The organism is Phnomibacter sp., from assembly GCF_036803085.1.
Lineage (GTDB): Bacteria > Bacteroidota > Bacteroidia > Chitinophagales > Chitinophagaceae > Phnomibacter.
Genome location: NZ_DAIRUZ010000003.1, coordinates 1 through 115,343, shown reverse-complemented (window position 1 = coordinate 115,343; position 115,343 = coordinate 1). Strand labels below are relative to the sequence as shown.

Sequence of the window (115,343 nt, the reverse complement as noted above, 5' to 3'; positions counted from 1 at the left end):
AGCAGCGATGAACTCAATGGATTGGAAGTGTTGCTGAATGGTAAGCAAAGCATTGGTGTAGTTGGTTTCATTGGCAACGCCAAGCTGCGTCGCTTCGATATTAAGCAGCCGGTGCTGATGGCCAACCTCAACTGGGATAGCATTTTGACTGCTGCTTTGCAGCAAAAAGTGTCGTACAAAGAGCTGGCCAAGTATCCTGCAGTAGAAAGGGACCTGGCACTGGTGCTGGACAAAGCCGTGAGCTTTGCACAAATAGAAGCAGCGGTACTACAAATAAAACTGCCCCGCTTGCAAAGCATGCGCCTGTTTGATGTATTTGAAAGCGACAAACTGGGTGCCGGCAAAAAATCGCTGGCCATCAAGTTTGTGTTTCAGGATGCCGAAAAAACGCTGACCGACAGCGATGTGGAAAGCATGGTAGGCAAACTGATGAAGACATTTGAAAAAGAACTGCAGGCCGAAATCAGAAAGTAATCCACCATGTGCAGCCCGTCGCTGTAAGCTACGGGCTGCACAATATCTTTACAGCGCATTATCTTCATTGCCATGCCACAAGATGCCACCGCCTATTTTCAGCAACTCTCCGGTAAACTGCAGCAACTCGGCCGCATGCAGGAGCAATTGCTGAAAGACAACGAAAAGCTTCGCCAGGAAGCGGCTGCCCTGCGGGAAGCTGCCAAGGCATCGCAGGAAGAAATAGCCGGCCTGAAAGAACAGGTGGCCATTTTGCAAACAGCCACCGGCCATTTGGACGAAGCCAGCCGCAAGGATTTTGAAAAACGCATCAATCAGTATCTCCGCGATATTGACAAAGTGATAGCCCATTTGAACACCGCTTAAGCATTGCCCTGTGAGTGAACTCATTCCCATCACCATTACCGTAGGCGACCGTAGCTACCGCATCAAAGTAGAGCCGGAGCATGAAGAGTCTGTTCGCAAAACAGCCCGCTTTATTCACGATAAAGTGCAGGAGTTCAAACAACAGTTTGCCGGCAAAGACATGCAGGATTATGTGTCGATGGCACTGATCTGGTTTGCTACCCAAAATGCCCAGCAGGTGCAGGGCCAGCTGCTGTCGCAGGAATTGGAAGAGGGCTTCAACCGGCTGGATGCCATGCTGGATAAGCAGATTGCTGCACTTGGTGCTGATGGGAATCAGTAGTTTTTCTTCTCGATTTTGCTTTGATTTCGAATAGCGATTTTCTCGAAAAGCAGCAGAATATTAATCGTGTCTGTTTGTGCATTGCTACATACAGAAGACTATACTGCGAAAATCATTGCTTCATCAATACAATCTTTCAGTGTAAATTCGGGTAAACAGAATACGAATCATTATGTCTGCAACAAACACATCTACAATATCTGCGGTTCAGCAGCTTTTTGAACTGGTCAAACAATTACCTCAAAAAGAAAAGCAGCAACTCACTGATTTATTGCTGGAGGAACACGACAGTATTGAAATTCCTGAAGCTCAAAAACAGTTTGTTCGCAGTAGCATTCTGCAACACAAGAAACATCCTGAATTATTATTAACTGAGGAAAAAGCATGGAGCATGATTGACCAAAACCAGCCGAATGAGTCGCTTTAAAATTGTGTACACACAGGATGCAGTGAATCACATTTTACATATAGCTGAATGGTATAACCAACAACGAATTGGATTAGGAAGTAGATTTTTGGGCAACCTTAAGAAAGAAATGACTGCAGTAAAGAAAAACCCATTTACCCGTTCCTTACGCTACGATCAGGTAAGGTTTGCTGTCGTTAAAAAGTTTCCCTACGCAGCACATTATACCATAGAAAATAACAGCATCATTATTCATGCGGTTTTTGGCTTTAAAGAAAACCCAGATAAATGGAGAGACTGGTGATGAATATGAAAGATTCATGTCCTACGGACCTAGGCGTATGATCAAGAAGAATTGGTACGTTTATACCATCTCAACTTAAAGTTTCGAGTTTTTTACTTTAAAGCTGAAAGCTAAAAAATGAGCCCACTTCAATCTTGCAAGAATGAATTCGGAATAATTCTTAAGCCATTAGGGTATAAGCAGCAGGGTAAAAGTTGGTATTCCCTAAATGAAAACGGAGTGATAAAAACAATAAGTTACAAAATAAGTAGCGTAGCTGCGGATGAATTTCTATTCAGTATAAATTATAATATTAGTTTCAACAGAGTTCATCAATTAGTTAATAACCGTCCTTATGACTTAAGGAGAAATCTTGAAATCGGGCTGATAAAATCTTCATTGAATCCGCTTAGACAAAAGAAGTCATTTGATTTTTTGCCGAACACTCCCATAAGTCGTTTAATTGAATATACACATCACAGAATAGCAGACGAGGCAATTCCCTTTCTTTCAAAATTTGAAACTGGCGAACAAATAGCTCTTTTTTTGGAGGAGAATTTGGAGAAATTCATGAAGTCAGACACTATTCTTGTTTTAAATTTAGCTGCTTTGCATATTCTCTTAGGAAATAAGGTACGAGCTGCTGAATTAGCAAAAAAGGTAATAGCTGAATCAAAAGTTCCCTTTGTATTTGCTGAAGATTTTTTAGATAGAATTTTTTAATCTCCGTCGAAGCAGGTGTTAACAAAGAAAAGTATCAGGGCTAAGAATAAATTGGTAATGGGCAAATTCATAAGCTAATGTGCCAGCAACGATAACCTCCAATGGAATACCTGAAACAGTTAAAAAATTCTTCCCTCAATCCTGCCACCGGACAATAATCCGTTTCCTTCTTCGTTTTTCAATGTTTCACCATGCTTCGGTACGGTTATTGTACTGTTGTGTGTCCACTACCTTATCCCCGCTATTTTTTGAAACTTGAAAAACTGAAGCATGCGTTTATTGCTTGCATTGTTTCTCGGTATTGTTTTGTACTCCGGCGTAATGGCTGGTACAAATGGCAACAGCCGCGAAACGCTGGATAAAGAGGCTCAACTTTATAAAATGCCGGTGGCTTACATCAAAGCGGCTACCGAGCTGTACCAGCAGTTGCAGCTGCAGCAAAAGGGTTTGGAAAAAGACATTTTTGTAAAAGCCTACAAAGGCTACCTGCACCTACAGGCACAGGGTTTGGTGCACAATGCCGACATGCTCAGCATTGCCGATTTCAGCCAGAGCAATCAGAACAAACGACTCTACATTATCAACCTGCGTACCCGCAGCCTCATGATGCATACCTACGTATCGCATGGGCGCAACAGCGGTAACGTGATGGCTACCTCGTTCAGCAACGTCAACAATTCCAACAAAAGCGTACTTGGCTTTTTGCTTACCGCCGATACCTATGTGGGTGCCAATGGTTTGTCGCTGCGGTTCAGGGGTATGGAAAGAGGCATCAACGACATGGTAACCACCCGGGCCATTGTGGTGCATGGCAGCAAGTTTGTGAATGAACAGGAGCTGGCCCGCCGCGGCGAAATGGTGAACAGTTTGGGTTGCCCTGCTGTACCCATGGCACAAAGCAAAGCCATTATTGAAGCCATCAAAGGGGGCAGCGTATATTTCATTTACCACCCCGATGAAATGTATGCCAACCGGTCGCCCATATTGAATACACCACTGCAAACCACGCTGCTGCCCATGCTGGCCAGTCAGCCTGTTGCCGATTCGCTTACGCCACCCAATAGCAACGCCATTACCCGAAATAATTAACCGAGAATCCTATAAACTTTTGCCGGCCTGCACTCAGGCCGGTTTTTTTATACAATGAAGTAAGCCGCCACCTGGCAAATGCCGCCAGCTAAGTAGCCGGCATATATTTCACCCGGCTCATGTGCACGGCGAATAAGGCGGGATGTACCCACCAAACCAGCCAGCAATGCCACCGGTGCCAAGGCGCCCAGTGGCCAATTGGGGTCGGCCGCCGTTTGTATAATGAAGAAAGACAGTGCTCCGCCTGCCGCCAATGTGTGCAGGCTTATTTTCATAAAAATATTGACGAACATGGCAGCGCTGCTGGTGAGAAACACACCCAGCAACCACTGGTGTACCGCCTGTGGAATCACCTCCCAGTTGCGGCTTACATAAAAGGCCCAGAAGTAAAAGAAGATGCAGGACACCAGGGGAATGATGCGGTCCCGCTGGCTTTCGAGGTAAATGCTGGGAATAAACTTGAGTCGCCAGATGAGGAATACAAATAAACCGGGGTACAACACCGTGTTGATGAAGCTCATGGCCGCTATGCGCAGCCTGATGGGCTCATCGGTGAGTAGCACATTTACCGGGTGGCGGTACAGCACAAACAGCACTACCATAAACGGAATGAATAGCGGGTGCAGCAAGTAAGAAACAACTTGTGCCAGCATGCTCAGCCACTTGGGCTGTGCGGGCATGGTAGATGGAGTAACAGAGGCTATAGTTGTTGTCATACTGCGGTGCCGGTTAGAGTTCTTTGCGCAGCCTTGCCACGGGTACATTCAATTGTTCGCGGTATTTGGCTACGGTTCGGCGTGCAATGTTATAACCTTTTTCTTTCAGCATATCCGTCAGCTGATCATCGCTGAGCGGTTTGCGTTTGTCTTCGCTTTCCACCAAATCGCTCAAAATCTTTTTTACCTCACGGGTGCTTACTTCTTCACCACTGTCAGTACTCAGGCTTTCGCTAAAGAAAAACTTGAGGCGGTAGGTGCCAAATTCTGTTTGTACAAACTTGCTGTTGGCCACCCGGCTCACGGTAGAAATATCGAGGCCGGTTACTTCGGCTACGTCTTTCAAAATCATGGGGCGGAGTGTGGTTTCATCGCCCGTCAGGAAAAATTCCTGCTGGTGCATCATGATGGCATACATGCTGTTGTACAGCGTTTCGTGCCGTTGTTTAATGATATCAATGAACCACTTGGCAGCATCAATTTTTTGCTTGATGAACATCACGGCATCTTTCTGCTGTTTGTTCTTTTTGCTGCCCCGTTCGTACTCCCGCAGCATATCGCGGTAGTCGCTGCTGATGCGCAACTCCGGCGCATTGCGGTTGTTGAGCGTCAGCTCCAGTTTGCCGTTGATGTTTTCAATAAAAAAGTCGGGGATGACGTAGGTTTCTGCCTTGTTGATGGTGGATACCACGCCGCCGGGTTTGGGGTTGAGCCGAATCAGCTGGTTCATTACTTCCCGCAGTTTGGCTTCGTCTATACCCAGGCCCCGCTGTATTTTTTCGTAGTGCTTTTTGGTAAATTCTTCGAAGTAGTCTTTCACGGCATTCAGTGCCAGTTGTACATCTTTGCCTTCGCTGCGCAGCCGTTGCAATTGCAGCAGCAGGCACTCCTGCAGGTTGCGGGCACCTACACCGGTGGGGTCAAACAGCTGTTGAATCTGGCTCAGCAACAGCTCCACTTCTTCATCGCTGGTTTGCACATTTTGCCGAAAGGCGAGGTCATCTACAATGGAGGCAATTTCGCGGCGGAGATAACCGTCTTCATCTATGCTACCCACAATTTGTTCGGCCACTTTGAGGCGGCGTTCGTCCAGCTCCAGCATGGCCAGTTGGCCAACCAGCAGATCATGCAGGTTATTTTCAACTTTAATGGGCGTGGGTGTTATTTCCTCGCCTTCACCGTAGTTGATGTCTCTTGTCTGGTAGTCGGGAATATCGTCTTCCGGATCCCATTCGGGTTGGTCTACGGAGCCAAACTCCGCCATGTCGGGGCCATCATCGGCCATGCCAGCATCTTCGGCAACTGTGTCGGCCGGCTCGTATTCAAAATCGTCGATGGAGTCTTGGTTGCTGAGGTCTGTATCTTCCTGCCCGTCGTGTTCTTCGCCCATTTCCAGCGCCGGGTTTTCTTCAATTTCTTCTTTGATGCGTTCCTCCAAATTGGCGGTCGGTATTTGCAGCAATTTCATGAGCTGAATTTGCTGGGGCAACAGTTTGAGTTGTTGTTTTTGAACCTGTCTTAAACCTTGTCCGAATGCCATCTGTTATCTTTACACGCTATTGATTGCGGTAAATTTACAGGCTCCCATGCAAGTTTGTTCAATGAGGCGGGTGTTTTTTACCATTTTGGCATCATTATTGCTGAAAGGGACGGCTGCGCAGCTAACCAACAATCATTTTTTACAAGAATCGCTGCGCAAAAAACCGGTGCTGTCGGCCATATCCAGCATGGCAATGCCGGCGCAACCACCACTGTCGAACTCGCAACGACCAGCCTTAAGACCGCATAGCATCAGCCCCGATTTTTATGCCCGCTACATGGCATGGACCTGCAGGCAGGAGCTGAAAATGCAACAGGCCATTAAGCTGCCGCTGTACCTGCGGTTGGGCAACCTTGACCATGTCAATCGCCTGGAAGGCAAGCTGCCTTAGGCTTCTTCGTCGAAGTATACTTTGTAAAAATGCTTGCCGGTTACTTCATCGTAGCCACGTTCTATCAGGTCGCGGCGACCATGAATGTAGATGTGAAAATTCTTGTCGAGTTTCAGCACACTCTTGAACACTTTGCTCTGCTTTTTTACTGCTGCCAGATGAATGTCGAATTCATCTTCAAACTGCACATGCCGGGCTTTTTCGTAGTTGTCTTTAAACTCCTGAAACTGATCCATCATTTCCGGCACTGCTATCACTTCTTGTGTAAACTGCTGCATGACGAAGTGCTCGTTTTCTTTAAAGTAATCGAGGCTGCGGTGCATGATGTCTATCTGTTGACCTTTGGTAATGTCGAACTGTGCGGGCAACGCTTCAGTTACAAACTGCTTACACATGCTTAGCACTTCGTTGGTATGGTGGTAGTTGTCGGCCACTGGTGTCAGCTGCAAAAAATCGGTGAGCCAATATTGAGCATCCTGTTGCTTGTTGGTGTTATCAATAATGCAAACACGATAGCCGTCTGCTTCTGCCGTTTTAAAAATCAAACACGCTTTATCGGGCTTTTGCATGTTCAATCCTTCTTCAGCCACAATCTCCAGGGTTTTGCCGTGCTGTAGTAGCTTCAAAAAAGTATTCTTGCTTTCGCTTTTTACCAATATGAGAGCTTCAACCTCTTCGCCTTCAAAAGGAACCTGTTGCAGGTGTACAATATAGAGTTCGCCTTCTTTAATACGGGCATGCGTACTCACCTGATACAGCAGTTGGGCTATGTGGCGGCTCTCCGGTATAAAAGTACTCTGGTCATGAAAAATGTGTTTGCAATACGTGTACACTTCATTGAGGCCGAGGCTGCTGTGGTGGGTAAACTTGTATTGCTCATGCTCATTGAAATGCTGCAGAAAATATTTCACCAACAGCTGGCGCACCAGCTCATCGTTGAGGGTGAGTTTGTTTTCGCTGAGGGTGAGTTTTTCACCCCGGGCCATGTTGCCCACTTTGTGCACAATGGCCTGATGTATATAAATGCTGTCGGTTGCGTTCATAGTGCGGCGAAGATAACAGCTGCGGGTGCATTCGCCTGCAGGCTCTCGCAGCGCAATCATACAAAGGGCCGATATTTAGGAAAGACGCTTGCTGGCCTGCAAATAAATACTCCTCATTCCCCTAACTTTCAGACATGTTTTTCAATCTCTTTCAAAAGAAAAAGCCTGTACCCACTTTTCGGGAATTGGTATGGATAGATACTTCCGCCAAGTGGAAGGGTATGATTTCGCTGCTGCTCAATAATCAGGAGGTTGTTATGGCAGCTTGGTTTCCAGAGACAATCAGCTTATTGAAACAACAACTTGAACTAACCGGTATGCGGGCAGATGTATTGGATGCACGGCATGTGAGGCAGAGCTTGGTTTCCGGTAAAACTTTAATACTTGCCGAGCATTATCCGCTTCGCTCCAAAGAAACACCGCTTCTGGAAATGGATGCAGCAGCAGTAATCGTATGCAGCGCATTAGATGAACCGTTCTTCTTGCACTTTGGGGGTGAGCGAATATTGGAACTGATGAAAAAATTGGGCGTTAATGCCGATGAAATAATTGAGCACAATATGATCAGGCAATCCATTAAACGTGCACAGGATAATTTGGAAGAAAAAGTATTGTTAGATAACAGCGCTGCATCTGCCGCTGCCTGGTTTCAAAAGAATGTTCCTGCAAGCTGAAAACCACGGGCATTTCGAAAAATCTTTAAAAAAACCAAGTTCACCAAACAGCTTACATTGCTTCAAAATCTTCGCTGCTATGTCATCTTCCCGTCGTCATTTTTTGCAATCTTCCGCTGTGCTGTCAGCAGGCATTTTGCTGCATCCTCAATCATTGTTTGCCGCTCCTGCTATAGATAAGGTGCGACTCGGTTTTATTGGTGTGGGCCTCCGCGGTCAAAACCATTTAGACCTGGCCTTGCGCCGCTCCGATGTGCACGTTGTTTCTATTTGTGATATTGATGAAGGTATGCTGGCCACAAGCCTGAAAATGGTGAAAGACAGCGGCAAGCCCGAACCAAAAGTGTACAAAGGCGATGTGTATGCCTACCGCAAATTGCTGGAGGCAAAAGACATTGATGCCATCATCATTTCTACTCCATGGGAGTGGCACAAACCCATGATTATTGATGCTTTGGAAAGAGGTATTAAATATGTGGGTACCGAAGTGATGCTGGGCATTACACTGCAAGACCACTGGGATGTAGTGAAAGCCTGCGAAAAGCACAAGGCACAGGTAATGCAACTCGAAAACGTGTGCTATCGCCGCGATGTAATGGCCGTGATGAATATGGTGCGTCAGGGTGTGTTTGGCGAAATCATTCACCTGCAGGGCGGCTACCAGCACGACCTGCGGGGTGTAAAATTCAACGACGGAAAAACGCCGTACGACAGCGGTGCCGAGTTTGGTGAAAAAGGTTACAGCGAAGCCAAATGGCGTACGCAACACAGCGTAGACCGCAATGGCGATTTGTATCCCACACATGGCATCGGACCCGTGGCCATGATGATTGACATCAACCGCGGCAACCGCTTCACAAAGCTAAGCTCGTTTGCCAGCAAGGCCCGTGGCCTGCACGACTATGTGGTGAAGAAAGGTGGTGCTGATCACCCCAATGCCAAAGTGCAGTTTAAACTGGGTGATGTAGTGACGACACAAATTGGTTGCGCCAATGGTGAAACCATTTTGCTGCAACACGATACCAACCTGCCACGTCCGTATTCATTGGGCTTCAGGGTGCAGGGCACCAAGGGCTTGTGGATGGACATTAACAAGAGCATACACATTGAAGGCATCAGCAAGCCACACCAGTGGGAAGCCGCCAAAGAATGGTTGGATAAATACGACCATCCGCTTTGGAAAAAGTACGGTAATGATGCACAAGGAGCGGGCCACGGCGGTATGGATTTCTTTGTGGTGCATGCCTTTATTGAAAGTGTAAAACGACAGACCGTTACGCCGCAGGATGTATACGATGCTGCTGCATGGAGTGCCATTACGCCGCTGTCAGAAATATCTGTGGCCGAAGGCAAAACGGTTGACTTTCCTGATTTTACCAATGGCAAATGGAAAAACAGAAAGAATACGTTTGCCATTGACGACACCTATTGATGGTACATCACATGATTTTTATTTTCAAAAAATGATGATAACATAGCCCACGGTTTCAACCGTGGGTTTTAAATAGGCAATAACACAAGTTGTCCGTTGCGACGGATTTAAACCTGCTTTCGATGCAAGAAGTAAAATCAATTTGTACGGCATTTGGCATTAGCCCAACAGCAATAACCCCAATTACTCAGGGGCTGATTAATCAAACCTACAAAGTAACAGATGCCGGTGGTGATGCGTTTATAGTGCAGCAAATCAATACCCGCATTTTTCAACAGCCGCAGCAGGTGCAGCAAAACTTTGTACAGCTGCGGGCTGTATTGAAACACTACTACCGCATGCCCGAATTGATACCTACTGCACAAAATGAATTGATGCATACGCATGGCAATGAAGCGTGGCGCTGTTTTACATACCTGCAAGATAGTTACACGCCAACTGGAGCCATCTCCGAAGAGCTGGCTTACACTACGGCAAATTGTTTTGGCGAATACACTCGTGTCCTCAGTGCAGCTTCTCCCAAACTGCATACTATTTTACCACGGTTTCATGATGTATCGTTAAGAGCGGAACAATTGCTACAGGCAAAAGCCGGTGCTACACCAGAGCGGTTGAAGCTGGCGGCCAGATGTCTGAACGAATTAGATAACTACGATGAACTGCTGAAGCGATACAAATATTGGGCGGCGCATCCGCAGTATTTTTCGCAGCGCATTTTGCATCACGATGCCAAACCCAGCAATATCTTATTCAATAACAAAACGCAAAGTGTTTTGTGTCCCATTGATTTGGATACAACGCAAACAGGTTTATGCTTCAGCGATTTGGGCGACATGATACGCAGCATGGTGCCCAGTCATGAAGAAAATGATGTTTGCTTTGCAGACATCGAAGTCCGGCAATCATTTTTGCAAGCCCTTACAGAAGGCTATATGGACGCCACTCATACCCTGTGGACTGCTCAAGAAAAGGAAGCCTTGGCTTACAGTGGTAAAATGCTGTTGTATATGCAGGCCATGCGTTTTTTGGCCGACTTTCTCAACAACGATATTTATTATCAGACGAAGTACGAGCTGCACAATCTGGATCGTACAATTAATCAGTTGACTGTATTGCGTCAGCTATAATTGGGGTAAAAGAAAAGCCCCACCAAAAGTGAGGGCTTTTATAGTACACGTTGTTTTTAGTTACTCAATGCCTTCTAAAGCTTTCGTTATGGCTGCCAGCATTTTCTCTCCCTTCTCTTTCAGTTGTTCTTCTGTCCAGCTCAGGCTGATAGCCGTGCTGATGCAACGGCTCATAATACCATCGCTGACAGGGAAACTTGTTTCAGCCAGTTTGTCGAGAGCTTCTTTTTGCAATGGATTCATATTGTTGAGCGTAGCACCAAACTTCAGGTGATCCCACTTGCGGATGTAATGCCAGTTGTTATTGTACCAGTAAAAATTACCAGCGAGAATACCTTGTGCTTTCAGTTCATCCACCACGGCTTGTGTTTGCTCGGCAGATGGCAAAAACCAGCTGAGGAATGAGGCGTTGTCGCCCTCAGGATCAGGAATAACCCGGAAACTAATGCCCGGAACCTGCTCGAGGTAGCTGCGCAATGTTTTATTGTTGCGGCGCTGGATGGCCAGTATCTGGTCGAGCTTGCGAATTTGCGCCAAACCCACAGCTGCATTCAGTTCGCTGATGCGGAAGTTGTAGCCGATAAACGGATGCAAATCGGCACCACGGTCTACACCTTTATGATCGTGGCCATGGTCGGTATAGCCATCGCATTTTTCATAGATGTCTTCATCGTTAGTCATTACCACGCCGCCTTCGCCGCAGGTAATGGTTTTTACATAGTCGAAGCTAAATGTACCGGCATGACCAATGGTGCCCAGTTTTTGACCTTTGTACGTACCGCCAATACTCTGGCAGGCATCTTCCAGCAACAGCAGGTTGTTGGCCTTGCAAATGGCTTTGAGCTCACTCATGTGGGCCATGCTGCCACACATGTGTACGGGCATTATACATTTGGTGCGTGGCGTAATGGCTGCTTTTACCGCTGCCGGATCCAGTGTCAGGCTTTCATCAATATCAACCAAAACAGGAATGGCACCAACGCTCAGGACAGCCTCAAAGCTGGCTACAAACGTAAAACTCGGCATAATCACTTCGTCGCCATAGCCAATGCCTAAAGCACTCATGGCAGTGGTAAGCGCTGCCGTGCCACTGCTGGTAAGCTGGGCATGCTTGCAACCAAAAGTCTGGCAAATGGCTGTTTCCAGTTCAACTGCTTTCCACATGCCTTTACGGGGCCCATCGAAGCCGTAGCGCATCAGCACACCGGTTTCCAGTACATCATTTACTTCTTTGCGTTCTTCGGCGCCCCACAGTTCAAAACCAGGCATATATTCAAATTTTTCTTGGCTATAAAAGAATGCTTTAATCAAGAACCCAAATCATTTCGGGAAAATTGCGAGCAGCAAAATTAGGCCTTAACTATAGCATAATAATGCTCAGAATTCTCTTAAAGTACCACCTTATTTACCAGCAGGCTTTTTGGGTAGCCAAGGCATGGGCGGTGTTGGCACTTGCACTTTGTAATAGTTATTTCTCAAACTATCGTTCCAGCCGTTGGGGTTGTTGTTGAAGCTCTTGCTACTGAAATATACCTGACCCTGAATATTGGGCGTAGTTCTGGACAGCTGAATTTGCCGGGGCAATTGAGTTTTGTCTTTCCAGGCAGTATTGCTATTGGCCCGGTAAGGAGCCAGGCCAATATAGCAATGGCGGCCAAAACTGTTTTTACTCCACCAATCTATCAAGGTGGTGTAGTCAGCTTTATCGTGACCAATTTCCCAATACAGTTGAGGTACAACATAATCAATCCAGCCTTTGCGCAGCCAAAGCAAAATGTCGGCATACAAGTCATCATAGTTGGTTTGGCCGGCTTGCGTGTTGCTGCCGTTGGGGTCTTGGCTTTTGTTGCGCCACACACCAAAGGGGCTGATGCCAAATTTTACCCATTGTTTTTCTTGCCGGATTACTTTGTGCAGTTTCACAATAATGCTGTCTACATTGCTGCGGCGCCATTGGTCTTTACTCATGCCTTTGCCATATTGCTGAAAGGTTTTGGCATCGGGAAACTCTTTGCCAGGAATACGGTAAGGATAGAAGTAATCGTCGAAATGAACGCCGTCTACATCGTAGCGTTTTACCAGGTCGCGGATGATATCGGTCAGATAGTTTTGTACCTCGGGCAGGCCGGGGTTATAGTAGCGTTTTACAACGGTCGCATCGCCATAATCTACAAACCACTCCGGGTGAACTTTGGTAGGATGGTTTGACGCTACACTGCTGCGGGCAATATTGAACACAGCACGATAGGGGTTGAGCCATGCATGAAACTCCATGCCCCGTTTGTGGGTTTCTTCAATCATAAACTGCAGCGGATCGTAATAGGGTGATGGTGCCTGCCCTTGCTTGCCGGTGAGGTACTCACTCCATGGCTCGTAGGGGTTGGGGTAAAAAGCATCTGCCACCGGACGAATCTGCATCACGATCGCATTCATGCCATTGCGGCGATGCATGTCCAAAATATTGATGAATTCCCTTTTTTGTTCTTCGGTACTTAGCCCTTTTTTGCTGGGCCAGTCAATGTTTTCTACAGTGGCTATCCATGCGGCTCTAAACTCTGGTTGCTGTGCAAAACCTTGGCTGCAAAATGCACACACAGCCAGCATCAGGCTGCATGCTAATCGAATCATCTTCATGTAAGTGTTGCTGTTTGCAGCGAAGATAGGCGAACAAAAAAGGCTTCCCGTGAAGGAAACCTTTGACTTTAACAATCTTGTGCGTGGTGATGATTACATCACAGCTCTCAGAAAGGGAACTTCTTGCTGGGCATCTGCCGACCGCAATTTGTCGAGCAATTGACTCAGCAATCCGATTTCATTTTCATCGAGACTGCTCAGTATGCCGTCCATCTTGTGTTCATGGTCGTCTACTTCTGCCAAAAGAGAAAGGCCTTTTTCTGAAATAACTACATCTACCAAACGCTTGTCGTGCAGCGACACTGATTTTTGTACCAGACCTTTTAAGACCAAACGGTCTACAATGCGGCTGGTGTCACTCATTTTGTCTAACATTCTGTCTCGAATCTGCATGGTGCTCAAAGGTTCTTCGGCACTACGAAGAATACGTAAAATGTTGTACTGCTGATTGGTTAGGTTGAAATGATCTAGAAGGTCCTTCATTTTCTCCATTACCCAGTTATGGGTAAGGATAATGTTCATCATGGCCTTCTGACAATCATTCCTGTAGGTTTGTTGACGCAAAGCGTACTCAATGCCCATAGGTCACTGTTTAAGGGTTACAAAAGGGGGTGTTTAGGGGGCGTTTGAGTAACGAAGGTAGCCAATGCATCTTAGAATTTCTGCATATACGATGAACAAACTTTGATTATTTGGTATTTTTTTAAAAAACCAATCATTGTTTGAACAGTTTTTGAAGAAATCAACGGTTAAACGATAAAAATTCGCTATTTCTCCCAAACTTTTAGGCCTTCGCTACAATTGGCACAAATGTCAATGTTTTTGCGGCTGGTCATCAGCTCTTTTCTGAATTGGCGATAGTTGTCGTTTTGCCAAACCTGCCGGAAGGACTGCATTTTCAAATTGCCCAACTGGTGCATAGCATCTTTATCAAAACAACAGGGTACTACCAGGCCATCCCAGGTGATGACATTGCCGCTCCACAGCCGCCAGCAATGGTTTTGCAGGCCGCTTTTGATTTCCATTTGGCCCTGGCTGTTTTTGCGGTAGCGGCTGTATTTGTCAATCGTGGGAATGAGTTGGTTGGGGTCAGTTTCGTAGTCGTACACCTGAGCGGTTTTAAACCGTACCTGGTCTACTCCAATCTCTTTGGCCAGTTGTTTGATGTCGGCTATCTGATGCTCATTGGGCTTTACCACCAAAAACTGGAAGAACACAAACGGCGTCTTGCTGTTGAGGGCTTTTTTCCATTGTACAATGTTGCGGGCCCCTGCCAGCACCTTCTCCAATTTGCCACCCACCCGGTAGCTTTCGTACACATCTTGCGTGGTTCCGTCTATGCTAATGATGAGGCGGTCGAGGCCACTTTCTACTGTTTGGCGGGCTTTTTCATCGGTGAGGTAGTGGGCATTGGTGCTGGTGGCTGTGTAAATGCCCTTGCTGTGGGCATATTGCACCATATCTAAAAAATGCGGATTGAGGTAAGGTTCGCCTTGGAAATAGAAAATGAGGTACAGCAGCTCAGGGGCAATGTCATCAATGGTTTGGCGGAAAAAATCTTGCTGCAGCATGCCTGTGGGCCGCGAAAACTCCCGCAACCCGCTGGGGCACTCAGGGCAGCGCAGGTTGCAACTGGTGGTAGGCTCAAACGAAATAGAAACAGGCAATCCCCATTGTACAGGTTTGCCGGATATTTTACTCAGCTGGTAGCTGCACCACACTTTGGCGACATTCCATACCCTTTTGAGTGTTAGCTTCGATACCAGGTTAATACTATCGTTCCAGTTGATATACATGGGGTTGCAAAATACGGTAGCAATCCTGTTTATATGCATTCTCCGGTTTTCGATTCCACAAATCGGAAGTAGACAGCTTGCTAAAATTGAACTAAATGCAGCATTGATAATGGTGGTGCAAGCAGGCGGGTTATTTTCGCTGCACACTCTTTGGGTACCCATGGCCAAAAAAAGAAATGGTTTATTCTTCCGGTTTTCCGTCATCGTCCTGTTGTTCATAGGCGGCTTGCTGGGCGTATTTGTTTGGCAGCAGTTCAACAGGGCGTGGAGCAGTTGGCAGCATCGGGATGATCCGGACAATACATTTACCCTCTATGCCGGTTTTGGTATTTGGCTGCCTAATCAATACAGCGTTCATGGTATAGATGTAAGCAGGTATCAAAAAAGAATCAACTGGTCGCTGGTAAGCAAAATGAAAGATGCCGGGGTGCAGTTGCAGTTTGCGTTTATAAAAGCAACAGAAGGCTCCGACATGCTGGATGAGCAATTTCTCCGGAATTGGAAAAGGGCAAGGCAGCATGGCATGCTCCGCGGTGCGTATCATTTTTTCAGAGAAAGTTCTGGCGGCCATGAGCAGGCGCTATTTTTTATTAAAAATGTACCTCTCGAACCTGGCGACTTAGCCCCCGTGCTGGATGTGGAAACATACACCGGAAATAATGTGGATGTGTTTTTGACAGAGATTGAAGTGTGGCTAAAACTGGTGGAAGATCACTACGGGGCGAAACCCATTTTGTACAGCAACGCCGCTTTTTATAATCAATACCTGCACGATAGGTTTGCAGATTATCCTTTGTGGGTGGCGCATTACCAAAACCGGCTGCAACCTAGAGTAGACAGAGATTGGCAGTTTTGGCAGCACAGCGAAACAGGAAAGGTAAACGGGATACGTAGTAAAGTGGATTTTAATGTATTCAATGGCAGCATGGAAGAGCTGAAAGCTCATTGTATTCCGTTAAAAAAGCGCTGAATGTGTCACCGTGATGTAAAACACCGCTTTGAAAATTGGCCGACCCGGCAGGCTGATTTTTCTTTGCAGCAGTATTTCATTTAACACTGTATTTTTATATAAAGCCTGCTTGATATGCTGCACAAAATTGTTCTTGCCTCGGGGCTCTTGAGCATGTCGCTTGTTGCCAGTGCCCAACACCATTCCGGTCAGTTTATTTCGCTGTTCTCAGAAGAAGTGGTGCTGCACCATTCTTCTTATTCCACCCAGCAAGATGTAAAGCCAACAGCAGCGGTAATGCCGGTGGCTGCATTAAATCAAAAAAAACTACAGCTGCCCGCTACTTTGGTACAGCAGGTAGCCCGCTGGAAAAAAGAACCCTTTGGCAGGCATGCTACCATTGTTACAGGATGGTACAGTAATGGGCAAAAAGCAGTAACAGTTACCCTGCGCCAACAGCAAATGAATGGCAACTGGCAAACCTGGTACAGCAACGGGCAGCACAGAGATAGCGGCCGACTCATCAATAATTTACCCGATGGAGTGTGGAAGTTGTGGCATCCCAACGGGCAGTTGAGAAGTATACGGCATTACAATGCCCAGAAATATGAAATGATGCAAGTGGCACTGCGTCAGCAAAATCCGAAACTCACTTTTCATCCGTTGGCCATGCAATCGCATAAGCAGCCCGAAGTTTTTCAGCGGCATACCCGTACATCGGCTGTACTGCCTGTAATGGTGGGCGAAACTACTGCTCCTGAATTGCCTTTTGCCGCAGGACTGCCACACGGCGTGGTAGCCGATTATAATCAACAGGGAGCGTCACTCATTGCCGGTCATTATCACCAGGGCCTCAAAGAAGGTTTTTGGCAGTATTACAATGAAGACGGACTAATGGCCAGTGGTTACTACTGGCAGGGCCAGCGCCACGGTGCATGGAAAATATTTGGCCACGGTGGTAAATTGCGCATGATGCAGGAGTACCAACATGGCAAACTTGTCTTTAGCAAGAAATACAAATAACCATCTCATCCGGTAGTCACTGCAGCACAATGCTATTTGCCGGCTATCACGTTGGCAAGCATACCTTTGCGCCTCATTTTACTATTTATGAAGAATACGCCTTTTACAGAAAAGCACATAGCACTTGGTGCTAAAATGGCCGAGTTTGCCGGATACAATATGCCCATTAGTTACAGTGGCATCAACGATGAACATGCAACTGTACGCAGCAATGCCGGCGTGTTTGATGTAAGCCACATGGGTGAGTTTATTTTGAAAGGACCCGATGCGCTGGACCTCATTCAGCGGGTAACCAGCAACGACGCCAGCAAACTGACAGCCGGTAAAGCACAGTACAGCTGCCTGCCCAACCACGAAGGTGGTGTTGTAGACGACCTCATTGTGTATTGCCTCGAAGAAAACAAAGCCTATATGCTGGTGGTAAATGCCAGCAATATTGAGAAAGACTGGAACTGGATAAGCAGTTTTAATACCAAGGGTGTAGAAATGCACAACATCAGCGATAAAACTGCTTTGCTGGCCATCCAGGGTCCTAATGCTTGCAAGATGTTGCAGCCACTCACCGAAATCGATATTTGCAACCTAACGTACTACACATTTGCGAAGGGTGTGTTTGCAGGTGTAGATAATGTGCTCATTAGTGCTACCGGTTATACAGGTAGCGGAGGTATCGAAATTTATTTTGAAGATAGCAATGGCAATGCCGAAAAAATCTGGAATGCCATTTTTGAGCTTGGTACACCACAAGGCTTGAAGCCGATTGGCTTGGGTGCCCGTGATACATTGCGTTTGGAAATGGGCTATTGCCTGTACGGCAATGATATTGACGATACCACCAGCCCGCTGGAAGCTGGCCTTGGTTGGATTACAAAATTCACCAAATCATTTACCAATAGCGAAGCCCTGCAGTTGCAAAAGCAAAATGGGGTAAGCCGCAAACTGGTGGGTTTTGAAATGGTAGACAAAGGCATTCCCCGCCACGGTTATGATATTAAAAATGCCGCCGGCGAAGTGATAGGTGTGGTAACCAGTGGTACACAGGCGCCTAGCCTTGGCAAAGCAGTGGGCATGGGTTATGTAGCCAACGGACTCAACAGCATCGACAGCGAAATTTTTGTAGATGTTCGTGGCCGGCTGCTCAAAGCCAAAGTTGTGAAAATGCCTTTTGCATAATTAAAGTTTACAGCTACCAATAGCCGACAGCCTCCTGCTATGGGAGGCTGTCGGTATTTTCAGAATTTTCGAAGAGGCGTATTTCTACGCAGTTGAAATCATGGTTTTAGGGGATTGAAGAACGCTGGGTGAAGGCTCATCTTGTGGCACCATTTAAAAACTTTCAAAACATTCCCCAACCATGAAAAAGATTGTAGCAGGCGCCGCATTGCTGGCGGCCATCACCATGCCCCAACTGAGTTTTGCCAAAATCTGGCGATTGAACAACAACGCCGGCGTTACTGCCGATTTTACCAACATCAACGCTGCCGTTACCAATGCCAGTGTAGTGTCGGGCGATACCATACACCTCGAAGCGAGTGCAACAGATTATGGTAGTGCTACCCTTACCAAACGATTGGTGATAATTGGGCTTGGCTATTTTCTTGATGCCGGCAATACTTCATTTCCTGCCAATACTGGTTTGCAGGCAAGTTCTTTGTCAGGCATGCTATCCTCGCTTACATTGGGTACAGGCTCTAACGGAAGTAAATTCATCGGCGTTTTATTCAATAGTTCTGTCAGTATATCCGCCAACCCAAACCCGCTCAATTTTGCGTTTGAAAAGTGCCTGATGAATTCTGGTGTTTTCTTTCCTTCCACACCTGTTAGTGCAGTAACGATCAGGAAATGCTTTTTCAATAATGCCCGTATTGAAGCCAATACTGCCAATACGTTGTCAGATTTCGTTTGTGAAAACAATATTTTCTATAGCACATTTGCTTACCTGAGTTTGCCAGGATTGACAGGAAGTAATAATATTTTTCGCAACAATAGTTTTAGTGGCGTAGGTGCGGCCAGCACTATCAGCAATTGCTATGTAGCCAACAATATTTTTGGCACCAGCCCCAACATTGCATTTACCAATTGCACTATTAAAAACAATTTGTTTCAGGCGAACCAAACCTTGCCGCCCACTGCTACCAACAACCAGATTAATGTGAACATGACCAATGTTTATGTGGGTGGAACTACGGGTAGCATCGACTCTCGTATGGCATTGAAGTCGGGCTCTCCAGCCATTGCCGCCGGCCTTACAGTAGGTGCAGTAACCACACCAGACTGCGGTGCTTTTGGCGCTACCGATCCTTACAAATTATCAGGTATTCCCAATATCCCCAGCATTTATGCATTAACAGTTCCCATTTCTATTCCTGCAGGCAGCAATTCGATGAACGTTACGTTCAGCACCCGTAGCAACAACTAGGGAGTTACAAGTTTTGAATAGTAAACATGGTGAGCAGGTTTGAACTGCTTTCTTGCACACACGTGCACACCATTGTTGTAGCGTAGCATCAATTGATGCGCTACAACAACCTACAGCGCTTTGTCTTCAAACCTTTGCAGGGCAAGGCCCAACATTGATATACCTGAAAACTACCACACATGAAAAAATGTGTACTCCTCCTGATGATGCTGAGCTGTATATGGCGGGCTTATGCACAAGACCCCGCTTATCCTGCAGCACCTGCAGCACGGCCGCTCATCAGTGCCGCAGAATATTTTATTGATGCAGACCCTGGTGTAGGCAATGCAACAGCCATCACAGTATCAGCAGCTACCGATGTAGCAAATCTTGTATTTGCTGCCAATACCAATGGCCTGAGCAATGGTGTACATCGTTTGTTTGTACGTACCCAAGCCGCCGACGGCCACTGGGGCGTAACACAACAAAGTGATTTCTTGTACGATTTTAATCCGGCGTATCCTGGTGCTGCACCAGCGTTACTCAACATTACTGCGGCGGAGTATTACATAGATACCGATCCGGGTTTTGGAAATGGTACTGCCATTACGATTACACCCGGCACCAATCTGTCAAACGTTGCTACATTGGTAAATACAACCGGCCTGAGCAATGGTATACATCGGGTGTACATACGAGTTAAAAACAGCACTGGCCATTGGAGCCTCACCCATGTGGGTGAGTTTTTGGTGGATGCAGACCCAGCATACACTTCGGCACCGGTAATAGTGCCTGTAAATGGTGCAGAATATTTTATCGATACCGACCCCGGCCTTGGTAATGGCACCGCCATTACACTTACTGCTGGCAATGATGTAAGCAATATCATTGCAGGTATCAACACTACTGGTTTGAGTAGTGGTGTACATCGGGTGTTTATTCGTAGTAAAAACACCAGCGGCTATTGGAGCATTGTACAGATAGGCGAATTTGTGGTAGACAGCGATCCCGTTTATCCGGCTGCACCTGCTGCGGTGTCCAATATTGTTGCCGCCGAGTATTTCATCAATACCGACCCCGGTGCAGGAAATGCAACGGCTATTCCTGTAATCGCAGCAACGGATATCAATAGCTTGCTTGCCAGCATCAATACATCAATGTTGATTCCCGGCACATACGAGTTTTTCCTGCGAACAAAAAATGCTGAAGGTGTATGGAGCATTGCCAACCGTTCTCGCTTTATAGTGGAAATCGTTTCCGATCCTTTGTACCCTGATGCACCAGCAGCTGTGCAAAATATTAGTGCCGCTGAATATTTCATCAATACCGACCCCGGCTTTGGCAATGGTACACTCATAAGCGTAAGTGCTGCTACCCAATTGGCAGATATCAATGTGCCAATAAATACCAACGGACTATTGCCGGGTACTTATGAACTGGTGATTCGTACTAAAAGTACGGATGGCAAATGGAGCGTTAGTAACGTACGTGAATTTGTGGTAGACATTGCCAATGATCCGGCATACCCATCTGCACCTGCAGCTTCGGCCAATATCACTGCTGCCGAATACTATATTGATACAGATCCTGGTAATGGCAATGCAATACCTGTAACCATTGCCACAGCTGCTACCGTGCCCAATGTAAACGTAATGGTAAATACCAGCGGTTTGTCATTAGGTATACACCTATTTGCTTTGCGTACCCGTGATGCGGCTGGCATTTGGAGCATCCGCAACATACAATCATTTGTAGTGGGCACATTAACAGTGCAGCCCGATACTGTTCGTTTTGGCGATGTGCCGGTTACTACAACCGTCTCACAAAACATCAGCATTACCAACAATAGCGCCACTACGCAAACCATCAACAGCATTACTGTTGGCGGCGCATTTGCCAACACAGCTGTAGCACCGATGACCATCAACAGCGGCCAAACCATTACCATTCCGGTGAACTTTACGCCAGTGGCTGTATTACCATATCAAAACAGAGTAACACTGGAAACAACCGCCGGACAGTATGTGGTTGAATTGAAGGGTACAGGTTTGGGTGTCATCAATGCATGGACGATAGAACCTTCTACCGGCCGCAACTATGGCACAATAGAAGTAAACACTAACAGTACATACAATTTTACGCTGCGCAATACCGGCAATGTAGCCATCACTTTACAATCAGTGAGCAGTAGTGATGCGGCATTCACGCCTACATTCACTGCTGGTACCAGTATTGCAGCGGGTGCTACCATTAGTGTGCCTGTAAGATTTACGCCCACAGCTGTAGGAACATTCAGCAGTATTCTCAAAATAAAAGCAGCCACGGGTGGCCCCGATTCTGTCACCACAACGCTTACAGGTACGGGATACATTGCAGCAACACCACCTGTATTGCGTTTTGTTCAGGCTGCACCTTATCTCGGCACCACAGGTGTCAATCCGCCAGCGGGCCAAACGGGCACTTACACCTACAAAGTGGTGTACAGTTCTGCAGACAACAATGCGCCTGCTGCCAATCAACCACAAATAGGCATCGATCTGAACGGCGACCAGGATTTTAATGATGCAGGCGAAGGTATTTTTAGCATGACGAAAGAGGGAAGCAGCAACGATTATGTAACGGGCGTAGTGTATAGCTATACCGCCAACTACAATAGCTATAGCAATACCATGGGCTATCGCTTTTTTGCCAAAGATGCCTTGGGCAATCAGGCTACTACGGTCAACAGCAACTACATTGCTGGTCCTGTGGTAACGTTCCAGTTGCTTGATTTGAAATTGTTTGCCAATGACATCAGCTTTAGCAAAGCCAATCCAGCGCCGGGCGAATCGTTTGTGGTAACAGCGAAGATTACCAACAACAGCGCCTTTACCAGCAGCAATGTGCCTGTGTATTTCTACAGAGATACCATTGTGTTGGACAGCACTATCATTCCAACAGTCAGCCCGTATAGCATCAGCACGGTTACCAAAACCATGTCATTTGCGGTTGATGGTTTCTACCCCATCAAAGTATGGGCCGATCCAAACCATGTATTGAATGAAACCAATGTGCTGAACAACTATGCCATACGTCCGGTGATTGTGGGCAAACCTATTTTGCCCGGAGGTATTACCGTTACTTCAACGGCGCAATTGCAGACCTGCCCGTTGCGGTTAATCATTAGTGGCAACGCTGTGTATTTCGGAACTAGTATCGCCACCAATGTAGCCGGTGCAGAAGTAACCATCAACACAGGTACCGGGCTGTATACCACTACTACCGATGCCAATGGCAACTATCGTTTGGTGATAGAAAACCCTGCTTGTGGAGGCACTTTGCAATACACCGTGAGTGTAACAGACTTTACATTTACGAGCAGCTTGTTTACAGGAGCTATCGCTATTGCCTGCCCTGCACCCAATGCCTGTGTGCCGCCGCCATCTTCGGGTGGTGTGCAAGCCAGCTTTGTAGCAACCGGCAATCCTTGCGCCAATACCGTAGGCAATACCGTGCAGGCAAATGTGACCGTCACCTATCGGTCGAGAGATTTGTCGAACTTCTGGAACAGCCAGGACCGCATTTTCAAAGACACCATTAAAGTGTTCCTCGATGGTGTGTTGATTGATACTTATTTCAGTTATGAAGATCCCATTTTTGGTGCCGCAGCCGGGCCTGGAGATGTGAAGACCATTCCGGTAAATGTGCCCTTGTCTTCAGCAGGCACACATGTGGTAACTGTGGTGCACAATTACGTGTACAATGAGTTCTTCCAAATTGAATCGCCATTCTATCGGGGTGAGATGAAGCCAATCAGCAACACCACAACTACCAGTGTTTTTGTGGCACCTAACCTGCCCGATTTAACCATTGGCAATTTCCGTCAAACCAGTTACAGAACCTTTACGTTCGACGATATCAACAACAACTGTGCAGATGCGGGTTCGCATGTGGTACGGGTATTGGATGTAACCGGTGCACCGCAGCTGTTACAGGAAATTACCGTGGCTTCTTTGCTCAAACGCAGCAGCAGAAATATTGTGTACAGTGGTCCTGTTTTGTCTGTAGGTACTCACGTTATCCGCATTGTAACAGATGTGTTGAATACAGTAACAGAGGAACTTGAAACGAATAACGTGTTTGAAGTGACGATCGTTGTTCCGGCTACCGATATCAGTGTTACTAAAGTAGAACCAGCTGCTACTGCATTGAATGCAGGAACACAGGTTCGCTTCAAAGCCACTTTGAAAAATACGGGTATTGCTAGTGCCGCATTTGCAGTTCGCTTTACTGCAGGCGGTGTAGCTATTGGCAATGATATTGCTGTAGCGGGTATAGGTGAAAATGCCGAAATCGTGGTGACATCCGATTTGTTTACCGTGACCACAGCGGATAAAGATTGTCCCATAGATATCAACGTGATTGCTGATATCAATAATGCCATTACAGAAAGCACCAAAGCCAACAACAGCAAGCTGGTGAAGCTGGGTAGTGATATCAATCCTACGCAAAAACCAAGTGAGTTTGGCAGCGCCGGCAATCCCAGTAGGGTAAGGGTGAATCAAAGCAAAACCTTCAATGCGTACATACGCAATGTGGGCAACAGGGACATCAGCAATGTGCCGGTTATGTTTGTATACAACAATGTGAAGATTGGTGAAGCCATTATCCCAAGCATTAAAGCGGGAGAATTCTTCCCGGCCGTGGCTACGTTTACCTACAGCTTCAACACGGTTGGCAATGCCATTGTAAGGGTGGTAACAGATTCTGCCAATCTCATTTGCGAAGTAGACGAAGCCAACAACAGCAGTAACTTCCATGTATTGGTGACAGATGTAAAAGAAGACCTTGAAGTATTGTCGCAATACATTTCACCAACAGCATTGAACCCCAATCCGGGTCAGCAGATTTCGCTGGTGGGTACGGTGAAGAATGTGGGCAATCGTACATCAGCGGCTTCTGTGTTGCGTTTCTACGTCGACAATATTCAGTTGGGCAATGACATTCCTTTCAATGCATTGCTGCCCGGTCAGGATACGACTGTTGCCGCTTCTGCGCAATATTCATCACTGATTGCTGGTGTAAAAATCATGAAGATAGTAGCCGACCCACTGAATGTGGTGAATGAAGAAAACGAAACCAACAACGAAGCTACCCGTGCCATGATTGTAGGCGACGCACCAGATATGGCGGTGATGGGCTTGCGGCCGTTGCGCTTCAATCCATCGGGCTTCAAAGCTGGCGATAGTGTGCTGGTAAGCCTGACCGTACAGAACAAAGGCGCTCAGCCCGGCAGTGCCTGGGTACGCTATACCATACTCGATGCCGGCGATGCTGTTGTGGCCATTGACAGTGTATTTTTCTCATTGAACAACGGCGCCAATATGCAGGTGAGCAAGAAGCTGTTGTTTGAAGAAACGAATGGCACTGTGATAGCAGAAATTGTCAACTGCAGCCCTGTTGAATTTGATGTATTGAACAACACTGCGTCGTTGCCTTTCAGCACCATTGGTAGTGCCAGCAGCAACCTCACAGTGAATGGCAATCTGGACATGCGGATGGCATTGCCCGACGATGTGCCCGGTTGGATTGGTGGCAAATTGTTGCTCGGTGATTTTGACCTCACTGTGAATGGTGATATTCTGAATGCAGATACTGCTCACTTCATTGTAACCAATGGCACCGGTCGTTTGCGAATCAACAACAACAAAGCCAGCAATGTATTCCCTGTGGGTACCAGCATTGGCAGCAGCAACTTTGTAAAAATCAGCAACGCTGGTGTGCAAGATAATTTCAATGTACGTGTGTTGCCCTATGTGCTGCGCAATGGCACCAGTGGCGATACCATCGTCAACGGCAGTGTAAACCGCACCTGGCTGATAGAAGAGCAAGTGCCCGGTGGCAGCAATGCAACCATCGAGATGTTCTGGTTTGTGCCGCATGAACTGAGTGGTTTCGATCGCAGCCAAAGCCGTACGGCACACTACACGGCTGGTAACTGGCAGCTGGGCAATGCAGGCATTGCCGGCACCGATTCTGTGGTAGGTCGTTACAGCAGGTCACAAGCAGGTTACAGTAGCTTCAGTCCGTTTACGGTGAGTAATGGTTTTGGTGGCGGCTTGCCTGTTACCTGGTTGTCGTTCAAAGCCAACTTGCTCAATGGCGAAAGTCATTTGCAATGGACAACGGCCAGTGAAACCAACAACAGTCATTTTGTAGTAGAACACAGCCGCAATGGTCAGGTATTTACAGCCTTGCAACAGCTGCCGGCAGCAGGCAATAGTACTGTACCACGTACATACAGTTATGTTCACCAGCAACCAACAGAAGGAGCTAATTACTATCGTATTAAACAAGTAGACAGAGACGGCTCATTTACTTACTCAGCAGTGCAAATGTTGCAGGTACAGCCGGCTGCATTGGTGGCCAGCATTGCGCCCAACCCTGTGGCAGGTATGCTTACGCTTCGCTTGTCGAAAGCGTATAGTAAGCCGCTGCAATACACTGTGGTCAGCAGCACGGGAGCTGTGCTCATGCAAGGCAATGTACCAGCCGGAGCCAATCAGTTCTCATTGCAGGTAGCCCATTTGCCGCAAGGCATGTACAGGCTGGTATTGCTGGCGCCGGAAGAAAGAAAAACACTCAGCTTCTTGAAGCAATAAAACAGTAATTGTCAGCAAGGGTAGACTTCGGTTTACCCTTGCTGTTTTTCAACCCTTTTTACTACCAGTACCCAATCGCCTTCGAGGGGTAGGTAGCCATACTCGTAGCAAAAGCAATACACATTGCCTTTTTTGTTGCTGTACTGGTGGGTGAAATATTGAAAATTGAAACCCGCATCCACCAGCTTTTGCCTCGGGCATTTGCCCAGCTCTTCGCCGGCAGGTATCAGGCGTTCGAGTATGCGGCGATTGCTGCGCAGCACGGCATTTATTTTTTTAATCACGGCCGTGTCTTCTGCCTTTAGTTGGTTGTTGTATTGGGTGCGGCAGTAGTCGTCGCAAAATTTTTTGTCGATGCGGCCCTTGATGGGCTTGCCGCAGCTAAGGCATTGTTTAGGTGTGGGTTGCATACCCCAAAGTAGTAAAAATTATCCGTGTACACACGGGTATACACGGATACATACGGAAGTAAACGGATAATAGCCGACTCGGGTTTGGCGGCGGTTACAGTTTTGCATTGTCAACGCTGCAACAACAGCAGTAGCAAAACAAAAACATTCATCACACAAAAACTGAACCGTTATGAACGCAATGAAGAACAGAGTACAACTGATTGGCCACTTGGGAAAAGATCCGGAAGTAAAAGCCATCGACAATGGCAACAAAATGGCCCGTTTTACCATCGCCACCAATGAAACCTACCAAAACAACAAGGGCGAAAAAGTAACCGATACCCAATGGCACAATGTAGTAGCATGGGGCAAAACGGCCGAGCTGGTAGAAAAGCTGTTGCAAAAAGGCCATGAAGTAGCGCTGGAAGGCAAACTGGAAAACAGAAGCTATACCGATAAAGACGGGCAGAAGCGCTACATCACCGAAGTAGTAACCAGCGAATTTTTGCTGCTCACCAAAAAAACGGCCTGATACCACCCTGCCGTCAACTTTTACCACCTATACCCTTAGGCCGCTGCAGCGCCGTTCCGTATTGGAGCGGCGTTTTGCCGTTGTTGGTCGCCAGACCAACAATGCTTTATAACCTCTACTTGCCAAAATAATATCCAATCATCACGCCCATGTTCCGATTGAAATATTCATCCCTTGGCTGGCGTATTACCTGTCCGTTTTGCTGCTGAATAGTCGTTTCGGCACCATTGCCCAAATTATTCAATCCATGCGTGTAATAGAGCTTGGCAAAAAATCCTTTGGGCAGGGTGATGGCCAATTGCAGCTGTGCTCCCCAGTCAATCCCTTTCAGCTGGGTATTGTTGTACATCCCAAATTCAAGATTTTCTTTGATGGTAAAAGACTGGCCCAGCAACACATTGGTTTCTTTATAGTAACCCGATAATGCTGTAGCCAATGCCGGCCCGGCACCTATACTCAACGTATATTTTTTCAACGGTACATTGTATGCAACCACAATGGGCAGTTCGAGGTAATTAATTTTTTGCTCACCATCGGTTTTGTAGGTTTCGCCTATGTCATTTTTCGCTTCCTTGTATTGGTAGCCCTTCACTACATAGTTGAGGCCGGGATGCAGCGAAAAGCGTTTGCCCAATCCTATGCGGGTATCTACCCCAGCCGAAAAACCAACCAGTGCTTTGTTGGAAACTGTGGCCATGTTTTGCTGCACACTGGCACTATGGGCACCTGCTTGTATGCCGATGCGCAACTGGGCATGGGCGGCAATAAAGAACAACAGCAAGAAGATGGACAGATAGCTTTTTTTCATGCGATTTGATATTGGGGGCGCAATATAGCTGCCCGCCGCATTCAGAAACATGAGGCCGCACAGCAGCTGCCAAAATTTGCCGTCTTACCAACTTTGAAATGGCACAGCTTTTTGTTGGTCAGGCGACCAACAAGGGCGAAGACAAATCATGCTGCACAGAGCAATCACCGCGGCATCGGCCCTCAACCAATATCTTTGCGTCCTATGAGTGAAGCAAAACCTACGTTGTATACCTGCCTCTCACCATCGTTGTTGCATTTGTACGATGTGAAGGATTCGATAGTGGTAGTCATTGATGTGTTCAGGGCTACCAGCACCATTGCGGCCGCCTTGCACAATGGCGCTACCAAAATTATTCCGGTAGATAGTGTGCCCGGTGCCATTGAGTTGGGCGAAGAGCTGGGCGCCATTACCGCCGGCGAAAGGGATGGCAAAATTGCCCCCGGCCTGCAGTATGGCAATTCGCCGCTGGAGTATCCGCAGAATTTTATCGGCGGCAAAACCCTGGTGCTCACCACCACCAACGGCACCCGCCTGCTGCACATGGCGCTGAAAAACGGTGCCACCGAAGTCATCACTGGCGCCTTTGCCAACCTGAGTGCCGTATGCGATCATTTGGTAGCCAGTGGTAAAAACGTCATCCTCGGTTGCGCTGCATGGAAAGACCGTGTCAACATGGAAGACAGCCTGTTTGCCGGAGCCGTGGTTAGCCGGGTACGCCAGCATTTTCAGGTGTTTTGCGATGCCAGCCTGGCGGCAGAAACACTGTACACTACCGTAAAAGACGACCTCTGGAATTATACCAAACAAACCACGCACTACCATCGCTTGGCATCGTATGGGTTGGAAAAAGACATGGAGTGGTGTATCACCCACGACATTGCCAATGTGCTGCCTGTGTATGAGGATGGCGCCTTGATTGCCAAAGCATAACGCAATCCTATTTGTGATTCGCTCTATTTCCATATCCGATTATTTTCAGCAGTATAGCCACGGCTTGCTGCTGGATGTGCGTAGCCCCGGCGAATACGAGCATGCACACATACCGGGTGCCCAGTCGCTGCCTTTGTTTACCAACGACGAACGCAAAGTGGTGGGCACGGCCTACAAGCAGGAGAGCCGCGAAAAAGCCATCAAAATAGGGTTGAAATATTTTGGCCCGAAGATGGTGAAGATGGTGGAGGAAGTGGAGCGGTTGAAGGCGGAGGTTAAGGATAAGGTTGAGGGAGAACCGTCGGTGAATGATTTTCCGATAGTGGTGCATTGCTGGCGGGGCGGTATGCGTAGTGCGGGTGTGGCCTGGTTGCTCGATTTGTATGGCTTTGAGGTGTACACGATTAAAGGCGGTTACAAATCGTTCCGGCACTGGTGCCTGCAGCAGTTGGATGCATCGCATACCATGCGCATCATTGGTGGCTACACCGGCAGTGGCAAAACCGAACTCTTGCATGCCCTGGCCAGTAGGGGAGAATACATTATTGACCTGGAAGGACTGGCCAGCCACAAGGGTTCAGCCTTTGGCAACATCAACATGCCGCCGCAGCCTTCGCAGGAAATGTTTGAAAACAAACTGGCCATGGCGCTGGCTGCTGCCAAGGGTCGTACCATTTGGATGGAAGATGAAAGCCAACGCATCGGCGATGTCAACATGCCCTTTGGTTTTTTCAAAAAAATGCGGTCTGCCCCTTTGTATTTCTTCGACATTCCTTTTGATGAACGCCTCGATTACATTGTAAAAGATTATGGCAAAGGCGATATAGAAAAACTGGTGAATGCCATCATTCGCATCCAAAAAAGATTGGGTGGGCTGGAGGCGAAAAACGCCATTCAATGCCTGCTGGAGCAAGACATCCGCGGTTGCTTTGCTATTTTGCTGCGCTACTACGACAAGTGGTACCTCAAAGGCCTCGATCAACACCGCATAGATGTGGGCGACAGGTTGACAAACCTTACACTGCCAACCACCAATGCTATGGCCAATGCCACGGCATTGCTGCAGGTGTTGTAGTCATTAGAACCACTTTTCCATAGATAAAGCTTGTAACGTCCTTCTTTATGCATAAAGAAAACCGGAAGTTTTTTTGAATCAACTAATTGTGTTATCAACTATTCTTGTACCACAAAACTTACTATGGAAAGCAATTGCTCAAATTGTGGAGCTATCATCACACAAAATTTCTGCGCCAACTGCGGCCAAAAAAAATTCAAACGTATTGACAAGAAATATCTTTTTGATGAGTTGCAGTATACAGTGCTACACACCAACAAAGGGTTTTTATATTCGGTAAAAAGACTGATTCAAAATCCGGGTAAAACGGCCCGCACTTTTGTGGATGGCAACAGGGTGAATCATTACAAGCCCATATTACTGGTGTTTGTTTTGAGTGGTATTTCTGCCTTTATTTCCTTCAAGCTTATTGGGTTCAACCACATTATGGAGAGCTATTACGAACAGCAAAAATTGGCTTCTCCAATGATGAAAGACTTCAACACTATCTGGAGTACTTATAACTCCCTCATTATGCTCCTGTTGATACCGCTGTTTTCAGTGTTTACTTTTTTGTTTTTTCGAAAATGGGGGCATAACTTCTACGAGCATGTGGTTATGAATGCCTACATTCTTGCTTTTTACACTATTTGCTCTATTGTATTGGTGTATCCGATTTTATACCTGGTAAAAGATAACACCGCCACTTTTTTTACTATCACATCATATAGCATACTTTTTGTGCCGGCTGCTATGAGCTGGTTCTACAAAGGTTTTTATCCTGAGAAAAAGTGGTTGCCAATCATTGGCCGGGTACTGTTGGTCAATATCTCCCTTTTTCTGGTATATCTCATTTTTGTGATTGTAGTTGGCATTGTTATAGCCATAAAACTTGGGCCGGAAGGAATGAAATACCTTACTCCGCAGTAGCGAATCTAGAAAGTGAGACCTGAGGTGAGAACTGCCTTACAAGCAAATAGCCGACAACTGTCGGCTATTTGCTTGTATTAATATCTTGAACGTAAGGCGCTTATTCTTCAGCCGCTTTTTTCTTACGGGTTGTTTTTTTTGCTGGTGCCGGCGCTTCCGCAACTTCAGCAGCCGGCTCAGCTACCGGTTCTTCAGCAGCTTCAGGCGCTTCGGCTACACTCAGTTTCAGCTCTACATTGGCGGCTTTCAATACGCCAAACCACTTCACCATTTTCTTCATGTCGCTGCCGTATACCCGCTCAAAGTCCATGTCGGGAAATACTTTTTCGAAGTAGCTACGCAGTGCTTTGCTGTCTTTGGTGTCGGGCAGGCTGGTGCCGGCTTTGTCCATGGCCTGAAATATTTCTACGAGGTTCACATTGTCCTGCACGGTATAAATTTCAATGCTTTCGAGGTGCGAAAACTGGTGAACACGGCTGCTCACAAAACGGGTGCTGCCGTCTTCCAGGCTTTTTACAATGGCGCCATCGTTTTTAGAAGAAACCAGTTCAAACAAACCGCCGAGGCCGGTTACCGAAATAATTCTGTTATAATCCATGTGTCGATTTTTTGAAAGAATGGGGCGCAATGTAATACAAGATGGCTACATAAGCTACCCCCTGCTGCTGGCCGGTCACATATTAACTTACCGCTGCTTACGCTACCGCACCTATTACACATTACATTTGCACACATTTTTAAGGCAACCAATTCCTTTGCATGGAGCATCTTGAAGCGCAAATAGACAAGCAACGGCTTCCTCGCCACATTGCCATCATTATGGATGGCAACGGCCGCTGGGCGCAGGAGCAGGGGCAAGACCGGCTCTTTGGGCACTTTCACGGCGTAGAAAGTGTACGCAACATTGTGGAAGGTTGTGCCGAGCTGGGCGTGGAATACCTTACCCTCTATGCCTTCAGCACCGAAAACTGGGACCGCCCCGAATACGAGGTGAACGGCCTGATGGAATTGCTGGTAGACACCATTCGCCGCGAAACCGAAACACTGAACAAAAACAATATTAAACTCCACGTAATAGGCGACCGCCGCATGCTGAGCGAAGCCGTAAACAAGGAGCTGGATGAAAGCCTGGAAATAACGGGGCAAAATACCGGTCTCAACCTCATTATGGCCCTGAGCTATAGTGGCCGCTGGGAGCTGGTAAATGCCGTACGCAACATAGCTGCCGACGTAGAAGCCGGCCGCCTGAAAGCCGCCGAAGTAGACCAGGCTACCCTGCAGCAATACCTCTGGACCAGCGAGTACCCCGACCCGGAACTGATGATCAGAACCTCGGGCGAATACAGGATCAGCAACTTTTTGCTGTTTCAGCTGGCCTACGCAGAGCTGTACTTTACCAACACACGCTGGCCCGATTTCAGAAAAAAGCACCTGTACGAAGCCATTCTCGATTTCCAAAACCGGGAACGCCGCTTTGGCAAAACCAGTGCTCAAATAACCAACGACCCGCTGTAGCCCTTGTACCGCAATCGTTTTGCTGAAACCGACACATACTTTTGATACGTCCCTTTTAACATTGACTTACCATCAAAGCCAGTAATTTGCCGTCTTTGATCGCAAGCGATAAACCAACTGAAACCTTTTTGTTGCATGTCCTTTAATAAATGCGGGTACTGCCTGCTGGCTGTTTTGATGATGTTTGGTGCCATAGCGGTACAGGCGCAGGATACCACTGCTGTATCGGTAGATCCGGAACTGGAGAATATTTTTTCGCAAAAATCGCCCAAGGAATATATCGTTGGCTCCGTAGTAGTTACGGGCAACAAATACTTTGACAACGCTTTGCTGCTCTCTATTGCCAACCTTAATGTGGGCGATAAAATTGTGATTCCGGGTGGCGATAATTTTAGCCGTACCATCAACAACCTTTGGTCGCAAAACTATTTCAGCAACGTTACCATTTACATTACCCGCCTCGAAAAGCCCAACAAGCTGCACCTGGAAATTGAAGTACAGGAAAGGCCACGTTTGCAAAAGTTCACCTTCAACGGAGTGAAGAAAAGCGACGTTGAAGACCTGCAAACAAAATCGGGTTTGGTAGCTGGCCGTATCATTACCGAAAACAATAAGCAACTGGCTATTGATGCCATTGTGAAATATTATCAGGAAAAAGGTTTCCGCAACATTGATGTGAAAGTGGCCGAAGTGCCAAGTACTACCGTGCCCAATGCCTCTGACCTGGTGTTTGATATCAACAAGGGCAAAAAGGTAAAAGTGGGCGACATCTACATTGGTGGCAATACCGAAGTGCCTGAGCTGCGGGTAAAACGCCAAATGAAGGGCACCAAAGAAACAACCCGCATTACGCTGTACCCTGCCAAAGACACGCCGCTCCTGGCCGAAAAAGAAACCGTAAGCATCGATAAAATTTTGGAGAACCAGGGCTTTTTGCAACCAACGGTTATCAAAAACAACCTCGATCCATACTTCCGCTTCAAACTGTTTAGCAGCGCCAAGTTCGACGCTAAAAAATATGAAGAAGACCGTGAAAAAATTCTTGATTATTACAATACCCTTGGCTACCGCGATGCCCGTATTGTAAAAGATACCATCTACGACAATAGCCGAGGCAACCTGAATGTAGAGCTGCTGATGAGTGAAGGCCGGCAGTACTATTTTGGCAAAATGGTATTTCGAGGTAATACCAAGTTTTCCGACTCTCTTTTGCAGGTGCTTATTGGCATCAACAAAGGTGATATTTACAACAAAGAAACCCTGGACAAAGCCTTGGGTAAGCAAATGAGTGCCGACGGTGGCACCGATATCAGTGCTTTGTATATGGATGATGGTTACCTGTTCTTTCGTGCCGAAGCCAGTGAAACAGCTGTGTACAACGATACCATCGATCACGAAATCCGTTTGTTTGAAGGACCGCAGGCTACTATCAAAAACATCAACATCAGCGGTAATGAAAAAACAAAGGAATATGTAATTCGCCGTGAACTGCGTACCATACCCGGCGAAAAATTCAGCCGTACCGATTTGATTCGTAGCCAACGTGAAATTGCCAACCTCAACTTTTTCAACCAGGAAACCATTGGCATCAATCCCGTGCCTGATATGAGTGATGGTACGGTTGATATTAATTATAGTGTAGAAGAAAAATCAAGCGACCAACTGGAACTGAGTGCCGGCTGGGGCGGTGGTATTGGTTTAACCGGTACGCTGGGTGTAACTTTCAACAACTTCAGTATTAAAAATATTTTGAAAAGAGCTACCTGGGATCCCCTGCCCAGTGGTGATGGTCAAAAACTTAGCCTGCGTTTGCAGAGCAATGGCCGTGCTTTCCGTAGCTACAACTTTAGCTTTACCGAGCCATGGTTGGGCGGCAAAAAGCGCAATTCATTTACTGTAAGCGTATTTGATACTAAGTTTTCAAATGCTTATAACTACCTCACCGGCCAGTACGAACGTACGCCGTCATCATACATTAAAACTACCGGTGCCAGCGTGGCCCTCGGTCGCCAGCTCAAATGGCCCGATGACTTCTTCAGCCTGCTCACGTCTGTAAGCTATTCCCGTTATACATTGAAGGATTACCAATTCTTCCAAGACTTCCGCAATGGGGTAAGCAATAACCTGAGTTTCAAAATTGCCTTGCAGCGGTCAAGTATAGATCAGCCTTTGTTTCCACGCAGTGGTAGCAGCTTTACTGCCAGCTTACAGTTTACGCCACCATGGAGTGTGTGGGGCAAATCAAAAGTGTATGATACACCAGAAGATCGCTATAAACTCATTGAGTTTCACAAGTGGCGCTTCAATGGTGAGTGGTATGTGCCGCTTAGCCGGCCACATGGTGCCGAACGCAACAAGCAACTGGTGTTGAAACTGGCTGCGAAATATGGCTTCATTGGCCGCTACAACAAAGACCTGGATATATCGCCGTTCGAACGCTTTCAGGTGGGCGATGCGGGCCTCAGCAACCAGTTTGCCCTCATTGGTTTTGATGTGGTGGCACACCGTGGTTATCCTGTTTATCAAACCAGCGACCCTAAAATCAACCCCGATCAGCAGGGTGCCAGCCGTTACTTCACCATCTTCAATAAATATGTGGCCGAAGTTCGCTACCCGCTTAGCCTCAACCCCAGCAGCACCATCTTTGCCCTCGGCTTTTTTGAAGCGGCCAACGGTTGGTACAGCATGAAGGATTACAACCCGTTTAAACTGCGCCGCAGTGTAGGCTTGGGTATGCGTTTCTTCCTGCCGATGTTTGGTTTGCTGGGCTTCGACTATGGTATTGGCCTCGACAGACTAACGCCCGGCAACGGTATAAAAGATGCCACCCGCTTTACATTTATGCTGGGCTTCGAACCAGAATAAACACTCCATTTTCCCACAGCTTAACGCTTTGCTAACCATTTTTTTCTTGCCTGTACGTATAGTAGAAGACACAACCAATAAAAACAGCGAGGCTTTAACAGCAAACCAGCCCGGCAATCTTTATTTTCATGCAACTTAAACATATGCCATGAAGCAACTTTTTGTACTACTCGCCATTGTAACCACTACCGCATTTTCTGCAGTAGCACAGCGCTATGCCATCATCGATACTCGTTACATCCTCGATAAAATGCCCGATTATGCCGAGGCTAAAAAGAAACTCGATGCTACGGCTAACATGTGGCAAAAAGAGATTGACAACAAACAGGCGGAGCTCGAAACCATGTACCGCAATTTTGAAGCAGAAAAAGTAATGCTGAGCCCTGAGCTCATTAAAAAGCGGGAAGACGAACTCTTTAATAAAGAAAAAGAAGTACGGGATTTGCAAAAGAAACGCTTCGGTTTTGAAGGCGACCTTTTTGCCGAACGCCAGAAGCTCATCAAACCTATACAGGACAAAGTGTATACCGCTGTGCAGAAGCTGGCTGTAGCCCGTTCGTACGATTTTATACTCGATAAAAGTGAAGGCATTACTGTTATATTTGCCGACCCAAAACTGGACAAGAGCGAAGACGTGCTTCGTGAATTGGGTGTAAAGTCCAACTAAATCTTTCAAACAACATAACAAGAAAAACAATCAAGCATGAAAAAGGTATTGGTGGTTGCAGTGGCCCTCCTCGGCTTTATGGTAACCGGAACCCAACAAGCTGCTGCACAAACTGCACCTAACAAGTTCGGCTACTTCGATCTGGAATATGTACTGGGTCAAATGCCCGGCATTGAAAAGATTGACACGCTGATGCAAAGCTTTGAACGTGACTCACTGAATGTAGAATATCAGTTTGAGCTGGAAGAACTGCAACGTATGGATAGCACCCTGAAAGCAGACAGTGCCAAAATGCCCGCCCGTTTATATCAGCAGCGCCAGCAAGAGCAAATTCAACGCTACTACAAGTTGCAAAACTGGCAGCAATACAGCCAGCAGGTAATGCAGGCCAAGCAGCAAGAGCTGATGGCCCCTTACCTCAACAAAGTGTTGGAAGCATTTCAGGCTGTTATTGCCGATGGCAAATACACCTATGTATTCAAGCGTGAAACATTGTGGCAAGCTCCTCCTGCCGACAACCTGATTCCGCTGGTAGCTAAGAAACTCGGCATCAAACTGCCCGTTGACCCCAACGCTCCGGCCGAAGAAACGAAGCCAGCTCCTAAGCCAGCTGCTCCAGCTAAGAAGAACTAAGCCATTGGCAAACACATAAAAAAAGCGACCTCATTTGAGGTCGCTTTTTTGTTTACTGCCTGATGACTACCGATGTGCCCACAGGTACTATCTGGTACAGCTCATTCAAATGGTCGTTGCGCATACTAATGCAGCCCTGTGTCCACGGCTGCAGGTTTTCTACCGCCCATTCTTCATGCGGCCAGGTGCCATGTATACCAATATCGCCACCTATTTTGGCACTTGGTGGAATGATACCGGCCTTTTTGCGGGCCTCAAATTTGGCATAGTCTTGTTTGGTGGGATAATCTATCCGCATAAACTTGTTCCATTTTTTATGCGGGTACTTACTGGTGATTTTGAAGCTGCCCTCCGGCGTACGGCGGTCGCCTTGGTACAACTTGTCACTAATGTCGTTGTTGCCAAAGGTACAGGGCCATTGTACCAACCAGTCCGATTGGTCGTAGAGCGTAATGGTGTTTTCGCTTTTGTCTACCACAAGGTACAGTACTGACCCCGTAGAAAAAGAAGAAACCTGCAGGGCCGCAAAGGCCAGCAGGCCACCTAGGTGAAGCATTCTGAAGCGCATAGTGTAGGCTGTTTTTCACATCAATGAATGGCACACTAACGCAGCCAATAATTGGGCCAATATGCAAACGCTGCTTCAATATTTATTTTAGGAAAATGGTAACGCTACTGCAACAGCAATAACCAAGGCGCCAATCTTATTTGCCTTCCTGTTCCTTCCACATTTGGTTGAAGGTTTTGGCAGAAAAATCCAGTGGAGCATGTTGCTTTTTCCAATCGCTGAAAAGGCCGTTGACCACTTTGTTTTTAAGTGAACCATTGCCCATGTTCATCATGGTGCGGCTGAGGCTGGCAGTTTTCCAGGCCTTCCATGCCAGGCGTTCGCTGAGTTTGCTTTCGCCCTGTGTTACTGCCTCGTGGCGGTTGTGCAGCAGCAGTTCATGAAGGTTGATGCGTACCGGGCAAACTGCTGTACAGTTGCCACACAGGCTGCTGGCATAGCTCAGGTGTTTATAATTGTGCATGCCTTGCAGCCATGGCGTAATTACTTTGCCAATAGGCCCGCAGTAAGTAGTAAGGTAGCTGTGGCCGCCAATGTTTTTGTACACGGGGCAGGCATTGAGGCAGCTACCACAACGAATGCAATACAAGGCTTCGCGGCTTTTTGCATCGGCCAGCAGGTTGGTGCGGCCATTGTCGAGCAGTATCACAAACATTTGGGTGGGGCCATCACTTTCGTTGCTTTGCCGGGGGCCACTCACCAGGCTGTTGTACACTGTTACTTGTTGCCCCGTGCCATAGGTGCTGAGCAGGGGCCAAAACAGCGGTAAATCGTGTATCGATGGAATACATTTTTCAATACCCACAATAGCAATATGGATATTGGGAAAGGCGCAGCTGAGGCGGGCATTGCCTTCATTTTCTGTAAGCGCAATACTGCCGGTATCGGCTACTATAAAGTTGGCACCGGTGATGCCTACTTCTGCCTGCACATATTTTTGGCGGAGTTTGTAGCGGGCCACCTGTGTAAGCTGCTCGGGGCTCAGGTTGGGCTCGCAGCCCAGTTTGTTGGCAAACAAGCGGGCTACATCTTCCTTGCTTTTGTGCATGGCCGGCGTTACAATGTGGTAGGGCGGTTCGCCGTCTAATTGCTGTATGTATTCGCCGAGATCGGTTTCAATGCTCTCGATACCGTTGCCTTCCAGAAAATCATTGAGGTGAATTTCTTCAGTCACCATGCTTTTGCTCTTCACCACTGTATGGCAGTCAGCTTCGCGGCAAATTTGCAAAATGGCATCCAGTGCCTGGGTACTGTCTTCGGCCCAAATCACTTTTCCGCCCCGGGCAGTAAACTTGGCTTCAAACTGTAGGAGGCTTTCATCGAGGTGCTCAATGGCCTGCCACTTGCGGTTTTTGGCCAGTTGGCGGGCCAACTCCAGCTCGGCAAACTGCGCTTTGCCCTTGGGCACAGCCGCATTGTATTTGCCAATGTTGAAGTTGATTTTGCGCCGGTGATCGAGGTCGGCGGCTTTTACGGTGCTGCGGGCAATAAATGCAGCTGCTCCTCCGGTGGAGGCATGCACATCAGCCTTGGTAGCAGTATCGGCCATGCAGCAACAGTAAAAAACGGTGATGAAAAAAGATACTATGGCCCGCCGTATTAATCAGGGCCGGCCGGCATTAGTGGTGGCCGTGGTCGCCCTTCAGACTTTCGTGCTTGCGCAGTTCGTAGAAGATGGAAATAATGCTCAGGATAGCAAACGTGAGGACACCCAAAATGCTAAGTGCCAATGCCCAACCCTGACCGTAGTCGATGCTTTTAATGAGCATCATAAAACAAAAAATGGTAAGGAGTATGGTGGTAGCAAAAAATGGAAATTTCATGACCGGAATGATTTGCTGCAAAAATAGGGGGAGAAGGGGAAAAGCCGAAAGCGAAAAGCGGAAGGCTTAACGCAAAATGCCAAAGGCGAATTGCCAAATGTCATCCTTACTTTCCCTGTATCTCAAAATAATCCTGTGCCACTGCATCTAGTGCTTCATAAAATTCCTGCCCGTATTTGCGGATGATGGGTTCTTTCAAAAACTGATACACGGGCACTTTGAGTTTCCTGCCCAGCTTGCAGGCAGGCTTGCACAATGTTTCGCGGGGTTCGTAGTTCACGTATTCTGTTTCGCCGTTTTTGCTTTGCTGTATACGTATGGGAAACAGGTGGCAGCTGATGGGCTTTTTCCAGGCTACTTTGCCATCGTTGTAAGCTTGCTCTATGCCGCATTTTACAATACCGGCGGCATCGGTAATGGCGTATACACAAATGCCTCCATTGATTGCGGGTGTTACCCAGCCAAATTCGGGGTCGTATACATAGCGGCCTTGCTTGTTTATTTCGGCTACGTGCTGTGCCGGCAGGTAAGGCAGCACTGCTTCAAATACTTCATCAATACGAGCCAGTTCTTCTTTATCTAAAGGAGCACCGGCGTCGCCATCTACACAGCAACCACCCTTGCACTTTACCAGGTCGCATACAAATTGTTCTTCTACCAGTTCGTCACTCACCAGTTTGTTATCAATAGCTATCATAGCAGTAGTTGGTTCGGTTAATTGGTTTTCCAGCGAAAGGTTTCAATCATGTGCAGCAGGTCTTGCTTCAAAAAATCGTTGACCGGTTGCAGCGAATCTTCGTTGGGCGTTACATCAAAATACAATGCACCCCGCAAAAAATGGCGGGCAGAATCTGTTACAAAAAATTGATTGGCCGTAGCGGCATTGCCACCCACTTTAAAGTACACGCCATGTACACCATTGGAAGTGTGCATTACGCTGTCATCTATAGCCGTGGCTTTGCTGGTATGCTTGTAAGTGAGGTTAAAAGCATCGTTGACGAGCTTGTCGAAATTGGATTGGCGCAAATCTTTGTAGCTGATATGGATACGGCCGTTGAACTGCGGAAAGTCGATGTTAATCCACCACGGATTTTCAGGTGTGCTGTCGAAAAAAGTGGAGTCTTTTATCACGGTTGCATATACGGGCAATTCGAATGAATAGGGATAGCCAGCCTGCTCAAAGGTTTGATATTTCTTTTCAGGAAAAGCAATGTCAAAATAGCCTTTTGGCTTGGGGGTAAACGTGCTGTTGCAAGCCCAGCTTGACACAAGCAGTAAAAGCAAACACCAATGGCGTACAGAAAATCGATGGGAGAAATGATGCATGATAATAGAACGAATGAAAGCCCGGGTCATTATTCTTCCACCGGTCTGATGGTCACTTTAATTTTTTGGATGCGGTTTTTATTGACCTCGAGAATAGTAAAATCAAAATCGCCAACGGTAATGATAGTATTTTGCTGTGGTATTTCGCCCGATACTTCGAGCACCAAACCTGCCAGCGAATCACTCTCGCCTTTTACTTCATCAAAAGTATCGGGGCTGAGTTGCATAATGCGGCACACATCGTTGAGCATGGTTTTGCCTTCAAACACAAAATTGAGGTCGTCAATTTTGCTGTTGATGGTTTCTTCTTCGTCAAACTCATCTTTGATTTCACCAATAATTTCTTCGAGAATATCTTCCATGGTAATGATGCCGCTTGTGCCGCCAAATTCGTCTACCACTACTGCAAAGTGTGTTCTCTTTTGCTGAAACTCCTGCATCAAATCTTCAATGAGTTTTTGCTCATGAATAAAGAAGGCAGGGCGCATCAGGCTGTGCCAGTCGAAATCGGGCGGTTGCTGCAGGTAGCCGAGCAAATCTTTGGTATGCATCATGCCTTTTATTTCATCCAGCGAATGATGGTATACGGGCAGGCGGCTATAGTGCAGTTCTTCTACTTTCTTTTTTACTTCTTCAAAGTTGCTGTCGAATGAAAGGCCGTGCACATCCAACCGGGTTTTCATGACCTGCTTTACAGAGATGTTGCCAAACTTCAGCACCCCTTTCATGATGTTTTTTTCTTCTACCGATGCATCTTCTTCGTTGGTCAAATCAATGGCATGGTTCAGCTCTTCAATGCTGGCTGCGGTTGATCGTTGGCCAAGTTTTCTTTCAATGCCATCGCTCAGGTTTACCATATATCCGGCTATACGGTTAAAGAGCAGGTAAATGGCTTCTACCATCCAGCTGATATCTTTTGCAAAACGGATATTGTTTTGCGCAGCAAATGATTTGGGCAATACTTCGGCAAACAATAAAATGATAGCGGCAATGAGCAGCACTTTGGTAGCCAGCAGCCACCAAATGTTTTGCATTTCCAGGTACTTGTCTATCAAAAAATTACTGATGATGACAATACCAATATTGGCAATGCTGTTGGCCATCATGAGTGAGCCCAACAACACTTTGGGCGATTCCAGCAGCGATATGATGCGTTTATAGCCCGGCTGACTTTTTGTTTTCAGCAGGTTGATGTCTTTGAACGTGAGGGAAAAAAAAGCCACTTCGGCACCAGATGCGCAAAACGACAGGAAAAGCAATGCCAGCAGCAATATCACCAGCGTGGTGGTGAGTTCGGTAGTAATGAGCAGCAATGGCCCGAGGGCCGGTAAATGATCCAATAGAAACAAATTGGTGAATAATAATATGAAGCTAAGCATCATACATGGATTAGCGGCAAAGTAACGGTCATTGCTGCCGGCACTTAGCACCAACGGCAAAAATAACATTCCATCCTCAATAGCCAGAGAGGTCGGGGCCATCGGTGTTGGGCGGTATGTCGCTGCCACTAAAATTGTCGATGCCTTCGGGGCCGAAGCCTTGCCCCTGAGCAAAACTGCCATCACCCCGCTTGTCGAGCATAATCAGGTTTTCGCCGACTATTTCAGTGGCAAATTTTTTATGTCCTTCTTTATCTTCCCATGTGCGGGTTTTCAGGCGACCTTCAATATATACCAGGCTTCCTTTGTGCAGGTATTTTTGCGCCAGCTCAGCCAATCCACGCCACAGTACTACCATGTGCCATTCGGTTTGGCTTACCAGTTTGCCGGTTTTATCCTTGTAAGATTCGGTGGTTGCCAACGGAAATTTTGCAACAGTCACATTGCCTTCCAACACTTGTGTATCGGGTTCTTTTCCCAGGTTGCCAATCAGGGTTACTTTGTTTACGCCTCGCATAGGTTCATTCTTACTTTACCGAAATAGTTATCTCTTTAAAGTTAGTTTTTTTATGCAAAAACGAAACCCGGCCACCCTTTTTAAAACAAGTTGGTTTGCGTAACGGCCTCTCGTTTGTTAAGGTAGTCGCGAATGACTTTGGGAAAAGCCAGCTTGGCAATAGCTGATTCATTTACCCATTGTGCACCGGGCACAGCTACAGCTCCATCTACTGTGCACTCTACAAAGTGGGCATAAATGGTTTGGTGCGTAAGCAGCTGCCTGAAAGGACCATTTGCTGCTACAACCGCAGTGGTTGCAGGCAATAGCTTGCGGGCTTTTTTTAAATATTGTTCATTGGTGGTAAATGCCGAAGCTGCTTCTTCTGCCAGTATGAATTCATGCAAGCCCTGCCAAATGTCTTTGTCATTTCTTTGGCGTACTAAGGTTTGCTGTTGGTACCGAAAAATGAAATAGTAAAAGTGGCGGTCTTTCTTGATGAGCTTTTTCGATTTTACCGGCAGGCTTTCTACCCGCTGATGTACAAAAGCGATGCATTTTTTTTGCATGGGACATTGCAGGCATAATGGGGCAGCAGGCTTGCAAACAGTAGCGCCAAAGTCCATGATGGCCTGGTTGTAGGCGGCAGGCTCATGTTGTGCCAAATGTGCATCGGCTTCTTGTGTAAAGCGTTCTTTGCCGGCGGTTGTATCGAAAGGTTCATCAATGCCATAAAAGCGGGCCAACACCCGAATAACGTTGCCATCTACCACGGCATGCGGCAGGCTAAAGCCAAAACTGGCAATGGCGGCGGCAGTGTAAGGGCCTACCCCTTTCAGGCTCAAAATATCGGCATAGTTGCCGGGGAAATGACCGCCAAACTGTTGCATTACTTGTCGGGCTGCAGCCAGCAGGTTGCGACAGCGGCTGTAGTAGCCCAGTCCTTCCCACAGCTTAAAAACTGCATCATCTTCAGCCGCCGCCAGCTCGGCAATGGTTGGGTAAGCGGCTATAAAACGCAGGTAGTATGCCAAGCCCTGCTCTACCCGGGTTTGCTGTAAAATAATTTCGGAGAGCCAGATTTTATAAGGATCTTTTTCGCCCTTCCAGGGCATGCTGCGCTGGTTGTGGTGGGTATGCCAGTGCAGCAACGTTTGGGTGAACCATGGCTGGCTGGTGTAACCTTTTTTGCGGGATGAAGCAGTAGCAGAAGATGTGGGCATACAGTACAATTACAGCAAGGGTACAAATTCGTTCAAATAAGGCGTTTACCTTTGATAATGAAATATTTACAAAAAACGATTCCAATTATTGCAATTCACGTTTTCCTGTCTTACTTTTAATGACAAACCGTTGTAAATCATTCTGAATCATGCGCAAATCAGACCTCATCAACCAAATTGCCGATAAAACCGGTATTCCCAAAGTGGATGTTTTGGTGACACTCGAAACCATGTTTAAAGAGGTGAAGGAAAGTCTTTCCAACGGGGAAAATATTTACATCCGTGGGTTTGGCAGTTTCATTACCAAAAAACGGGCAGCCAAAATTGGCCGCAACATCAAACGCAATGTAGCAGTAGAAATTCCGGAGCATTTTATTCCTGCATTCAAACCCAGCAAAGAGTTTGTGGCAGAAGTTAAATTGAAGACGAGTGGCAAAAGCGACGCCGCCGAATAGCCCAGCCATATACCTTTGCCCCCGGCCCAACCAATGGGCAGAGGGATATGAATAAGACGCAAAAAATTACAATCGTATTGGCCCTCGCTGTTACAGCGGGGCTTTATTATTTTGGTAGTACTGTAGGGCCCAAAAAGCCGGCGGCAAATGCCACAGCAAAGGCCGACACCAGCCACAACCACGACCCGCTTGACCTGGAAAAAGTACGTGCCGGTGCCATGAGCCAACTGAGCCAGGCCCAGCAGCAGTACATCAATACATTGGAAAACACAGTGAGCCGTGGCGATGTAAAAGGTCAGCAAGCCGCTGCACACCGCAGCCTGGCCAGCTTCTGGAAAGACTCTGTGCCCAGCCCCGTTCTGCATTTTAAGCATCTGTCGTTGGCTTCCGAATTGGATAATACCGAAAAAAGTCTCACATTTGCCGCCCATTCCATTTTAGGCTATCTGCCGTATGCCCATAATCATTTGGAGCAAGAGTGGCTGGCCAACAGAGGAATGGAGTTGTTTGACAAGGCTTTTTCCATCAACCCCAACAATGATTCAACCATTGTAGGACAGGGCGGATGTATAATGTATGGCGCCATTACCCCCGACGGGCCAATGGCTGGTATAATGAAAGTGAGGTCTGTAGCTGAGAAAGATTCAACCAACGTGTTTGCCCAATATATGCTGGGCATAGGCGGTATGAACAGCAATCAGTACGATAAAGCCGCTCTTCGTTTTGCCAAAGTAGTACAAGCACAACCCGACAATTTGGAGGTATGGTTTAAACTGGCCGAAGCTTATGAGCTGGCGGGTATGACCAAAGAAGCCATCAACAGCTACGAAACCATTGAACGAAAAGTAACAGTGCCGGAAATGAAAGCAGAAATCCGGAAACGGATTGAGCAACTGGCCAAGGCCGGTACCGGCAAATAGTTACTGTTTCATATTTAGAACTAATAAAATCATTGAACTATGCCTTGCGGTAAAAAAAGAAAGCGTCATAAGATTGCGACTCACAAACGTAAAAAGCGTTTGAGAAAGAATCGTCATAAGAAGAAGAACAAATAATCAGCTCTTTTTCTACGTGCATTTACCTGCCTGTACTATTACGGGCAGGTAAATGTTTTTCTGGTTTATTCTGTTGCCTGCCTGTTTCACCCGTGCATATTATCCCCCAATAAAGTACCAAACATGCAGCAGGTCTCAGGGACTTGCCATGCACCTAATTCAAACACAAACTGATTGCACTTTGTGAACAAAGAACTAATTATTAATGCAGCACCACAGGGGGTTGAAATTGCATTACTCGAAGACAAAAAACTGGTAGAACTACACCGCGAAAACACCGAAAATCCCTTTGGTGTCGGCGATTTGTACCTTGGCAAAGTAAAAAAACTGATGCCAGGCCTCAATGCAGCTTTTGTAGATGTAGGTTTTGAAAAAGACGCTTTTTTGCACTACACCGATTTGAGTCCATACGCCAAAAGCCTGCTCAAGATCACCCAGATTTGCCAGGAATGGAAAGCCAAAGAACCTTACGATTTCAGCCGGTTTAATGTAGAACCCGAAATTGTAAAAACAGGGAAAATAACCGAAGTGCTCAATGGCAAGCCCAATATTTTGGTGCAAATTCTAAAAGAGCCCATTGCTGCCAAAGGCCCCCGTTTGAGTTGCGAAATTTCGTTGCCCGGTCGTTTTGTGGTGCTTACTCCTTTCAACGACATCGTAGCCGTTTCCAAAAAAATTCATACCAGCGACGAACGCCGCCGGCTCCAGAAAATTATAGAATCCATCAAGCCCAAAAACTTTGGGGTGATTGTGCGTACTGCTGCAGAAGGTAAAAACACCGCCGAGCTGCACGACGATCTCAACCAACTGGTAGCTAAGTGGAAACAAATTCAGCAAAACCTGCAAGGCGCAGCTGTACCTTCCAAAATTTTGAGTGAGCAGGATAAGGCTACGTCTATTCTTCGTGATTTGCTCAGCCCCGATTTCAACCGCATTGTTGTCAATGACAAAAATATTTACAACGATATCCGCCAGTATTTGGTGCGTATTGCACCCGAAAAAGCAGACATCGTACAGTACTATCAAAGTGGCTCACCTGTTTTTGATACTTACGCAGTAACCAAACAGGTGAAGGGCTCTTTCGGTAAAACAGTAAGTATGCCCAGTGGCGCTTATCTCATAGTAGAAGCCACAGAAGCACTACACGTAATAGATGTAAACAGCGGTTACAAAAGCAGCAGCAACAATCAGGAAGAAAACAGCCTGCAGACCAATTTGGAAGCAGCAGAAGAGATAGCCCGCCAGCTACGCCTCCGCGATTTGGGCGGCATTATTGTGGTTGACTTCATTGATATGAAGCTGCCCGAAAACAAAAAGAAGCTGGCCGATGCCATGGAAGGCTTCATGCGTACCGACCGTGCCCGCCACAGTATTTTGCCCATCAGCCGTTTTGGATTGATGCAAATTACCCGCCAGCGGATGAAGCCCGAGGTAGACATTAAAACCGATGAGCTGTGCCCCAGCTGCGGTGGCTCAGGTAAAATCAGCAGTACACTGGTACTGGAAGATGAGATTCGCAAGAACCTCGACTACCTCATTACACACGGCCACAAAAACCTGGTGTTAATGGTGCATCCAATTATGGCGGCCTATTTGCAAAAAGGTTTTCCCAGCAAGCGGATGCAGTGGAGCCTCAAACACAAACAATGGATTAAAATTCAGGAAAGCAATACGCTGCACCTGGTTGATTTCAAGTTCCTCGATCAGGACCATGAAGAAATAAAGCTGTAAAAGCGTATTTACTTTCAGCTCAAAAACAACGAGGGCACAAAGAAGATTAACCTGCTTTGTGCCCTCGTTGCATGTAAACTATCGTGCTTGCAGTTATGCTTTCGACTGCAGGTACTTGTGAAACCAAAATGGCCCGAATGGAACCACCGATGCAGCGCAGGCCAATACAAATGTCCGCATACTCCAGTTAAAGGTTTCTTTACAGAGATAAGCTACAGCTAAGTAGCCCACAAACAATACACCATGCGCCATGCCTACTATGGAAACGGCTTTGGGCATGCCCGCCATATACTTGAGTGGCATGGCTATTCCCAGCAATACAATAAATGAAATGGCTTCTGCCAACCCGACGGCGTAAAAAATTTTGTTGAGGCTTTGCTTCATGATGAAAGAATAATGGCTGCAAATGTGCAGCATTTATTTTGCTGTAGGCAATGGGTAGTAGGTATCGAGCAAAAACAGATAAGGTGCCAGCATGTGGTGTACAAAATAATTTTTACCATCAAACACAAACTTGCTGCGGTAAGCATCATTTGTGGCTAATATAACAGGGTTGCCGGTGGTGGCATAGTTCATGCTGCCTGCCAGCGTGGGTTTGGCAAATCCAGGCAAAGGCTTTGCTGCCAGCTTGTACAGTTTTTTACCGAGGTATTTTTCAAATCGCCTCGAGGCTTTGTTACTGCTGCGGGTGAGTTTGCCATATACACTGTTGAGAAACAACCGCACCACAAACTTTTGCTTTCGAATGGAACTCTTGGCATTGCTCAGCGGGTTTACTGCATTGTAATCGTTGATGGTTTGCAGCGACACCGGTGTTTCGGGCACCCAGTCGGCATCGATGATCACCCGAAAGCCCATTTGCCCACGGCTTATAAAATCGAAATCATACGCATAGTATTGATTGCCCGGTTTGGGGGCGGCACTTGCATATGTTTTTAGCCGTACGGCTTTATTCATAGTAGCATAGTGATAGTGCAAAAATGAAGTAGTGAGAAAAGATAACGCACCACCCTGGCTATGGCCCGCTATCATCAGCTCGTGGTGACCGGCCTGCACCAGGCTATCCAATGTGGGCAGTACTTCTTTCATCAGAAAGCCCACACCTGTGAGCCAACCCACATGCACAGTGGCTTGTGGATTGTTGGCCAGCTTGTACACAAATGTGTAATCGTTACTCAGCTGCAGGCTACCAGTTGCTGGCACCATGCCAGCGTAAAAATTTTCTAGCCAGCTCTCCATTTTGTTGACAGTGCCGCGAAGTTGCAGTACCACCACGCCGTCTTTGCGCAGGTAAATGCCACACTTATTATACAAACCAACTTCTTTGGAAATGCGCAGTGTTCGATAGCTGTCTTTTTCCAACTGCACGGGTGGCGTTTGCTGCATGCTGTCTTTCAGTCCATAAAACTGAAGCCACAGCATGTCGGCATATTCCTTCCTGTCGAAACCTGGTTGTAATTGTTGTGCCAGCAGTGGCTGACACGATAACAGCACTGCTATTAAAAATGCATAGCGACGAAAAGGGGTGAGCATGATGTTGTGTTTAGTCAATTAAAATAAAGGATTCTGCGGAGCTGGCAAGGTTTCGTGGTTGCTTATTATTCGACAAATGCGCTGCAGTTTGGGTTCAAATTAGCTTTGCTTTTGTAAACCGAGTCATTAGAAGCGGTACTTTTACGACTCAAATTGTTTGCGTATAAATCACTTAAAATCTTGCACATGAAAAAACTGTTGTTGGCCGCTTTGTTTGCTCTGCCTGTATTGTTTGCCGCTGCACAAGCCAAGCCCGAATGGAAAGAAATGAAAGACTTTCATACGGTAATGAGCCAAACATTTCACCCCGCTGAAGAAGGTAAACTCGACCCAATTAAGAACCGTATTGGTGAAATGATAGACCTTGCCAAAGCCTGGCAAAAAAGCAACCCGCCTGCTGAGTTCAATAAGCCTGAAATCAAAGAAAATCTGAACAAGCTGATGAAAGGTGCCAAAGCACTCAACAAGCAGATCAAAGCTGGTGCTGATGATGCTGCCATCACCAAGCAACTGACTGCACTGCACGATGTGTATCACGATATCGTTGGTCTTTGCAAAGACGAAGGCAAACACTAATTCATGTTGCTTTCGCATAAAAAAATGCACTCCGGTCGGGGTGCATTTTTTTATGTAGCTGAATTGGATTGTTATGCTTCCAGCAAAGGATCTATGTGGCTGCAAATGCGGCCAAAAATTTCATCGATTGTTCCTTCACCTTCTACACGGCTTACTTTATCCTGGTTTTGATAATATCCGGCTACAGGTAAGGTCTCATTTTTGTACACTGCCTGGCGGTTGCGCTGTATTTCCGGGTCGGCATCATCAAGGCGGCCACTGGTTTTGGCACGGCCTACCAGTCGGTTGATGAGCTCTTCTTCATTCACCATCAAAAACAACACGGCATGAATGGCTGTTTTTTTCAGCGTCAGCAGTTTGTCCAGCGCTTCGGCCTGAGCAATGGTGCGGGGAAAGCCATCGAAGAGAAAACCCTTTGCTTCGGGGTTGGCATCGAGGGCAGAGCTAATCATGCCTACCACTACTTCATCGGGTACCAACTGGCCTTTTTCAATCAGGCTTTTGGCTTCGTTGCCGAGTGGGGTGCCGGCCTTCATTTCTTTGCGCAGCAGGTCGCCGGTGCTCAAATGAATCAGACCATATTTTTCAATCAGTTTTTCACTTTGGGTGCCTTTGCCGCTACCCGGAGGGCCAAAAAGAACGAGGTTGAACATGATGTTTGCGATGCTTGAGCCGCGAATATAACACCGCTTAGGAAATGTTTAACAGACCTTAGTCACCTACAAAATTTCTGTTAAGCGTACCTCCATTTATTGAACAGTATTCAATGAGCATTGTAATATTTACAGTATGAAAAACGTAGGCTTACTTTTGGTTTTATCGGTGTGCTGTTTCAGCTGCTCCTTTTCGCAGGCCGATTCAAAAACCAGTAAATCAGCAAAAATGGAAAACGAAAAACCCACGAATAATCCGGTGTACAACCGCGTAGATAGTGGCAAGGTTAACCTCACCGAGGCCGAATGGAAAAAGATTCTACCGGCTGATGTGTACTACATTGCCCGCCAAAAAGGTACCGAACGCCCCTGGACAAGCAAGTTTGAAAACTTCAAAGAAATTGGCACTTATTACTGCCTGGCCTGCGGCAATCCGCTGTTTAAAAGCGATACAAAATTTGACAGCGGTTGCGGCTGGCCCAGTTTTTACGAGCCCATCAGCAAAGGCGCTATCATTTACACCCCCGACCATTCGCATGGCATGACCCGCACCGAAGTACAGTGTGGCCGGTGCAAAGCTCACCTGGGCCATGTGTTTGAAGACGGACCGCCACCTACTGGTTTGCGGTATTGCATCAACGGGGTGATTCTTGATTTTGAAAAAGCCAAAGAAGCCGAAAAGAAGGCGGGTTATAACAAGCCGGCCGGAGAATAATATTCGCAGTGTGGCGAATGGGATAGTGTGTGTGGCGATGAAAAAGGGTTCTGTCTTCGGGCAGGACCTTTTTTAATACCGGATGCTGTGCGCCATGCATTCAAACACATTAAGAGCTACAGTTGCCGCCTGTTCGTTTTTCCATTGTTTGGCATCATTGTAAGCCAAAGGCTTCGTGCCAATATTACCATACAATGCAGCCACGCAAATCAACAGGGTTAGGCCTTGCCAAAACATACGCATGGTTTTATTGTCGCTGCCTTTTTTTACCCCAATCACATGGTGTAGCAAGCGGTGTAGCAAATACATGAGCCAGCCGCCTATGCCAATGAGTAACAGTATAATGACCCACGGCGCATCGGTCATTAGCTTTTTATCTGCCGCTTGCTGGCGGATGAGTTCGTGAAAGGTTTCGCCGCTGGCATGCTGGTTGTAGGCAATGAGGTTGGCTACATCAAAGCCGTACAATAAGAGAAGGAGCGAACTGAAAATGGTAAAAACGATGATGCCAAACTTTTTGCCGGCACTGCTTTTAAACAAATGCAATGAACCGCTAAAACTGGCCAGCAACACGGGAAATGTAAACAGGCTTACATAACGCAAATCGTACTTGAAACCCAGCCACAACAATTGACCCACACTGGCTGGCGCCGGCTCGGGGGCAAACAATGCAAGTACAAACAATCGGTAAGCCATCATGAGCAACAGCATCACCAGCATAGTAGCCAGTATCCACGCTATTGACTTTGGCATTTTAAGCATAGACATCCGCACAAATGTACGTGCATTGCCATATGCCAGCCCTTGCCTTTTTGATGAGTGCAACAACACAGACTAACGATTGTTAGTTTTATTATTGCACTTCAATTGCTTGCCTTATGAAAACGCTGCACAACTATGTACTTGGCCAATGGATACCAGGCGATGGCGATGGTCAGCTGCTGTACAATGCAGTAACCAATGAGCCTATTGCCACGGCTTCTACCAAAGGCATTCCTTTTGCCGATGTACTACAGTACGGCCGATCTGTAGGTAATCCTGCCCTGCGCAACATGACTTTTCACGAACGTGGATTGATGCTGAAAGCCCTGGCCCTGTACCTGCGGGAGCACCTGGATGAATTGTACGCCATCAGCTACCAAACCGGTGCCACCCGTGCCGATAGCTGGGTAGATATTGAAGGTGGTATCGGCAATTTGTTTGCCAATGCCAGCCTGCGGCGTAAGCTGGGCAATGAATCTTTTTACGCTGAAGGTGAAACACATTTGCTGGGTAAAAACGGCACTTTCATCGGGCAGCATTTGCTGGTGCCCAAAGAGGGTGTGGCCATTCATATCAACGCCTTCAACTTTCCGGTGTGGGGCATGCTGGAGAAAATTGCTGTCAACCTGTTGGCGGGTATGCCTGCAGTTGTAAAGCCGGCAACCGTTACCTCCTTTTTGACCGAGGCCGTGGTGCAAAAAATCATTGCCAGCGGCATATTGCCAGCGGGTGCATTACAGTTGCTTTGCGGTAGCGCCGGCGACATGCTCAATCATACCACATTTCAGGATGTGGTTACGTTTACCGGTTCTGCCAGCACTGGCATGATGCTGAAATCAAATCCGCACATCTTGCAGGAAACTGTTCCCTTTACCATGGAAGCGGATTCGCTGAACTGCATGGTATTGGGTGAAGACGTAACACCGGAGATGCCCGAGTGGGATTTGTTTGTAAAAGAAGTACGCAAAGAAATGACGCTAAAAGCCGGGCAGCGATGCACCGGTGTCCGCCGCATTTTTGTGCCTGCCAATAAGCTGGAAGCGGTACAACAATCATTGGCCAAAGCACTGGCTCAAACGGTGATTGGCAATCCGCTGAATGACAAAGTACGCATGGGCTCTCTCGCCGGACAATCGCAACGGCAAGAAGTGAAAGCACAGGTACAAACACTAATGCAACATGCCAGCATAGCCTACGGCACTTTGGATGATATTGATGTAGTAGATGCCAATGGAACGGTAGGCGCATTTATGAGTCCGCTCTTGCTGCTGAATACGCAACCTTTCGATGCCAGCGAAGTACACGATGTTGAAGCTTTTGGTCCCGTAAGTACCTTGATGCCTTATAATGGTTTAGACGAAGCCATTGCACTCAGTAAAATGGGGAAGGGCTCATTGGTTTCTACCATTGTTACGGCCAATCCTTCCATTGCCCGCAAATATGTGATTGGTGCTGGTACGCACCACGGCCGCATATTGGTGCTGAATGCTGAATGCGCCAAAGAAAACACCGGACATGGAAGCCCGTTGCCATTGCTGGTGCATGGCGGCCCCGGCCGTGCCGGTGGTGGTGAAGAAATGGGCGGCTTGCGTGGCGTAAAGCATTACATGCAAAGGCTTGCAGTACAAGGTTCTCCCAATATGCTTACAGCAGTCACCGGTCAATACCAACCCGGTGCCGACGGGCAGCACTCAACAGTGCATCCGTTCACCAAATACTTTGAAGAACTCAGCGTAGGCGACCAGCTCATTACCGAGCCTCGCCTGATTACTGCTGAAGACATTACCGCCTTTGCCGATTTGAGTGGCGATCATTTTTATGCTCACCTTACCAATACCGATTTTGCTGATACCATGTTTACCGGCCAGGTGGCACATGGCTATTTTATTATGAGTGCAGCTGCCGGTTTGTTTGTCGAGAGCTATCAAAAAAATCCGGTGTTGCTCAATTATGGTATTGATGAATTGCGTTTTACCAAACCTGTGTATCCCGGTGCCAGCGTGTACGTTCGTTTTACTTGTAAAGAAAAACTGCCGCAAGAAAAACGGGAAGCAACCGACATACCAAGAGGCATCGTAAAATGGTATGTAGAAATACTGGATGAGCTCAATGAGATTGTGGGTGTGGCTACTATTTTAACCATGGTAAGAAAGCGGGAAGAATAACCTGAAGCAGGCGAGTGAGACAGCATTGCCTGCTACCTTTGTATTGTAAATAACGATTGCTGTTGAGCAATCCTAAATGCTTGCCATTATGACTACTTCATCACAAGCTGGCGTGAGGTATCACGTGCACAATCATATTGCTACCGTTCAGTTTCAGCATCCGCAGAGCAACTCATTGCCTGCACATCTGCTCAATCAGTTGGCGCAAACATTTCATGCCTTGGGCAATGATGATGACTGCCGTGTGATTATTCTACAAAGCGAAGGCGGGAAAGCCTTTTGTGCCGGTGCTTCTTTCGATGAATTGATGGCCATACAAACCGAAGCAGAAGGGCTGCAATTTTTCAGCGGGTTTGCCCATGTTATCAATGCCATGCGTAAATGCAATAAGCTTATCATTGGTCGCATTCAGGGCAAATGTGTAGGCGGTGGTGTAGGTCTGGCTGCTGCTTGTGATTATGCCATTGCGCATCATTCGGCCGATGTAAAACTGAGTGAGCTGGCCGTGGGCATTGGCCCTTTTGTGGTGGGCCCTGCGGTAGAAAGAAAAATGGGTACATCAGCTTTTTCTCAACTGGCCATTGATGCCGGCAAATGGCGCAATGCCGAATGGGCCAAGCACAAAGGCTTGTTTGCCGAAGTGTACGACAACCTGGAAGATGTGGACGAAGCGGTGCATCATTTGGCCGATACGCTGGCACACAGCAGCCCGCAGGCCATGGCCGAAATGAAGGCGATGTTTTGGAAGGGTACCGAGCATTGGGATATCCTGCTTCGGGAAAGAGCCGCCATTAGTGGCAGGCTGGTGCTCAGCGATTTTACCCGCAAAGCCATTGCCGGTTTTAAGGCTGCCCGCAAATGATTGCGTAGATTTTTCGGCTTTTTTATAACCCTGCGTTATGCGTGGCCTGCCATTTTTGGCGGGCAGCCTAACTTGCGCCTTTAATGAACACAGATATATTAATCAGCAACATTACCAACCCCACGTTGCTGTTTTTTTTACTGGGTGTAATAGCTGCAACGGTAAAAAGTGATTTAGAAATACCAGCGAGTTCTTCGCGGTTCATTTCATTGTATTTATTGTTTTCAATAGGCTTCAGAGGAGGAGAAGAGCTGGCACATAGTGGTATTACCAAAGAAGTAGCCGTTACCCTGGCTGCAGCCATTGTGCTGGCCATGCTGGTGCCACTCTATTCATTTTTTATACTCAAAAGAAAGCTGGCTGTGCCCGACGCAGGAGCTGTTGCCGCAGCGTATGGCTCAGTAAGTGCAGTCACTTTTGTGGCGGCTGCTACTTTTTTGGAAGGCCGTCAAATAGCCTATGGTGGGCATATGGTTGCGGCCATGGCACTCATGGAAGCGCCAGCTATTATCATTGGTGTGCTGCTCATTCGCCGCTACGATAAAGAGTCGGGCAGCACTACTTCTATGAAGGGGGTATTGCACGATGCATTTACTAACGGAAGCGTATTGATGATTATGGGCAGCCTGCTCATTGGCATCATCAGCGATGAAAAACAGGCTAAGGGTATTGAGCCCTTTACCAGCGATATTTTCAAAGGGTTTTTGGCTGTGTTTCTGTTAGAAATGGGGATGGTGGCAGCCAAACGATTCAAGGCTTTCCAGCACTATGGCTGGTTTGTAACGGTTTTTGCATTGTTGATGCCATTGTTCAACGGTTGTATCACTGCATGGGCCTCTGGCATGCTGCACATGCAGGAAGGAAACCGATTGATGTTGTCGGTGCTTGCAGCGAGTGCATCATACATCGCTGTGCCCGCAGCCATGCGGTTGGCAGCGCCCAAAGCCGATCCGGGTTTGTACATCCCGATGGCTCTGGGCGTTACGTTTCCGCTGAATATTACCATTGGCCTGCCATTGTATTGGGGCCTGGTACAAATGACCTGATATTACAGGTCGTCGTATTCGTAAATATGATCGAGATGGGTATTTGCATCCATGGTGACCAATGGTTTTAAAATGCCGTTGGCAAGGCTGTACACCCAGCCATGCAAAATGGGGCGTTGTTCATGTTTCCACATTTTTTGAATAATAGAAGTTTTAGCAAGGTTGAGTACTTGTTCCTCCACGTTTAGCTCCACCATTCTGTCTACCCGCTTGTCTTCATCTTCAATGGCGGCCAGTTCATCTTCGTGCAAGCGGTATACATCTTTAATGTTGCGCAGCCACTTGTTTATGATGCCGAGGTTGTGATGGCTGAGTGCCGCTTTTACACCGCCGCAACCATAGTGTCCGCATACAATTACGTGCTTTACTTTCAGGTGTACTACTGCATATTCCAGCACACTCAGCAGGTTCAGATCGGTGTGCACCACCATGTTGGCAATATTGCGCTGCACAAAAATTTCACCGGGTGCTGTGCCGGTGATTTCATTGGCCGGCACACGGCTGTCGCTGCAGCCAATCCATAAAAATTCGGGTGTTTGAATGCCCACCAATCTTTTGAAATATTCAGGATCAGCATCCTTCATTTCTTTGGCCCAGGCCTTGTTTTCCAGCAGTAATTTTTCGTATGATTTCATGGGTAAGTTGTTTTATAAGGTCAATCGAATGATTAGGCAATTGTGCGGTTGTTGGTTTTGAAGAATGTTTTGGAGGCAGTTTGATTGAATTTGATATACACCCGGATGGCTCTTGTTTCAGCATTGACGATAAAGTCATTGACCATGTCTACTACATCTCTGTCAATGAACTCACTCTTGGTAGCATCAATCAATACCGAAGTGTTATTGGGTATAGATTCAATGATATTTTTCATCAGTCCTTTGTTCAAGAAACTTACTTCTTTGCGAAAGCGAATGAGGTAACGGCGCTCATCTTTGATAAAGAAAATAGCCGATTTGAAATTGCTGCGCAGCACAAAGAACATGCCTACAAACATGCCAATGATAATACCAATGAGCAAATCGGTGAGCAAAATAGCCACCACGGTAATTACAAAAGGCAAAAACTGATCCCAGCCTTTACGGTAATGCTCGGTAAAGAGACCCACTTTGGCAAGTTTATATCCTGTAAAAATGAGGATGGCTGCCAGACTGGCTTTGGGAATGAGATTCAGATAATCGGCAAAAAACAATACGGATAGCAAGAGCAACACGCCATGCATGATAGCGGACAGTTTCGACTTGGCACCGGCACTTACATTGGCAGAGCTACGCACAATTACCGATGTTACCGGAAGCCCACCCAACAAACCAGCTACAATATTGCCAACGCCCTGGGCTTTTAGTTCACGGTTGCTGGGGCTGATTCTTTTTTCAGGGTCTATTTTGTCGATTGCCTCAATGCTCAGGAGGGTTTCAAGGCTGGCCACAATGGCAAGCGTTAGTGCTGTGAGCCACACCTGACTATTGGCCAATCCCGAAAAGTCGGGGTGTGGCAATGAAGCAACAAAAGCTGATGGCGCATCAAACACGTCGAGTTTTACCAAATGGTCGCCCGATAAAGCAAGGTGCGGAGCCGAAGATGCAAAAAACTGATTACAGGCAATGCCGGACAATACAACAATGAGTGGTCCGGGTATGAGTTGAAAAATGCGCTGTTTTTTGATTGCCTTGGATTCATACATCAATAAGATGGCTGTAGCAATCAGGGCAATGATGATGGCACCGGATGATATATACTGAAAGGAATTTAAAATGGCAGAAAATGTGTTGCTGTTATCGGGCTGCAAAAAAGCCTCATCGCCTTCGGGGTTGGCATCATAGCCCACAAAGTGAGGCAGTTGTTTTAAAATAAGAATGATACCAATGGCAGCCAACATGCCTTTGATAACGGAATTGGGGATGAACTCGCCTATAATGCCTGCTTTTACAAAACCAAAAATCAATTGTATTACACCTGCGAGTACCACGCTCAGCAGAAAAATGCTGTAGGAATCCAATTTGCCAATGGCACCGGCAACAATGGCCGTAAGGCCGGCTGCCGGACCACTCACACTGAGCTGACTACCGCTAAGAGCACCAATAACAATACCGCCTACAATACCAGCAATAATTCCTGTAACGGGAGCAGCATCGCTGGCTACCGCCACGCCAAGGCAAAGCGGTAATGCCACTAAAAACACGACGATGGACGCAGGTATATCAGCACCTGCATTCCTGAACAAATTTTTCATGAATGGGAAGAATAAGTGGGAAGATCAAAACCAAAAAAAAGAGTACTGTATTGTTGGTTGAGTAGACCAACAATGAACTACAACTCAGGCTTTTGGAGGAGGGATCAAAATATCTTCCGCAGGACCATTAGGAACCATTTCTTTCAGCAAAGCACTACTGTGCATTTGTGTTTGGTAAGACCAGTGAAACGATTCTTTCGGGTGTAAGTAATTGTCAGACCCGTGTAAAGGTTCTTTACATTTTTCTTCCAGTATCTGTGGGGCTTGCTGATGCACTTCTTCATTCAATGTGTTGCTGGCCAGAAGCTTACCTATTTGCATTAATGGCAAAACGGTGGCACTGAATACCAGCATAAGTATGAATGAAATGACTTTGCGGCGCATAGAATAAGCGCAAATATAACCGAGGGTTATTATAGCGCTACACAAATTTCCTTAACAAAAATTAAAACAAAAAAAAGCCGGACTAGACAATCCGGCTGTGAGCGTGATGAGAAAACAGCCTTAAATGGACAGGCTAATGGTGTGTAGCTTGTCCGTTTATGTAAAGTGTTGCTACAACTGCCGGTTGTTGAAAATGGGTGCCTCGTGGCGGGGTTTAGGTTTAGGTAGGGTGGCAGTTGTGGTGCGGTGTTTAGTTGTTTGTAAAAGAGCAGTCTGCTGGTGAAAAGTCCAGGCAGGGATCTTACGGGATCCAACCCCTGGTAGCTTTTCATCTAGGGCTTTTCAAAGCTTCGTTCATGGCAGAACCCGATTTGAAAAGAGTGGTGTGTGTGTTTGATGACACAAAAATGTTCACTAAATCGGTGGCGGACAACCGTGTTTCTGCGGTATTTTATGCGTAGAAATACGCATTTTGATTTTCGACAATCCACTTTACCTTGCAGTTGTCCTAAAACCTTCAAAATCAAAGTCGTATGGGAAAAAAAAATCCAGTAGGTCAAGCTGTAGCTGCTTTGGCCGCCAGCAAGCATGCAATTTCTAAGGCAAATGCCGACAAGTGGGCTAAGCGCTACCAGAAGTTTGTAAAAGACTTGACAAAAGCTGTGGCCAGCGGTAGCCCGGCACCTGCCAATACCCCGTCTATGGGTTCCTCTTTTGCATTTAATAAGAAGAGTGTACAGAAAATTTTGAAGGAAACGGCTGCCGTAGGTATGCGCATTTACCCCGGTATAAATGACGACAAGTGCCTGACCACCATTTTGGTTGCTTTTGATGCAGATGGCAATAACATTACTTACACCGAAATGCCGGCAGCGGCCAAAAGCAAAACAAAGAAGCCGGTGAAAACGACTGACGGAGACGATACGGACGACGGATTGCTGGATGAAGCCCAATCTAACCCGCCATATCCCGCACCTACCTTGCCCTAACTCTCATTCGTCAATGCGTTTTGCATCAACACATGTCTGTTCTTTTCATTAACTATTTAATGTCCATGACCATTTCGCTTGCTGCCATTACCGGCAGTTTGCGTTGGGGTAAAATTGACCCATCCAACAGGCCCATTATTGTGGCCTGGTGGATTGTGGTCATTACGGAAACTATTCAGTATTTGCTCATAAATCTTGGTATGTACAGTAATCTTGTATATAACCTCTATATGGTGCCCTTATCAGCAATGTTACTTTTTCAATTTAATAAGTGGGGGATACTTGGGAAAAGACTAATGCTTGCCATTTTTTTGATTTTAATAGCAATATGGATTGCTGATTATTTTATTATTAATGGATACATGCTTACCACCAGGCGATTTATACACCGGTTGATGTTTAATCTGGTGGTTGTTATGTTGGCAGTTACCAGTATCAACAAGCAAATCATGTCGGAGCGTAGAGTATTGCTAACCAATTCTCGCTTCCTCATTTGTGTGGGCCTCACTATTTATTACACGTATCGTGTGCTTGTGGATGCGTTTTGGCTGAATGAGCTCAGTAATGAATTCACCACAATTTTGGCTAGTTTCAATCGCTACCTGCTTCAATTTTATTATCTCATTCTATTTTTGGCAGCCTTATGGATTCCAAGGAAAAAGAATTATATACTGCCATCCTGATAGCTACTTTAATTATTGCAGCTATCCTCCTGTATTTTATTTTTTCCATTATATGGTATCAAAAAAAATACCGCTCCCTCTCCAAGGCAAAAATTTCTGCTGAAATAACTACGCTTGAAAATGAACGAAAACGAATAGCCAGTGATTTGCACGACGATGTAGGTCCGTTGCTGTCTGCTATAAAAATTCAAATCAATCATTTGGATGGACAGAACGAAGCCGAAGCCGCACTCATTCGTAAAAGCAGCAAGTACATTGATGACATTATTAAACGAATGAGGGAAATTAGCAACGACCTTTTGCCTAATGTGCTTATTCGTAAAGGACTGGCTGCTGCGATACAGGATTTTTTGGGCAAAATGAATGATAGCGACTCTTTAAAAATCACATTCACTTGCCCGCAAGAGCAGCGGGTGCCAGCAAATGTAGAAGTAAACGTGTACCGGATAGTACAGGAAATAGTGCACAATACCGTGAAGCATGCAGAGGCCACCCATTTGCAAATACAACTGGTGATTGATGAACACATGCTGCGCCTGGCATCGGAAGATAACGGCAAGGGTTTTGACTATAAAGAAATGATTGCTAAAAATGGTGGGTTGGGATTGCTTAATTTGCAGAGCCGTGCCGAAGTAATGGGAGGAGAGTTTGACTTTACCACCGAAAAAAGCAAGGGCACCAGATACCTTTTTGAAATTCCCTTGAAAAAGAGCGTATGAGTCGTGTACAAACGGAAATAAACGTGATCATGGCCGATGATCATGAAATATTCAGAGATGGATTCAGGCTAATGCTGAGCAAAAGCCCGTTTATAAAATTATTGGCCGAAGCAGAAAACGGTCGTGAATTGGTGAAACTCACCGAAGCATTGAAACCCGATGTGGTTATTACCGACATTAAAATGCCTGTAATAGATGGCATTGAAGCCGCCCGGATTATCCGCGAAAAATTTCCACATATTGGCATCATTGGCCTCAGCATGTTTGACGAAGAAGACCTCATTCTTGAAATGCTGGATGCCGGTGCCCTTGGCTACCTCATTAAAAATGCCGACAAAGACGAAGTGGCCGATGCTATAAAAACCGTATACAAAGGCGAACATTATTATTGCCGTACCACCAGCCACAAACTGGCCCACATGATAGCCCGTAGCAAGTCGCACAATATGGGCAAACGAGAAAAGGTGGAGTTCACAGATAAGGAAATCGAAGTCATACAACTCATTTGCAAAGAGCTCACCAATAAAGAAATTGCCGACCAGTTGTTTTTGAGCGTTAGAACAGTGGAAGGATACCGACAACGCATATTAGAGAGAATGCAGGTGAAAAACACTGTTGGCCTTGTGGTATATGCCATCAACCACGGCTTGTTTAACCCAAAGGCAGGCAACTAATCAGCTGCCCGATTTGTATTACCATTCACCCAATTGATTTCTCTGCACATGCAAACGGATTATCTCGTAATCGGCTCGGGCATTGCCGGCCTTACTTATGCTGTAAAAGTTGCCACAGCCAAGCCTTCGGCAAAAGTGGTGGTACTCACCAAAACCTTTAGCGATGAAACCAATACAAAGTATGCACAAGGAGGTATAGCCGGTGTGTGGGATGCTATGAACGACAGTTTTGAAAAGCATATAGAAGACACGCTGATTGCAGGCGATGGCTTATGCAATGCCGACACAGTAAAAATTGTAGTAACCGAAGGCCCCCAACGTATTCGGGAAATAATAGAATGGGGAGCACAGTTTGATTTGGATGCCGACGGCGATTATGCTTTGGGCAGAGAAGGCGGACACAGTGAGCACCGCATACTGCATCATAAAGATGTAACCGGTAAAGAAATGGAACGAGCTCTGCTGCAAAAAGTAGCCAGCTTACCCAACATCAGTATTCTTAATCATTATTTTGTACTCGATATTATTACCCAGCACCACTTGGGGTACCTCATTACCAAAAGCACTCCTGATATTGCCTGCTATGGGGTATATGTACTCAATTTGGAAACACATGCCATAGAGCAGGTGCGCAGCAATATAACGCTTCTGGCTACGGGCGGAAACGGCGCTGTTTACCGAAGTACTACTAACCCAGCTATTGCTACCGGCGATGGCGTAGCCATGGTGTACCGTGCCAAAGGCCGAATTGAAAACATGGAGTTCATCCAGTTTCATCCCACAGCCTTATACGAAGCTGGTTTGCGTGGGCAGTCATTTCTCATCACCGAAGCAGTTCGTGGCGATGGGGGTATTTTGCGCAACCATAAAGGTGAAGCTTTTATGGAGCGGTATGACGAAAGAAAAGATTTGGCCCCACGTGACATTGTAGCCCGTGCCATTGATAGTGAAATGAAAATAAGCGGTACCGAACATGTGTACCTCGATTGCAGGCATATTCCATTGGAAGATTTTGTGCATCATTTCCCCAACATTTATGAAAAATGCAAAAGCATTGGCATTGATATAACGCAGCACATGATTCCTGTGGCACCGGCTGCACATTATAGTTGTGGTGGTATTAAAACAGATGAACACGGCCGCACCAGCATTCGCAATTTGTATGCTGCCGGAGAGTGTGCATCTACGGGCTTACACGGTGCTAACCGCTTAGCCAGCAATTCGCTGCTCGAAGCAATGGTGTATGCTCATCGCAGCGCCGTACATGCCTTGCAAGATGCTGTGCCAGTAGCACCACCTGCCAGCATACCAGATTGGGATGCAAGGGGTACCAGCAATCCACGTGAAATGATTTTGATTACCCAAAGCCTGAAAGAGTTACAGCTTTTGATGAGTGATTACGTAGGCATTGTGCGAAACAATGTGCGTTTGCAACGTGCCATGCGCCGACTCGATTTGTTGCACGAAGAAATTGAAGAGCTGTATCGCACTTCGATTGTTTCGCCACAATTGTGCGAACTACGCAACATGATTACTGTGGGTTATCTCATTGTAAAAAGTGCTCAGTTCCGGCACGAAAGCAGAGGGCTCCATTTCAATACAGACTATCCTGAAAAATGTAGCCTGGCTCAAAATATTGTGCTCTGATGACTTGTTATTGTTAACTGCGTAAAACATCAGATTTTGTATTATTTGTTACTGGTAATTTTTTACAGCTTATCTGTTTTGCCCATGTTTGTGCTGTATGCGTTGGGCGATGCAATCCGTTGGTTGGTGTTTGATGTTATTGGTTATCGCAAGGATGTGGTGATGCGCAATCTGGCAAATGCATTTCCTGAAAAATCGGACTCAGAAAGAAATGCCATTGCCAAACAATTTTTTACTGCATTTATTGATACCTGGATGGAAACCATCAAATTTTTATCCATTAGCCAAAAGGGTTTTGAACGAATGATGCAGTACGATTACAGTGTATTGCATAAACATGCAGCCGCTGGAAATAGTGTACAATTGATGGCTGGTCATTTCATGAATTGGGAGTTGATTAACCTCACATTGCCATCGCATCAGTCATTAGTTTGGGTGGGTATTTACATGCGTTTGAGCAACAAGGCTATGGAGCGGTTGTTTAGAAAAATAAGGGGAAGATTTGGTGCCGTGTTGGTGCCTGCCGATGAAGTAAAAACTGACATTGAAAAATATTTGACCAAGCCCTACCTGCTGGGGCTTGGGGCCGATCAGAGCCCATCGAAACCGGCGCAATCTTTCTGGATGAATTTTTTGCAACAGCCCACTGCTTTTGCACCCGGCCCCGGTAGAAACGCCTGCAAGCGACAGTTGCCGGTTGTTTTTTTATGGATAGAAAGAAAACAACGTGGCCGTTATGTTTTTCATGTGGAAGAAATGTTTGAGACTGCTGCCGGGCTTACACCAGAAACACTAACGGTGGCGTATGTAAAACGCCTGGAGCAGGTAATCTGCATGCAGCCTGCCAACTATTTGTGGTCGCACAAGCGATGGAAGCATGCATGGAAACCTGAGTATGCACCTTTATGGATAGACGAAGAGCCATATCCGCCGGCAGATGCCTGTTAAAATTTTGGCTGAATAAGCTTTCTTCCGAAAGCCATTGCTGACAATGCCGTTCTATGTGCTCATCTTTGCGGGCTTTCATCCACTTATTTCAACATGGATCGTTTGGTACATGGTTTAATGTATGCTGTATCGTTGCTGCCATTGCGGGTGCTGTATGGTATTAGCAGCTTGGCGGCATTTGTATTGCACCGTATTGTCAGGTATCGAAAAGATACGGTGATGGAAAACGTAGCACAGGCATTTCCGCATCAATCATTGGCCTACAGAAAAAAAGTGGCAGCTGGTTTTTACCGACACTTTACCGACAACTGGGTTGAAACAATCAAGCTGCTCAGTATGCCGGAAGCAGCTTTTAAAAAACGCATCACCGGAAATTTTGAAGTGTTTGATGAGTTGCATAAAAATGGCAAAACGACCAGCATACTTGCAGCGCATTTTTTTAATTGGGAATGGTTGAGTGTTGCACTTAGTCACAGGCAGTCACTACCTTATATTGGTGTTTACATGCCCATATCCAGCCAGCCTGTAGACTCTTTGTTTAAGCGTATTCGCGGCAGGTTTGGAGCTCACCTTATGCCTGCACCTGCACTTGCCAAAGCCATCATTGGCTGGCGCAACAAGCAGTACCTCATTTGCCTTTTGGCAGATCAGAGTCCTTCCAATCCGGCCAATGCTTATTGGCTCAATTTTTTGGGGCGGCCTACCGCTTTTGTAACCGGGCCCGAACGCAACGCACAGGTGTTTAATCAGGTGCCAGTGTACACAAGGGTTACATGCCCTAAGCGGGGCTATTATCATTTTGAGTTTACAGTGCTATCGCTTACAAACGAAGAAATGCAAACGAAAGGTGAGCTTACTAAAAGATTGGTTAGGCATATTGAAGCAGATATTCAAACGCATCCGGAAACCTATCTGTGGAGCCATCGTCGCTGGAAGCATGCATGGGATGCATCATACCAACGTCTTTGGATTGATGATGCGGCACCGGCAGCTGTTTCAACTCAGGATTGATGATTGGCAGAAAGTGACTGCGCCAACTCTTGCAACGACATTTTTTCTAACACGGTACGAATGGCCTGTTGGTGTTGCATTTCCCATTTAATCAGCCGTATTTCTCCTTCGTGTATTTCTATTCCGGTTATGTTGCCATTGCTAAAACAGCAGCAACCAGTATTGAAATAACCGGGTCTTAGGTTGGCAAAATCGAGCTGTACATAATCGTACTCTTGTCTTCGGCGTGGAATTTCTTTGTCGAGTTGGCGCAGCTTTTCATTGTCGCCGTTGGCAGCGGCCAGTTGGCGCTGTAACAGCAAGCGTTCCAAGTGTGTAAGCGAGGCAAATACCGGCTGATGGGTGTGCCCCGTTATCAGCGCCAGCCCCGGCTGTCGGCTGCTCCATTGATACATCATGCTATTGTGCAGGCTCTTCAGCATTTTGCTGGCAGCAGGAGTATTGGTATTGATGCGTAAAAAACTTTGCAACGGCCCCCATATATAAGTAACAAACGCAGCACTCAGCCAGTTACCGTCGCTGCTGGCATCACCCTGATGGCCATGGGTGCACATTATGTGTAATGGAGTATTTGCAGCGTCGTTAAATTGTAGCAATGTGCCGCCCACTACCGGTATCGATTGGCCGTACATCTGTTTTAAATATTGGCTTGCCAGTGGGTCGTACCGCCAAAAGCTGTCGTGGTTGCCATACACTTTTACAAACGCAGCTCTTTTTACAAATGCTTTTTCTGCTTCAAAAGTGGCCTTGTTGTGTTTGAGAATCGAAAAAATATTGTTCTCCCAAAGCTCTTCACAATCGCCCAGATTGATGTACGTAAATTCATGAGCGTTGTAGTACGTCAACGCTGCCAGATAGGAAGATTCATTGCTGGCAAAATCATCGGCTCCGTTTCTTTTTCCTTTGTGCTGATCAGACAGTAAGATGATAGGCTGTGCTGTTGCTTCAATAACAGAAAGGTCAGCAGTATTTTTTTTAGAGGCACTAGATAGTTGCTGGTATAATTCGGTAAGCGAAGCAAACACAGCCTCCTGCTTGGGTGCTGATGAAAAACGATTGGCCAACCAGGTGACAGGTTTGGTAAGCACTCGCTGTAATATTGCCCGAACTGTTTGTAGCATAATCGGCAGCACTCCGTTGGTTGTGTGAAATGAAATGTACAAAGGATTTATGGAGTACACAATAAAAAATGGAAGCCCATAAAAAATCACGGACTTCCATTGCGCTTTTTAATGAACGCTGTTTTCTACTGGGCTATTAAGCGTATCAAAACAGTAGTGCCGCTTAATAATTGGAGTTCGCCATGTTGAAAGGCAAATGCATTTGCCTGTTCCAGTAGTTTAAACAAACGTTGTTCATCGGCCAGTGTATTTGGGCAAGCCATCATGGTACTGCCCAACTTCGAAAACTTCACAGTACCTGCATTAGCTGAAGTAAAGAGTACAGTTGCTTCACCAAAAAAATTATTACAACCGCCATTGCCGTTAATGCTGCCAGCCGCTTTATCTATTTTTATAAAAGCATTACTGCCCGAAAGTTTGCTGAAGCCTGCTTTGTCGGCTATTTCTTTTACTGCATAGCGGCTATCGCTCAGCATAGCCTCGTAATTGATATTGGCTGGTCCTGTGGGAATAGCCTCCATAGCTGGTTGTGAAAGAACTGCAAACACTTGCCCCGCTTTATCCATCATATACAGCTCGCCGGTTTTCACTTGCCATTGAGTGGCTTTTGTAAATGTCTGCATCAATGCAGTTTCGTGAGCCATGTTGTCGCAGGCCATTTTGGTACTCATTATAGGGCCGGTTTTCACCGTTCCGTCTTTGGCTAACCGCATTTTGCCACGCATACTGTTGCAAACTTTTGCCTCTACGCTGCTATCACCAACTACTACCGTGTAGTGTAAAGATTGAACAGAGATCAACACATTATCGACCAACAGTTCTTTGATTATCCATTCGCCCTTCATCTGAGGTACATTTACAGTAACAGGTTTTTTGCTCAATACTTTTACCAGTTTGCGTTCTATACTGCTGCCATCGGCTGGCGGGTTGGCTATTTTCTTTTCGGTGATTTGCAGGGTGTAGTTATAACCGGCTTCATGCGTAAAACCTTTGATGCCGCCGTACATACGGTGCCACTTGCCTTTGGTGGTATATCGGTATTGCAGGCATTGCATGGGTACTACGCCGGTACAGCTAACGGTGTTGGGATGTATGTAAATTGTTTTTACCTGCGCCAATACGGGCAGTGAAAAAGCAATTAAAAGCATTGCGAATAACCATTTGAATTTCATATCCGGTATTTTATGTGTGATACAAATTGTTGGATTCTTTTTTAGAGAACACAAGCATTAGATGTAATTTGATACGTGATTATGCACTACAAAATGTTAATGCATGCCGTGTGAAAAGCTGTTAAAAAAAACCACTTGCTGTAACCTGCCAGCATTCATGCGGCTTTAAGTGTAAGCACATCTATACCTTGATATAAATCTTTTTTCTATCGAGTAAGTAGGCAATGAGCCAATACATGCTTACAATAAGTATGGCGTAAAGCAGCGAACCGTTTCTGGGATCGGTGCTGATGGGGGCGCATATGTTTTTGTAAAACCAATTGAAGGCAGATGTGTACACCACTTTTCCATTGTCATCCACATGGTCTGTCCAGCGAAACATGGCTACCACCCGTGGCAAAAAACCACTGAGCACAAAAATGAACAACGGGTTTTTGCCAAACGCATCGAAGAATTTACTCCAGGCGCCGCTGGCCTTACGAAACTCAATCAGGTAAATGAAAACTCCAATGGTTATAGTGGCGAGGCCTGTGGTGTACAATACATAGCTGGAAGTCCATATTTTTTTGTTGATGGGAAAGAGTTCGCCCCACATGAGCCCACCCAATGCCATTACAATACCTGCCAGCAGCAGGTTGCTCAGCATTTCATAATTTTTTCCTTTTTGCTGAATGTATTGGCCTACAAAATAGCCAAACACCACCTGCACTACGGCCGGCAATGTGCTGCCCAGTCCTTCGGGGTCAAATGGTACGCCTTCGCCTTTGTACACATGGGCTACACCGAGTACATCTATATCGAGTTGGGTGCCAAAAAAGCCTTGCAAACTATACGGGTCGCCACTGGCACCCAATGCCACGGTGATAACCCAATACAACAGCAACAGGAAGCAACTCAAAAAAAACGTGAGTTTGGTTTTGGTAAAAAATACAAGGATGCTGGCAAATAAATAAGCGAGTGCAATGCGTTGCAAAACGCCAAGAATTCTTATGCCAGAATCGGGATTATCCGGGTCTACCCAATGTTTGAAAACCAAATGGTCGTCGCTCCATTTTATAAAAGGGCTCCAGTTAAGAAACAAACCAATAAGGAAAATGAGCACGAAACGTTTCAGTACTTTTTTCCAAAACTCTGTAGGACCAGCTTGTTGTAAGCGGGGCATTACAAATGCCATGGCGTTGCCTACGGCAAATAGAAAGAATGGAAACACCAAATCTGTAGGGGTGCAGCCATGCCAGGGGGCATGTTTTAGCGGGCCATAAATGTGTCCCCAGCTGCCGGGGTTATTCACCAAAATCATGAGGGCAACCGTAGCTCCTCTGAATACATCCAGCGAGTAGTAACGTTCTTTCACAGCAGGCAATTTGATAAGATGGACTAATGTAAGCAATGATAGGAGATAACGGCCTGCCTACTCTCATGTAAATTAGCAGCAACGGCAAGTAATTTAGTGTCGGTAAATAGCCGGAGGCGGCGCTGTTCATTTCTGCACTACCTGCGTTTAATTGTATGTTTGCAAACCTTTCTAATTTATGCAATACCAAAAAAGTATCATCATCACCGGCGGAGCTGGTTTTATAGGCAGCCATGTAGTTCGGCTGTTTGTCAATAAATATCCTCATTACCGTATCATTAATTTGGATGCACTCACTTATGCAGGCAATCTCGAAAACCTGAAAGACATTGAGCAGGCCGCCAATTATGTGTTTGCACAAATCAATATTCTGGATGCAGCGGCTTTGCAGCAATGCTTTACCGAATACGGCGTAACCGATGTGATTCACCTGGCTGCCGAAAGCCATGTAGACCGCAGCATACTTAGTCCGTTAGATTTTGTGTACACCAATGTAATTGGCACAGTAAACCTGTTGGAGGCTGCCAAAAAACAATGGGCCAATGCTTTTGAAGGAAAGCGTTTTTACCATGTAAGCACCGATGAAGTATATGGCGCTTTGGGTGACACAGGCTTTTTTACCGAAGACACCCGCTACGATCCGCATTCGCCATACAGTGCCAGCAAGGCCAGCAGCGATCATTTTGTGCGGGCCTACGGCGATACGTACGGCTTGCCCACGGTGATTTCTAACTGCAGCAACAACTACGGGCCCAATCATTTTCCCGAAAAACTGATTCCGCTATTCATCAACAACATCATTCACAACAAACCGCTGCCAGTATATGGCGATGGCGGCTACACCCGTGACTGGTTGTTTGTAAAAGATCATGCCACTGCCATTGATTTGGTGTTTCACCAAGGCAGGCAGCACCATACCTATAATATTGGCGGCTTCAACGAGTGGAAGAACATAGACCTGGTGAAACTGCTGTGCCAGCAAATGGACCAGCGCTTGGGCCGTACACCCGGCACCAGCGAGCAGCTGATTACCTATGTAAAAGACCGGCCCGGCCACGACCGCCGCTATGCCATTGATGCCAGCAAAATCAACAAAGAATTGGGTTGGTATCCCAGCGTTACATTTGAAGAAGGCCTCAGCCAAACCATTGACTGGTACCTGAGCAACAGCGAGTGGCTCAATAATGTAACCAGCGGTGAGTACATGAAATACTACGACACACAGTACAAAAACAGATAACGCAGATTTGAACAACGCATGGAACTGATTGAAACTCCGCTGAAAGATTGCTGGCTCATCAAAAACACCATTATTGGTGATGAAAGAGGGTACTTTCTGGAATCGTTTAACCACCGGAAATTTTCGAACCTCACAGGTTGGGAAGGGCAATTTGTACAAGACAATCAGTCGGCTTCGGGCTACGGTGTGGTGCGGGGCTTACATTTTCAGCGGGGCGAATTTGCACAGGCAAAACTGGTAAGGGTACTGCTGGGTAAAGTGCTCGATGTAGCGGTAGACCTACGCCCCGACAGCCCATCTTACGGCTTGTCTTTTTCGGTAGAGCTCGATGAAAGCAACGAGTACCAGCTGTTTGTACCCCGTGGTTTTGCCCACGGCTTTTCTGTACTTACAGAAAAAGCAGTCTTCTTTTATAAATGCGATAATTATTACAACAAGGCCTCGGAGTCGGGCATTCATCCATTCGACCCCACACTGAATATTCAATGGAAGATTGACCCTGCTACCGCCATCCTTTCAGCAAAAGACAAGGAGGCGCAAAGCTGGCAGCAATACCTGGCCGAATTATAAACACCACAAAAAGCAAGGTTATGAAAGGGATAATATTGGCCGGCGGCTCCGGCACCAGGCTTCACCCCATTACCCGGGGCATCAGCAAGCAGCTTATGCCCGTGTACGACAAGCCGATGATTTACTATCCGCTCAGCATTCTCATGTTAGCCGGCATTCATGAAATCTTAATCATTACCACGCCTGAAGATCAGGCGCAGTTTCAGCGGCTGCTCGGCGACGGTAGCCAGGTAGGCTGCCGCTTTGAGTACGCCGCACAGGAAGTACCCAATGGCCTGGCACAAGCTTTTGTGATTGGCAAAGAGTTTATTGGCAGCGATAAAGTGTGCCTCATTTTGGGCGATAATATTTTTTATGGCAGTAAGCTCAGTACACTGGTCAGTTCATTTACCGATGTAAATGGCGCCGCTGTATTTGCCTACGAAGTAAGCGATCCCGAACGCTATGGCGTGGTAGAGTTTGATGCAGATTTCAACGCCATCAGCATTGAAGAAAAGCCACAGCAACCCAAAAGCAATTATGCAGTTCCCGGTTTGTATTTCTACGATAATGATGTGGTGAACATAGCCGCCAACATCAAGCCCTCACCCCGTGGCGAATACGAAATAACCGACGTAAACAACGAATACCTGCGCCAAGGCACTTTAAAAGTTGGGGTTATGGACCGTGGTACAGCCTGGCTAGATACAGGCACTTTCGACAGCCTGCACGATGCCACCGAGTTTGTACGGGTAATAGAAAAACGACAGGGCCTTAAAATTGGTTGTATAGAAGAAATAGCCTGGCGCAGAGGTTTTATCAACCGCCAGCAGCTTGATTTACTGGGCAATCAACTGGCCAAAAGCGGCTACGGACAATACCTGCTTCGCCTGAAATAGCGTAGCTTTTAGTGCCGTCAAAGCCCTTACATTTGTTTACTCTACGCGTACCCCCTATGAGCAAAACCCTTCATTTTGGCCTGATTGGCTGCGGGAGAATTGCAGCCCGCCATGCCAGTATCATGCAGCAGCATGGTGAATTAATGGCCGTATGCGATATCGACGAGCCACGTGCACTCTCGCTTGCTGCCAGCTACGGAGCCCGGGCATTTGCCCACCACGAACAGATGCTGCAAGCCATGGAAGGCCAGCTCGATGTAGTAGCAGTTTGCTCACCCAATGGGTTGCACCCCATTCACAGTATTCATAGTTTGCAGCACGGCTGCCATGTGCTTTGCGAAAAACCAATGGCTTTTACCCTGAAAGACTCGGAAGCCATGATGGAAACCGCTGCCTTGCACGGCAAAAACCTGTGGGTTGTAAAGCAAAACAGATACAACCCTCCGGTAAAAGCTGTAAAAGAATTGCTGAGTGAAAACAAGCTGGGGCGCATTTTAAGTGTGCAGCTCAATTGCTTTTGGAACCGCCCTGCCAGCTATTACGAACACTCCTGGAAAGGAAGTCTGGAGCTCGACGGAGGTACATTGTACACCCAGTTCAGCCATTTTATAGATCTGCTGGTTTGGTTTTTTGGCCCTTTTGAGCCAGCCCATGTACAACTGGCCAACCTGCAGCACCAAGGCATTATTGAGTTCGAAGATACCGGCATTGTTTCCGGCAAGTTTGCCTGCGGAGCGTTGGGCAGCATACATTATACAGTAAATGCTTACCGCCAAAATATGGAGGGTTCCATCACTATTTTTGGTGAAAAAGGGACCATCAAAATTGGTGGCCAATACCTGAATGAATTGGATTATCAGCAACTGGAAGGTGAACCCATTTCGGGCTTACCTGCCGGCAATCCGCCCAACCAGTACGGCAACTATACGGGCAGCATGAGCAATCACCCCGAAGTGTACGAGGCTTTGGCAGGAGTATTGTTGCAAAACGGACACGGCCAAATGCTCAACACTAGTGCCGAAGCTGCCGCTGCCGTAGCCGTTATCGAAAATATTTATTGCATGGCCGGCCGCAGCTTCACTTCGCTGGTGCCCGGCTTCAACACACTACAGCAACCGCTTGGGCATTAATGCTATATTTGCCCGGTTGGAAAATGGTGCAACGCTGTTTAAGATGCTTGCTTTTCAGCTGGTTGCATACATAATTGCTTATTTTTTTCGTTTGATACACCCACATGAAACTAACTGGCTTTTTCTTGCTGCTCACCTGGCAATTGCTGATTGCTGCCAATGGTATAGCTCAAACACTCAACGCAGAAAACCTGCGCAATATTGAAGTGTCTGCCATAGCAGACGAAGAGATAAAAACCTTTTACAACAAAGCTATTTCCAGCGGCCTTACTGAAGAACAACTTTACACACTGGCGGTGCAGCGGGGTATGCCCGAAGTGCAGATAGCCAAGCTGAGGGCTCGTATAAGTGAGCTTAATTTGGGTAAAACCACCAGCACCAAACCACCAGCATCCATTGGCTCCAATACCGAACGCCAGATAATGCCAGGCATGGCCCGTGCCGCCATGCAGCAACTAAAGCGTGACAGCAGCATTTTTGGTGCCGAGCTGTTTAGTGAGGCCAGCAATGTGTTTGAGCCCAACTATAAAATAGCCACCCCCACGGGCTATACCCTCGGGCCCGGCGATGAATTGCTCATTCAGGTATTTGGCTATAGTGAGCAAGCCTACAGTTTAAAAGTAAATGCCGAAGGCGCCATCTACATTGCCAATGTGGGGCCCATACAAGTAGCCGGTTTGAGTGTAGACGATGCGGGGGCAAAAATTAAAAGCCGGATGGCCGCTACTATTTATAAAGCCATTAAAAGCGGTCAAACCAAAGTAAGTGTTACCCTGGGCAGCATCAGAAGCATACAGGTAGCCGTAATGGGCCAGGCTTCTAAGCCGGGCAATTATACAGTGAGCTCACTCACTACCTTGTTCAACCTGCTGTACTTGTGCGGCGGACCATCTAATGAAGGCAGCTTCCGGCAGATAGAACTGATACGGGGCGACAAAGTGTACCGCAAAGTAGATTTATACAGCTATTTGCTGCGGGGAGATAGAAAAGACAATGTGCTGTTGCAAGATCAGGATATAGTACGTATACCCTACTATAGCAGCCGTGTAGTGATGGAGGGCGAAGTACGCCGTGCCGGAAAATTCGAACTGCTGCCCAATGAAAATATCGACCAGCTGTTTACCTACAGCGGTGGATTTTCCGACAGTGCCTACCGCTCCGCTATCAAGGTTATCCGGATAACGGATACAGGTAGAATACTGGCCGATGTGCCGGCTACTGATTTTGCATCGTTCACCCCTAAGTCAGGCGATGCATTTATAGTAGCAAAAGCACTTGCCAAATACAATAACCGGGTAAGTATACGCGGAGCTGTGTACCGCCCCGGCGATTATGAGTTAAAACCCGGCATGCAGCTTAGTGAGCTCATGGCCAAGGCTGGTGGTATAAAGCCCGATGCCTTTATGGGCCGCGGCATTATAGCCCGCCTGAAAGAAGATCAGACTGCCGCCAGTGTTTCATTTCATGTGGGCAATGTGGCAGCAGGCAAAGAGCTGGTAGCACTTGTAAAAGAAGACATTGTAACCATCTCCAGCATCTTCGATTTAAAAGATGCCCAAACTGTAGAGGTGCAGGGTATGGTGCGGCTGCCCGGCAAGTTTCAGTTCCGGGAAAGTCTTACCATTAAAGATGCCTTGCTGCTGAGCGGTGGCTTTGCTGATGGCGCCGATCCGGCCTCCATCGAAATTTCGCGAAGAATGGCCATGGTAGATGTTTCGTCTGATGAATACCGCCAGGCGGAAGTCATTAAAATTGACTTAAAAGCAGGGTTGGATAAAGGCGGCGATAATGTAGTGCTACAGCCATTCGATGTAATTTCTGTAAGAGCCAAGGGCGGATATGAAAAGCAACGTGCCGTATATGTAATGGGGCAGATAATTACCCCGGGCATTTACCCCTTAGAAAGTTCAAAAGAAACCATTTCTCAAATTATCAACCGGGCTGGCGGTTTTAGGGGTAGTGCAGATAGCAGCTCCATAAGCATTCGGCGCTTGGCTAATTATAGCCTCGGCAATGAAGAGCGGGAAAAAACAGTAGAGCGGCTGCTGATGGTAAACAGAGACAGCCTGCTGGCCGATCCTGAGCTGCGGCGTAAATACCTGAACGATATTGATTTTTTGAGTGTCAATGTCGAAAAAATAAAAAGCAATCCCGGTGGCCCGGAAGACCTGATATTGGAAAATGGCGATGTAATAGAAATAGCCCGTGCCTCAAACCTGGTAAGGGTAAGTGGCGAAGTGTACCGCCCCGGTTTATTACCTTTTGAAGAAGGTGCTTCCGCACATTACTATGTAAAGCGGTCGGGCAATTTTACCAGCAACAGCCGCAAAACAAAAACATTCGTTATTTACCCCGACGGCCGTGCCAAATCGGTGAAACGTTTCTTGTTCATCAAAACCTATCCGGAGGTAACGCCACGGAGCGAAGTATTTATTCCTTCAAAAGACAAGGATGGCAAAAAGGGTTTATCTACCGGCGAATGGATAGCACTCTCTTCTATTGGTGCTACACTGGCTACACTGGTCGTTACTGTAATCAATGCGTTTAAATAGGTTGAACAACAAAAGCAGCAGGCATGTGCGGAATAGCCGGAATAATAGATTTCAAGAGCCGGCCTGTATTGCAGGAAGAGTTGAAGAAAATGACTGATGCCATAGCCCACCGGGGGCCAGATGGCGAAGGTTTTTTTGTAGAAGGTGCAGTTGGTTTTGGTCATCGTCGTCTGTCTATCATTGATCTGAGCAATGCAGCAGCACAACCCATGACCCGCTTTGGGCTCACCATTACCTACAACGGTGAAATTTACAACTACATAGAGCTGCGCAGCGAACTGCAACAGCTGGGTATTGTTTTTACCACACAATCAGATACAGAGGTAATACTGGCAGCCTACCATATGTGGGGCAAAGATTGTGTGCAACGCTTCAATGGCATGTGGGCACTGGCTATTTATGATGCTTCACGCAAAGAGGTTTTTTTAAGCAGAGACAGGTTTGGAGAGAAACCATTGTATTATACCGAACGAAACGGGCAATTCTTGTTTTGTTCTTCTGTTTCCGCATTGTTGGCACCCCACCAATCGCCTGTAGCCAACGCTCAGGTATTGATGAACTATTTGGTACAGGAAAAGGCAGAACCTTTACACCATACCTTTTTTTCAAAATATTACAAGCTTGATGGCGGGCAATCTCTGACTGTGCAGGTACAAACAGGAGCAGTAGAGCTAATTCAGTATTATGTACTCGGTAGCAATCAGCAATCGGAGCTTTGCATGGAGGAAGCTGTTAGTGAACTCCAATCACTAATGCAGCACTCGGTGGAACTAAGGTTGAGAAGCGATGTGGCTATAGGAAGTACACTGAGTGGAGGACTCGATAGCAGTTACATTACATCAATCGCTTCGGCCTTTGTTAAATCGAAACAGGCACCAAATTTTACAGCGTTTTCTGCCGGCACAAGCGAAGCTCAAACCAATGAACTTCCGTATGCCCGATTACTGGCAAACCATTGTGGCATACAACTAAACAGCATTATACCGGGCATTAATGAATACAAAGCAGCAATACCTTCCGTTGTAGCCGCACAGGAAGAACCCATACAATCTTTAAGTGTAGTAATGCAATATACAGTGATGCAACTGGCGCATCGAGCTGGATTTAAAGTGCTCATAGACGGTCAGGGTGCTGATGAATTGTTTCTCGGATATCCCATCCATTTGGGCGTAGTTATGCGGCAACAATCTTTGCTGGGGGCTTTTAAAATTGCTACTCAAAGTGCCGGTCGATTTTCCCTTCCTGCTGCTTTACTGGCCAAAATTGGTTGGTATCATGTCTATCCTTTGCGAAAAGCAGCCCGGCAAATAAATCGTTGGTCATCGGTGTTTTCTGAAGCAGCATTGCAACAGGTAACCAACCATAATATGCAACAAATGGACAATGCCATTAAACAATCGGTACAGGCATTTCAACAATTTGATATCGTATCAGGCAACCTGCCTGCATTGCTCAGGCACGAAGACAGAAATTCCATGGCATTTTCAATTGAAACACGTTTACCCTATCTGGATTACCGACTGGTTGAGTGGGCACTTCAATTGCCTCATCAGCAAAAGCTGCACCATGGGTGGTCGAAATATATTTTGCGTAAAGCCATGCAAGCCAACGTGCCAGCCGCCATTGCATGGCGGAAAGGCAAGATTGGGTTTGAGCCACCGGCAATTGATGATGACATTACAAGGCAGTGGCTGAACCCGGAAATTTTACGAAAAAGGGGATTGAAATTGTTGTCGGGTGCTTCTTTACAACATTTATCTGTAGCTATGCGCTGGCGACTGCTTAGTGTACAACTGTGGGCTGAAGCTTTTGATGTTACATTTGAGTAGTCGGTATGCTGTATAGTTTTTACCAGTCAAAAGCTCTAGACCGATACAAATACATCATTTTTGTTTCAAAAGCCGGAGCAAATTCGGTAAATCTTCAGCACATGCATGTCAACAGCAAAGTCGATAATTATATAATATGCAATCACTGATTCAAAAATTTAGCCTACTGCTCGGGCCTTCATTCGGGTACTTACTTAAGCGCTGGTATTGGATTGTCCTATCAGGCATACTGGTAGGTATACTGGCCATTCTGTTAGCCTGGTTTGCAAAACCCAATTACACTTCACGGCTTACGTTCTCGGTTGACGAAGACAATGGCATTGCCAACAATTTTGGAAGTTTGGCAGCATCTTTCGGGTTAGACTTAGGTTCGCCCGGCGGAGTGTTTGCCGGAGAAAATATTATAGAACTGGTAAAGTCTCGCAGAATTATTGAAGGGGCATTGCTGACTGCTACTGAACACAACGGTAAGCAGCTGCCACTGGTAGAATATTATTTGCAGCAAAGCCCCGAAGAAGGTAAAAAGAAAAGACCGGTCTACACACTGCAACAGCCTCGCAATACCTATTCCAGAGAGCAGGACAGCCTGTTGGGTGTGATTTACAAAGGATTGGCTGAGGGCGGTTTATATGTGGGTAAAATCGATAAAAAACTCAGCATCATAGAAATTCAGGTAACGGCCGGCAATGAAAAGTTTTCGAAAGAATTTACGGAGAACCTGATGGCAGAAATTTCGCGTTTTTATGTAGACAGTAAAACATCCAGAAGCAGAAATAATGTGGCGCTTCTGCAAAAGAAAGCGGACTCTATCAGAACTGTTTTATATGGTTCTATTGCTGCCAGAGCGGCTATTATGGATGCAAATATGAATCCAACCTTTCAGGCTCCAATGGCAGGCGTACAACGTAAGCAAACCGATATGGCTGTGCTGACAGCTGCGTATGGCGAAATTTTAAAAAACCTGGAAGGTGCCAAGTATGCTTTAGCAAAAGAAACGCCCTTAGTACAAATTATTGATGTACCCATTTATCCGTTGAAAAAGAAAAAACCAAGCCGTTTAATTTATGGACTGGCAGGCGGCATCATTGGCTCGCTTTGTGCTTTGTTTTTCTTTTATTTTTCACTGTTGCTTAGTGCCCAAGGCGCAACAGAAAGGAAACAACTGGTAGAATTGTAATTGCCAAAATAAATGGCGCCACAATTGGCCTAAACATGAATAATATTAGCCGGGTAATTTTGCTGCTTTTCATCACAGTTAGCTTTTGTACATACACGCATGCACAAAAGCTGCTAATGGCTATGGAAAATTTGCCTCCTGCAGTAAAAGCATTTCAGAAAAAGCAAAATATAAAATCCATCCCGATTTTATATGCATCCGATTTTGACCCAGAAGATGATGGCGTAGCCGACGAAGTAATGTTGCACAACGCTATACATCGTAAAATACCTGACAGTAATTATCAGGGCATTGCAGTAATTGATTGGGAAGATCCTGGTTTTCCTTTGCTGGAAAAAGGAGATGTACAATCAACAGCATTTCAGCAAACTATAGCAAAATACCTTCGAGTGTTACAGTTGTGCAAGCAGGCAAGGCCCAAAGCCAGTTGGGGTTATTATGGTATTCCTTTCACCAGTTATTGGGATAGCGCAACAGTGCTAAACATAAACAAACGCATAGATCCTTTGATTAATGCTGTGGATGTATTACTGCCAAGCTTATACAATTATTATCCAGACAACACACCACAAACAAATAATAAAGCCTATTACACTGCAAACGCCATGGCTATGGCTGCAATGGCAAAAGAAAACCAAAAGCAGTGCTATATTTTCATATGGCATCGTTATCATCCTTCTAATCAGGATGTTGGCTTGCAGCTTTTGCCAAAGACCGTTTTTGCAAGGCACATTCAATGGATGAAAACAGCAGCATCCCCGCTATCTTTTGATGGCTTTATTTGGTGGGGTGCTGATGATTATTACTTTAAAACGGGGAGTGTTGCAATACAAAAAGAAGCAGGCACTATTCCATTTGACAAACATTGGTCTAATACCATTATAAGCTATGGGCAAATGATAAAAAAGCAATTGAATTAATAGGCAAATACAATAGAAAATTGATTGGCAATACAACATATAAGGCTGTAGCAGTAACCGAAGAAAACCAACAATTAGAGGCTTTTTTTTCGATATTTTTTTTATCCCTTTTTTTTGCTTATCCGCTGTCTACTTTCCTGAGCAAGTATTTGCTTCCTTCTTCAAATATCATATCTGTTTTGGCCAGAACCTGGGTGCTCATACTCGGGCTTAAAGCCATTCATCTGAATATGAAGTGGAAGAAAGGCTTGTACGGATTGCCTTTTTTGCTGTTCTTGTTTTTCTGGTGTATTTATTGTGTTCGAATAGCACATGATACTTTATTGAGTGCAGATGAACTTGGCTCAAGCCCTGCATTGTATTTCAACTTTGCTATTTTGCTCAGTTTTATTACCAGCATTGGTTGTTTTACTAAAGTTGCATTTTGGAAGTGGCGGCATTTTCATAAATCACTGCTGGTTATACTGGTTAGCTTGAATGCGCTGATTTTTATAAGTGTGATTACGGCCCCTACAGATTATATTATTGAACGTGGATTCCGGTTTGAAGGCAATGAAAGATTAAACCCGATTACATCGGGAATGATTGCAGCTTTTTTACTGGTATTCATTTTTGTAAAAGTTTATAATGGTCAGATAACGGCTAAATCGGCCTGGTTTTATTTACTGCTTGCGGCATTAAGCGGCGTAAACCTTGTAACAACACTTTCAAAAGGACCAATACTTTTTGCTGTACTGAGCATGCTGCTGGTATTGTTGCGATTGGTATCTAAGGGGGCTATAAAAAAACTACTGGTAATAGCTATGGGAGTGCTGGGCATTGCTGCAATTATGAATTACTTTGGAATAGTTGATATTGTAGGCCTTGTATTAGAGCGGTTTATAGGTATTGGAGAAAGAGATGATAGTACTGCTGAACGACTAATGCTGTATAACAATGCATGGAAACAATTTTTATCATCACCGCTTACAGGCGATTTTTTGGAGGAACGTATTTTGAGAATTTACCCCCACAATATGATTCTGGAATCATTGATGGCGCTTGGCATTTTCGGTGGCTTGTTGTTTATGCTGTACTATTTTATCAGCGGGTTAAGACTGGCAACGGTACTGCTTCGTACCAATGTTCATATTGTTTCGCTCATTATTTTTTACGGGTTTATTTCCAGCATGATTAGTGGTAGCCTTAGTATGGGGCCGGAAATTTGGTATTGCTTTGCTTTTGCACATGTTTTTTATTATCAGTACACGCTCAAAAAACAGCAGCTATTGCCAGTACAAAACCATATTTCTGATACCTGAACGTGCCAGCATATAAGCCACTTGTGCAAATGATTATCTGCTTTTAGCTCAATGAATACTACGAATGCTCTCTAAAATAAAAAATGAAATACTCCATGGAAAGCTGAGGCAGGAAATCAGCACTTCCCCTTTTGTAAAAAGGTTTTTTGGAGTATTTATTTTAGATGTACTGGCAAAGGGGTCGATGTTTCTTTTTTTGCCACTGTACCTGAGGCTTATGTCTAAAGATGAGTTTGGCACATTCTCATATTTGATATTCATTATCATGAATATTGCATACTTCATAAAGCTGGGTATGGATACTGCTCAAGCGAAGCTTTACTATGATTACGAAGGGGCAGATCGAAAAAAGCTATTGTTCAACATTAACCTGCTCACGTTTGCGGTTTTTATATTGTTATATGGTGGATTAATGTTGTCTGGTTTGGATGATGCTTTGTTTCAAAAGATTGGTGTGGAGCAAACGGTATATCATGCATCCCGGTGGTTTGTGGTGTTGTATGTATTTGCATTTATTCAGCAAATCATGCTTCAATCTTATCTGGTGGCCGATAATAAAGCGGGCAAGTTTCAGTTGTACAATTTAGTAAAAGTGCTGGCTATGAGTATTGGCTCATTATTGGTGTTATACTATGTGGCTACCAATAAAATCAGCAACCGGTTGTTGGTTGAATCTTTGTCCGCAGTGTTGGTCTTTACTCCGCTTACAGTTTATTTCATCAGGCAAATGAAGCCGGTTATCGACTGGCAAATACTTCGCAAATCTTTACAGATTGGTTTACCAATGCTGGGTAGCGTATTTGTTGGTTTTGTGTACAGCTTTGTAGATAAGTATTACCTCCAAAAAACACATGGGTTTGGAGATGTAGCGGTGTATAGTCTTGCTATTTTTCTTACCACCCCAGTCAATCTTATTTTCAGTTCTTTCAATTTGCTGTGGTTTTCCAAATTTTATCAGGAAAAAAATGCAGTACGCAATTACAAGCAAACCAAGAAAGTTTACCTGCTCATGCTGGCCGCTTTTTCATTGTTGTTTGTTGGCCTTTGGGTTGCCGTTGTGCTTGCTGTAAAGTACCGGTTGATTGATGAATCTTACCAGCAGGTGGCTGTGTTGTTGCCTTTCATTTTTTACTATAAAGTGCTGGAAAGTTTGTCAAACCTGTATACAAACTTTTTGGTGCAGGGTGAGCAAACCAAGTTGATATTTCGCATCACCATGATCATCAGCGGTATGGCATGGCTTTCTTTTGCATGGCTCATACCTGCGTACGGCTATGTAGCGGCCGCCATTATATTGTTTGTAATGGAACTGATACGTACCGGATGCCTTGTTTTTTTTGCACGTAAAATTGTATTTGGAAATGCATCGGCATTGATGCATAAAGATGGAGGGTTACCGTGAAGCCACAAGAAGTGCTCATTTTTCATAACATTCTTTGGAGCCATTACACAGGAGTTGTATTTGGCCATTTGTCAGCGGAGCTTTGCAAGCACAAGGGTAGTTTGTTTGTGGTGCATGTGGCCGATTCAATGGAAAGCAGAAAGGGTATTGGTGAAGTAGATAACAGGTATCATCAATATCCTTATAAGGTGCTCTTTCCGGGGGCAATTGAGCAGGCCGGAAAATGGAAACAACTGCTGGCCGGTATCAAAATATTCACGGCCTCTAAGGCTACCGATGTGATGGTATTTGGTTACGATCTTCCCATTTATGTGTTGGCAATTATACTGTCGCCGCTCTTGGGCAAACGCCTGCATATAGTGGCAGATGCAACAGCATACGACCGTGCCCGGCAACCTTGGAAAGAAAAGTTGAAAGCATTGCTGCTACGAAGGGCTGCTACAGTTATTTGTTATGGGCAGGCGCATCGGCAATACCTGATGTCGTTAGGCGTACCTGCCACTAAAATTGCCATTCGCTTGCAGGCTACAGATAATGAACAAGTGCGGCAATTGTATCAGCAATGGCAACAGGCACAAGCCCCTGCTTTACCACCTGCTCAACGCAGTTTTATTTTTATAGGCAGGTTAATTGAAGAAAAAAACCTTTTTACCCTGCTACAAGCTTTTGCGCAACTCAAGAGCAACTGGGTACTAAAAATAGTAGGCAGTGGAGTGCAGGAGCCATTGCTAAAAGCGTATTGTGAAACGCATGCTATACAAAATGTACAGTTCATGGGTGCATTGGCTTTAGCAGATGCGGTAACTGTGTTAGCAGCGTCGGATGTATTGGTGTTGCCGAGTGTGTCAGAAACCTGGGGCCTGGTAGTAAATGAGGCCATGCTCTGCGAAAAGCCGGTCATTGTTTCGCATCATTGTGGCTGTGCGCTGGAGTTGGTTCAGCATGGGCACAATGGGTATATTATCAATCCTAACGATGTAGATGATTTAGCCGCTGCCATGCAAAAGTTCGTTTCGGGCGAAGCCGATGTAAAAGCTATGGGGGCGGCATCGCTGGCTATTGTAAAAGATTTTACACCAGAAAAAGCGGCATCGCAGATATTTGCGGCTATATCAGAAAATTGATTTTGCTGCATGGCACACCTTATTTCGCTGCTTACCAATACCGATGCAAGGGGCAACCTTACGGTCATCGAAAAAATTTTTCCTTTCGATATCAAACGCATTTTTTACATCTATGGGGTCGATAGTTCCGTTCGTGGTAAGCACCGGCATCATCTTACCCGTCAGGCAGCTATTTGTATAAAAGGTTCATGCAGGGTTTCTAATCAATCGGGCAAGGGTATGCCAGTGCAAGAATTTATACTCGATCAACCTTCTGTTTGCCTCATGATTGAACCGGAAGATTTTCATTGGATGGATCAATTTTCGCCCGATGCCATACTCATGGTACTGGCTTCTGAATACTACGACCCCAAGGATTATATATTTGAGCCTTATGAGTAATCTCCATATCCCCTACGAAGATCTCAGAAAGGTGAACGAACCTTTTGAGGCGGAGTACCGGCAGGTGTTTGATACATTGCTTCAATCGGGGTGGTACATATTGGGACAGCAGGTGCAGCAATTTGAGCAACAGTTTGCCAGCTATTGCGGCGTACAGCACTGCGTAGGTGTAGCCAATGGGTTAGATGCACTGATACTGGCACTGAAAGCCTTGAACCTGCATCCCGGCTCAGAAGTATTGGTACCTTCCAATACCTACATTGCTACCATACTGGCAGTAACGCAGCTGGGTTTAAAACCTGTATTGGTAAGCCCCGATATAAGAACCTACAATATTGACCCCACTTGTATTGAAGCCAGCATAACCCCAAATACAAAAGCCATACTTGTAGTGCATTTGTATGGTAAGTGCTGCAATATGCAGCCCATCATGGAGTTGGCCAATAAGCATGGTTTATACGTGGTGGAAGATTGTGCACAGGCACATGGCGCTACTTATTTCGGGCAAATGACCGGCACGTTCGGGCACGCCAGTGGCTTTAGTTTTTACCCCACAAAAAACCTGGGCGCACTGGGCGATGCTGGTGCAGTAACTACCAACGATGCAACAATAGCCGATGCTATAAAAATGCTGCGCAATTACGGAAGCCGCACCAAGTATTACAATGAAGTAGTAGGGGTAAACTCCAGGCTGGATGAAATGCAGGCCGCTTTTCTCAACATCAAGCTGCAACACCTCAATGCTATTACGCAGCACAAACAGTTGCTGGCTGCATTTTATTTGAAACATTTACATCCCTCACTTATACTGCCGGTGGTAGAAGAGGGCTATATAGATGTGTACCATATTTTCAACATCCGTACTGCTAAAAGAGACGCATTAAAAAGCTATTTGTTAGAAAACGGGATTAAAACAGAAATACACTACCCGGTGGCCCCTCATGCTCAAAAAGCTATGAAGGGAATATTAGACGGACAATACTGCCCCATTGCTGAAGAAATTCATAGCACCACATTGAGTTTGCCCATTTCTTTTGGAACCTCTTTGCAAGAAGCCCGCATTGTAGTTGAATTTGTAAACCGCTTTATCAATCAGCATCAGGCATGAAATTAAAGCACTACAGTTTTTTTAATTCTGGTGTAAAAGCCATCAACACCCGGGATAACTGGGATAGTGTAAGGCTTGATGAATCGGAGCCGGATTACTATATACCCACCACTATAGATGCTTATGAGCAGCTGCCAAGTGTTGCCAATAGTAAGCCTTTAGCAAAATGGATGGCCAACCAAATGGCATTGGTACATTCCAATGTTATGTACTCAATTGGTTGCGGCGTGGCCTATGTGGAGTACAACGTAAAAAAGACTGCAGGCATTCGTGTGGTGGTGTCAGACTTTACGCCATCGGTGATGCGCCTGCAGGCATTGCAGGTGTTTGATGAAGTTGTTGAACTGGATATTACTAACCAAGACCCTGCAATTTCACCCGGTACGGTGGTGTATTTGGGCCGGATAGATACAGAACTTACCGATGCACAACTGGAGCAAATTTTCGCCCGGTTGCATCGGCTGAAGGTGCAACATATTTGTATGGTACCTGCGCAATTGCTTACCCCCAAAGCAGCAATTATAGAAGCTTATATTTTTCTGAAAAGCATACTTCAACGGCGCCCCCGGACTTTTTGTGGCTACAACCGGTCACTCGGATTATTCCGAAAGCTGGCAGCCCGGTATTTTCAACTTACTTTTCATATGATAGAAGGTAAACCGGTGTTTTGGCTGTACAAAAAAGATTAGCATGTTACATTTCTGTACCTATTTCGATAGTGGTTTTTTACCGAAGGGCTTAGCCCTCATCGATTCCTTAAAAGCCCACACCCCCGAGTTTTCAATAACAGTATTGGCACTGGATGATAAGGCTTATACCGAATTGGAAAAACGCAACGACCCTGTGGTAGAACTCATCAGTCTGCAGGAGTATAAAACGTATTTCGATATCGACGTGTTGAAGTATGCCGATAAAAAACAGTTTTACTTTTCCATCACCCCCAATATCTGCCTGTATCTTTTTGAAACAAGGCCCAATCTCACCCGCCTTTTTTACCTCGATGCCGACTTGTATTTTTTGCAATCTGCCGATGTTTTACTGCAAGAAATGGGAGAACACAGCATACTAATCTGTTCACATCACTTCAACCCGCTACATCAGCTAATTGCCACTCATTATGGTCACTTTAATGTAGCCATCAATGGGTTTGTAAAAAATGAGGAAGGTCTGAAATGCCTGCGTAGCTGGAAGCAGGATTGTGAAAGCTGGTACCCGGGTATGCCGGGCTATCCACACAGTTTTTTCAGCGATCAAATTTTTTTAGACAAATGGCCGGGCCTGTACCCGTCACTAAAAATTGTAACGAATAAATGTATCGATGTAGCCCCTTGGAACCTCAATAATATCCGCATTACCCGGCGCAACGGAACTTTTTTGGCCAATGGTAAACCATTGGTGGTGTTTCATTTTTCTTCGTTAATGAAAACAGGGGCAACAAGCTGGCATACCAATACCGCTAAGTTTTTTGTCTCTATAAAAGCGGATGTACTGGCATTGTATAAGCAGTACATCAACCAAATTGAAGGCTATGGCTACGAAAACCGCATTGTACAAACACTGAATTTTAAAGCAGGAAGTTTGAGGCGATTGGTACAAAAAGTATCTGGCAAACTGTTTAATGAATTTGTGGAAGTATAAAGACATGTCAGATTAGAGGCAGAAATAATTCATACCCCATAAAGGGGATGATGCTGTATGGAGTCGCTGCCTATCTTTACGCCCCAAATTCTACCGCATCGGGCAACTGAAAAGATGACACTCAGACGGTCGTCCTGTATTGAATCATAAAAAACTCATGGCAACAAAGCACTCTATATTGCTCACAGGTGGCGCAGGTTTTATTGGTACACACATACTTTCCATGTTTCCTGACACGCAATTTGTAGTAGCCGATATTCAGTCGTCACAGCAAATTCTACCAAATACCATTTATATAAAAGCAGATGTAAGAAACGAAACCGACATGCGGCCCATATTTGAGCAGCATCGTTTCGATTGTGTGTTGCACCTGGCTGCAGCCCACAAAGATTTTGGCATTGAACAAGAAGAATATTTTGAAGTTAACGAAAATGGCACTGCCTTGGTAAGTCAGTTGGCAGGTGAGTATGGTATCAAAAAGTTCATTTTCTATTCTTCTGTAGCTGTTTATGGAGATAGTGCAACGCCTACCAACGATAAAACCTTGCCCCATCCAAGCAATGATTACGGAGCGTCCAAGCTAGCGGCCGAGCAGGTACTTAGCCGCTGGTGGCAGCAAGATGAGAGCCGTACCATCATCATAATTCGGCCGGCACTCGTTTTTGGCGAAGGCAATGTGGCCAATATGTTTCGGTTGATTGATCAAATCAACAAAGGATTATACTTCAACGTAGGCAAAGGAGATAATATCAAATCCATAGCTTATGTAAAAAACCTGGTAGAAGTAACATGGTACCTGATGCAATTTAAAGGTAGCGGCATTCATATCTACAACTACGCCGATCAGCCACACCTGCGTACCGCCGAAATTGGCCTTACCATAGCCGCTGCTTTAGGTAAGCCCAAGCCCAAAAGTATTCCCATGGGCTTACTGCTCATGATGGCCAAACCATTTGACCTGCTTATAAAATTGTCGGGCAAAGACCTGCCGATTTCCAGCCACCGGGTAAAAAAATATGGTACTCAAACCTATCATCAGGCACAACAAATTTTTGCCGACGGCTTCAAGCCAAAATACACCACACAAGAAGGATTGGCAAAAATGGTAGCCTGGTATAAAGAAAGTGTTCAAAAAAACGGTAAATAGCAAGGAATCAAACATGACTGTATCCATAATTACCGTTTGTTTCAATAGTGGCCAAACCATTGCCGATACCCTGCAAAGCATTCGTGACCAGGATTATCCATTTATAGAATCCGTAGTGGTAGACGGAGGCTCAACAGACAATACCATGGCCATTGTACAACGGTATGCCGATGTTGTAACCACTTCCATATCCGAGCCCGATAAAGGCATTTATGACGCCATGAACAAAGGCTTAGCCATGGCAAAAGGAGATGTGATAGGCATATTAAACTCCGATGATTTGCTGGCAGATACGCAGAGCATAAGCCGGGTTGTTCAAGCTTTTTCTCATCAGGCATGTGATTGTGTGTACGCCGATTTGGTGTATGTAGATCAGACTGATACCAACAAAGTGGTTCGCTATTGGAAATCGGGCAAGGGTACCGCCAAAGACTTCTATTATGGATGGATGCCACCACATCCTACTTTTTATGTCTCCCGTCGTGTGTTGGAGCAATGTGGTAAGTACGACCTGCGTTTTCCCGTTGCTTCGGACTATGAGTATATGCTTCGGCTAATCGTTAAGCATCAGCTCACAGTCAGCTATATTCCACATGTTTTGGTAAAAATGCGAATGGGCGGATATTCCAACCATTCTGTCAACAACCGTAAGCGTTCTTTTTTCGAAAATCACGAAGCTTGGAGGGTAAATGGTTTGAAACCATATTTCTTTACAGTCTGGTTTAAAATAGCCCGCAAATTCAAACAGTATCTTGCAAAACCTTGAAAAGCATACAAGTAATTATAACCTTACCGCCTACCTCATGAAAACAGCACTCATCACCGGCATCACCGGGCAAGACGGCGCTTATCTGGCCGAATTATTACTCAGCAAAGGCTACTACGTACATGGCGTAAAACGCCGCAGCTCCATGTTCAATACCGATAGAATTGACCATCTCTATCAGGATCCTCATGAATCTAACGTGCAGTTTAAGCTGCATTACGGCGACCTTACCGATAGCACCAACCTCATTCGGATAATACAGGAAGTGCAGCCCGACGAAATTTATAATCTGGCTGCGCAAAGCCATGTAAAAGTGAGCTTTGAAACACCGGAGTACACCGCCAATGCCGACGCCATAGGCGCCCTGCGTATTCTGGAAGCCATCCGCATTTTGGGCCTTACCAAAAAAACGAAGTTTTATCAGGCCAGCACCAGCGAACTCTACGGTCTGGTGCAGGAAGTGCCCCAGTCTGAGCGGACGCCTTTCTATCCCCGTTCACCATATGCGGTGGCAAAATTGTATGCCTACTGGATAACGGTAAACTACCGCGAAGCCTACGGCATGTTTGCCATGAATGGCATCCTGTTCAACCACGAAAGTCCGCTGCGGGGCGAAACCTTTGTAACCCGCAAAATAACCCGCGGTGTAGCCCGCATTGCCTTGGGCATGCAGGATAAAATCTTTTTGGGCAACCTCGAAGCGCAACGCGACTGGGGCCATGCCAAAGATTATGTAGAAGCCATGTACCTGATGCTGCAGCAAGAAACAGCGGAAGATTATGTGGTGGCCACCGGCATTACCACTACCGTTCGGGAGTTTGTACGCATGGCATTTGCCGAAGCTGGTATCGAACTCGAATTCAGCGGCAGCGGTGCCGACGAAAAAGCAGTGGTGAAAGCCGTAGCATCGCCCGACATTAAAGTGCAGCCCGGTACAGTAGTTGTGGCTATTGATGCCGCTTACTATCGCCCAACCGAAGTAGACCTGCTGATTGGCGACCCTACCAAGGCCAAAACGCAACTCGGCTGGCAGCCCAAATACGATTTGCCGGCATTGGTAAAAGAAATGGTAGCCAGCGATCTGGCTTTGTTTCGCCGCGAAAAGTTGCTGAAAGACCAAGGCTTTCAGGTGTTAAATCAGTACGAATAAACCGCCGCCAACAGCATGGAAAAGCAAGCGAAAATTTTTGTGGCCGGTCATCGGGGGCTGGTGGGTTCGGCTATTTGTAAAAAACTACAGGAAGATGGCTACAGCAATTTGGTGCTGCGTACATCTGCCGAATTAGACCTGCGCCAGCAGGATGCAGTGGCAGCATTTTTTGCCACCGAAAAACCGGAGTATGTATTTGTAGCAGCAGCCAAAGTGGGTGGCATCATTGCCAACAGCACTTACCCCGCCGAGTTTTTGTACCAAAATCTGGCCATTCAAAACAACATCATTCACCAGGCTTATGTGCATGGTGTAAAAAAGTTGTTGTTCCTCGGTTCAAGCTGTATTTACCCCAAGCTTTGTCCACAACCTATAAAAGAAGAATACCTGCTGACAGGCCCGCTGGAGCCTACCAACGATGCCTACGCCATTGCCAAAATAGCGGGCATTAAAATGTGTGATGCCTATCGGCAGCAGTACGGTTGTCATTTTATTTCGGCCATGCCTACCAATATGTATGGGCCCAACGACAATTTCGATTTGCAAAACAGCCACGTACTACCGGCACTCATTCGCAAAATGCACACTGCCAAAGTAACTGGCCAACCCCATGTAACCATTTGGGGCACGGGCACACCCAAGCGGGAGTTTTTGCAAAGCGATGATTTGGCAGCCGCCTGCTTGCACCTGATGCTGCATTTTGATGAACCAGGCCCCATCAACATTGGCACCGGCGAAGACCTCAGCATTGCCGAGCTGGCGCAAATGGTAAAAGAAGTGGTAGGCTTTGAAGGCCAACTTGAATTTGATACCAGCAAGCCCGACGGCACACCCCGCAAACTGTTGGATGTGAGCCGCATTCACGCCTTGGGTTGGAAACATAAAATTGAACTTCGCGACGGCATCAGCGAGGTGTATGCACTGGTAAAGCCAGTTTTAAGTTAACGTGTGCTCATTGTTACAGCCGCTAAAAGGCAAGGTTGTATTTTTGCCGACTTCGTTCATGTGCAGTCGTTAGCCTGGTGATAACCGAATAGTAGCTAATGTTGGCTGGGCCGCATTTGGTCGAATAACCAAATTGTATCTATGAAAGTATTGGTGACCGGGGCGGCTGGTTTTATTGGCTATCATCTTACCGAAAGATTGCTCAAAGACGGGCATGAAGTGGTGGGCCTGGATAGCCTCAACGATTATTATCCGGTTGAGCTCAAACACGACCGGCTGCGGCAGCTGGGCATTGCCATTGGGCATGAACACTCCGGCGATCTGCTGCACAGTAGCCACTATACATCCTTTCAGTTTATACAAATGAAGCTGGAGGATCGGGAGCCTTTGCAACAACTCTTTGCGCAGTTTGCTTTTGATGCCGTGGTCAACCTGGCTGCACAGGCCGGTGTTCGTTACAGCATCACCCATCCGTACAATTATATTGATGCCAATATTGTAGGCTTCATGAACATACTGGAGTGTTGCCGCCACCACAATATCGGGCACCTGGTATATGCCAGCAGCAGTAGTGTGTACGGGTTAAATGAATCCATTCCATTCCGGCCCGATCAGCCCGCCGATCATCCTGTAAGCTTATATGCTGCCAGCAAAAAGGCCAACGAAATGATGGCCCATGTGTACAGTCATTTGTACAAAATACCAACTACAGGGCTTCGCTTTTTTACCGTGTATGGCCCTTGGGGCCGGCCCGATATGGCGCTGTCATTGTTTACCAAAGCCATTGTAGAAAACAAGCCCATCGACGTGTTTAACCACGGCAATATGGAACGTGATTTTACCTATGTGGGCGATATTGTAGAAGGCGTGGTGCGGGTATTGCAACAACCTGCAACACCCAACCCCGATTGGGATGCAGCTCATCCCGAATCGGATAGCAGTTCAGCTCCATACCGTATTTACAACATTGGCAACAATGCGCCGGTAAAACTCACCGCATACATCGAGGCCATCGAAAACAAACTGGGCAAAAAAGCCATTAAAAACATGCTGCCCCTGCAGCCGGGCGATGTGCCCCGCACTTTTGCCGATGTACAATCGTTGATGGAAGATGTGGGCTATAAACCCACCGTCTCTGTGCCAGAAGGGGTGGGCTATTTTGTCGATTGGTACCTCCGCTATTATAAAATCCATTTGTAGTAGTACATTGCCTGCTGCATACTTTATGGCAAAAATTGCAATCATACTGGGCAGGCTGGTGATAGGCGGTACCACCATGGATACATTGCAGGCGGCCCGCCATTTACAACAAGAGCACGAACTACTGCTGATAACCGGTGGTGGTCAGAAAGATGAGTTCGAAGCGGCCTACCTTACTGAGCATCTACCCTCTATCAGGCACGAAAGAATACAAGGCTTCAGTGGCAACATTCATCTCTGGCAAGACTGGAAAACCTACCGTCAGTTGCGCAAAGTACTGCGCCGTTTTCAACCCGATATTGTACATACCCATACTGCCAAAGCGGGGCTAATTGGCCGTTTGGCCGCAGCTGCAGAGCGGGTGCCTGTGCTTGTACATACTTTTCACGGGCTCATGTTTCATGGGTACTATTCTACTTTTGTTAGCCGGTTTATTGTGTATATGGAGCGATGGCTGGCCAAGAAAACGACCCGCATCATTGCCCTCAGCAGCATGCAGCAACAGCAAATAGTAGCGCAATACCGTATTTGCCCATTGCAAAAAGTACATGTAGTTCCGTTGGGCATTGAGCTCGACGCTTTTACCGAACAGCAGGACAGCAAAAGATCATTTTTCAGAAGCCGGTACAAGCTTGATGAAGACGAAGTGGCCATTGGCATTGTGGGACGGATTGTGCCCATCAAAAACCACGACCTTTTTTTGCAGGTAGTGGCGCAGCTGCACCCCCAGTTTCCGCAGGCCCGGTTTTTTATTGTGGGCGATGGACATTTGCGCCGCAAACTGCAACAGCAATGCGACCGCCTTGATATAGATTATACTTTTTTTCCGGAGGAGCCCCGCAAGGCTACCCTCATTTTTACTTCATGGATTACAGAAGTTGACAAAGCAATGGCCGGCCTGGATATGGTAGTGCTTACTTCGCACAATGAGGGCACACCGGTATCGCTGATGGAAGCACAGGCAGCAGGAAAGCCTGTGGTAAGTACCAAGGCTGGTGGCATAGATGATATTGTAAGAAACGGAGAAACCGGCCTTACAGTAAAGCAGCATGATGCGGGCCACCTGTGTGATGCCATTAGTCAGTTACTCAACAATAATGCCCAAAGGTTGGCCATGGGTAAGGCTGGAGAGGCATTTGCCCAGGCACAGTTTCGAAAAGAACGTCAGGTGGCAGATTTGAATTTGCTGTACAAAAGTCTGCTGAAGATGTAGCGTAGCCCGCAGCCTCGGTATATATTTGTGTTTAACTTCATATTGGAAATTTAAAACAATTTGAAGGGCTACCTTGTATTTGGTAAGTAAAAGTGAGGCAACCGGCCCGGAACTATAGTGTTCCGGACAGACCATCAAATTCATTTTGTCATGGATGCGTTTACAATCAAGGATTTAGAAAATCTTTCTGGCATCAAAGCCCATACCATCCGGATTTGGGAACAGCGCTACACGTTTCTCAATCCGCAACGTACGGATACAAACATTCGCTACTACAACAATCAGGAACTGAAAACCTTATTGAATGTGGCCCTGCTGAATAAGTATGGGTTCAAAATTTCGCACATCGATAAGATGAATCAGGATGAAATGCGGGAAAAAATCCTTTCCCTGTCGCAGGTTCAGGCCCAGCAGGAACGCATCATCAACGAGCTGATTCAATCAATGATTGAGCTGAATATTGATGAATTTGAGGAGACGTTGGAGAATTTCATCATGGCACGTGGTATTGAAAAAACCATCACCCAAATCATCTTTCCTTTTCTTGAAAAGATTGGTATTCTGTGGATTACCAACCATATTAACCCTGCTCAGGAGCATTTGGTTACCAATATTATCCGCCAAAAACTGATAGTAGGCATTGAAAGTACCGGCTCACATTTCCAAAGCGACAAGGCCTTGCTGCTTTTTTTGCCAGAAGGGGAGCACCACGAACTTGGTCTGCTGTTTATCTATTACTTGTTGAAGAGCCGTGGGATAAAGGTTTGGTACCTGGGGGCTAATGTGCCGCTGAAAGACCTAACCTATGTAGCTGACATTAAAAAACCCGATTTTATTTATACGCATCTTACATCGGTAGCCAACAACTTCAATTTCGATCGGTTTTTGCAAGCCATCAGCATAAAACTGCCGGCAAGCAGGGTTATTGTTTCTGGTCAGCTTACCCAATCGTACAAGAAAAAGCTGCCGGCAAATGTGCAAGTCAAAACCTCCCTATCTGAGGTAATGGAATACATAGCTATGTTGTAACCGGTTATTTTTACCGGATGGCAACTTTGGCAACCCTTGCAAGGGATGTGAAAAAGGTAAAACAGTTTTGTTTTACCTTTTTTTTGATTTTTTAAACAAAATACTTGGAAAGATGAAGGATTTGTGTTTAACTTCACGTTCTAATAATTAAACACCTGCGGATATGTCTACTGTAGAATTTGATAAGTTGCTGCTGGATAATGCCGATTTTCTCAGGCCATTTGCGGTTACGCTTACCCGCGACCATGAGACAGCCAATGACCTGTTGCAGGAAACCATGTACCGGGCATTAGCCAATAAAGAAAAGTACAACGTTGGTACAAATATTAAAGCATGGTTGTATACCATCATGCGCAACATTTTCATCAACAATTATCGTAGAAAAGCCAAGCAGCATACCATTTTTGATAGCACCCCAAACGAATTTTTACTCAACTACAATCAATCTGTAGTGGCCAATCCTGCTGAGGGTAATATGAAGTTGAAGGAAATCAACAAGGCGCTGGAAAGCCTTCCGGAAATATTCAAAAAGCCATTCATGTTGTACTTCGATGGATACAAGTACCATGAAATTGCCGATATGCTGCAGGAGCCGCTGGGTACCATTAAGAGCCGCATACACTTTGCCAGAAAACTCCTAAAAGCCCATCTGGAACGTCATTAAGCGGTTTCAACTTTTTTCAACTATTTTCCATGTCCCGTTAAACAAAACTGACGGGACATTTTTTATTATACAAAGCCAACACGTTGAATAAGAAAGCAGTAGTAATAGGAAGTGGATTTGCAGGAATGTCGGCTGCCAGTTTTTTGGCCAAAAGCGGCTGGCAGGTAGCGGTGGTAGAAAAACATACCCTGCCGGGTGGCCGGGCACGCAAGTTTGAAGTGGATGGTTTCACCTTCGACATGGGCCCCAGCTGGTACTGGATGCCCGATGTTTTTGAACGCTACTTTGCCAGCTTCGGCCACAAAGTAGAAGATTATTACAAGCTCATTCGCCTCGACCCATCGTACCGGGTGTACTGGCCCGACGACCATTGGGACATACCTGCTACTTATAGCGAACTGGCCGCCATGCTGGAAAGCGTAGAGCCCGGTGCCACCGCCGCCTTGTATAAAGTAATGGCCGAAGCGGCGTACAAATACGAAATAGGCATCAACAAACTGGTGTATAAACCCGGCCAAAGCATAGCCGAGTTTTTAGACAAAGACTTACTGAAAGGTGTGTTTCGCCTGGATGTGTTTACATCTATCAAAAAGCATTTCGGTAAGCATTTCAAACATCCTAAAACAAGAGAATTGCTGGAGTTTCCGGCCCTGTTTTTAGGTGCCCTGCCCGAAGATACCCCTGCTTTGTACAGCCTCATGAACTACGCCGATATTAAAGGCGGCACCTGGTTTCCGGAGGGCGGCATGTTTAAAATTGCCGAAGGCATGTACAAAATGGCGGTAGAGCTGGGGGTGCAATTTCTGTTTGAGCACGATGCACAATCAATTGATGTAACAGGCAAGCAAGCCAGGTCGGTAACGGCTTTGCACAAAGGCACACCCGTTGTATTGGAAGCCGATGTGGTGGTGAGTGGTGCCGATTATCATTTTACTGAAACCAAACTGTTGCAGCCGCAATACCAGAGCTACAGCAGCAGCTACTGGAACAGTCGGGTGATGGCGCCCAGTTGTTTGTTGTACTATGTGGGTCTCAAGAAAAAGGTGCCGGGTCTCAAGCATCATTCACTGTTTTTTGATACGTCTTTTGCGCCCCACGCACAAGACATTTATGCTACGCCCCGCTGGCCAAACAAACCGCTGTTTTACGTAAGTGCCACTTCTGTAACCGATGCCAGCCAGGCACCTGCCGATGGCGAAAACCTGTTCTTTTTGATACCGGTAGCAACAGGGTTGGAGGGCGACGATGAAGCGTTGCGCCAACGCTATTTTCAGCAAATCATAGAGCGTTTTGAAGAGCGGCTGGGCACAACCATCAAAGACGATATTGTGTATTACCGCTCCTTTGCCCTCAGCGATTTTGTGCACGACTACAATGCCTTTCGTGGTAATGCTTACGGACTGGCCAATACACTCATGCAAACAGCTATTTTGAAACCTACGGCTAAAAGCAAAAAGATTGATAACTTGTATTATACCGGTCAGCTTACTGTGCCCGGCCCTGGTGTACCACCCAGCCTTATCAGCGGCGAAGTGGTAGCCACACTCATCAACCAAAATTTTAGCTAACTCTTCAAACCGAATGCTCGATTGATTGTTACAATGCCTTCAATCTTCATCCGATAAAAACCAAGGCACTCAAGTATGATGCAATTGTTTCACCAGGTAAGCGAAATCTGCAGCCGAGTAACCACGGAGCGATACAGCACTTCGTTTAGCAGTGCTATCCGATTGTTGCATCAGGATCTGCGGCAGCCCATTCACAATATTTACGGTTTTGTTCGCTTTGCCGATGAAATAGTAGACACTTTTCACGACTTCGATAAGCAGCAATTGTTTCAGGAATTTAAAAAAGAAACCTATGCTGCTTTGGAAAGAGGCATCAGTCTCAATCCCATATTGCATAGCTTCCAGCTCACAGTTAATCAATACCATGTAGACCGCCATTTGATAGAAGCTTTTTTCTATAGCATGGAGCTCGACCTGAGCAGAAAAGTGTATGATGCCAGTGGCTATCAGCAATACATTTATGGCAGTGCAGAAGTGGTAGGCCTTATGTGCCTGCAGGTCTTTTGCGATGGCGATAAAAACTTGTACGACAAACTAAAAGATCCGGCCCGCAGTTTGGGCGCCGCCTTTCAGAAAGTGAATTTTTTGCGGGATGTGAAAGCCGATTACGAAGGCATGGATCGGGTGTATTTTCCCGACTGCGATTTTCGCAATTTTACCAACGAAGAAAAGCGCCAGATTGAGGCCGACATTGAAGCAGATTTTAAAGATGCTTACCAAGGTATCATTCAGCTGCCCATGAAAGCAAGGTTTGGTGTGTACGTTGCCTACAAGTATTACCTCTCGCTGTTCAAAAAAATAAAGCGGCTGGAAGCCCGCCGCATTTTGGAAGAACGCATCCGTATACCCAACTATGGCAAAGCCATGATTGTGGCCAAAGCAGGCCTGCGCAGCCAGTTCAATATTTTATAAGTTTTCTTTTTGGGTAAGGGCATGCATGTTGCTGCTTTTGCCTTTGTTTGCATTATGATTCAAGCATCGCCCGACGTAATACTGGTAAATGAGCAAGATGAACCCATAGGCACCATGGAAAAAATGGCGGCTCATCAGTCGCCTCATTTGCACAGGGCTTTCAGTATTTTTTTGTTTGATAAACAACAACGCTTGTTGCTGCAGCAACGGGCACACAGCAAGTACCATAGTGCCGGCTTGTGGACCAACACCTGTTGTAGTCATCCTTACCCCGGCGAGCTCGTAGCTGATGCGGCCGCCCGTCGGCTGAAAGAAGAAATGGGCATTAGTGTGCCCGTTGAAAAAGCTTTTCATTTTACCTATCAGGCCAGCTTCGACAATGGCCTGTACGAATACGAATTTGATCACGTGTTCATTGGTGAAATTGATGATGCTACCATCGAACCGGATCCGGCAGAAGTAGCCGCTTACACTTTTCGTTCCATTGAAGAAATCAATGCCGACATGGCTACTTCGGCACACAAATACACAGAATGGTTTAAGATAGCCCTACCATTGGTAGCGCAACACCTGAATGCAAATACGCCTGCATAACTGCAAATGAGTTAGCAATAAAAACAATTAGGAGATGAGTAGCAAAGGCCGGGCAATCATTGTGGGAGCAGGCATAGCCGGATTGGCTACTGCTATTCGCCTGGCAGTGCAAGGCTGGCAGGTGCAAGTGTTTGAAAGTAACAGCTATCCTGGTGGTAAACTCAGTTGGTTTGAGCAAGATGGTTATGCATTTGATGCGGGCCCTTCTTTGTTTACCCAGCCGCAATACATTGAAGAATTGTTTGCTCTCGCCAACGAACCCATTCAGGATTATTTTCAATACGTACAGTCAGACGTAGCCTGCCGCTATTTTTTTGCCAATGGCAAACAAGTAACCGCTTGGGCCGATCATAGCAGGTTTGCTGCAGAAATGGAAACCCAACTGGGCGAACCAGCAGCCAACGTACATGCCTATCTGCAACGCTCCGCTACCACCTACAACAAGATTGGAAAACTGTTTGTAGAAAAAAGCCTGCGCCATTGGCGGCAGTTTAGCTGGAAGGATGTGGCTACAGCCATAAAGCATAGCAGCAAGAGCTTGCTCATGGGTAGTTTGAATGCCTACAACGAGCAGGCATTTACGACGAAAGAAGCCGTACAGATGTTTAATCGATATGCTACCTACAATGGCAGCAATCCTTATAAGGCGCCGGGCATGCTCAGCCTCATTCCGCACCTTGAATTGAATGAAGGCACCTTCTATCCTAAAGGCGGCATGATTAGCATTACCAATGCGTTGCATCGGTTGGCCGAAAAGAAAGGCGTTCAGTTTCATTTCAACAGCAAAGTCGATCGCATTATAGAATCTGCCGGCAAAGCAGAAGGAGTAGTAGTGAATGGCCGCAACATCATGGCTGATTTAATTGTGAGCAATGCCGACGTCTATTTTACGTACAAACATTTGCTGCGCAATGAACTGGCAGCCCAAAAAGTATTGAAGCAGGAACGCAGCAGTAGTGCTCTTATTTTTTACTGGGGCATCAAAACATCCTTTCCACAACTGGGCCTGCACAATATTTTCTTCAGCGATAATTATGCTGAAGAGTTTCGGCATCTGTTTCAAACCAAATCCTTTTACCACGACCCAACGGTGTACATCCACATCACTTCCAAAATGGAAAGTGGACAGGCACCCGAAGGCAAGGAAAATTGGTTTGTGATGATCAATGCGCCGGCCAATGTAGGCCAGCCTTGGAGCGAATGGATTCCGGAAGCCCGGCAACGCATCATCAGCAAACTGAGTGCACAACTGCAGTGCGATGTTGAAGCTCTCATCGAAACAGAAGCAGTGCTCGATCCTGTAACCATTGAGCAACGCACCGCCAGCTATATGGGGAGCTTGTATGGCACCAGTAGCAACAGTCGTATGGCTGCATTTTTACGCCACGCCAACGATAGTGCACAAATACAAGGGCTTTATTTTGTAGGTGGAAGTGTGCATCCCGGTGGCGGTATTCCCCTCTGCATGCAAAGCGCAGCCATCACCGCCAATCTTATTCAACAACAATACAAGACAAACCATGTTGCCCATCACTAATCTCGCCGGCCTGTCGCAGCCCGTTCGGGAAAAATGGGCCTTCATCATTGCACTGGCCTTTCATGTATCTGGCTTTATTGCTATCGGCATTTTCAAGAGCACGTTTTTCATCAGCCTTACCTGGCTCAACTTGTTGGTTTGCCTGGCCTTAGTGCTGTGGACGCAGCCCGACAAAAACCGCTGGTTTTGGTGGTACTCCATTGCCGCTGCAGTTATTGGTTTTGGCACTGAATATATCGGCGTTACCACCGGATTGTTGTTTGGCAATTACAGCTATGGCAGTGTCATGGGTTGGGGTATCAATGGCGTTCCGTTGCTCATTGGTGTGCAGTGGTTGGTGACTACGTACTGTGTAGGCGTGGCCATGCACATGCTGCATCATTGGCTGCTCAACCGGCCCAATAGCCGTGCGGCCAACATGCCCAAAATTTGGCAGGCCGTGTCTGTCGTGTTAGATGGTGCTATGCTGGCGGTGCTATTCGATTGGGTGCTAGAACCCGTAGCCGTATCCTTGGGCTATTGGCAGTGGGCCGGCGGCGAAATCCCGCTATTCAATTATCTTACATGGTACCTCGTTAGTGTGGTTATCTTGGTCTTGTTTCATCAATTCCCTTTTCGCAAACAAAACCTCTTCGCTGTGCATTTGTTACTCATACAGTTCATGTTCTTTTTGCTACTGCGAACGGTGGGATAAAAAGTCGGAAAGACTGGAGACGGTAGTCCGAAGACCAAAGACAAATCTTTTCGAACTTGTGAACTCGTAAACTAATCAACTCGTAAACTAATACATATGCATTGGTCACTTTGGATACTCATTACTCTCGGTACATTTTTCGCCATGGAAGGCATTACCTGGGCTACGCATAAATACGTGATGCATGGTTTTTTGTGGTACCTCCACGAAGACCACCACAACCCCCGTGGCCATGTGTTCGAAAAGAACGATGCCTTCTTCCTCATCTTCGCCATTCCCAGCTGGCTCTGCATCATGCTGGGTTTGCAAAACGGCGTTTATTGGGCCGCCGCCATAGGCTTTGGTATTGCCATGTACGGCTTTGCGTATTTCCTGGTGCATGATGTCATTATTCACCAACGCTTCAAATGGTTTACCCGCAGCAATAACATATACGTTCGCACCATTCGGTGGGCACACAAAATGCACCACAAGCACATTGGCAAAGAAGACGGCGAAAGTTTCGGCATGCTCTACGTAGCCAAAACCTACTGGGATAAAGTACGTGCCGACAGGCAACGACAGCAGGCATCCAAAGCGTAATTATTTTGTGCACCAGCTGCAGTAATCCTATTCAACTTCGTTGTGTCACTCCCTTCAACTTCCGGTAATCCTATGCAGCAGTTCGACCACATCATTCTCGGTGCCGGTTGTGCGGGTTTGTCGTTGGCGGTACGCATGGCCGCTGAGCCTCGTTTGGGACAACAAAAAATATTAGTCATCGATAAAGCCCCCAAAGCAGGCAACGATCGTACCTGGTGCTTTTGGGAAAAACAACCTGGTTACTTTGAGCATTTGGTGCACCACAGCTGGCAGCAATTGTGGGTGAAACATCCGCAAGGCGCCTTGCCCTTGCAGCTCGATGGTTATGCGTACAAAATGATTCGCAGCATCGATTTTTACAAGCATGGCATGCAGCAGTTGGCAGCAGCGCCCAATGTGCAATTGCACTATGGCAATGTGCAATCCGTTGATGCAGCCAACGGCATCATCACCACCGGTGGCGGTACTTTCAAAGCCACACATATTTTTTCATCGGTGCTCTTGCAAGAGCCGGTAATGCAGCCCGATGAGTTTTACCTGCTGCAACATTTTCGCGGTTGGTTTATCGAAACGGAAGAAGATGTGTTTGACGAAGCCGCCGCCGACCTCATGAACTTTCGGGTAAGCCAGGAGCACGGATGCGCATTTATGTACGTGCTGCCACTCAGCAAACGAAAGGCGTTGGTAGAATACACGTTGTTCACCGAAGAAGTACTCACCAATGAGCAGTACGATGCAGGCCTGCAGCAATTCATGCAAGATGAATTGAAGCTGCACAGCTTTCACATCAGCGAAGTAGAGAATGGCATCATACCCATGACCAACCTGCGGTTTCCTGCACAAGAAGGTTGTGTTACTTACATCGGTACTGCTGGTGGCCGTACCAAAGCATCTACCGGGTACACCTTTCAGCACATTCAGCAGCACAGCGAACAACTTGTAAAAGCCTTGCTCAACAATCAATCAACGGCACTGCCCATGCAGCAGCGCTTTCATTTTTACGATAGTGTGCTGCTGCAAATTTTACATGAGCGAAAGTTGCCCGGTGCCGATGTCTTTTTCCAATTGTTTCAGCGCAATCCTGCGGCCCGTGTGCTCCGTTTTTTAGACAACCAAACCAGCCTGTGGCAGGAGCTGCGCCTCATGAACACCACGCCGTGGAAATATTTTGTGCCCGCCGCTCTACAGCAGCTGCGGCACCTGCGCCGCAAAACCGGCTGACCTTTGTCACCCAACAAGTCGGGGTTTTTTCGGAGCATTGCGGCCACAACGCCGTTCTTATGATTGCCCAACCAACTACTGCCGGCCTGCAGCAGGCACAAGTATCCTTCTTACAACAGTACCCCGATTTCCACAGTACCCAACTGCTCGATGATATGCGGGCCACGGAGTACAACCGCCTCGATGCACAAGGTCATTTGTACCTAGATTATACCGGCGGCAATTTGTATGCTGCTTCACAAGTGCAGCGGCATTTAGAACTCTTACAGCAATCGGTGTTTGGCAATCCGCACAGCACCAATCCTACGTCTCAATTAGCAGGCAAGCTGATTGATGAAACCCGCCAATACATCATCGATTATTTTCAGGCACATGATTATCACCTCGTCTTTACGGCCAACGCTTCACAAGCATTGAAGATTATTGGTGAGGGCTATCCCTTTCACGACAATGGCCATTTTTTGCTCCTGTTCGACAATCATAACTCTGTGAACGGTATACGGGAGTATTGCAAAATGAAAGGCGCTTCGCATACCTACAGCCCGGTAGATATTGAAGACCTGCGGGTGAATGAAAGCCAGCTGCAGCAATACCTCGAAGCCCATCCCGATAAAACAAACAAGCTCTTTGCATTTCCGGCGCAGTCGAATGTTTCGGGTGTGCAGCACAGTTTAGAGTGGATTGAGAAAGCCCATGCGTTAGGTTGGGATGTGCTCCTGGATGCAGCCGCTTTTGTGCCCAGCAATCGCCTCAATTTATCGGTGGTAAAGCCTGAGTTTGTGTCGATGTCTTTTTATAAAATATTCGGTTACCCCACGGGTTTAGGCGCTTTGTTTGTACACAAAAAAGTATTCGACAAGCTGCACAAACAATGGTTTGCCGGCGGCACTGTCAAGTTTGTGAGTGTGAGCAGCGATAACTTTTTCCTCGCCGAAAACTATGAACGTTTTGAAGACGGAACCCTCAACTATCTCGGCATTCCGGCACTCAAAATTGGCTTCGAGCACATCCATCATATCGGTATTGATACCATTCATAACCGGGTGAGTATGCTTACGGGTTGGTTGCTGCAGCAGCTGCAAAGCCTGCGCCACAGCAACGGCGAGGCTTTGGTGCATGTATTTGGCCCCAAAGACACCTCAGCCCGTGGCGGCACAATTATCTTCAATGTGTTTGATAGTGCGGGTGTGGCATTGCCCTACCTGCATGTGGAGGCCGATGCCAACCGTGAAAACATTTCACTTCGTACCGGTTGCTTCTGCAATCCCGGCATCGACGAAATCAACAACTGCATCAGCACCGATGAGCTATCGGCCTACTTTACCAGCCGCTCAGGTGGCGATTTTCAAGACATGATTACTGCCCTCGGCCGTATGCGGGGCGCCATCCGCATTTCGCTGGGCCTCGCCAGCAACTTTGCCGATGTGTACCGCTTTGTGCAGTTTTTAAAGCAGTACTTGAAATAGACGGGAAGTCGGGAAGACCGAAAGTCCGAAAGTCCGGAGTTGGTAGTCAGGAGATCGGAGAAATAGTCATGCTGACGATGGAAGCATCTCTGGCATCGAATACGGAAAGTCGGAAAGACCGGAAGTCGGGAGTGGGAAGTCCAAAGTTCGAAGAAGGGCAACCAAATTCAACCATCCCACTCTACGTCACCTCTCCTGTGGAGAGGACGGGTGAGGTTAAAATCCGAAAGACGGAAAGACCGAAAGTCAGAAAGTCCGGAAGAAGAGAAGCTGAAGCCCTGATTCCGATAGCTATCGGAATGCCGAAGGGCGGCAAGTATGAAAGACCGGAAGACGGAAAGAAAAGTAGTTTTAATTCGGTTTTGACTCGCCGAACTAACATCTAACATCTGTCATCCAACATCTCTCAACTACCATCCATCAACCACCAACTGCCAACCATTTTCCCCTGTTAGCCAGCGTAATCTGCCAGTAAAAACGATTTGTGCCAAAGGGGGTGAAACGGCTACATTTGCGGCCGTTCGATGTTTTTAAGTATTGAGATTTATTGGTTGATATTTTTTCAATAATATCTCCTGATGAATGGAAAAACATCAAGAATCATTCAAACCGTTCGCATAATGAGTAATCAAGCTACAACGCTGTTCGACAAAGTATGGGATGCCCACGTGGTGCGTAAAATTGAAGACGGCCCCGATGTATTGTTCATCGACCGCCATTTTATTCATGAAGTAACCAGCCCCGTTGCTTTTTTGGGACTGGAACAACGCGGCATTGGCGTTTTGTACCCCGAACGCACTTTTGCCACCGCCGACCACAATACACCCACCATCAACCAGCACCTGCCCGTGCAAGATCCGCTGAGTGCCAACCAACTCAAGGCCCTGGAAACCAACTCGGCCAAGTACGGCATTTCGCACTGGGGCCTCAACAACCCTAAAAATGGTATTGTACACGTGGTAGGTCCCGAAAACGGCATTACCCTGCCGGGCATGAGCATTGTGTGTGGCGACTCGCATACTTCCACCCACGGCGCCTTTGGTGCCATTGCGTTTGGCATTGGTACTTCCGAGGTAGAAATGGTGCTCTCTTCGCAGTGCATCATGCAGCCCAAGCCGAAGAAAATGCGCATCAGTGTAAACGGTCAGCTGCAAAAAGGCGTGGTGCCCAAAGATGTGGTGCTCTACATCATCAGCCAGCTCACTGCTGCCGGTGCTACCGGATACTTTGTAGAATTTGCCGGCGATGTGTTTGAAAACATGACCATGGAAGGCCGCATGACCGTGTGCAACATGAGCATCGAAATGGGTGCCCGTGGCGGTATGGTTGCCCCCGATGAAACTACTTTCAACTACATACAGGGCCGCGAAAAAGCCCCCAAAGGCGAAGCCTGGGACAAGGCGCTGGCCTACTGGAAAACGCTGAAAACCGATGCCGGCGCCAGCTTCGACAAAGAGTATCAGTTTGATGCGGCCAATATCGAACCCATGATTACCTACGGCACCAACCCGGGCATGGGCATTGGCATCAGCCAAAGCATTCCTACCGCCGAAGCCATTGGCAGCGGTCAGGCCAGCTTCGATAAATCGATGGCGTACATGGGCTTTCAGCAAGGCGAAGCCATGATGGGCAAAAAAGTAGATTATGTGTTTGTAGGCAGCTGTACCAATGGCCGCATTGAAGATTTCAGGGCCTTCGCTTCGGTGGTTAAGGGCCGTAAAAAAGCCGATCATGTAACCGCATGGATTGTGCCTGGTTCACACATTGTAGAAGCGCAGATTCGGGAAGAAGGCATTTACGATATTTTGACAGAAGCAGGCTTTCAGCTGCGTCAGCCCGGCTGCTCTGCCTGTCTGGCCATGAACGACGATAAGATACCTGCCGGTAAATATGCCGTCAGTACCAGCAACCGCAACTTCGAAGGTCGCCAGGGCCCCGGTGCCCGTACGCTGCTCGCCAGTCCGCTGGTAGCCGCTGCCGCTGCCGTAACCGGCGTAGTAACCGACCCGAGGGAATTGCTGTAAGGCATAAGGCCGAAGGCTAAAGTCATAAAGCAACCTTCCTTTCCCCTCCGGGGGTGAGGGGGCTAAAAACCTCCGCCTTCCTCCGTGCATACCTCCTTCTCCTCTGTGGTAAAACAAATCCGAAATCAGACATCCGAAATCAGACATTCTCTATGGCTTACGATAAATTCACCGTGCTTCAATCATCAGCAGTACCCCTGCCCATTGAAAACGTAGACACCGACCAAATCATTCCTGCCCGTTTTTTGAAAGCCACCGAACGCAAAGGTTTTGGCGACAACTTGTTTCGCGACTGGCGATATAACAACGACGATTCGCCCAAGCAAGACTTTGTGCTCAACAACCCCATCTTCAGTGGTAAAATACTGGTAGCGGGCAAAAACTTTGGTAGTGGCAGCAGCCGTGAACACGCCGCCTGGGCCATTTACGACTATGGTTTCCGTTGCGTTATCAGCAGCTTCTTCGCCGACATTTTCAAAGGCAACTCACTCAATATTGGCATTTTGCCCGTAACCGTGAGTGCCGAATTTCTCGACAAGATTTTCAAAGCCATTGAAGCCGATCCGAAAACGGAAATCAAAGTAGACCTGCCCGAGCAAAAAGTAACGATTGTAGCTACGGGCGAACAAGAATCGTTCGACATCAACGGCTACAAAAAACACAACATGATGAACGGTTTCGATGACATCGATTACCTGCAATCAGCTAAAGAAGACATCAAGGCATTTGCTGCCCAATCGCTGTATTAACAGCACTTACAACCCACGGCATGAAGAAGCATATCGAAATTATGGACACCACGCTCCGCGATGGTGAACAAACCAACGGCGTCTCTTTCTCTCCATCCGAAAAACTGACCATTGCGCAGCTCTTGCTGGGCGAAGTAAAAGTGGACCGTGTGGAAATTGCTTCTGCACGGGTATCGGAAGGCGAACTGGAAGCCGTGAAAAAAATAACGGGCTGGGCAGCTACCAATGGCCTGCTCGACCGCATTGAAGTGCTCACTTTTGTGGATGGCGATGTATCCATTAAGTGGATGGAAGAAGCAGGCGCCAAAGTGATGAACCTGCTCACCAAGGGGTCGCTCAACCATTTGCAGCACCAGCTGAAAAAAACACCGGCGCAGCATTTTCAGGAAGTAGGCGAAGTACTAGCACTGGCCGCCAAGCGGGGCATCACGGCCAATGTGTACCTCGAAGACTGGAGCAATGGCATGCGCAATAGTCCGGACTATGTGTACAGCTACCTCGACTTCTTAGCGACACTACCGGTAAAACGGATTTTGCTGCCCGATACCTTGGGCGTACTCATTCCTTCGGAAACCTACGACTACCTCAGCGCCATTGTGCAGCGCTATCCCGGCGTTCATTTCGATTTTCATGGCCACAACGATTACGACCTCGGCGTAGCCAATGCACTTGAGGCCATCAAAGCCGGTGTGCATGGCTTGCACCTCACGGTAAATGGCATGGGCGAACGGGCAGGAAATGCCCCACTGGCCAGTGTGATTGCCGTGTTGAACGATTATGTGCCCACCGTAGAAACAGCTGTGGTTGAAAAATCATTGTACTCGGTGAGTAAACTCGTTGAAACCTTCTCCGGATTTAGGGTGGGGCCCAACAAACCCATTGTGGGCGAAAACGTATTTACCCAAACAGCGGGTATACATGCCGATGGCGATAAGAAAAACAATCTGTACTTCAACGATTTGCTGCCGGAGCGATTTGGCCGCAAACGGAAATATGCACTCGGCAAAACTTCGGGCAAAGCCAATATTGAAAACAACCTGGCGCAGCTGGGCATTCAGTTGGCCGACGAAGATTTGAAGCGGGTAACACAACGCATCATCGAACTGGGCGACCGTAAGGAAACCGTTACTCAGGCTGATTTGCCTTACATCATCAGCGATGTGCTGGACAGTGCCAGTGTAATTGAAAAAGTGAAAGTAGAGAACTATGTGCTCACCCATAGCAAGGGCCTCAAGCCATCGGCTACAGTAAAAATCATTTTCAATGATGAAGCATTTGAAGAAAATGCACAGGGTGATGGCCAGTACGATGCGTTCATGAACGCCATTAAGAAAGTGTACCTCAAAAAGAAGCTACCACTGGCAGTGCTCACCGATTATGCGGTGCGTATTCCGCCCGGAGGTAAAACCGATGCCCTTTGCGAAACCATCATTTCCTGGGAGCATAACGGAAAGGAATTTAAGACCCGTGGCCTCGACAGTGACCAAACGGTTTCTGCCATCAAAGCCACGAAGAAAATGCTGAATTTGATTTGGGAGTAGAAGAAGGAAATAAACAATAAGAAATAAGGAAGTAAGGATGCAGTTCCTAAGGCTGTTCACCAACTTGTGAACTCTGAAACTTTCAAACAACAAACATCATCAACACAAATGGCAACAAAACACATAGCAGTAGTACCCGGCGATGGGATAGGCAAAGAAGTAACCGCAGTCGGCAAAAAAGTATTGGAAAAAATTGCGGCAAAATATGGCCACACATTTACCTACGAAGAAGCGCTGATTGGACACGTAGCCATTGAAGCCACCGGCGATCCGTTGCCTGCGGATTCATTGGAAATCATGCGCAGCAGTGATGCGGTATTGTTTGGTGCAGTGGGTCATCCCAAATACGACAACGATCCTTCGGCCAAGGTACGCCCCGAGCAGGGCCTGCTGAAAATGCGCAAAGAGCTGGGTTTGTATGCCAACCTGCGCCCCATCAAATTATTTGATGAACTGCTCGATGCCAGCAGCATTAAACCCGAAATTTTACGCGGTGCCGATATCTTGTTTTTCAGAGAGCTCACCGGTGATGTATACTTTGGCAAACGGGAACGTATCGAAGACGGCAAAGCCGCTTACGATACCATGATTTACTACAAGTACGAAGTGGAACGCATTGCCCGCAAGGCTTTTGAGGCAGCCATGACCCGTGGTAAAAAACTGATGAGTGTAGACAAGGCCAATGTGCTGGAGAGCAGCCGCATTTGGCGGGAAACGGTACTCGAAGTGGCCAAAGATTATCCTGAAGTAGAACTGGAACACCAGTTTGTAGATGCGGCCGCCATGCTGCTCATCAAAGACCCCCGCCGTTTTGATGTGGTGGTAACCGGCAACCTCTTTGGTGATATCCTCACCGACGAAGCCTCTCAAATTGCAGGCTCTATGGGCATGCTGGCTTCTGCTTCTGTAGGCGATGGCACGGGTGTATACGAACCCATCCACGGCTCTGCCCACGACATCACCGGCAAAGGCTTGGCCAACCCCATGGCTTCTGTGTTATCTGCCGCATTGCTGCTCGATATTTCCTTTGGTATGAAGCAGGAATCGCTGGATGTGATTAATGCAGTGGATGCTGTGCTGAAAGCCGGCTTCCGTACCCGAGACATTGCCAATGCCGACACGCCTGCCGACAAACTCCTCGGCACCGATGCCATTGGTGAAGAAATCTTAAACCGCCTCTAAGGGTAAATGATAGAAGTTTGCAACCTGTGAGGTTTCAAGGCCTCACAGGTTTTTTTATTTTTTCAAACTGCCATAACCAGCGTTTCATATGGATATAAGTGCCGTACTCACCATTACGTTTACCCTGTTTGCGGTCATTGATATCATCGGTTCTGTGCCGCTGCTGGCTTCGCTCAAGCAAAAAATGGGCGGCATCAACGAGCTCAAAGCCACGTTGATTTCCGGCGGCCTCATGATCCTGTTTTTGTTTGTAGGAGAGCCATTTTTACAATTGTTGGGTATAGATGTAAAATCTTTTGCCGTAGGCGGTTCCATTGTCATTTTCATCCTCGGGCTGGAAATGGTTTTGGGCCACGAGTTTTTCAAAAGCGATGGCGACCCTAAGTCGGGTACGGTGGTGCCCATTGCTTTTCCACTGATTGCCGGGAGTGGTACGCTTACCACTATCATTTCATTGCGGGCCAACTACGATGAAATTCCGGTACTGTTGGGTATTCTGGTCAACCTCATTTTCATTTACCTCGTATTGCACAGCCTCGATTTCATTACCAAACTGTTGGGCCCCGCCGGCATGCTGGCCATCCGCAAGTTTTTTGGGGTGATATTGCTGGCCATTGCGGTAAAAATCTTTGCAGCCAACGCTCCCGGCCTGCTGAGCTAACGGGTGTTGGCTCTTTAGCGTAATTGTTGCACATTTGCAGCCCGCTACGGCCTCGTAGTACAATGGATAGTATAAGAGTTTCCGAAGCTCCAGATCCAGGTTCGATTCCTGGCGAGGCCACCAATTGTTAGATAAAATATTCTGAGATCAGCCTTCGGGCTGATTTTTTTGTAAAAGACATTTTGCAGCTAAGTTCGTGTACAATCTTACTATCATGCACTCACGAATAATTTGGAAGGTGATTTCTACTGCTGCTATGTTTTTGATAGCTACGCATGCAGGGGCTCAATAAGGAGGCCGACATGGGTTTTACAGCAGCCATCGTTTTCCGGTGAATACTTTTCAACCTGCTCAACTTTTTTTCGCTGGCGATTCTTCCTGGGTTGGTTTTATATCCATAGCAGGTAATACCAACGCAGACAATGGCTACATCAATGAAATGGCATTTATTTCTAAGATGCCTGATGATACAACAACAGTGCTGAAAGGGAACTCTGTGATGCGGTTTCAACTGGCAGACAGCATTCGCTACATTCAACTGAAAGACGGAAGCAAACTGGTCTTTCAGCAAATGGGGCACATGAGTTTTTGATGCGGGTACTTTACGAATCCCCGCGGGTGTTGCACACCTGTTTGTACAGAGACAGCTGGGAAACTCTCACATCGAAAACTGCTACCAAAGAGAGCTACAATACTTTTTTTGTACTCAAAGACAAAGGCCCGCTACAGGCCGTACAGGGCGTAGCTATGTACAGCCCCAAATTTGCAGCCCGGCGGAGCGAAAAAGCGTTCGTCAAAATGTTCGCTGCTTATCCGGCTATCGTACAAAAACTTACGCAAAAGGATTTCTATTTTGATGCGGCAGGTATGCAAAAATTACTACAGCAGTACAGCGAAGCGCAATAATAGTAACTAATACATGTGCCTATTTGACCTGTTGTAATCAGTAGTTGTGGAAAAGGAAGACATTTTCATCTTAGTATAAAAAACCAAGATTTTTAAAAGTGACGACATACAAAGGAGCTTGACCTCTTTTTATATTATTAACCACATAAATACCTGACCGATGAAGAAACTACTGTTGATGATGAGCCTGGCTATGACCATAGTGATAGCAAATGCACAAAGCAACTGGCCCGATTGGGATGGCATTCGGCTGGAATTGAAAGAAGATTACAATGCCGGTGCTAATGATGCAGCATTGCAGGCCGCACGGTATTTATTTACACATCCTATTGAACAGTCCGATAAACTAAGGGCCAGTGCTACCCGCTACATCATTAGCTGGATGACCGGCTCTCCGGATTATTCATTTACCCTTGATGCCAAAGCCATGAAATTTACAAAAGGGAATGACGACTGGTTGTCGTTGTATTTGGCAGGCATGATACAATACGCATTGGAAAAGAATGCTCCGAAAGCCGATCCGAAAACAGTAACACTGGAAGCCTGCAAAATGATTATTGCGTATGCTAAAAACGGTGACAATAACATGAAGCCCAATGCTGAATTGAAGAGGATGATAAAAGCTTCGGATGAAGGCAAGTTGAGTGAATACTTGAAATAATTACAAACCGGGGCCGTGCCATTACATTGGCAGAAAACGTATTTTCATAGCACATACAACTGTCTATGAAAATACGTTTCGCATTTCTGGCGTTGACCATTTTCCTCTGCACCGCCATGCAGGCCCAGCAAACCCCAGCCGAAAAATTTGTGGCCAATCTGGCACAGCAAAAAAACAAATGGCTGATAACACAACGCTACGACAGCTTGCGTAACATACTCGATGCCCGCTGCCTCTATGTGCACAGCAATGGTTGGACGCAAAATGCTACCGAAGTAATTGCCGACATGCAATCGGGCAAACTCCGCTATCAAAAAATACACTTCACCGATGTGCAGGCCCGCCAGTTTGAAAGCATGGTTATTGTAACAGGCAAAGGCCAATTTGAAGGCAACATGCAAGGCAAAACCTTTTCCATGCCATTGGCATTTACCGAAGTATATGTAAAACGTAAAGCCAGTTGGAAATTAGTGAGCCGCCATGCCTGCAAAATCGAATAAGCAGCGGGCATAGTTGCCTGTAATTTCGCAGCCTTCTTCTTACTCAGAACAATCAGCCAATATGGATTTACAGATTGCGCAGCAGCATTTTTTGGTATGTGGGGCATCGGGTGGTTTTGGTAAAGCCATCGCCGAAACCTTGTTGCAGGAAGGGGCGCAAGTAACTGCTGTGGCCCGCTCAGCCGACAAGCTGCAAGCCTTACAAACAGCGTATCCGCAGCAGGTACATACCGTGGTGGCCGATGTAACAACCGATGAAGGTGTACAAAAAATTACTGCAGCCATACAGCAACCACTGCATGGCATTTTGCTCAATGCGGGTGGCCCGCCGGCCATGTCGGCACTCGAAGCCACACTGCCCGATTGGGATAACGCTTACGCATCTGTGCTGCGTTGGAAAATTGCATTGCTGAAAGCTTTGCTGCCTTCCATGCAGGCACAACAATATGGCCGCATAGTCAGCATCGAAAGTGTGAGTGTAAAACAACCTGTAGAAAATTTGGTGTTGAGCAATGCCATCCGCATGGCGGTGGTAGGTTATCTCAAAACATTGTCGCAGGAAGTGGCAGGGCAGGGTATCACCATCAACATCATGGCACCGGGCTATCATGCCACCGATGCAATGAATCGTTTATTTGACAAGAAGGCAGCTGTAGCAGGCATTAGCCGCGATGAAGCTGCTAATGCTATGGCACAACAAGTACCCGTAGGGCGCTTGGGCACGGCTACAGAATTTGCTTCACTGGCGGCATGGTTGTTTAGCCCGAACAGTGGTTTTGCAACCGGGCAAACTTTTGCCATAGAAGGCGGTTTGTACAAAGGCAGTATGTAAGGTATGTTTAAGTAAGCTGCACAAATTCGTACGAACAGCTAAAGCCAATTCTTTCACCCGGCTCCAGTTCTATCAAACCCATGCGGTTGTTGAATACATCGGGTGCGGCACTCAGGTTTTCGATGGCTATGCTCTGGCGATGCGGTGGTGTGTACACTTGCAGATATGGGTAATTTTCATTGGCATAAATGCAAATAGCGTTGCCACTCTGCGGGTCTTGCAATACGCAGGCCGGTTCCTGGCTGATGCGGTTCAGCAAAAAGCAATTATCGAGTTCGGTATTTTCCAACACTGCGCCATCGGAAAAGCGATGATCGGGTTTGAGCACACCCGTGGGTAGGAGGGCAGCATCAAATTCGAGCATGGTATCGGTGGCTATTTGCAAGTGCAAATCATTTACACTATTGCCCAACTTGAAATACGGATGCCAGCCATCGGCCAGTGGTATGGTGCTGCTGTGGCGGTTGGTTACTTCGGTGTTGATGGAAATTTTTCCTGACTGCAGGGTGTACGTAACCGTCATGTCGAAAGGAAAAGGATAACCTGCATCTTCGGCATTGTAGCGGTGCTGCAGTATCAGCATGGCCAGCTCACCGGTGGCTTCGTGGTGCAATATGTCAAAGGGAACATTGTAGAGCAACCCGTGCAGGGCTGAATCGTTGAGAATGAACTTGCCAATTTTGTATTGGATGCCTTCGTATTCGTACAACTGCTGGTTGAGCCGGCATACATAGGGCGACAACTTACAACTCCTGAAACCTTTGGCTTCGGCGTGGGCCACAAAATCTTCGGGGCTGTCGTAGCCATCTATCAGTTCGATGGTAGTGCCGTTTACATGTTGTGTCCAGCGGTTGAGCAGGGCGCCATGTGACGGCCAAACTTCGGCGGTAGTGCCCTCTGCAGACAGCGTGACGCGGCCCTCGTGTATGCTTACATAGTTCATGCCGTAAATGTACGAGCCAGTTGCATTGGGATACTGATTTATAGTACCGGATTGGATTTTCACGGAAACAAAAAAACACAAGACTTAAAGTTTAAAGTTGAAGGCCGAAGGCTAAAAGCAAACGCTCCGTGTCCTCCTAAGCTCTGTGCGAAAAACTTGGACGCAGATTTTCAGGATGAAAAAGGATTATCACAGACGTAGTTCAAATCAGCCATCGTAAATCTTACATCAGCCATCTTTCATCAAACCTTGTTTTCTTTGCAACAAAGTGTGGAATATGCAGATGGGAATAATTGGCGGCGGCAGCTGGGCTACCGCATTGGCCAAATTGCTGACAGATAACGGACAGGCCATTCATTGGTGCCTGCGCAATGAGTCGACGATTGCACATTTGCAAAAACGCCGTCACAATCCGCATTACCTCAGCAGCGTGTATTTCAACCAGGCCCTGCTTACCCTCAGCACCGATGCTGCTGAAACCATTGCCGCCTGCGACACCATTTTAATTTGTGTGCCCAGCTCTTATGTGCTGGTGACGCTACAGCATTTACCCGCCAATGCGTTCGAAGGCAAGCGGGTAATCTCTGCCGTAAAAGGCATTTTGCCCAACGAAAAATTTCAGCTGCTGAACGAGTGGCTGCACGAAAAATTTGCACTGCCTACCGAACACTATTTCACCATCATGGGCCCATGCCATGCAGAAGAAGTAGCGGCAGAAAAACTATCCTACCTCACGTTTAGCGGCGAAGATGTAGCGGCGGCAACAGCCATTGCCGCTATGTTTAAAACCGACTACCTCAACACGGTGGTGAACCACGACATCTGGGGTACGCAATACGCCGCCACGCTCAAAAACATTTACGCCGTAGGCGCCGGCATTGCCCATGGCCTGGAATATGGCGATAACTTTTTGAGTGTGTACATTGCCAATGCCGCCGATGAACTGGTGCATTTCATCCGCAAGGTGATGGAGCTGAAGCAAGCGCCTGATGCCGGCAAAATCAACTACTCCAGCAGTGTGTACCTCGGCGATTTGCTGGTAACATGCTACTCGCTGTACAGCCGCAACCGTACGTTTGGCAACATGATTGGCAAGGGCTACAGCGTAAAAGTGGCACAGCTCGAAATGAACATGGTGGCCGAAGGATACCCCGCCAGCCGCGGCCTGTATTTTACCAACCAAACCGTGCTGGCCGAAATGCCCATCGCCACTACCATCTACCGCATTTTGTGGGAAGGACTGCCTGCCGCTGAAGGCTTCGCCGCCATTGAGCAGGTGTTGCAGTAAGGCATTCTTTTGCGCAAAAAGAGAAGCTCAATATATCAGGCAACCTACTTTCAGAAGCACGACATCAGGGTGTTATAGCTGGGCACTACAGTAGCACCATTGCTACATCAGGGTACCCACCCGAGATTTGGGTGTAATAAATCTCGGGGGCCTTTTTTGGGTACCTTTTTGGGCAAGCAAAAAGGTGCAAACGCCTTTCTTGAATTGGGTATTTAAAAGCAACGAAGGCTGCCTTACTTACCGCTCATCAAGCCACCTCTGGGGCTTAACGTTTTGCTATGTATACACTGCAACAGCAATTCGTACCTTGTTGTACAACCATGCCACTCTCATTTTCCATATTGGGCAATTACGCCAGCGTTACAGCACTCGGCCTTATCTTATTGGCCAAGGCCCTGCACTATGCGTGGCGCAAATTCAGCAAACAATCTGCTTGATGGTTTTGGTCCTTATTGGACCAAGGCAAAAAGGACATATAAAGAAAAATCGAATGGGTTGGCGTTTCCAGACCATTTGGCCTCACCAGGCCTCTCCACAGGAGAGGTGCCGTAGAGTGGCGTAATTGACTTTTGTTGCACTTCTACGGACTACCGACTTCGGACTCGATCTTCCCGTCTCCCGACTACTGACTTCCGAATCCCGGCTACAACAGCACATCACTCCTCACTTGCAAACAACGCCGACGCAATATGATCGGCATAGAGCTTGCCGCTATTGGTCAGCTGCAGCAGGTGGCGCTGTAAGGTTACCCAACCGTTTTGCATAAATTCATGCAGGTAATTTTGCGCCGAAGCCCACTGATGAGCCGGATAGGTATAGCCGCCAATCTGTTGCGCCTCGAGGTTTACCGGTAGCCCTTCGCTGGTACGCAACAGCGTCATGATGGTTTCATTCATGCGTTGCACAGGGCTCAGCACTTCCACTTCGTAGGCAGGCGCACCAGCTTGCAGCAGGCGGATGTACTCGCTGTTGTTGGCAATGTTCCACCAGCGGGTATGCTGCCCATCGAAGGAGTGGGCCGAGGGGCCGATGCCCCAGTAGGGCTGGCCCTGCCAATAGCTGCTGTTGTGGCGGCTGCGCTTGCCCGGCAGGGCATAGTTCGATATTTCGTAATGCTCATAGCCCTGTGCTGCGGTCCATTGCATGAGGGCCTCAAAATGACGGGCCTGCAGGGCATCATCTATGGGGGCCACTTTGCCTTTTTGTACAAAATGATGCAGGGCGGTTTTTTCTTCCACTGTAAGAGCATAGCAGCTCAGGTGTGGTACCTGCAGCGACATGGCCTGCGCCACATTGTGCTGCCAGCGCTCCATGCTCATGCCGGGTACGCCATAAATCAGATCGATGCTGAAGTTGTGAAACCCCGCCGCCCGGGCAGCGTGGATGGCCGCCAGCGATTGGCTGGCCCGGTGGGAACGGTTCATCCAGCGCAGGTCGTCGTCGTGAAAACTTTGCACCCCCATGCTCAGGCGGTTGATGCCGAGTGCCAGCCACTGCTCCAACCGGGCGGCATCAATATCATCGGGGTTGGCTTCGAGGGTAATTTCGGCATCGGCACTTACGGCAAACTGCTGCCGCACGGCCGCCAGTAGTTGGGCCAGCTCAGCGGCACTCAGCAGGCTGGGCGTACCACCACCAAAGTAGATGCTGCTGATATGCGTGGGCAGTGCTACACCGGTTGGCAGCTGCCGCTGTTGCAACTGCTGCAGCATGGCCTGCAATACCTCGGGCTTGCGGTGCAGCGAGGTAGAAAAATGAAAATTGCAGTAGTGACAAGCCTTGCTGCAAAACGGTATGTGAAAGTATATGCCGGCCATAAATGATGCCGCAAAGGTGCAGGAACTTGGGGGAAGAATGCGAGGCTTGCTAACCGGCCTGTGGGCCGGAGCTGTGGCTATGCACTGATGGAGCAGCATAGAGAGGGTAACGTCCTGCGGCTTTGCGACGTTCGCAGGATGTGGTGATGTATGAAGATAAGGCTGCTGGCGAATGTTGCAAAACCGCAGTTGCCCGCGGTGGCCAACCGTACTGCCTGGAAAATACCCGTCGGGCTATTTGTGCCAATCCCTGATTGGCGAAGTCGACCAACGGGATCGGATGGGCAATTACCGTATTTCTACCTGATTTACCAAAGCTATTGGCTCAGGGTATTGACAATGTCAATGCCAGCCTTTAGCTTCGCCTAAGCTGCTAAAGCGATTCGCTTCGAAAACGCAGGTTTTCAGCAAATCTCATTTGCGCAGCTTAACCGGCAAAATCCATTGCCCCATTTTGCCTTCCGTAAATCAGCTGAAATACACCCCCGCTTTTCCGGCAAACGGAGTGAGCCATTGCGGCGCAACGTTTTCGGGCTTTGCGTTCGGGCGGGTTTCGAAGCACAAATGTTCAATTTACTACTAAAGTTCAATAGAAGCACAAAGCTCCAAGTTTGCACGTCAGCCCGCCTGACGCAAAACCCGTGT

At 46.8% G+C, this 115,343-nt stretch carries 111 protein-coding genes and 1 tRNA gene (1 of these 112 running past the window's edge); 82 read left to right on the top strand and 30 right to left on the bottom strand.

Translation table 11 applies throughout. The features are described from left to right. The 7 genes from pheT to V7Q13_RS07540 all read left to right on the top strand — a co-directional run. Positions 1–474: the 3' end of a phenylalanine--tRNA ligase subunit beta gene (gene pheT / locus V7Q13_RS07570; protein ID WP_333800076.1), read on the top strand. It extends 1,983 nt beyond the left edge of the window; the window shows 474 of its 2,457 coding nt (coding positions 1,984–2,457); its start codon lies off the left edge, out of view; the stop codon is at positions 472–474. Positions 475–546: 72 nt separating this feature from the next. Then, positions 547–840, top strand: coding sequence for a hypothetical protein (locus V7Q13_RS07565; protein WP_157476186.1), 294 nt, complete (start codon positions 547–549; stop codon positions 838–840). Positions 841–850: 10 nt separating this feature from the next. Then, the gene (locus V7Q13_RS07560) at positions 851–1,162 is read left to right on the top strand and encodes a cell division protein ZapA (protein WP_333800075.1); all 312 of its coding nucleotides are present in this window, start codon (positions 851–853) and stop codon (positions 1,160–1,162) included. Positions 1,163–1,334: 172 nt separating this feature from the next. Beyond that, complete coding sequence (locus V7Q13_RS07555) at positions 1,335–1,589, top strand: hypothetical protein (RefSeq protein WP_333800074.1); 255 nt, start codon at positions 1,335–1,337, stop codon at positions 1,587–1,589. After that, complete coding sequence (locus V7Q13_RS07550) at positions 1,576–1,872, top strand: hypothetical protein (RefSeq protein WP_333800073.1); 297 nt, start codon at positions 1,576–1,578, stop codon at positions 1,870–1,872. Before V7Q13_RS07555 ends, V7Q13_RS07550 begins: the two co-directional genes overlap by 14 nt. Positions 1,873–1,989: 117 nt before the next feature. Further along, a complete protein-coding gene (locus V7Q13_RS07545; RefSeq protein ID WP_333800072.1) occupies positions 1,990–2,574 on the top strand; it encodes a hypothetical protein in 585 nt (194 codons plus the stop codon). Positions 2,575–2,844: 270 nt separating this feature from the next. Continuing rightward, complete coding sequence (locus tag V7Q13_RS07540; RefSeq protein ID WP_333800071.1) at positions 2,845–3,663, top strand: murein L,D-transpeptidase catalytic domain family protein; 819 nt, start codon at positions 2,845–2,847, stop codon at positions 3,661–3,663. Positions 3,664–3,710: 47 nt separating this feature from the next. Here V7Q13_RS07540 and V7Q13_RS07535 read toward each other — a convergent pair whose 3' ends face one another. Both V7Q13_RS07535 and rpoN read right to left on the bottom strand, forming a co-directional pair. Beyond that, positions 3,711–4,379, bottom strand: a complete 669-nt coding sequence (locus V7Q13_RS07535) for a hypothetical protein (protein WP_333800070.1) — start codon at positions 4,377–4,379, stop codon at positions 3,711–3,713. Positions 4,380–4,392: 13 nt separating this feature from the next. Next, positions 4,393–5,919 carry an RNA polymerase factor sigma-54 gene (gene rpoN / locus V7Q13_RS07530; RefSeq protein WP_333800069.1) on the bottom strand — a complete coding sequence of 509 codons (1,527 nt, stop codon included), beginning with the start codon at positions 5,917–5,919 and terminating at the stop codon, positions 4,393–4,395. A 46-nt stretch (positions 5,920–5,965) separates the two neighbouring features. On the opposite strand from rpoN, the gene V7Q13_RS07525 reads away from it, so the two are divergent. After that, on the top strand, positions 5,966–6,310 hold the full coding sequence (locus V7Q13_RS07525; protein ID WP_333800068.1) for a hypothetical protein: 345 nt from the start codon (positions 5,966–5,968) through the stop codon (positions 6,308–6,310). Here the strand turns inward: V7Q13_RS07525 and V7Q13_RS07520 are convergent. Next, positions 6,307–7,353 carry a nucleoid-associated protein gene (locus tag V7Q13_RS07520; protein WP_333800067.1) on the bottom strand — a complete coding sequence of 349 codons (1,047 nt, stop codon included), beginning with the start codon at positions 7,351–7,353 and terminating at the stop codon, positions 6,307–6,309. The genes V7Q13_RS07525 and V7Q13_RS07520 overlap by 4 nt on opposite strands. Positions 7,354–7,487: 134 nt before the next feature. Here V7Q13_RS07520 and V7Q13_RS07515 point away from each other — a divergent pair, with 134 nt between their 5' ends. The 3 genes from V7Q13_RS07515 to V7Q13_RS07505 all read left to right on the top strand — a co-directional run bounded on the left by V7Q13_RS07515 (position 7,488) and on the right by V7Q13_RS07505 (position 10,586). Continuing rightward, the gene (locus V7Q13_RS07515) at positions 7,488–8,027 is read left to right on the top strand and encodes a hypothetical protein (RefSeq protein ID WP_333800066.1); all 540 of its coding nucleotides are present in this window, start codon (positions 7,488–7,490) and stop codon (positions 8,025–8,027) included. A 79-nt stretch (positions 8,028–8,106) separates the two neighbouring features. Beyond that, a complete protein-coding gene (locus V7Q13_RS07510) occupies positions 8,107–9,459 on the top strand; it encodes a Gfo/Idh/MocA family protein (protein WP_333800065.1) in 1,353 nt (450 codons plus the stop codon). Positions 9,460–9,581: 122 nt separating this feature from the next. Beyond that, a complete protein-coding gene (locus V7Q13_RS07505; protein ID WP_333800064.1) occupies positions 9,582–10,586 on the top strand; it encodes a phosphotransferase enzyme family protein in 1,005 nt (334 codons plus the stop codon). A gap of 60 nt (positions 10,587–10,646) precedes the next feature. On the opposite strand, the gene V7Q13_RS07500 is transcribed toward V7Q13_RS07505, so the two are convergent. From V7Q13_RS07500 to V7Q13_RS07485, 4 genes are all read right to left on the bottom strand, one after another. Beyond that, on the bottom strand, positions 10,647–11,855 hold the full coding sequence (locus tag V7Q13_RS07500) for a DegT/DnrJ/EryC1/StrS family aminotransferase (RefSeq protein ID WP_333800063.1): 1,209 nt from the start codon (positions 11,853–11,855) through the stop codon (positions 10,647–10,649). 132 nt (positions 11,856–11,987) lie between these two features. Beyond that, positions 11,988–13,214 carry a glycoside hydrolase family 10 protein gene (locus V7Q13_RS07495; protein WP_333800062.1) on the bottom strand — a complete coding sequence of 409 codons (1,227 nt, stop codon included), beginning with the start codon at positions 13,212–13,214 and terminating at the stop codon, positions 11,988–11,990. A 99-nt stretch (positions 13,215–13,313) separates the two neighbouring features. After that, complete coding sequence (locus V7Q13_RS07490; RefSeq protein ID WP_333800061.1) at positions 13,314–13,802, bottom strand: MarR family winged helix-turn-helix transcriptional regulator; 489 nt, start codon at positions 13,800–13,802, stop codon at positions 13,314–13,316. A gap of 185 nt (positions 13,803–13,987) precedes the next feature. Then, on the bottom strand, positions 13,988–15,055 hold the full coding sequence (locus tag V7Q13_RS07485) for a radical SAM/SPASM domain-containing protein (RefSeq protein ID WP_333800060.1): 1,068 nt from the start codon (positions 15,053–15,055) through the stop codon (positions 13,988–13,990). A 121-nt stretch (positions 15,056–15,176) separates the two neighbouring features. Here V7Q13_RS07485 and V7Q13_RS07480 point away from each other — a divergent pair, with 121 nt between their 5' ends. The 5 genes from V7Q13_RS07480 to V7Q13_RS07460 all read left to right on the top strand — a co-directional run bounded on the left by V7Q13_RS07480 (position 15,177) and on the right by V7Q13_RS07460 (position 26,027). Further along, positions 15,177–15,986 (top strand): glycoside hydrolase family 25 protein, encoded by an 810-nt coding sequence (locus V7Q13_RS07480; RefSeq protein WP_333800059.1) that lies wholly within the window; start codon positions 15,177–15,179, stop codon positions 15,984–15,986. Between the two features lie 114 nt (positions 15,987–16,100). Next, positions 16,101–16,988, top strand: coding sequence for a toxin-antitoxin system YwqK family antitoxin (locus V7Q13_RS07475; RefSeq protein WP_333800058.1), 888 nt, complete (start codon positions 16,101–16,103; stop codon positions 16,986–16,988). A gap of 87 nt (positions 16,989–17,075) precedes the next feature. Continuing rightward, positions 17,076–18,161, top strand: a complete 1,086-nt coding sequence (gene gcvT, locus V7Q13_RS07470) for a glycine cleavage system aminomethyltransferase GcvT (protein WP_333800057.1) — start codon at positions 17,076–17,078, stop codon at positions 18,159–18,161. Positions 18,162–18,342: 181 nt separating this feature from the next. After that, a complete protein-coding gene (locus tag V7Q13_RS07465; RefSeq protein ID WP_333800056.1) occupies positions 18,343–19,407 on the top strand; it encodes a hypothetical protein in 1,065 nt (354 codons plus the stop codon). Positions 19,408–19,586: 179 nt separating this feature from the next. Further along, positions 19,587–26,027, top strand: a complete 6,441-nt coding sequence (locus V7Q13_RS07460; RefSeq protein ID WP_333800055.1) for a CARDB domain-containing protein — start codon at positions 19,587–19,589, stop codon at positions 26,025–26,027. 32 nt (positions 26,028–26,059) lie between these two features. Here the strand turns inward: V7Q13_RS07460 and V7Q13_RS07455 are convergent, their stop codons facing one another. Next, positions 26,060–26,437 (bottom strand): DUF2116 family Zn-ribbon domain-containing protein, encoded by a 378-nt coding sequence (locus V7Q13_RS07455; RefSeq protein WP_333800054.1) that lies wholly within the window; start codon positions 26,435–26,437, stop codon positions 26,060–26,062. 172 nt (positions 26,438–26,609) lie between these two features. On the opposite strand from V7Q13_RS07455, the gene V7Q13_RS07450 reads away from it, so the two are divergent. Continuing rightward, positions 26,610–26,951 (top strand): single-stranded DNA-binding protein, encoded by a 342-nt coding sequence (locus V7Q13_RS07450; RefSeq protein WP_333800053.1) that lies wholly within the window; start codon positions 26,610–26,612, stop codon positions 26,949–26,951. Positions 26,952–27,066: 115 nt separating this feature from the next. On the opposite strand, the gene V7Q13_RS07445 is transcribed toward V7Q13_RS07450, so the two are convergent. Beyond that, positions 27,067–27,759, bottom strand: a complete 693-nt coding sequence (locus V7Q13_RS07445; protein ID WP_333800052.1) for a porin family protein — start codon at positions 27,757–27,759, stop codon at positions 27,067–27,069. Between the two features lie 204 nt (positions 27,760–27,963). Between V7Q13_RS07445 and V7Q13_RS07440 the strand changes: the two genes are divergently transcribed. The 3 genes from V7Q13_RS07440 (at position 27,964) to V7Q13_RS07430 (ending at position 30,676) form a co-directional block, all read left to right on the top strand. Further along, positions 27,964–28,692: a 2-phosphosulfolactate phosphatase gene (locus V7Q13_RS07440; RefSeq protein WP_333800051.1), complete on the top strand. Its 729-nt coding sequence runs from the start codon at positions 27,964–27,966 to the stop codon at positions 28,690–28,692. Between the two features lie 13 nt (positions 28,693–28,705). Continuing rightward, a complete protein-coding gene (mnmH, locus tag V7Q13_RS07435) occupies positions 28,706–29,767 on the top strand; it encodes a tRNA 2-selenouridine(34) synthase MnmH (RefSeq protein ID WP_333800050.1) in 1,062 nt (353 codons plus the stop codon). A 123-nt stretch (positions 29,768–29,890) separates the two neighbouring features. Then, the gene (locus V7Q13_RS07430; protein ID WP_333800049.1) at positions 29,891–30,676 is read left to right on the top strand and encodes a DUF3667 domain-containing protein; all 786 of its coding nucleotides are present in this window, start codon (positions 29,891–29,893) and stop codon (positions 30,674–30,676) included. A 100-nt stretch (positions 30,677–30,776) separates the two neighbouring features. Here V7Q13_RS07430 and V7Q13_RS07425 read toward each other — a convergent pair whose 3' ends face one another. After that, positions 30,777–31,274 carry a DUF5606 family protein gene (locus V7Q13_RS07425; RefSeq protein ID WP_333800048.1) on the bottom strand — a complete coding sequence of 166 codons (498 nt, stop codon included), beginning with the start codon at positions 31,272–31,274 and terminating at the stop codon, positions 30,777–30,779. Between the two features lie 161 nt (positions 31,275–31,435). On the opposite strand from V7Q13_RS07425, the gene V7Q13_RS07420 reads away from it, so the two are divergent. The 4 genes from V7Q13_RS07420 to V7Q13_RS07405 all read left to right on the top strand — a co-directional run bounded on the left by V7Q13_RS07420 (position 31,436) and on the right by V7Q13_RS07405 (position 36,356). Then, the gene (locus V7Q13_RS07420; RefSeq protein WP_157476275.1) at positions 31,436–32,191 is read left to right on the top strand and encodes an isoprenyl transferase; all 756 of its coding nucleotides are present in this window, start codon (positions 31,436–31,438) and stop codon (positions 32,189–32,191) included. Positions 32,192–32,326: 135 nt separating this feature from the next. Further along, positions 32,327–35,056 (top strand): BamA/OMP85 family outer membrane protein, encoded by a 2,730-nt coding sequence (locus tag V7Q13_RS07415; protein ID WP_333800047.1) that lies wholly within the window; start codon positions 32,327–32,329, stop codon positions 35,054–35,056. 148 nt (positions 35,057–35,204) lie between these two features. Then, a complete protein-coding gene (locus V7Q13_RS07410) occupies positions 35,205–35,723 on the top strand; it encodes an OmpH family outer membrane protein (protein WP_333800046.1) in 519 nt (172 codons plus the stop codon). Between the two features lie 36 nt (positions 35,724–35,759). After that, positions 35,760–36,356: an OmpH family outer membrane protein gene (locus tag V7Q13_RS07405; RefSeq protein WP_333800045.1), complete on the top strand. Its 597-nt coding sequence runs from the start codon at positions 35,760–35,762 to the stop codon at positions 36,354–36,356. Between the two features lie 52 nt (positions 36,357–36,408). On the opposite strand, the gene V7Q13_RS07400 is transcribed toward V7Q13_RS07405, so the two are convergent. From V7Q13_RS07400 to mutY, 8 genes are all read right to left on the bottom strand, one after another. After that, positions 36,409–36,924: a L,D-transpeptidase family protein gene (locus V7Q13_RS07400; protein ID WP_333800044.1), complete on the bottom strand. Its 516-nt coding sequence runs from the start codon at positions 36,922–36,924 to the stop codon at positions 36,409–36,411. A gap of 136 nt (positions 36,925–37,060) precedes the next feature. Continuing rightward, positions 37,061–38,473 (bottom strand): lactate utilization protein B, encoded by a 1,413-nt coding sequence (locus V7Q13_RS07395; protein WP_333800043.1) that lies wholly within the window; start codon positions 38,471–38,473, stop codon positions 37,061–37,063. 70 nt (positions 38,474–38,543) lie between these two features. Further along, entirely contained in the window at positions 38,544–38,747 is a 204-nt protein-coding gene (locus tag V7Q13_RS07390) for a hypothetical protein (protein ID WP_333800042.1), read from the bottom strand. Positions 38,748–38,853: 106 nt separating this feature from the next. After that, entirely contained in the window at positions 38,854–39,444 is a 591-nt protein-coding gene (locus V7Q13_RS07385; protein ID WP_333800041.1) for a DUF3109 family protein, read from the bottom strand. A gap of 17 nt (positions 39,445–39,461) precedes the next feature. Continuing rightward, entirely contained in the window at positions 39,462–40,016 is a 555-nt protein-coding gene (gene gldD / locus V7Q13_RS07380) for a gliding motility lipoprotein GldD (protein ID WP_333800040.1), read from the bottom strand. Positions 40,017–40,102: 86 nt separating this feature from the next. Further along, the gene (gldE, locus tag V7Q13_RS07375) at positions 40,103–41,413 is read right to left on the bottom strand and encodes a gliding motility-associated protein GldE (protein ID WP_333800039.1); all 1,311 of its coding nucleotides are present in this window, start codon (positions 41,411–41,413) and stop codon (positions 40,103–40,105) included. Positions 41,414–41,528: 115 nt separating this feature from the next. Further along, entirely contained in the window at positions 41,529–41,969 is a 441-nt protein-coding gene (locus V7Q13_RS07370; RefSeq protein WP_333800038.1) for a single-stranded DNA-binding protein, read from the bottom strand. Between the two features lie 80 nt (positions 41,970–42,049). Then, the gene (gene mutY, locus V7Q13_RS07365; protein WP_333800037.1) at positions 42,050–43,171 is read right to left on the bottom strand and encodes an A/G-specific adenine glycosylase; all 1,122 of its coding nucleotides are present in this window, start codon (positions 43,169–43,171) and stop codon (positions 42,050–42,052) included. Between the two features lie 149 nt (positions 43,172–43,320). Here mutY and V7Q13_RS07360 point away from each other — a divergent pair, with 149 nt between their 5' ends. From V7Q13_RS07360 to V7Q13_RS07350, 3 genes are all read left to right on the top strand, one after another. Next, positions 43,321–43,626: an HU family DNA-binding protein gene (locus tag V7Q13_RS07360; protein ID WP_333800036.1), complete on the top strand. Its 306-nt coding sequence runs from the start codon at positions 43,321–43,323 to the stop codon at positions 43,624–43,626. Between the two features lie 47 nt (positions 43,627–43,673). Next, the gene (locus V7Q13_RS07355) at positions 43,674–44,546 is read left to right on the top strand and encodes a tetratricopeptide repeat protein (protein ID WP_333800035.1); all 873 of its coding nucleotides are present in this window, start codon (positions 43,674–43,676) and stop codon (positions 44,544–44,546) included. Positions 44,547–44,864: 318 nt separating this feature from the next. Beyond that, positions 44,865–46,412, top strand: a complete 1,548-nt coding sequence (locus tag V7Q13_RS07350; protein ID WP_333800034.1) for an Rne/Rng family ribonuclease — start codon at positions 44,865–44,867, stop codon at positions 46,410–46,412. Between the two features lie 93 nt (positions 46,413–46,505). Here V7Q13_RS07350 and V7Q13_RS07345 read toward each other — a convergent pair whose 3' ends face one another. After that, positions 46,506–46,829 carry a DUF3817 domain-containing protein gene (locus V7Q13_RS07345; protein WP_333800033.1) on the bottom strand — a complete coding sequence of 108 codons (324 nt, stop codon included), beginning with the start codon at positions 46,827–46,829 and terminating at the stop codon, positions 46,506–46,508. Further along, positions 46,830–47,945, bottom strand: coding sequence for a lipase family protein (locus V7Q13_RS07340; RefSeq protein WP_333800032.1), 1,116 nt, complete (start codon positions 47,943–47,945; stop codon positions 46,830–46,832). It abuts the gene before it with no gap. 186 nt (positions 47,946–48,131) lie between these two features. Between V7Q13_RS07340 and V7Q13_RS07335 the strand changes: the two genes are divergently transcribed. After that, positions 48,132–48,521 carry a hypothetical protein gene (locus V7Q13_RS07335; RefSeq protein WP_333800031.1) on the top strand — a complete coding sequence of 130 codons (390 nt, stop codon included), beginning with the start codon at positions 48,132–48,134 and terminating at the stop codon, positions 48,519–48,521. 71 nt (positions 48,522–48,592) lie between these two features. On the opposite strand, the gene V7Q13_RS07330 is transcribed toward V7Q13_RS07335, so the two are convergent. Then, positions 48,593–49,174 carry an adenylate kinase gene (locus tag V7Q13_RS07330; protein WP_333800030.1) on the bottom strand — a complete coding sequence of 194 codons (582 nt, stop codon included), beginning with the start codon at positions 49,172–49,174 and terminating at the stop codon, positions 48,593–48,595. A 229-nt stretch (positions 49,175–49,403) separates the two neighbouring features. Here V7Q13_RS07330 and msrB point away from each other — a divergent pair, with 229 nt between their 5' ends. Next, on the top strand, positions 49,404–49,889 hold the full coding sequence (msrB, locus tag V7Q13_RS07325) for a peptide-methionine (R)-S-oxide reductase MsrB (RefSeq protein ID WP_246186182.1): 486 nt from the start codon (positions 49,404–49,406) through the stop codon (positions 49,887–49,889). Between the two features lie 72 nt (positions 49,890–49,961). On the opposite strand, the gene V7Q13_RS07320 is transcribed toward msrB, so the two are convergent. Continuing rightward, the gene (locus tag V7Q13_RS07320) at positions 49,962–50,642 is read right to left on the bottom strand and encodes a hypothetical protein (RefSeq protein WP_333800029.1); all 681 of its coding nucleotides are present in this window, start codon (positions 50,640–50,642) and stop codon (positions 49,962–49,964) included. Positions 50,643–50,767: 125 nt separating this feature from the next. Here V7Q13_RS07320 and paaZ point away from each other — a divergent pair, with 125 nt between their 5' ends. The 3 genes from paaZ to V7Q13_RS07305 all read left to right on the top strand — a co-directional run bounded on the left by paaZ (position 50,768) and on the right by V7Q13_RS07305 (position 54,724). Beyond that, positions 50,768–52,816: a phenylacetic acid degradation bifunctional protein PaaZ gene (gene paaZ, locus V7Q13_RS07315; protein WP_333800028.1), complete on the top strand. Its 2,049-nt coding sequence runs from the start codon at positions 50,768–50,770 to the stop codon at positions 52,814–52,816. Between the two features lie 88 nt (positions 52,817–52,904). Continuing rightward, positions 52,905–53,678 (top strand): enoyl-CoA hydratase/isomerase family protein, encoded by a 774-nt coding sequence (locus tag V7Q13_RS07310; RefSeq protein ID WP_333800027.1) that lies wholly within the window; start codon positions 52,905–52,907, stop codon positions 53,676–53,678. Between the two features lie 83 nt (positions 53,679–53,761). After that, on the top strand, positions 53,762–54,724 hold the full coding sequence (locus V7Q13_RS07305; RefSeq protein ID WP_333800026.1) for a sodium-dependent bicarbonate transport family permease: 963 nt from the start codon (positions 53,762–53,764) through the stop codon (positions 54,722–54,724). 2 nt (positions 54,725–54,726) lie between these two features. Here V7Q13_RS07305 and V7Q13_RS07300 read toward each other — a convergent pair whose 3' ends face one another. The 3 genes from V7Q13_RS07300 to V7Q13_RS07290 form a co-directional block, all read right to left on the bottom strand. Continuing rightward, complete coding sequence (locus V7Q13_RS07300) at positions 54,727–55,359, bottom strand: carbonic anhydrase (RefSeq protein WP_157476319.1); 633 nt, start codon at positions 55,357–55,359, stop codon at positions 54,727–54,729. A gap of 32 nt (positions 55,360–55,391) precedes the next feature. Continuing rightward, entirely contained in the window at positions 55,392–56,954 is a 1,563-nt protein-coding gene (locus tag V7Q13_RS07295) for a SulP family inorganic anion transporter (RefSeq protein WP_333800025.1), read from the bottom strand. Positions 56,955–57,038: 84 nt separating this feature from the next. Beyond that, on the bottom strand, positions 57,039–57,308 hold the full coding sequence (locus V7Q13_RS07290) for a hypothetical protein (RefSeq protein WP_333800024.1): 270 nt from the start codon (positions 57,306–57,308) through the stop codon (positions 57,039–57,041). A 563-nt stretch (positions 57,309–57,871) separates the two neighbouring features. Here V7Q13_RS07290 and V7Q13_RS07285 point away from each other — a divergent pair. The 7 genes from V7Q13_RS07285 (at position 57,872) to V7Q13_RS07255 (ending at position 64,009) form a co-directional block, all read left to right on the top strand. Then, complete coding sequence (locus V7Q13_RS07285) at positions 57,872–58,327, top strand: hypothetical protein (RefSeq protein WP_333800023.1); 456 nt, start codon at positions 57,872–57,874, stop codon at positions 58,325–58,327. 65 nt (positions 58,328–58,392) lie between these two features. Further along, positions 58,393–59,010, top strand: coding sequence for a hypothetical protein (locus tag V7Q13_RS07280; protein WP_333800022.1), 618 nt, complete (start codon positions 58,393–58,395; stop codon positions 59,008–59,010). Further along, the gene (locus V7Q13_RS07275; protein WP_333800021.1) at positions 58,971–59,729 is read left to right on the top strand and encodes a sensor histidine kinase; all 759 of its coding nucleotides are present in this window, start codon (positions 58,971–58,973) and stop codon (positions 59,727–59,729) included. The genes V7Q13_RS07280 and V7Q13_RS07275 overlap by 40 nt, the downstream gene beginning before the upstream one ends. Further along, positions 59,726–60,403, top strand: coding sequence for a response regulator transcription factor (locus V7Q13_RS07270; protein ID WP_333800020.1), 678 nt, complete (start codon positions 59,726–59,728; stop codon positions 60,401–60,403). Before V7Q13_RS07275 ends, V7Q13_RS07270 begins: the two co-directional genes overlap by 4 nt. A gap of 48 nt (positions 60,404–60,451) precedes the next feature. Further along, the gene (gene nadB, locus V7Q13_RS07265) at positions 60,452–62,050 is read left to right on the top strand and encodes an L-aspartate oxidase (RefSeq protein WP_333800019.1); all 1,599 of its coding nucleotides are present in this window, start codon (positions 60,452–60,454) and stop codon (positions 62,048–62,050) included. A 36-nt stretch (positions 62,051–62,086) separates the two neighbouring features. Then, positions 62,087–62,998 (top strand): lysophospholipid acyltransferase family protein, encoded by a 912-nt coding sequence (locus V7Q13_RS07260; RefSeq protein WP_333800018.1) that lies wholly within the window; start codon positions 62,087–62,089, stop codon positions 62,996–62,998. A gap of 93 nt (positions 62,999–63,091) precedes the next feature. Further along, positions 63,092–64,009 carry a lysophospholipid acyltransferase family protein gene (locus tag V7Q13_RS07255; RefSeq protein WP_333800017.1) on the top strand — a complete coding sequence of 306 codons (918 nt, stop codon included), beginning with the start codon at positions 63,092–63,094 and terminating at the stop codon, positions 64,007–64,009. On the opposite strand, the gene V7Q13_RS07250 is transcribed toward V7Q13_RS07255, so the two are convergent. From V7Q13_RS07250 to V7Q13_RS07240, 3 genes are all read right to left on the bottom strand, one after another. Further along, positions 64,000–65,097, bottom strand: a complete 1,098-nt coding sequence (locus tag V7Q13_RS07250; protein ID WP_333800016.1) for a metallophosphoesterase — start codon at positions 65,095–65,097, stop codon at positions 64,000–64,002. The genes V7Q13_RS07255 and V7Q13_RS07250 overlap by 10 nt on opposite strands. A 158-nt stretch (positions 65,098–65,255) precedes the next feature. Further along, entirely contained in the window at positions 65,256–66,302 is a 1,047-nt protein-coding gene (locus V7Q13_RS07245) for an META domain-containing protein (RefSeq protein ID WP_333800015.1), read from the bottom strand. A gap of 181 nt (positions 66,303–66,483) precedes the next feature. Further along, on the bottom strand, positions 66,484–67,656 hold the full coding sequence (locus V7Q13_RS07240) for an acyltransferase family protein (protein WP_333800014.1): 1,173 nt from the start codon (positions 67,654–67,656) through the stop codon (positions 66,484–66,486). Positions 67,657–67,834: 178 nt separating this feature from the next. Between V7Q13_RS07240 and rfbB the strand changes: the two genes are divergently transcribed. From rfbB to V7Q13_RS07030, 42 genes are all read left to right on the top strand, one after another. Next, positions 67,835–68,896 (top strand): dTDP-glucose 4,6-dehydratase, encoded by a 1,062-nt coding sequence (gene rfbB / locus V7Q13_RS07235; protein ID WP_333800013.1) that lies wholly within the window; start codon positions 67,835–67,837, stop codon positions 68,894–68,896. Between the two features lie 18 nt (positions 68,897–68,914). Next, positions 68,915–69,466, top strand: a complete 552-nt coding sequence (gene rfbC / locus V7Q13_RS07230; RefSeq protein WP_333800012.1) for a dTDP-4-dehydrorhamnose 3,5-epimerase — start codon at positions 68,915–68,917, stop codon at positions 69,464–69,466. A 20-nt stretch (positions 69,467–69,486) separates the two neighbouring features. Next, the gene (gene rfbA, locus V7Q13_RS07225; RefSeq protein WP_333800011.1) at positions 69,487–70,344 is read left to right on the top strand and encodes a glucose-1-phosphate thymidylyltransferase RfbA; all 858 of its coding nucleotides are present in this window, start codon (positions 69,487–69,489) and stop codon (positions 70,342–70,344) included. Positions 70,345–70,400: 56 nt separating this feature from the next. Beyond that, the gene (locus V7Q13_RS07220) at positions 70,401–71,474 is read left to right on the top strand and encodes a Gfo/Idh/MocA family protein (protein WP_333800010.1); all 1,074 of its coding nucleotides are present in this window, start codon (positions 70,401–70,403) and stop codon (positions 71,472–71,474) included. Between the two features lie 104 nt (positions 71,475–71,578). Then, entirely contained in the window at positions 71,579–74,026 is a 2,448-nt protein-coding gene (locus V7Q13_RS07215; protein WP_333800009.1) for an SLBB domain-containing protein, read from the top strand. 23 nt (positions 74,027–74,049) lie between these two features. Then, the gene (asnB, locus tag V7Q13_RS07210; protein WP_333800008.1) at positions 74,050–75,855 is read left to right on the top strand and encodes an asparagine synthase (glutamine-hydrolyzing); all 1,806 of its coding nucleotides are present in this window, start codon (positions 74,050–74,052) and stop codon (positions 75,853–75,855) included. A 136-nt stretch (positions 75,856–75,991) separates the two neighbouring features. Further along, positions 75,992–77,032, top strand: coding sequence for a Wzz/FepE/Etk N-terminal domain-containing protein (locus V7Q13_RS07205; protein WP_333800007.1), 1,041 nt, complete (start codon positions 75,992–75,994; stop codon positions 77,030–77,032). 122 nt (positions 77,033–77,154) lie between these two features. Then, complete coding sequence (locus V7Q13_RS07200; RefSeq protein WP_333800006.1) at positions 77,155–77,952, top strand: hypothetical protein; 798 nt, start codon at positions 77,155–77,157, stop codon at positions 77,950–77,952. A gap of 230 nt (positions 77,953–78,182) precedes the next feature. Next, positions 78,183–79,253: an O-antigen ligase family protein gene (locus V7Q13_RS07195; protein ID WP_333800005.1), complete on the top strand. Its 1,071-nt coding sequence runs from the start codon at positions 78,183–78,185 to the stop codon at positions 79,251–79,253. A gap of 265 nt (positions 79,254–79,518) precedes the next feature. Beyond that, complete coding sequence (locus V7Q13_RS07190; protein WP_333800004.1) at positions 79,519–80,655, top strand: lipopolysaccharide biosynthesis protein; 1,137 nt, start codon at positions 79,519–79,521, stop codon at positions 80,653–80,655. Beyond that, entirely contained in the window at positions 80,652–81,779 is a 1,128-nt protein-coding gene (locus V7Q13_RS07185) for a glycosyltransferase family 4 protein (RefSeq protein ID WP_333800003.1), read from the top strand. Before V7Q13_RS07190 ends, V7Q13_RS07185 begins: the two co-directional genes overlap by 4 nt. A gap of 9 nt (positions 81,780–81,788) precedes the next feature. Next, a complete protein-coding gene (locus V7Q13_RS07180) occupies positions 81,789–82,160 on the top strand; it encodes a sugar 3,4-ketoisomerase (protein WP_333800002.1) in 372 nt (123 codons plus the stop codon). After that, entirely contained in the window at positions 82,153–83,268 is a 1,116-nt protein-coding gene (locus tag V7Q13_RS07175) for a DegT/DnrJ/EryC1/StrS family aminotransferase (protein ID WP_333800001.1), read from the top strand. Before V7Q13_RS07180 ends, V7Q13_RS07175 begins: the two co-directional genes overlap by 8 nt. Then, positions 83,265–83,957 (top strand): hypothetical protein, encoded by a 693-nt coding sequence (locus V7Q13_RS07170; RefSeq protein WP_333800000.1) that lies wholly within the window; start codon positions 83,265–83,267, stop codon positions 83,955–83,957. The genes V7Q13_RS07175 and V7Q13_RS07170 overlap by 4 nt, the downstream gene beginning before the upstream one ends. A 1-nt stretch (position 83,958) precedes the next feature. Continuing rightward, positions 83,959–84,906 carry a hypothetical protein gene (locus V7Q13_RS07165; protein ID WP_333799999.1) on the top strand — a complete coding sequence of 316 codons (948 nt, stop codon included), beginning with the start codon at positions 83,959–83,961 and terminating at the stop codon, positions 84,904–84,906. A 157-nt stretch (positions 84,907–85,063) separates the two neighbouring features. After that, positions 85,064–86,053, top strand: a complete 990-nt coding sequence (locus tag V7Q13_RS07160) for an NAD-dependent epimerase/dehydratase family protein (protein ID WP_333799998.1) — start codon at positions 85,064–85,066, stop codon at positions 86,051–86,053. 13 nt (positions 86,054–86,066) lie between these two features. Next, positions 86,067–86,819: a glycosyltransferase family 2 protein gene (locus tag V7Q13_RS07155; protein WP_333799997.1), complete on the top strand. Its 753-nt coding sequence runs from the start codon at positions 86,067–86,069 to the stop codon at positions 86,817–86,819. Continuing rightward, positions 86,806–87,969 (top strand): GDP-mannose 4,6-dehydratase, encoded by a 1,164-nt coding sequence (gene gmd / locus V7Q13_RS07150; RefSeq protein ID WP_333799996.1) that lies wholly within the window; start codon positions 86,806–86,808, stop codon positions 87,967–87,969. The genes V7Q13_RS07155 and gmd overlap by 14 nt, the downstream gene beginning before the upstream one ends. A 15-nt stretch (positions 87,970–87,984) precedes the next feature. Then, positions 87,985–88,914, top strand: coding sequence for a GDP-L-fucose synthase family protein (locus V7Q13_RS07145; protein ID WP_333799995.1), 930 nt, complete (start codon positions 87,985–87,987; stop codon positions 88,912–88,914). A gap of 141 nt (positions 88,915–89,055) precedes the next feature. Continuing rightward, on the top strand, positions 89,056–90,114 hold the full coding sequence (locus V7Q13_RS07140; RefSeq protein WP_333799994.1) for an NAD-dependent epimerase: 1,059 nt from the start codon (positions 89,056–89,058) through the stop codon (positions 90,112–90,114). 25 nt (positions 90,115–90,139) lie between these two features. Next, positions 90,140–91,327: a glycosyltransferase gene (locus V7Q13_RS07135; RefSeq protein ID WP_333799993.1), complete on the top strand. Its 1,188-nt coding sequence runs from the start codon at positions 90,140–90,142 to the stop codon at positions 91,325–91,327. Positions 91,328–91,477: 150 nt separating this feature from the next. Continuing rightward, entirely contained in the window at positions 91,478–92,356 is an 879-nt protein-coding gene (locus V7Q13_RS07130) for a MerR family transcriptional regulator (protein WP_333799992.1), read from the top strand. A gap of 163 nt (positions 92,357–92,519) precedes the next feature. Further along, complete coding sequence (locus V7Q13_RS07125) at positions 92,520–93,020, top strand: RNA polymerase sigma factor (RefSeq protein ID WP_333799991.1); 501 nt, start codon at positions 92,520–92,522, stop codon at positions 93,018–93,020. A gap of 83 nt (positions 93,021–93,103) precedes the next feature. After that, the gene (locus V7Q13_RS07120) at positions 93,104–94,588 is read left to right on the top strand and encodes a phytoene desaturase family protein (RefSeq protein ID WP_333799990.1); all 1,485 of its coding nucleotides are present in this window, start codon (positions 93,104–93,106) and stop codon (positions 94,586–94,588) included. 75 nt (positions 94,589–94,663) lie between these two features. After that, positions 94,664–95,500: a phytoene/squalene synthase family protein gene (locus V7Q13_RS07115; RefSeq protein ID WP_333799989.1), complete on the top strand. Its 837-nt coding sequence runs from the start codon at positions 94,664–94,666 to the stop codon at positions 95,498–95,500. A 54-nt stretch (positions 95,501–95,554) separates the two neighbouring features. After that, positions 95,555–96,094 carry an isopentenyl-diphosphate Delta-isomerase gene (gene idi, locus V7Q13_RS07110; RefSeq protein WP_333799988.1) on the top strand — a complete coding sequence of 180 codons (540 nt, stop codon included), beginning with the start codon at positions 95,555–95,557 and terminating at the stop codon, positions 96,092–96,094. A gap of 34 nt (positions 96,095–96,128) precedes the next feature. Further along, the gene (gene crtD / locus V7Q13_RS07105; RefSeq protein ID WP_333799987.1) at positions 96,129–97,631 is read left to right on the top strand and encodes a 1-hydroxycarotenoid 3,4-desaturase CrtD; all 1,503 of its coding nucleotides are present in this window, start codon (positions 96,129–96,131) and stop codon (positions 97,629–97,631) included. Then, on the top strand, positions 97,615–98,325 hold the full coding sequence (locus tag V7Q13_RS07100; RefSeq protein WP_333799986.1) for a carotenoid biosynthesis protein: 711 nt from the start codon (positions 97,615–97,617) through the stop codon (positions 98,323–98,325). Before crtD ends, V7Q13_RS07100 begins: the two co-directional genes overlap by 17 nt. Before the next feature lie 96 nt (positions 98,326–98,421). Further along, on the top strand, positions 98,422–98,907 hold the full coding sequence (locus V7Q13_RS07095; RefSeq protein ID WP_333799985.1) for a beta-carotene hydroxylase: 486 nt from the start codon (positions 98,422–98,424) through the stop codon (positions 98,905–98,907). A 42-nt stretch (positions 98,908–98,949) separates the two neighbouring features. Then, a complete protein-coding gene (locus V7Q13_RS07090; protein WP_333799984.1) occupies positions 98,950–100,128 on the top strand; it encodes a lycopene cyclase family protein in 1,179 nt (392 codons plus the stop codon). Positions 100,129–100,187: 59 nt separating this feature from the next. Next, positions 100,188–101,594, top strand: coding sequence for an aminotransferase class V-fold PLP-dependent enzyme (locus V7Q13_RS07085; RefSeq protein ID WP_333799983.1), 1,407 nt, complete (start codon positions 100,188–100,190; stop codon positions 101,592–101,594). Between the two features lie 620 nt (positions 101,595–102,214). Next, entirely contained in the window at positions 102,215–103,618 is a 1,404-nt protein-coding gene (gene leuC, locus V7Q13_RS07080; protein ID WP_333799982.1) for a 3-isopropylmalate dehydratase large subunit, read from the top strand. 152 nt (positions 103,619–103,770) lie between these two features. Further along, a complete protein-coding gene (gene leuD / locus V7Q13_RS07075; protein WP_333799981.1) occupies positions 103,771–104,367 on the top strand; it encodes a 3-isopropylmalate dehydratase small subunit in 597 nt (198 codons plus the stop codon). A 20-nt stretch (positions 104,368–104,387) separates the two neighbouring features. Further along, the gene (locus V7Q13_RS07070; RefSeq protein ID WP_333799980.1) at positions 104,388–105,908 is read left to right on the top strand and encodes an alpha-isopropylmalate synthase regulatory domain-containing protein; all 1,521 of its coding nucleotides are present in this window, start codon (positions 104,388–104,390) and stop codon (positions 105,906–105,908) included. A 108-nt stretch (positions 105,909–106,016) separates the two neighbouring features. Next, the gene (gene leuB / locus V7Q13_RS07065) at positions 106,017–107,090 is read left to right on the top strand and encodes a 3-isopropylmalate dehydrogenase (RefSeq protein WP_333799979.1); all 1,074 of its coding nucleotides are present in this window, start codon (positions 106,017–106,019) and stop codon (positions 107,088–107,090) included. An 88-nt stretch (positions 107,091–107,178) separates the two neighbouring features. After that, complete coding sequence (locus V7Q13_RS07060) at positions 107,179–107,751, top strand: MarC family protein (RefSeq protein ID WP_157476409.1); 573 nt, start codon at positions 107,179–107,181, stop codon at positions 107,749–107,751. Between the two features lie 48 nt (positions 107,752–107,799). Beyond that, positions 107,800–107,874 (top strand) — tRNA-Arg (locus V7Q13_RS07055). 208 nt (positions 107,875–108,082) lie between these two features. Then, the gene (locus V7Q13_RS07050; RefSeq protein WP_333799978.1) at positions 108,083–108,343 is read left to right on the top strand and encodes a hypothetical protein; all 261 of its coding nucleotides are present in this window, start codon (positions 108,083–108,085) and stop codon (positions 108,341–108,343) included. Then, entirely contained in the window at positions 108,343–108,657 is a 315-nt protein-coding gene (locus tag V7Q13_RS07045; RefSeq protein ID WP_333799977.1) for a hypothetical protein, read from the top strand. Before V7Q13_RS07050 ends, V7Q13_RS07045 begins: the two co-directional genes overlap by 1 nt. 160 nt (positions 108,658–108,817) lie before the next feature. Continuing rightward, entirely contained in the window at positions 108,818–109,318 is a 501-nt protein-coding gene (locus V7Q13_RS07040) for a hypothetical protein (protein WP_333799976.1), read from the top strand. Between the two features lie 65 nt (positions 109,319–109,383). Further along, positions 109,384–109,818, top strand: coding sequence for a nuclear transport factor 2 family protein (locus V7Q13_RS07035; RefSeq protein ID WP_333799975.1), 435 nt, complete (start codon positions 109,384–109,386; stop codon positions 109,816–109,818). A gap of 61 nt (positions 109,819–109,879) precedes the next feature. Further along, entirely contained in the window at positions 109,880–110,650 is a 771-nt protein-coding gene (locus tag V7Q13_RS07030; RefSeq protein ID WP_333799974.1) for an SDR family oxidoreductase, read from the top strand. A gap of 7 nt (positions 110,651–110,657) precedes the next feature. Here the strand turns inward: V7Q13_RS07030 and V7Q13_RS07025 are convergent, their stop codons facing one another. Then, positions 110,658–111,656 carry an aldose 1-epimerase gene (locus V7Q13_RS07025; protein WP_333799973.1) on the bottom strand — a complete coding sequence of 333 codons (999 nt, stop codon included), beginning with the start codon at positions 111,654–111,656 and terminating at the stop codon, positions 110,658–110,660. 214 nt (positions 111,657–111,870) lie between these two features. On the opposite strand from V7Q13_RS07025, the gene V7Q13_RS07020 reads away from it, so the two are divergent. Then, a complete protein-coding gene (locus tag V7Q13_RS07020; RefSeq protein WP_333799972.1) occupies positions 111,871–112,881 on the top strand; it encodes an NAD(P)H-dependent glycerol-3-phosphate dehydrogenase in 1,011 nt (336 codons plus the stop codon). Positions 112,882–113,537: 656 nt separating this feature from the next. Here V7Q13_RS07020 and hemW read toward each other — a convergent pair. Further along, positions 113,538–114,698 carry a radical SAM family heme chaperone HemW gene (gene hemW, locus V7Q13_RS07015; protein WP_333799971.1) on the bottom strand — a complete coding sequence of 387 codons (1,161 nt, stop codon included), beginning with the start codon at positions 114,696–114,698 and terminating at the stop codon, positions 113,538–113,540. Positions 114,699–115,343 lie beyond the last annotated feature (645 nt).

Bases quoted from the DNA above. Each gene is read 5' to 3' on its own strand.
- V7Q13_RS07565 (WP_157476186.1), top strand. From the start codon at position 547: ATGCCACAAGATGCCACCGCCTATTTTCAGCAACTCTCCGGTAAACTG.
- V7Q13_RS07555 (WP_333800074.1), top strand. From the start codon at position 1,335: ATGTCTGCAACAAACACATCTACAATATCTGCGGTTCAGCAGCTTTTT.
- V7Q13_RS07550 (WP_333800073.1), top strand. From the start codon at position 1,576: ATGAGTCGCTTTAAAATTGTGTACACACAGGATGCAGTGAATCACATT.
- V7Q13_RS07545 (WP_333800072.1), top strand. From the start codon at position 1,990: ATGAGCCCACTTCAATCTTGCAAGAATGAATTCGGAATAATTCTTAAG.
- V7Q13_RS07540 (WP_333800071.1), top strand. From the start codon at position 2,845: ATGCGTTTATTGCTTGCATTGTTTCTCGGTATTGTTTTGTACTCCGGC.
- V7Q13_RS07535 (WP_333800070.1), bottom strand. From the start codon at position 4,379: ATGACAACAACTATAGCCTCTGTTACTCCATCTACCATGCCCGCACAG.
- rpoN (WP_333800069.1), bottom strand. From the start codon at position 5,919: ATGGCATTCGGACAAGGTTTAAGACAGGTTCAAAAACAACAACTCAAA.
- V7Q13_RS07525 (WP_333800068.1), top strand. From the start codon at position 5,966: ATGCAAGTTTGTTCAATGAGGCGGGTGTTTTTTACCATTTTGGCATCA.
- V7Q13_RS07520 (WP_333800067.1), bottom strand. From the start codon at position 7,353: ATGAACGCAACCGACAGCATTTATATACATCAGGCCATTGTGCACAAA.
- V7Q13_RS07515 (WP_333800066.1), top strand. From the start codon at position 7,488: ATGTTTTTCAATCTCTTTCAAAAGAAAAAGCCTGTACCCACTTTTCGG.
- V7Q13_RS07510 (WP_333800065.1), top strand. From the start codon at position 8,107: ATGTCATCTTCCCGTCGTCATTTTTTGCAATCTTCCGCTGTGCTGTCA.
- V7Q13_RS07505 (WP_333800064.1), top strand. From the start codon at position 9,582: ATGCAAGAAGTAAAATCAATTTGTACGGCATTTGGCATTAGCCCAACA.
- V7Q13_RS07500 (WP_333800063.1), bottom strand. From the start codon at position 11,855: ATGCCTGGTTTTGAACTGTGGGGCGCCGAAGAACGCAAAGAAGTAAAT.
- V7Q13_RS07495 (WP_333800062.1), bottom strand. From the start codon at position 13,214: ATGATTCGATTAGCATGCAGCCTGATGCTGGCTGTGTGTGCATTTTGC.
- V7Q13_RS07490 (WP_333800061.1), bottom strand. From the start codon at position 13,802: ATGGGCATTGAGTACGCTTTGCGTCAACAAACCTACAGGAATGATTGT.
- V7Q13_RS07485 (WP_333800060.1), bottom strand. From the start codon at position 15,055: ATGCATATAAACAGGATTGCTACCGTATTTTGCAACCCCATGTATATC.
- V7Q13_RS07480 (WP_333800059.1), top strand. From the start codon at position 15,177: ATGGCCAAAAAAAGAAATGGTTTATTCTTCCGGTTTTCCGTCATCGTC.
- V7Q13_RS07475 (WP_333800058.1), top strand. From the start codon at position 16,101: ATGCTGCACAAAATTGTTCTTGCCTCGGGGCTCTTGAGCATGTCGCTT.
- gcvT (WP_333800057.1), top strand. From the start codon at position 17,076: ATGAAGAATACGCCTTTTACAGAAAAGCACATAGCACTTGGTGCTAAA.
- V7Q13_RS07465 (WP_333800056.1), top strand. From the start codon at position 18,343: ATGAAAAAGATTGTAGCAGGCGCCGCATTGCTGGCGGCCATCACCATG.
- V7Q13_RS07460 (WP_333800055.1), top strand. From the start codon at position 19,587: ATGAAAAAATGTGTACTCCTCCTGATGATGCTGAGCTGTATATGGCGG.
- V7Q13_RS07455 (WP_333800054.1), bottom strand. From the start codon at position 26,437: ATGCAACCCACACCTAAACAATGCCTTAGCTGCGGCAAGCCCATCAAG.
- V7Q13_RS07450 (WP_333800053.1), top strand. From the start codon at position 26,610: ATGAACGCAATGAAGAACAGAGTACAACTGATTGGCCACTTGGGAAAA.
- V7Q13_RS07445 (WP_333800052.1), bottom strand. From the start codon at position 27,759: ATGAAAAAAAGCTATCTGTCCATCTTCTTGCTGTTGTTCTTTATTGCC.
- V7Q13_RS07440 (WP_333800051.1), top strand. From the start codon at position 27,964: ATGAGTGAAGCAAAACCTACGTTGTATACCTGCCTCTCACCATCGTTG.
- V7Q13_RS07430 (WP_333800049.1), top strand. From the start codon at position 29,891: ATGGAAAGCAATTGCTCAAATTGTGGAGCTATCATCACACAAAATTTC.
- V7Q13_RS07425 (WP_333800048.1), bottom strand. From the start codon at position 31,274: ATGGATTATAACAGAATTATTTCGGTAACCGGCCTCGGCGGTTTGTTT.
- V7Q13_RS07420 (WP_157476275.1), top strand. From the start codon at position 31,436: ATGGAGCATCTTGAAGCGCAAATAGACAAGCAACGGCTTCCTCGCCAC.
- V7Q13_RS07415 (WP_333800047.1), top strand. From the start codon at position 32,327: ATGTCCTTTAATAAATGCGGGTACTGCCTGCTGGCTGTTTTGATGATG.
- V7Q13_RS07410 (WP_333800046.1), top strand. From the start codon at position 35,205: ATGAAGCAACTTTTTGTACTACTCGCCATTGTAACCACTACCGCATTT.
- V7Q13_RS07405 (WP_333800045.1), top strand. From the start codon at position 35,760: ATGAAAAAGGTATTGGTGGTTGCAGTGGCCCTCCTCGGCTTTATGGTA.
- V7Q13_RS07400 (WP_333800044.1), bottom strand. From the start codon at position 36,924: ATGCGCTTCAGAATGCTTCACCTAGGTGGCCTGCTGGCCTTTGCGGCC.
- V7Q13_RS07395 (WP_333800043.1), bottom strand. From the start codon at position 38,473: ATGGCCGATACTGCTACCAAGGCTGATGTGCATGCCTCCACCGGAGGA.
- V7Q13_RS07390 (WP_333800042.1), bottom strand. From the start codon at position 38,747: ATGAAATTTCCATTTTTTGCTACCACCATACTCCTTACCATTTTTTGT.
- V7Q13_RS07385 (WP_333800041.1), bottom strand. From the start codon at position 39,444: ATGATAGCTATTGATAACAAACTGGTGAGTGACGAACTGGTAGAAGAA.
- V7Q13_RS07370 (WP_333800038.1), bottom strand. From the start codon at position 41,969: ATGCGAGGCGTAAACAAAGTAACCCTGATTGGCAACCTGGGAAAAGAA.
- mutY (WP_333800037.1), bottom strand. From the start codon at position 43,171: ATGCCCACATCTTCTGCTACTGCTTCATCCCGCAAAAAAGGTTACACC.
- V7Q13_RS07360 (WP_333800036.1), top strand. From the start codon at position 43,321: ATGCGCAAATCAGACCTCATCAACCAAATTGCCGATAAAACCGGTATT.
- V7Q13_RS07355 (WP_333800035.1), top strand. From the start codon at position 43,674: ATGAATAAGACGCAAAAAATTACAATCGTATTGGCCCTCGCTGTTACA.
- V7Q13_RS07345 (WP_333800033.1), bottom strand. From the start codon at position 46,829: ATGCTGCACATTTGCAGCCATTATTCTTTCATCATGAAGCAAAGCCTC.
- V7Q13_RS07340 (WP_333800032.1), bottom strand. From the start codon at position 47,945: ATGCTCACCCCTTTTCGTCGCTATGCATTTTTAATAGCAGTGCTGTTA.
- V7Q13_RS07335 (WP_333800031.1), top strand. From the start codon at position 48,132: ATGAAAAAACTGTTGTTGGCCGCTTTGTTTGCTCTGCCTGTATTGTTT.
- V7Q13_RS07330 (WP_333800030.1), bottom strand. From the start codon at position 49,174: ATGTTCAACCTCGTTCTTTTTGGCCCTCCGGGTAGCGGCAAAGGCACC.
- msrB (WP_246186182.1), top strand. From the start codon at position 49,404: ATGGAAAACGAAAAACCCACGAATAATCCGGTGTACAACCGCGTAGAT.
- V7Q13_RS07320 (WP_333800029.1), bottom strand. From the start codon at position 50,642: ATGCCAAAGTCAATAGCGTGGATACTGGCTACTATGCTGGTGATGCTG.
- paaZ (WP_333800028.1), top strand. From the start codon at position 50,768: ATGAAAACGCTGCACAACTATGTACTTGGCCAATGGATACCAGGCGAT.
- V7Q13_RS07310 (WP_333800027.1), top strand. From the start codon at position 52,905: ATGACTACTTCATCACAAGCTGGCGTGAGGTATCACGTGCACAATCAT.
- V7Q13_RS07305 (WP_333800026.1), top strand. From the start codon at position 53,762: ATGAACACAGATATATTAATCAGCAACATTACCAACCCCACGTTGCTG.
- V7Q13_RS07300 (WP_157476319.1), bottom strand. From the start codon at position 55,359: ATGAAATCATACGAAAAATTACTGCTGGAAAACAAGGCCTGGGCCAAA.
- V7Q13_RS07295 (WP_333800025.1), bottom strand. From the start codon at position 56,954: ATGAAAAATTTGTTCAGGAATGCAGGTGCTGATATACCTGCGTCCATC.
- V7Q13_RS07290 (WP_333800024.1), bottom strand. From the start codon at position 57,308: ATGCTGGTATTCAGTGCCACCGTTTTGCCATTAATGCAAATAGGTAAG.
- V7Q13_RS07285 (WP_333800023.1), top strand. From the start codon at position 57,872: ATGGGAAAAAAAAATCCAGTAGGTCAAGCTGTAGCTGCTTTGGCCGCC.
- V7Q13_RS07280 (WP_333800022.1), top strand. From the start codon at position 58,393: ATGACCATTTCGCTTGCTGCCATTACCGGCAGTTTGCGTTGGGGTAAA.
- V7Q13_RS07275 (WP_333800021.1), top strand. From the start codon at position 58,971: ATGGATTCCAAGGAAAAAGAATTATATACTGCCATCCTGATAGCTACT.
- V7Q13_RS07270 (WP_333800020.1), top strand. From the start codon at position 59,726: ATGAGTCGTGTACAAACGGAAATAAACGTGATCATGGCCGATGATCAT.
- nadB (WP_333800019.1), top strand. From the start codon at position 60,452: ATGCAAACGGATTATCTCGTAATCGGCTCGGGCATTGCCGGCCTTACT.
- V7Q13_RS07255 (WP_333800017.1), top strand. From the start codon at position 63,092: ATGGATCGTTTGGTACATGGTTTAATGTATGCTGTATCGTTGCTGCCA.
- V7Q13_RS07245 (WP_333800015.1), bottom strand. From the start codon at position 66,302: ATGAAATTCAAATGGTTATTCGCAATGCTTTTAATTGCTTTTTCACTG.
- rfbB (WP_333800013.1), top strand. From the start codon at position 67,835: ATGCAATACCAAAAAAGTATCATCATCACCGGCGGAGCTGGTTTTATA.
- rfbC (WP_333800012.1), top strand. From the start codon at position 68,915: ATGGAACTGATTGAAACTCCGCTGAAAGATTGCTGGCTCATCAAAAAC.
- rfbA (WP_333800011.1), top strand. From the start codon at position 69,487: ATGAAAGGGATAATATTGGCCGGCGGCTCCGGCACCAGGCTTCACCCC.
- V7Q13_RS07220 (WP_333800010.1), top strand. From the start codon at position 70,401: ATGAGCAAAACCCTTCATTTTGGCCTGATTGGCTGCGGGAGAATTGCA.
- V7Q13_RS07215 (WP_333800009.1), top strand. From the start codon at position 71,579: ATGAAACTAACTGGCTTTTTCTTGCTGCTCACCTGGCAATTGCTGATT.
- asnB (WP_333800008.1), top strand. From the start codon at position 74,050: ATGTGCGGAATAGCCGGAATAATAGATTTCAAGAGCCGGCCTGTATTG.
- V7Q13_RS07205 (WP_333800007.1), top strand. From the start codon at position 75,992: ATGCAATCACTGATTCAAAAATTTAGCCTACTGCTCGGGCCTTCATTC.
- V7Q13_RS07200 (WP_333800006.1), top strand. From the start codon at position 77,155: ATGGAAAATTTGCCTCCTGCAGTAAAAGCATTTCAGAAAAAGCAAAAT.
- V7Q13_RS07195 (WP_333800005.1), top strand. From the start codon at position 78,183: ATGAAGTGGAAGAAAGGCTTGTACGGATTGCCTTTTTTGCTGTTCTTG.
- V7Q13_RS07190 (WP_333800004.1), top strand. From the start codon at position 79,519: ATGAATATTGCATACTTCATAAAGCTGGGTATGGATACTGCTCAAGCG.
- V7Q13_RS07180 (WP_333800002.1), top strand. From the start codon at position 81,789: ATGGCACACCTTATTTCGCTGCTTACCAATACCGATGCAAGGGGCAAC.
- V7Q13_RS07175 (WP_333800001.1), top strand. From the start codon at position 82,153: ATGAGTAATCTCCATATCCCCTACGAAGATCTCAGAAAGGTGAACGAA.
- V7Q13_RS07170 (WP_333800000.1), top strand. From the start codon at position 83,265: ATGAAATTAAAGCACTACAGTTTTTTTAATTCTGGTGTAAAAGCCATC.
- V7Q13_RS07165 (WP_333799999.1), top strand. From the start codon at position 83,959: ATGTTACATTTCTGTACCTATTTCGATAGTGGTTTTTTACCGAAGGGC.
- V7Q13_RS07160 (WP_333799998.1), top strand. From the start codon at position 85,064: ATGGCAACAAAGCACTCTATATTGCTCACAGGTGGCGCAGGTTTTATT.
- V7Q13_RS07155 (WP_333799997.1), top strand. From the start codon at position 86,067: ATGACTGTATCCATAATTACCGTTTGTTTCAATAGTGGCCAAACCATT.
- V7Q13_RS07145 (WP_333799995.1), top strand. From the start codon at position 87,985: ATGGAAAAGCAAGCGAAAATTTTTGTGGCCGGTCATCGGGGGCTGGTG.
- V7Q13_RS07140 (WP_333799994.1), top strand. From the start codon at position 89,056: ATGAAAGTATTGGTGACCGGGGCGGCTGGTTTTATTGGCTATCATCTT.
- V7Q13_RS07135 (WP_333799993.1), top strand. From the start codon at position 90,140: ATGGCAAAAATTGCAATCATACTGGGCAGGCTGGTGATAGGCGGTACC.
- V7Q13_RS07130 (WP_333799992.1), top strand. From the start codon at position 91,478: ATGGATGCGTTTACAATCAAGGATTTAGAAAATCTTTCTGGCATCAAA.
- V7Q13_RS07125 (WP_333799991.1), top strand. From the start codon at position 92,520: ATGTCTACTGTAGAATTTGATAAGTTGCTGCTGGATAATGCCGATTTT.
- V7Q13_RS07115 (WP_333799989.1), top strand. From the start codon at position 94,664: ATGATGCAATTGTTTCACCAGGTAAGCGAAATCTGCAGCCGAGTAACC.
- idi (WP_333799988.1), top strand. From the start codon at position 95,555: ATGATTCAAGCATCGCCCGACGTAATACTGGTAAATGAGCAAGATGAA.
- crtD (WP_333799987.1), top strand. From the start codon at position 96,129: ATGAGTAGCAAAGGCCGGGCAATCATTGTGGGAGCAGGCATAGCCGGA.
- V7Q13_RS07100 (WP_333799986.1), top strand. From the start codon at position 97,615: ATGTTGCCCATCACTAATCTCGCCGGCCTGTCGCAGCCCGTTCGGGAA.
- V7Q13_RS07095 (WP_333799985.1), top strand. From the start codon at position 98,422: ATGCATTGGTCACTTTGGATACTCATTACTCTCGGTACATTTTTCGCC.
- V7Q13_RS07085 (WP_333799983.1), top strand. From the start codon at position 100,188: ATGATTGCCCAACCAACTACTGCCGGCCTGCAGCAGGCACAAGTATCC.
- leuC (WP_333799982.1), top strand. From the start codon at position 102,215: ATGAGTAATCAAGCTACAACGCTGTTCGACAAAGTATGGGATGCCCAC.
- leuD (WP_333799981.1), top strand. From the start codon at position 103,771: ATGGCTTACGATAAATTCACCGTGCTTCAATCATCAGCAGTACCCCTG.
- V7Q13_RS07070 (WP_333799980.1), top strand. From the start codon at position 104,388: ATGAAGAAGCATATCGAAATTATGGACACCACGCTCCGCGATGGTGAA.
- leuB (WP_333799979.1), top strand. From the start codon at position 106,017: ATGGCAACAAAACACATAGCAGTAGTACCCGGCGATGGGATAGGCAAA.
- V7Q13_RS07060 (WP_157476409.1), top strand. From the start codon at position 107,179: ATGGATATAAGTGCCGTACTCACCATTACGTTTACCCTGTTTGCGGTC.
- V7Q13_RS07045 (WP_333799977.1), top strand. From the start codon at position 108,343: ATGCGGGTACTTTACGAATCCCCGCGGGTGTTGCACACCTGTTTGTAC.
- V7Q13_RS07040 (WP_333799976.1), top strand. From the start codon at position 108,818: ATGAAGAAACTACTGTTGATGATGAGCCTGGCTATGACCATAGTGATA.
- V7Q13_RS07035 (WP_333799975.1), top strand. From the start codon at position 109,384: ATGAAAATACGTTTCGCATTTCTGGCGTTGACCATTTTCCTCTGCACC.
- V7Q13_RS07030 (WP_333799974.1), top strand. From the start codon at position 109,880: ATGGATTTACAGATTGCGCAGCAGCATTTTTTGGTATGTGGGGCATCG.
- V7Q13_RS07020 (WP_333799972.1), top strand. From the start codon at position 111,871: ATGCAGATGGGAATAATTGGCGGCGGCAGCTGGGCTACCGCATTGGCC.
- hemW (WP_333799971.1), bottom strand. From the start codon at position 114,698: ATGGCCGGCATATACTTTCACATACCGTTTTGCAGCAAGGCTTGTCAC.